Annotated in this window: 91 protein-coding genes and 1 tRNA gene (1 of these 92 running past the window's edge); 56 read left to right on the top strand and 36 right to left on the bottom strand. The window is 37.1% G+C overall.

Annotated features, from left to right (window positions below; all coding sequences use genetic code 11):
• Positions 1 to 415: 415 nt before the first annotated feature.
• Positions 416 to 955, top strand: coding sequence for a gamma carbonic anhydrase family protein (locus tag GAB14E_RS18825; protein WP_033080906.1), 540 nt, complete (start codon positions 416 to 418; stop codon positions 953 to 955).
• Positions 956 to 975: 20 nt separating this feature from the next.
• On the opposite strand, the gene GAB14E_RS18820 is transcribed toward GAB14E_RS18825, so the two are convergent.
• From GAB14E_RS18820 to GAB14E_RS18780, 9 genes are all read right to left on the bottom strand, one after another.
• Positions 976 to 1,209, bottom strand: coding sequence for a hypothetical protein (locus tag GAB14E_RS18820; RefSeq protein ID WP_033080907.1), 234 nt, complete (start codon positions 1,207 to 1,209; stop codon positions 976 to 978).
• Positions 1,210 to 1,217: 8 nt separating this feature from the next.
• Complete coding sequence (gene aroE / locus GAB14E_RS18815) at positions 1,218 to 2,051, bottom strand: shikimate dehydrogenase (RefSeq protein ID WP_033080908.1); 834 nt, start codon at positions 2,049 to 2,051, stop codon at positions 1,218 to 1,220.
• A gap of 124 nt (positions 2,052 to 2,175) precedes the next feature.
• Positions 2,176 to 2,847: an OmpW/AlkL family protein gene (locus tag GAB14E_RS18810; protein ID WP_033080909.1), complete on the bottom strand. Its 672-nt coding sequence runs from the start codon at positions 2,845 to 2,847 to the stop codon at positions 2,176 to 2,178.
• Between the two features lie 223 nt (positions 2,848 to 3,070).
• Positions 3,071 to 3,643, bottom strand: a complete 573-nt coding sequence (gene tsaC / locus GAB14E_RS18805; protein WP_231561975.1) for an L-threonylcarbamoyladenylate synthase type 1 TsaC — start codon at positions 3,641 to 3,643, stop codon at positions 3,071 to 3,073.
• A gap of 5 nt (positions 3,644 to 3,648) precedes the next feature.
• The gene (gene purE / locus GAB14E_RS18800) at positions 3,649 to 4,152 is read right to left on the bottom strand and encodes a 5-(carboxyamino)imidazole ribonucleotide mutase (protein ID WP_033080911.1); all 504 of its coding nucleotides are present in this window, start codon (positions 4,150 to 4,152) and stop codon (positions 3,649 to 3,651) included.
• A 96-nt stretch (positions 4,153 to 4,248) separates the two neighbouring features.
• On the bottom strand, positions 4,249 to 4,824 hold the full coding sequence (locus tag GAB14E_RS18795) for a DNA topoisomerase family protein (protein ID WP_033080912.1): 576 nt from the start codon (positions 4,822 to 4,824) through the stop codon (positions 4,249 to 4,251).
• Positions 4,825 to 4,960: 136 nt separating this feature from the next.
• Positions 4,961 to 5,434 (bottom strand): DUF494 family protein, encoded by a 474-nt coding sequence (locus GAB14E_RS18790; RefSeq protein WP_033080913.1) that lies wholly within the window; start codon positions 5,432 to 5,434, stop codon positions 4,961 to 4,963.
• 19 nt (positions 5,435 to 5,453) lie between these two features.
• Positions 5,454 to 6,605, bottom strand: coding sequence for a DNA-processing protein DprA (gene dprA, locus GAB14E_RS18785; protein ID WP_033080914.1), 1,152 nt, complete (start codon positions 6,603 to 6,605; stop codon positions 5,454 to 5,456).
• Positions 6,606 to 6,686: 81 nt separating this feature from the next.
• A complete protein-coding gene (locus tag GAB14E_RS18780) occupies positions 6,687 to 7,775 on the bottom strand; it encodes a LysM peptidoglycan-binding domain-containing protein (RefSeq protein ID WP_033080915.1) in 1,089 nt (362 codons plus the stop codon).
• Positions 7,776 to 7,929: 154 nt separating this feature from the next.
• On the opposite strand from GAB14E_RS18780, the gene def reads away from it, so the two are divergent.
• From def to GAB14E_RS18755, 5 genes are all read left to right on the top strand, one after another.
• Positions 7,930 to 8,436: a peptide deformylase gene (def, locus tag GAB14E_RS18775; RefSeq protein WP_033080916.1), complete on the top strand. Its 507-nt coding sequence runs from the start codon at positions 7,930 to 7,932 to the stop codon at positions 8,434 to 8,436.
• A gap of 42 nt (positions 8,437 to 8,478) precedes the next feature.
• Positions 8,479 to 9,462, top strand: a complete 984-nt coding sequence (gene fmt / locus GAB14E_RS18770; RefSeq protein ID WP_033080917.1) for a methionyl-tRNA formyltransferase — start codon at positions 8,479 to 8,481, stop codon at positions 9,460 to 9,462.
• Positions 9,463 to 9,470: 8 nt separating this feature from the next.
• Positions 9,471 to 10,793, top strand: coding sequence for a 16S rRNA (cytosine(967)-C(5))-methyltransferase RsmB (gene rsmB / locus GAB14E_RS18765; protein ID WP_033080918.1), 1,323 nt, complete (start codon positions 9,471 to 9,473; stop codon positions 10,791 to 10,793).
• 29 nt (positions 10,794 to 10,822) lie between these two features.
• On the top strand, positions 10,823 to 12,199 hold the full coding sequence (gene trkA, locus GAB14E_RS18760; RefSeq protein WP_033080919.1) for a Trk system potassium transporter TrkA: 1,377 nt from the start codon (positions 10,823 to 10,825) through the stop codon (positions 12,197 to 12,199).
• Positions 12,200 to 12,386: 187 nt separating this feature from the next.
• Complete coding sequence (locus GAB14E_RS18755) at positions 12,387 to 15,326, top strand: TolB family protein (RefSeq protein ID WP_033080920.1); 2,940 nt, start codon at positions 12,387 to 12,389, stop codon at positions 15,324 to 15,326.
• Positions 15,327 to 15,395: 69 nt separating this feature from the next.
• On the opposite strand, the gene GAB14E_RS18750 is transcribed toward GAB14E_RS18755, so the two are convergent.
• The 4 genes from GAB14E_RS18750 to GAB14E_RS18735 form a co-directional block, all read right to left on the bottom strand.
• Positions 15,396 to 16,847: a TrkH family potassium uptake protein gene (locus GAB14E_RS18750; RefSeq protein WP_033080921.1), complete on the bottom strand. Its 1,452-nt coding sequence runs from the start codon at positions 16,845 to 16,847 to the stop codon at positions 15,396 to 15,398.
• A 21-nt stretch (positions 16,848 to 16,868) separates the two neighbouring features.
• Positions 16,869 to 17,486, bottom strand: coding sequence for a YigZ family protein (locus GAB14E_RS18745; RefSeq protein WP_081967699.1), 618 nt, complete (start codon positions 17,484 to 17,486; stop codon positions 16,869 to 16,871).
• A gap of 29 nt (positions 17,487 to 17,515) precedes the next feature.
• The gene (gene pepQ, locus GAB14E_RS18740) at positions 17,516 to 18,847 is read right to left on the bottom strand and encodes a Xaa-Pro dipeptidase (RefSeq protein ID WP_033080922.1); all 1,332 of its coding nucleotides are present in this window, start codon (positions 18,845 to 18,847) and stop codon (positions 17,516 to 17,518) included.
• 152 nt (positions 18,848 to 18,999) lie between these two features.
• Positions 19,000 to 20,931: a lytic transglycosylase domain-containing protein gene (locus GAB14E_RS18735; RefSeq protein WP_052093461.1), complete on the bottom strand. Its 1,932-nt coding sequence runs from the start codon at positions 20,929 to 20,931 to the stop codon at positions 19,000 to 19,002.
• 184 nt (positions 20,932 to 21,115) lie between these two features.
• On the opposite strand from GAB14E_RS18735, the gene tusA reads away from it, so the two are divergent.
• Together tusA and lepB are read left to right on the top strand one after the other, a co-directional pair.
• Positions 21,116 to 21,361: a sulfurtransferase TusA gene (gene tusA, locus GAB14E_RS18730; protein WP_052093462.1), complete on the top strand. Its 246-nt coding sequence runs from the start codon at positions 21,116 to 21,118 to the stop codon at positions 21,359 to 21,361.
• Between the two features lie 124 nt (positions 21,362 to 21,485).
• Entirely contained in the window at positions 21,486 to 22,175 is a 690-nt protein-coding gene (gene lepB, locus GAB14E_RS18725; RefSeq protein ID WP_052093463.1) for a signal peptidase I, read from the top strand.
• A gap of 281 nt (positions 22,176 to 22,456) precedes the next feature.
• On the opposite strand, the gene GAB14E_RS18720 is transcribed toward lepB, so the two are convergent.
• From GAB14E_RS18720 to dnaA, 7 genes are all read right to left on the bottom strand, one after another.
• Entirely contained in the window at positions 22,457 to 22,771 is a 315-nt protein-coding gene (locus GAB14E_RS18720; RefSeq protein ID WP_033080923.1) for a TraR/DksA family transcriptional regulator, read from the bottom strand.
• A gap of 183 nt (positions 22,772 to 22,954) precedes the next feature.
• Positions 22,955 to 25,021, bottom strand: coding sequence for a glycine--tRNA ligase subunit beta (gene glyS / locus GAB14E_RS18715; protein WP_033080924.1), 2,067 nt, complete (start codon positions 25,019 to 25,021; stop codon positions 22,955 to 22,957).
• The gene (gene glyQ, locus GAB14E_RS18710; RefSeq protein ID WP_033080925.1) at positions 25,021 to 25,947 is read right to left on the bottom strand and encodes a glycine--tRNA ligase subunit alpha; all 927 of its coding nucleotides are present in this window, start codon (positions 25,945 to 25,947) and stop codon (positions 25,021 to 25,023) included. The genes glyS and glyQ overlap by 1 nt, the downstream gene beginning before the upstream one ends.
• Positions 25,948 to 26,105: 158 nt before the next feature.
• Positions 26,106 to 28,550, bottom strand: coding sequence for a DNA topoisomerase (ATP-hydrolyzing) subunit B (gyrB, locus tag GAB14E_RS18705; RefSeq protein WP_033080926.1), 2,445 nt, complete (start codon positions 28,548 to 28,550; stop codon positions 26,106 to 26,108).
• A 9-nt stretch (positions 28,551 to 28,559) separates the two neighbouring features.
• Positions 28,560 to 29,693 (bottom strand): DNA replication/repair protein RecF, encoded by a 1,134-nt coding sequence (gene recF, locus GAB14E_RS18700; RefSeq protein ID WP_033080927.1) that lies wholly within the window; start codon positions 29,691 to 29,693, stop codon positions 28,560 to 28,562.
• A 23-nt stretch (positions 29,694 to 29,716) separates the two neighbouring features.
• A complete protein-coding gene (gene dnaN / locus GAB14E_RS18695; protein ID WP_033080928.1) occupies positions 29,717 to 30,820 on the bottom strand; it encodes a DNA polymerase III subunit beta in 1,104 nt (367 codons plus the stop codon).
• Positions 30,821 to 30,858: 38 nt separating this feature from the next.
• A complete protein-coding gene (gene dnaA / locus GAB14E_RS18690; protein ID WP_033080929.1) occupies positions 30,859 to 32,244 on the bottom strand; it encodes a chromosomal replication initiator protein DnaA in 1,386 nt (461 codons plus the stop codon).
• A 442-nt stretch (positions 32,245 to 32,686) separates the two neighbouring features.
• Here dnaA and rpmH point away from each other — a divergent pair, with 442 nt between their 5' ends.
• The 16 genes from rpmH (at position 32,687) to GAB14E_RS18610 (ending at position 48,622) form a co-directional block, all read left to right on the top strand.
• Positions 32,687 to 32,821 (top strand): 50S ribosomal protein L34, encoded by a 135-nt coding sequence (gene rpmH / locus GAB14E_RS18685; RefSeq protein WP_033080930.1) that lies wholly within the window; start codon positions 32,687 to 32,689, stop codon positions 32,819 to 32,821.
• A 43-nt stretch (positions 32,822 to 32,864) separates the two neighbouring features.
• Positions 32,865 to 33,251, top strand: a complete 387-nt coding sequence (gene rnpA, locus GAB14E_RS18680; RefSeq protein ID WP_033080931.1) for a ribonuclease P protein component — start codon at positions 32,865 to 32,867, stop codon at positions 33,249 to 33,251.
• Positions 33,218 to 33,466, top strand: coding sequence for a membrane protein insertion efficiency factor YidD (yidD, locus tag GAB14E_RS18675; protein ID WP_033080932.1), 249 nt, complete (start codon positions 33,218 to 33,220; stop codon positions 33,464 to 33,466). Before rnpA ends, yidD begins: the two co-directional genes overlap by 34 nt.
• A 121-nt stretch (positions 33,467 to 33,587) precedes the next feature.
• Positions 33,588 to 35,219 carry a membrane protein insertase YidC gene (gene yidC, locus GAB14E_RS18670; RefSeq protein ID WP_033080933.1) on the top strand — a complete coding sequence of 544 codons (1,632 nt, stop codon included), beginning with the start codon at positions 33,588 to 33,590 and terminating at the stop codon, positions 35,217 to 35,219.
• A gap of 140 nt (positions 35,220 to 35,359) precedes the next feature.
• Positions 35,360 to 36,775, top strand: a complete 1,416-nt coding sequence (gene mnmE, locus GAB14E_RS18665) for a tRNA uridine-5-carboxymethylaminomethyl(34) synthesis GTPase MnmE (RefSeq protein WP_033080934.1) — start codon at positions 35,360 to 35,362, stop codon at positions 36,773 to 36,775.
• A 577-nt stretch (positions 36,776 to 37,352) separates the two neighbouring features.
• Positions 37,353 to 37,844 carry a flavodoxin domain-containing protein gene (locus tag GAB14E_RS18660; RefSeq protein WP_033080935.1) on the top strand — a complete coding sequence of 164 codons (492 nt, stop codon included), beginning with the start codon at positions 37,353 to 37,355 and terminating at the stop codon, positions 37,842 to 37,844.
• 462 nt (positions 37,845 to 38,306) lie between these two features.
• Positions 38,307 to 40,196 (top strand): tRNA uridine-5-carboxymethylaminomethyl(34) synthesis enzyme MnmG, encoded by a 1,890-nt coding sequence (mnmG, locus tag GAB14E_RS18655; protein ID WP_033080936.1) that lies wholly within the window; start codon positions 38,307 to 38,309, stop codon positions 40,194 to 40,196.
• Between the two features lie 58 nt (positions 40,197 to 40,254).
• Entirely contained in the window at positions 40,255 to 40,884 is a 630-nt protein-coding gene (gene rsmG / locus GAB14E_RS18650) for a 16S rRNA (guanine(527)-N(7))-methyltransferase RsmG (protein ID WP_033080937.1), read from the top strand.
• Between the two features lie 26 nt (positions 40,885 to 40,910).
• Positions 40,911 to 41,717, top strand: a complete 807-nt coding sequence (locus GAB14E_RS18645) for a ParA family protein (protein WP_033080938.1) — start codon at positions 40,911 to 40,913, stop codon at positions 41,715 to 41,717.
• 14 nt (positions 41,718 to 41,731) lie between these two features.
• Positions 41,732 to 42,628, top strand: coding sequence for a ParB/RepB/Spo0J family partition protein (locus GAB14E_RS18640; protein WP_033080939.1), 897 nt, complete (start codon positions 41,732 to 41,734; stop codon positions 42,626 to 42,628).
• A gap of 170 nt (positions 42,629 to 42,798) precedes the next feature.
• The gene (locus GAB14E_RS18635) at positions 42,799 to 43,545 is read left to right on the top strand and encodes an outer membrane lipoprotein-sorting protein (RefSeq protein ID WP_033080940.1); all 747 of its coding nucleotides are present in this window, start codon (positions 42,799 to 42,801) and stop codon (positions 43,543 to 43,545) included.
• Between the two features lie 65 nt (positions 43,546 to 43,610).
• A complete protein-coding gene (locus GAB14E_RS18630) occupies positions 43,611 to 44,846 on the top strand; it encodes an ABC transporter permease (protein ID WP_033080941.1) in 1,236 nt (411 codons plus the stop codon).
• Between the two features lie 2 nt (positions 44,847 to 44,848).
• The gene (locus GAB14E_RS18625) at positions 44,849 to 46,147 is read left to right on the top strand and encodes an ABC transporter permease (protein WP_033080942.1); all 1,299 of its coding nucleotides are present in this window, start codon (positions 44,849 to 44,851) and stop codon (positions 46,145 to 46,147) included.
• Between the two features lie 54 nt (positions 46,148 to 46,201).
• Complete coding sequence (locus GAB14E_RS18620) at positions 46,202 to 46,942, top strand: ABC transporter ATP-binding protein (RefSeq protein ID WP_052093464.1); 741 nt, start codon at positions 46,202 to 46,204, stop codon at positions 46,940 to 46,942.
• Positions 46,942 to 48,330 carry a hypothetical protein gene (locus tag GAB14E_RS18615; protein WP_033080943.1) on the top strand — a complete coding sequence of 463 codons (1,389 nt, stop codon included), beginning with the start codon at positions 46,942 to 46,944 and terminating at the stop codon, positions 48,328 to 48,330. The genes GAB14E_RS18620 and GAB14E_RS18615 overlap by 1 nt, the downstream gene beginning before the upstream one ends.
• Positions 48,331 to 48,442: 112 nt before the next feature.
• Positions 48,443 to 48,622 carry a hypothetical protein gene (locus GAB14E_RS18610; RefSeq protein WP_033080944.1) on the top strand — a complete coding sequence of 60 codons (180 nt, stop codon included), beginning with the start codon at positions 48,443 to 48,445 and terminating at the stop codon, positions 48,620 to 48,622.
• 149 nt (positions 48,623 to 48,771) lie between these two features.
• On the opposite strand, the gene GAB14E_RS18605 is transcribed toward GAB14E_RS18610, so the two are convergent.
• A tRNA-Arg gene (locus GAB14E_RS18605) sits at positions 48,772 to 48,848 on the bottom strand.
• A 228-nt stretch (positions 48,849 to 49,076) separates the two neighbouring features.
• On the opposite strand from GAB14E_RS18605, the gene GAB14E_RS18600 reads away from it, so the two are divergent.
• The 4 genes from GAB14E_RS18600 (at position 49,077) to prsR (ending at position 56,797) form a co-directional block, all read left to right on the top strand.
• Entirely contained in the window at positions 49,077 to 50,141 is a 1,065-nt protein-coding gene (locus GAB14E_RS18600; protein WP_033080945.1) for an efflux RND transporter periplasmic adaptor subunit, read from the top strand.
• A 13-nt stretch (positions 50,142 to 50,154) separates the two neighbouring features.
• Positions 50,155 to 53,229, top strand: coding sequence for an efflux RND transporter permease subunit (locus tag GAB14E_RS18595; protein ID WP_033080946.1), 3,075 nt, complete (start codon positions 50,155 to 50,157; stop codon positions 53,227 to 53,229).
• 160 nt (positions 53,230 to 53,389) lie between these two features.
• Complete coding sequence (gene prsK / locus GAB14E_RS18590; RefSeq protein WP_033080947.1) at positions 53,390 to 55,420, top strand: XrtA/PEP-CTERM system histidine kinase PrsK; 2,031 nt, start codon at positions 53,390 to 53,392, stop codon at positions 55,418 to 55,420.
• 27 nt (positions 55,421 to 55,447) lie between these two features.
• Positions 55,448 to 56,797, top strand: coding sequence for a PEP-CTERM-box response regulator transcription factor (gene prsR, locus GAB14E_RS18585; protein WP_033080948.1), 1,350 nt, complete (start codon positions 55,448 to 55,450; stop codon positions 56,795 to 56,797).
• A 23-nt stretch (positions 56,798 to 56,820) separates the two neighbouring features.
• Here prsR and GAB14E_RS18580 read toward each other — a convergent pair whose 3' ends face one another.
• From GAB14E_RS18580 to GAB14E_RS18560, 5 genes are read right to left on the bottom strand one after another with little or no spacing between them, the layout of a single operon-like run.
• Positions 56,821 to 57,855 (bottom strand): XrtA/PEP-CTERM system-associated ATPase, encoded by a 1,035-nt coding sequence (locus tag GAB14E_RS18580; protein WP_033080949.1) that lies wholly within the window; start codon positions 57,853 to 57,855, stop codon positions 56,821 to 56,823.
• Position 57,856: 1 nt separating this feature from the next.
• Positions 57,857 to 59,458 carry a TIGR03016 family PEP-CTERM system-associated outer membrane protein gene (locus GAB14E_RS18575; protein WP_033080950.1) on the bottom strand — a complete coding sequence of 534 codons (1,602 nt, stop codon included), beginning with the start codon at positions 59,456 to 59,458 and terminating at the stop codon, positions 57,857 to 57,859.
• Positions 59,418 to 60,290, bottom strand: coding sequence for an XrtA-associated tyrosine autokinase (locus GAB14E_RS18570; protein ID WP_033080951.1), 873 nt, complete (start codon positions 60,288 to 60,290; stop codon positions 59,418 to 59,420). The genes GAB14E_RS18575 and GAB14E_RS18570 overlap by 41 nt, the downstream gene beginning before the upstream one ends.
• Before the next feature lie 2 nt (positions 60,291 to 60,292).
• A complete protein-coding gene (locus GAB14E_RS18565; protein ID WP_033080952.1) occupies positions 60,293 to 61,879 on the bottom strand; it encodes an XrtA system polysaccharide chain length determinant in 1,587 nt (528 codons plus the stop codon).
• Positions 61,880 to 61,929: 50 nt separating this feature from the next.
• Entirely contained in the window at positions 61,930 to 62,565 is a 636-nt protein-coding gene (locus GAB14E_RS18560; protein ID WP_033080953.1) for an XrtA/PEP-CTERM system exopolysaccharide export protein, read from the bottom strand.
• A gap of 198 nt (positions 62,566 to 62,763) precedes the next feature.
• Here GAB14E_RS18560 and GAB14E_RS18555 point away from each other — a divergent pair, with 198 nt between their 5' ends.
• The 16 genes from GAB14E_RS18555 (at position 62,764) to GAB14E_RS18490 (ending at position 84,249) form a co-directional block, all read left to right on the top strand.
• Complete coding sequence (locus GAB14E_RS18555; protein ID WP_033080954.1) at positions 62,764 to 64,167, top strand: TIGR03013 family XrtA/PEP-CTERM system glycosyltransferase; 1,404 nt, start codon at positions 62,764 to 62,766, stop codon at positions 64,165 to 64,167.
• A 5-nt stretch (positions 64,168 to 64,172) separates the two neighbouring features.
• A complete protein-coding gene (locus GAB14E_RS18550) occupies positions 64,173 to 65,030 on the top strand; it encodes an XrtA system polysaccharide deacetylase (protein ID WP_033080955.1) in 858 nt (285 codons plus the stop codon).
• A 71-nt stretch (positions 65,031 to 65,101) separates the two neighbouring features.
• Positions 65,102 to 66,178: a FemAB family XrtA/PEP-CTERM system-associated protein gene (locus GAB14E_RS18545; RefSeq protein WP_231561977.1), complete on the top strand. Its 1,077-nt coding sequence runs from the start codon at positions 65,102 to 65,104 to the stop codon at positions 66,176 to 66,178.
• Positions 66,179 to 66,182: 4 nt separating this feature from the next.
• Positions 66,183 to 67,451 carry a TIGR03087 family PEP-CTERM/XrtA system glycosyltransferase gene (locus tag GAB14E_RS18540; RefSeq protein WP_052093465.1) on the top strand — a complete coding sequence of 423 codons (1,269 nt, stop codon included), beginning with the start codon at positions 66,183 to 66,185 and terminating at the stop codon, positions 67,449 to 67,451.
• Positions 67,448 to 68,911 carry an exosortase A gene (xrtA, locus tag GAB14E_RS23875; protein ID WP_052093466.1) on the top strand — a complete coding sequence of 488 codons (1,464 nt, stop codon included), beginning with the start codon at positions 67,448 to 67,450 and terminating at the stop codon, positions 68,909 to 68,911. Before GAB14E_RS18540 ends, xrtA begins: the two co-directional genes overlap by 4 nt.
• Positions 68,904 to 70,013, top strand: a complete 1,110-nt coding sequence (locus GAB14E_RS18535) for a TIGR03088 family PEP-CTERM/XrtA system glycosyltransferase (RefSeq protein ID WP_033080956.1) — start codon at positions 68,904 to 68,906, stop codon at positions 70,011 to 70,013. The genes xrtA and GAB14E_RS18535 overlap by 8 nt, the downstream gene beginning before the upstream one ends.
• Positions 70,014 to 70,020: 7 nt before the next feature.
• Positions 70,021 to 71,976: an XrtA/PEP-CTERM system amidotransferase gene (locus GAB14E_RS18530; protein ID WP_033080957.1), complete on the top strand. Its 1,956-nt coding sequence runs from the start codon at positions 70,021 to 70,023 to the stop codon at positions 71,974 to 71,976.
• An 85-nt stretch (positions 71,977 to 72,061) separates the two neighbouring features.
• Entirely contained in the window at positions 72,062 to 73,279 is a 1,218-nt protein-coding gene (locus GAB14E_RS18525; protein WP_033080958.1) for a TIGR04063 family PEP-CTERM/XrtA system glycosyltransferase, read from the top strand.
• 5 nt (positions 73,280 to 73,284) lie between these two features.
• Entirely contained in the window at positions 73,285 to 74,379 is a 1,095-nt protein-coding gene (locus GAB14E_RS18520) for a glycosyltransferase family 4 protein (RefSeq protein ID WP_033080959.1), read from the top strand.
• Positions 74,380 to 74,402: 23 nt separating this feature from the next.
• Positions 74,403 to 75,761: a phenylacetate--CoA ligase family protein gene (locus GAB14E_RS18515; RefSeq protein WP_033080960.1), complete on the top strand. Its 1,359-nt coding sequence runs from the start codon at positions 74,403 to 74,405 to the stop codon at positions 75,759 to 75,761.
• Between the two features lie 111 nt (positions 75,762 to 75,872).
• A complete protein-coding gene (locus GAB14E_RS18510; RefSeq protein WP_033080961.1) occupies positions 75,873 to 77,168 on the top strand; it encodes a putative O-glycosylation ligase, exosortase A system-associated in 1,296 nt (431 codons plus the stop codon).
• A 78-nt stretch (positions 77,169 to 77,246) separates the two neighbouring features.
• Positions 77,247 to 78,200: a polysaccharide deacetylase family protein gene (locus tag GAB14E_RS18505; RefSeq protein ID WP_033080962.1), complete on the top strand. Its 954-nt coding sequence runs from the start codon at positions 77,247 to 77,249 to the stop codon at positions 78,198 to 78,200.
• 1 nt (position 78,201) lies between these two features.
• Positions 78,202 to 80,484: a hypothetical protein gene (locus GAB14E_RS18500; protein WP_033080963.1), complete on the top strand. Its 2,283-nt coding sequence runs from the start codon at positions 78,202 to 78,204 to the stop codon at positions 80,482 to 80,484.
• Positions 80,485 to 80,489: 5 nt separating this feature from the next.
• Positions 80,490 to 81,992: a chondroitinase-B domain-containing protein gene (locus tag GAB14E_RS23880; RefSeq protein WP_052093467.1), complete on the top strand. Its 1,503-nt coding sequence runs from the start codon at positions 80,490 to 80,492 to the stop codon at positions 81,990 to 81,992.
• A gap of 23 nt (positions 81,993 to 82,015) precedes the next feature.
• A complete protein-coding gene (locus GAB14E_RS18495; protein WP_033080964.1) occupies positions 82,016 to 83,233 on the top strand; it encodes a hypothetical protein in 1,218 nt (405 codons plus the stop codon).
• Positions 83,212 to 84,249 carry a polysaccharide deacetylase family protein gene (locus GAB14E_RS18490; protein WP_033080965.1) on the top strand — a complete coding sequence of 346 codons (1,038 nt, stop codon included), beginning with the start codon at positions 83,212 to 83,214 and terminating at the stop codon, positions 84,247 to 84,249. The genes GAB14E_RS18495 and GAB14E_RS18490 overlap by 22 nt, the downstream gene beginning before the upstream one ends.
• Here the strand turns inward: GAB14E_RS18490 and GAB14E_RS18485 are convergent.
• Both GAB14E_RS18485 and GAB14E_RS18480 read right to left on the bottom strand, forming a co-directional pair.
• Positions 84,242 to 85,699: an oligosaccharide flippase family protein gene (locus GAB14E_RS18485; RefSeq protein WP_081967702.1), complete on the bottom strand. Its 1,458-nt coding sequence runs from the start codon at positions 85,697 to 85,699 to the stop codon at positions 84,242 to 84,244. The genes GAB14E_RS18490 and GAB14E_RS18485 overlap by 8 nt on opposite strands.
• Positions 85,699 to 86,904 carry a glycosyltransferase gene (locus GAB14E_RS18480; protein WP_033080967.1) on the bottom strand — a complete coding sequence of 402 codons (1,206 nt, stop codon included), beginning with the start codon at positions 86,902 to 86,904 and terminating at the stop codon, positions 85,699 to 85,701. The genes GAB14E_RS18485 and GAB14E_RS18480 overlap by 1 nt, the downstream gene beginning before the upstream one ends.
• A gap of 314 nt (positions 86,905 to 87,218) precedes the next feature.
• On the opposite strand from GAB14E_RS18480, the gene GAB14E_RS18475 reads away from it, so the two are divergent.
• From GAB14E_RS18475 to GAB14E_RS18460, 4 genes are all read left to right on the top strand, one after another.
• Complete coding sequence (locus GAB14E_RS18475; RefSeq protein ID WP_414734054.1) at positions 87,219 to 88,655, top strand: mannose-1-phosphate guanylyltransferase/mannose-6-phosphate isomerase; 1,437 nt, start codon at positions 87,219 to 87,221, stop codon at positions 88,653 to 88,655.
• A 36-nt stretch (positions 88,656 to 88,691) separates the two neighbouring features.
• Entirely contained in the window at positions 88,692 to 89,687 is a 996-nt protein-coding gene (locus tag GAB14E_RS18470; protein ID WP_033080968.1) for an acyltransferase, read from the top strand.
• 126 nt (positions 89,688 to 89,813) lie between these two features.
• Positions 89,814 to 90,461, top strand: a complete 648-nt coding sequence (locus GAB14E_RS18465; protein WP_033080969.1) for a GNAT family N-acetyltransferase — start codon at positions 89,814 to 89,816, stop codon at positions 90,459 to 90,461.
• A gap of 11 nt (positions 90,462 to 90,472) precedes the next feature.
• Positions 90,473 to 91,498: a GNAT family N-acetyltransferase gene (locus tag GAB14E_RS18460; RefSeq protein ID WP_033080970.1), complete on the top strand. Its 1,026-nt coding sequence runs from the start codon at positions 90,473 to 90,475 to the stop codon at positions 91,496 to 91,498.
• Positions 91,499 to 91,588: 90 nt separating this feature from the next.
• Here the strand turns inward: GAB14E_RS18460 and GAB14E_RS18455 are convergent, their stop codons facing one another.
• On the bottom strand, positions 91,589 to 92,500 hold the full coding sequence (locus GAB14E_RS18455) for a GNAT family N-acetyltransferase (protein WP_156115656.1): 912 nt from the start codon (positions 92,498 to 92,500) through the stop codon (positions 91,589 to 91,591).
• A 5-nt stretch (positions 92,501 to 92,505) separates the two neighbouring features.
• A complete protein-coding gene (locus GAB14E_RS18450; RefSeq protein WP_033080972.1) occupies positions 92,506 to 93,504 on the bottom strand; it encodes a polysaccharide deacetylase family protein in 999 nt (332 codons plus the stop codon).
• Between the two features lie 474 nt (positions 93,505 to 93,978).
• Between GAB14E_RS18450 and GAB14E_RS18445 the strand changes: the two genes are divergently transcribed.
• Complete coding sequence (locus GAB14E_RS18445) at positions 93,979 to 98,646, top strand: Ig-like domain-containing protein (protein ID WP_033080973.1); 4,668 nt, start codon at positions 93,979 to 93,981, stop codon at positions 98,644 to 98,646.
• Positions 98,647 to 98,729: 83 nt separating this feature from the next.
• On the opposite strand, the gene GAB14E_RS18440 is transcribed toward GAB14E_RS18445, so the two are convergent.
• From GAB14E_RS18440 to prlC, 4 genes are all read right to left on the bottom strand, one after another.
• On the bottom strand, positions 98,730 to 99,467 hold the full coding sequence (locus tag GAB14E_RS18440; protein ID WP_033080974.1) for a DNA-3-methyladenine glycosylase I: 738 nt from the start codon (positions 99,465 to 99,467) through the stop codon (positions 98,730 to 98,732).
• Between the two features lie 95 nt (positions 99,468 to 99,562).
• Positions 99,563 to 99,694, bottom strand: a complete 132-nt coding sequence (locus GAB14E_RS25440) for a hypothetical protein (RefSeq protein ID WP_269429096.1) — start codon at positions 99,692 to 99,694, stop codon at positions 99,563 to 99,565.
• A 31-nt stretch (positions 99,695 to 99,725) separates the two neighbouring features.
• Positions 99,726 to 99,890, bottom strand: a complete 165-nt coding sequence (locus GAB14E_RS23885; RefSeq protein ID WP_156115657.1) for a hypothetical protein — start codon at positions 99,888 to 99,890, stop codon at positions 99,726 to 99,728.
• A 268-nt stretch (positions 99,891 to 100,158) separates the two neighbouring features.
• Positions 100,159 to 102,210: an oligopeptidase A gene (gene prlC / locus GAB14E_RS18435; protein ID WP_033080975.1), complete on the bottom strand. Its 2,052-nt coding sequence runs from the start codon at positions 102,208 to 102,210 to the stop codon at positions 100,159 to 100,161.
• Between the two features lie 280 nt (positions 102,211 to 102,490).
• On the opposite strand from prlC, the gene GAB14E_RS18430 reads away from it, so the two are divergent.
• The 3 genes from GAB14E_RS18430 to GAB14E_RS25445 all read left to right on the top strand — a co-directional run bounded on the left by GAB14E_RS18430 (position 102,491) and on the right by GAB14E_RS25445 (position 108,811).
• Positions 102,491 to 107,059, top strand: a complete 4,569-nt coding sequence (locus GAB14E_RS18430) for an EAL domain-containing protein (protein ID WP_033080976.1) — start codon at positions 102,491 to 102,493, stop codon at positions 107,057 to 107,059.
• A gap of 110 nt (positions 107,060 to 107,169) precedes the next feature.
• Positions 107,170 to 108,534 carry a glutathione-disulfide reductase gene (gene gorA / locus GAB14E_RS18425; protein WP_033081004.1) on the top strand — a complete coding sequence of 455 codons (1,365 nt, stop codon included), beginning with the start codon at positions 107,170 to 107,172 and terminating at the stop codon, positions 108,532 to 108,534.
• A gap of 154 nt (positions 108,535 to 108,688) precedes the next feature.
• Complete coding sequence (locus GAB14E_RS25445) at positions 108,689 to 108,811, top strand: hypothetical protein (RefSeq protein WP_269429097.1); 123 nt, start codon at positions 108,689 to 108,691, stop codon at positions 108,809 to 108,811.
• Between the two features lie 149 nt (positions 108,812 to 108,960).
• On the opposite strand, the gene GAB14E_RS18420 is transcribed toward GAB14E_RS25445, so the two are convergent.
• Both GAB14E_RS18420 and GAB14E_RS18415 read right to left on the bottom strand, forming a co-directional pair.
• On the bottom strand, positions 108,961 to 109,401 hold the full coding sequence (locus GAB14E_RS18420) for a DUF4399 domain-containing protein (RefSeq protein ID WP_197061153.1): 441 nt from the start codon (positions 109,399 to 109,401) through the stop codon (positions 108,961 to 108,963).
• A gap of 90 nt (positions 109,402 to 109,491) precedes the next feature.
• Positions 109,492 to 110,268 carry a hypothetical protein gene (locus GAB14E_RS18415; RefSeq protein ID WP_033080977.1) on the bottom strand — a complete coding sequence of 259 codons (777 nt, stop codon included), beginning with the start codon at positions 110,266 to 110,268 and terminating at the stop codon, positions 109,492 to 109,494.
• A gap of 413 nt (positions 110,269 to 110,681) precedes the next feature.
• On the opposite strand from GAB14E_RS18415, the gene GAB14E_RS18410 reads away from it, so the two are divergent.
• The 4 genes from GAB14E_RS18410 to GAB14E_RS18395 form a co-directional block, all read left to right on the top strand.
• Positions 110,682 to 111,029, top strand: coding sequence for a DUF2946 domain-containing protein (locus tag GAB14E_RS18410; protein WP_033080978.1), 348 nt, complete (start codon positions 110,682 to 110,684; stop codon positions 111,027 to 111,029).
• Between the two features lie 129 nt (positions 111,030 to 111,158).
• Positions 111,159 to 112,397: a TolC family protein gene (locus tag GAB14E_RS18405; protein ID WP_052093470.1), complete on the top strand. Its 1,239-nt coding sequence runs from the start codon at positions 111,159 to 111,161 to the stop codon at positions 112,395 to 112,397.
• Between the two features lie 69 nt (positions 112,398 to 112,466).
• On the top strand, positions 112,467 to 113,762 hold the full coding sequence (locus GAB14E_RS18400; protein ID WP_033080979.1) for an efflux RND transporter periplasmic adaptor subunit: 1,296 nt from the start codon (positions 112,467 to 112,469) through the stop codon (positions 113,760 to 113,762).
• Positions 113,763 to 113,777: 15 nt separating this feature from the next.
• Positions 113,778 to 115,343, top strand: partial view of an efflux RND transporter permease subunit gene (locus GAB14E_RS18395; RefSeq protein WP_033080980.1) — the beginning only. Its footprint extends 1,650 nt past the window's final position; the window shows 1,566 of its 3,216 coding nt (coding positions 1-1,566); it begins with the start codon at positions 113,778 to 113,780; the stop codon falls past the right edge of the window.

Raw genomic sequence — 115,343 nt, forward strand, 5'->3', positions numbered from 1 at the left:
TTTTTTTCTATTTAAAGTAAAGTATTTTAAAACACCTTAAAACGAGACGTTAAGTTAACTGGTTTAGCTTAAAAGCAAGTAGATAACTTATCAAAACATCCACTTGGCTAAGGTTTTCACCTGAACCCCTTGGAACTGGAGCGCATTGTAGAGAGTTTTATAATTATATCAACCCTTTTCTAGCTAAAATCGCATTAATCCCTTATTTGTTTAACTTTAACACAGCCCTTGTATAGGTTTGCTTCGAAACGTTCATTACTTAGCTTGTTTTATTTTTATTCACTTCAAATATTTAATTTAACCTTATAACTTTATTGAGTACTAAGCTGTTCTAATACTGGTTTTATTGACTGTTTGTGTTAATTTCTCTAGCTCTTGCTATTAATTTAAATTGCAGCTTTGCAATAGGTGCCACATGAGTATAACTAACATACGCCCATATAAAGGAACCCTGCCCTCACTTGGTTTAGATAACTATATCGATATTTCTGCCGTTTTGGTTGGAGATATAACTTTAGCTGCTGATGTCAGCATCTGGCCGTTAGTCGCAGCCAGAGGTGATGTAAACACAATTACCATTGGCGCCCGTACGAATATACAAGATGGTACTGTGTTACATGTCACGAGAAAAAGTCCCAATAATCCAAACGGAAATCCACTAATAATTGGCGACGATGTAACTATTGGTCATATGTGTATGCTGCACGGTTGTCAGCTTGGCAACCGGATCCTAGTAGGCATGGGCGCTATAATTATGGACGGTGTTATGGTCGAAGATGATGTCTTTATTGGCGCAGGTAGTCTAGTGCCACCAAATAAAGTGTTGGTTAGCGGTTATTTATATGTTGGTAACCCAGTAAAACAAGTTAGGCCTTTAAAGGAGAGTGAAGCGGCCTTCCTTAAACAGTCAGCCATAAACTATGTCGAACTAAAAAATGATTATCTTAGTGAATGATCAATTACCAAACAAAATAGTTAGCGCATTTGTATGTGGATAGTATTTCCCTCTGGTTCATTTTTTTCGAGCCAGAGTTCAACTATTTCTTCTAAATCAAATTTTGTACAGGTATCAATTTCACCCAGTCTTTTCAACTGCAATGAATGAAAGTACACGGTGATCGCTTGACCCGATAATAACGCGGTAAAACTCCAAGCGTCTTGCTCAACATCAAATGATAAATCATCATTAAACATAATAGCTTGATTCATACATACTCCTACGTTTTATTTAAAGTAGCTCGTAATTTTTCAATAACAGGTTTTACATTCGGTGTAATGCCGCGCCAAATTGCAAAACTAACAGCGGCTTGACCAACCAACATTCCTAAACCATCGATAACTTGTTTTGCTCCTTGGGCTTTAGCCCATTGAATAAAAGCAGTTTCATTTTTACCATAAACCATGTCATAGCAGATAATTTCATTCGTTATTATCGATGCAGGGATTGAAGGTAAATCACCAGATAAACTCGCCGATGTAGCATTAATGATTAGGTCAAATTTCTGTCCTATTGTCTCATCAAAACTACAAGCACTAAGTCGTTCATCATCAAAATGTCGACAAAGAGCCTTTGCCTTGCTTACCGTTCTATTAGCAATAGTAATCACATTAGGGTTTTGCGCCAGCATAGGAAGCAGCACGCCCCTGACAGCCCCACCTGCACCTAATATCAGAATTTTACTTTGCTTTAAAATAACACCGTGCATTAATAAGTCTTGGACTAACCCTTCACCGTCAGTATTATCACCAAATATTTTTCCCTCTTCAAAGGTAAGTGTATTAACTGCACCCGCTAACGACGCTCGTTCAGTGAGTTCATCGGCCAATGCCAACGCTTGCTCTTTAAAAGGTACTGTTACATTAGCACCTTTCCCACCTTGATGAATAAAGTCGGTAACCGCAGCAGAGAAACCATCAATAGCAACTAATTGCTTTTGATAGTTGATTATTTGCTGGCTTTTGCTAGCAAATATATGATGGATATCTGGCGAGCGAGAGTGTTCAATTGGATTGCCAAATACGCGATATTGATCCGGGGTAATTTTTGTCATAGTGGGTTATAAAAAGCTAAGATATAAAGACAGCCTAACTGAAGCTACATTTAATGAAAACAAAAAAACAGTAACTCTTTAGAATAAGTTACTGTTTCTTATTTCAAATTACTACAACTATATATTAGAATCTATAGCCAAGCATAATGGAGTAAACCATAGGGTCAACATCAATACTTGCTTTACCAATACTTTCACCACCAACATCAAAAGTGGCATCTGAATTGATATCAATGTAGCGAACTGATGCATTTACATGCCATTTATCATTAATATGGTAGTCTGCACCAACTTGAACAGAGTAACCAAAAGAGCCATCTAACTCTAAATGACTTAAACCTAAACTTGCTGGAGCTGACTCGAACTCCTCATCAAAAAATATTGTGTAATTTAAGCCAATACCTACATAAGATTTAAGCGAAGTTCCAGTATCGAAATAATACAACGCACTTAGTGTTGGTGGTAAGTGGCTTACTTCAGCTAACTTTGCACCATCTACACCTAAAACACCATTTGGATCTTGGATTGTTACATCATGAGTAAATGGAGTTGCGGCAAGTAGCTCTACCGCCCAGTTACTATCAAAGAAATACACCAGGTTTAAACCTAACTGCGTTTTATCATCAACAGTAAGAGTCATTGTTGAATCATCCCCTCCTAAGAGAATTGGTGTTTTACCCGTATCAGGTGCAACCATAGTTAAACCACCACGAACGAGTATATCACCGGCTTGATTGGCTAATACTACTGTAGGAAGAGTTGATAATAATGCGAGTGCTAATAGAGTTTTTTTCATGAGTCCATATCCTTAAAATAATTATGAATATGATAACCTTGCTTCAGCAACAAAATTTGATTTAGCGCAAGCTTTACAGCTGAGTAATTACTTTAACTTCATAATTTGATATAGATCAATTTTTTGGGGTGTTAAAATAAATACAAATTGAATACAGCAACTTAGTGACAAAAATCACAACTATTTTACTATAATAGTGTAAATTAATTTTTCTGTTGTGTTATTAGGGTCTTAATATTTTGCTAGTAATACCATCAATAATGGTAGAAGGACTGTTGTTACCTAATGTATTAGTCTTTATTAGATAATCTAACTGTGTTGGAAATTGCATCACTACATTTTGCCATGTAGTTGCTGCTGACTGGCCTGAGAGGTTGGCACTGGTAGAAATAATAGCTTTGCCTGTTTTTCTACATAAGGCAATAACATCAGGGTGCTGGGTGATTCTAACCGCTATGGTTTTGTACACTCCAGATAATAGTGGGGAAATATTATTATTTATCGGTAAAACTTGAGTTATAGCACCTGGCCAACGAGATAATATTTGCACCTTTTGCTGTTCAGATATGGCTGCCTCATCGATGTACGGTTGCAATTGACTATAATTGCTCGCTAAAAGGATAAAACCTTTATCAGGTGAACGTTGTTTAAGACTCAGCAATCTTTCAATTGCTGAGGTATTGTCAGGATCACAGCCCAAACCAAAAACGGCTTCTGTAGGATAAGCAATTATACCACCCTGTGCAAAAGTTTGTGCCGCAGCTTCAATCATAGATTTCTGTGTTATACCCGACAAATTAACTAGCTCAATTTTGCTTGCATAGCTTCATCTTTTGCCAATAACGCTTTAGCATTGGCAACACGCTCAGCTTTCACTTTATCAGCAATAGACTGATCAGCAACACCTAAGATTTGCGCAGCTAAATAACCAGCGTTTTTAGCTCCGGCTTTACCGATAGCAACGGTAGCAACAGGAATTCCACCTGGCATCATAACTGTTGATAATAAAGCATCATGACCTTGTAATGGACCATTGTCTACTGGAACACCAATTACTGGACGTGTTGTCATACCTGCAACGGCGCCAGCCAAATGTGCAGCTAGACCAGCAGCACAAATAAATACTTTACAACCACGCTCTTCTGCATCTTTTACATAAGCTTTAGCTGCATCTGGAGTTCTGTGAGCTGAACGAACACGTACTTCATGCTCAATACCAAATGTCTTTAGGATATTGATAGTAGCTTGCATTACAGGTAGATCTGAATCAGATCCCATTAAAATGGCAACAAAAGTTGATGTCATATTATTTCTCATTTATTAAAGGTTAAGTTTAAAGTTTAGGTTTTCAAATTATTTATAATTAAGTTACTACTCTGCAAAGTCTTACTGATGGTCAAATTATAGAGGTTTACTTTTATAACTGCATTTTTTTTGTGGGCAGCTTAATATGTCACCGTTAGCCATAGAACGTTTGATAAGTACTGGCCATTTACACTGAGGGCAAACTTGTGCCACAGGTTCATTATTTAATACGTATTTACATTTTGGATATTGATCACACGAATAAAAAGTTTTTCCAAAACGATTGGACTTCTCTTTTAATTGACCTTGCTGGTCTTTACTCTGACACGAAGGACAAGCTATATCAGTACTCTCTTGCCTTTGACTTTCTTCAATATGGTGACAATCGGGGTAATTTGTACAGCCAATAAACATGCCATAACGACCTTGTTTAACGGCTAAATTATGTCCACATAAGGAGCACTCAGTGCCAGGAAGTACAGTATCATCAACCCGTTCATGTTCTACAACAGCTCGTGTGTATTGACAATTAGGATAGTTTTCACAGCCCAAGAAAGGGCCTGATTTCCCGTGTTTGATGGCAAGTTCAGAGCCACATTCAGGGCATGTTTGATAAGCTTTTTCTAATGCATGTTCATGATGAGAGAATAATGGCTTATCTGATTCAGACATATACTAAATAACTACAAGTATTTTTCATAAAATAATGTCGCTATTATGCCACAGTCCTTATTTTAAAAATATGCTAGCTGGCAATTGACTTGTGATTAAGTGTAATCATAAGTCAATTGATTTAATTAAAGCTAACTTAATGCAATGGACCTTCTTGTTCTTCAAATATTAAGTCTTCTAATTGTGAGTAAGCAGACTCTTTACCTGGAACATTAAACAACACCATTAAAATAACCCACTTAAGGTCATCCATAGAGAAGTACTTAGTATCAAGCTCCATTACTCTATCAATCACCATTTCACGCGTAGTAAAATCAAGCACATTTACTTGTTCTAGAAATAATATAAAACCACGACTTGGCGTATCAAGTAATTGCATTTCTTCTCTAGTGTAGATACGTACCGACTTACTACCGACTCTAGTTAGATAAGGATAAGTGTCTGTATCTTGTAAGGCGGCAAGTTTTTCTAACCAATTTAATGCTTTATATATTTCATCTTGATGGAATCCTGCTCGTGTTAATTCGTCTGTTAACAGCTCATGATCCACCATGGCTTCAGCGTCATTTTGGATATACGTTTCAAAAAGATACATTAAGATATCGAACATAATTAGCCCCTTATATACTTTATTGCGTTCTAATGTAGCCACCAGGTACCGCAGTTACCAGACCACTTAGCTCAAGCATTGTTAATCGAGTTAACACTTCCTCTACGGGAAGTTCACTTCGTAAAACAACTTTATCTACGGGAGTAATCTCAAATCCCACACTAGCCAACAATGCATCGTTACACAAGCCTTTTTGATTTTTTTCATCGACTCCTCTATTAGTATCTTGAACCACGGGCATTAACAATTGTTCTTTACTATTTAAGTGTAGACTAGGTTGCTCAGCAAAAGCGAACTCCTCTATTATATCGGCACATTGCTCAACTAGTTTAGCGCCTTGTTTAATTAACCAATGACAACCTTTCGCTTGCTGGTTTTTAATAGAGCTTGGTATAGCAAAAACCTCTCTATTTTGCTCAAGTGCACAGCGAGCAGTGATCAAAGAGCCACTTTTTAATTCAGCCTCCACCACCAAAACACCTAGACTCAAACCGCTAATAAGTCGGTTTCTTTTTGGGAAGTGCCCTGCTCTAGCTGGTGTGCCAGGTAAAAATTCACTAATAACGGCGCCACCTGATGCAATTATTTGTTGTGCCAACGATAAGTGTCTAGCGGGATATACTTGGTCTAATCCCGTAGCCACAACTGCTATAGTGCCGGTGTCTTCATTAAGGGCACCACGGTGGGCAGCCGCATCGATACCTAGAGCTAAACCACTAGTGATGACAATATTTTGTTGGGCAAGCTGTTCACATAATGAAAATGCGGTATCTCTGCCTCCCGCACTGGCGGAACGACTCCCTACTACGGCTAGCTGAGGAGCATTGAGTAATGATGAATTCCCCTGAATAAATAGCACTAGGGGCGGATCATAAATTTGCTTAAGTAATTGCGGGTAACGCATATCGTCAAAGCAAACGATGTCACTATTGCATATACTACTTGCATGAATAATTTGAGTTATATACTGCCAGTTCGGCCGATAGAAATAGGAAAGTTGTTTGGCACTTAGGCCGTTGGCAGAGGTTAAAACTGAAGGTTGACTATTAAACGAAAAAAGCGCGGTTAAACCAAAGGTTTCAACCAGCGCTCTTTTTTTGTGGATGGCTAACCGTGGAACAAGTCTTAAAGCTAACCAATAATCAACATTACTTTTACTACGATTAATCATTACTTGCCTTCTCCCTAAGAACAAGTTTTAAGCTTTATTTCCCCCTGACTTAAGAGGGGAAATAAAGCATTTAACAGCTGGTTATTCGGGTGCAGTAATCAAATCACTTATTCTGGCAGGTTTTTCAGTATGTAAAATAAGTGCCATGCTTGCTTTTTGATAAACCTTAAATACCATTAATTCACCCAATTTCTCTTCTGGCATTTTATAGTCTCCACCGGTAATTTTATTCCAACTTGATGTTTCAGCAACGTAAGCTGGGCCATTGCCAGTAGCAACTACTGCTGGGCTAGGACGTTTTATCGCCATCACATCACCAACGGTTACTTCGTGCTCTAAGCCTCTGTTAATCATAACAACTTCTAACTTAGCGAATTCACGTCCATCACTTGTTGCTTTGACAATAGCACCACGAAGTGATGCTTTGGCCGCTTTCATAGAAAAAACAGCGGGTAATAATTGCCCTTCATTTACAGGTACTACATAGTTACCAGCATGAATTTCTCTTTTAACTGAGCCGACTTTCATCGTAGATGGCACGTCATTTTCAATGTCACCACGTTTTATTACCTGCCCGGTACCCACTAAGTTGACATAAAAACCTAAAGAGTCATCAGTTTCAGGATCAAAAATTTCTTCGCCTTTATCATAAATAGCATAACTTTGAGCAATATCTAAGTCGGCATTAACATAAACTTTAAAGTCATTGATGGTCATTCTATAACCTTCGTCACTACCAATTATATAGGGTAATGCTGCTAGCTCATCTTCAGTGAATAAGTGGTCATACCTAACAAATGGAGCGATAACTTCTAACGGTAATAAAGTAATCGAAGAGTCTTTTTTCTGCTCTTGTCTAATCTTCGGAGACCATTTATAGCTTGGTTTTACCGGCTCTACCACTAACATCGGCTCACCCTTTTCATCAAAAACAAGCCTTAATACATCACCAGGGTAGATTAAATGAGGATTGTTAACTTCCGGATTTAAACGCCATAACTTGGGCCACAACCAAGGTTGTTCAAGAAAAAGTGCTGAAATATCCCATAAAGTATCACCTTTGACTACTACATGCGTTTTAGGTGCGTCATCATTAAGTTTTATCTGATCGGCAAGGGCAATCAATGGTAAAGACATTAAAGATAGCGAGAGTATTATTTTTTTAAGCATAGAGCTCATTCCTTTTTCGTGCTTACTGCTATAACGCACTATAAGTATTAGTTATATTGAGTGACTTAAAAATGCAGGTTTCAGTTACAGTTACTTGAGTATATAATTAAAACATAACATTCTAGATGAATTATCGCTAATTCTTTTAAAAAATATGACTATTTTACCTGTTTTACGTTTTCCAGATCCGCGTTTAAGAACTAAAGCGCAGCCTGTTACTGAAATTACTGATGCTACGGCAACAATTATAGACGATATGCTGGCAACCATGTATGAAGAAAAAGGCGTTGGACTTGCCGCTACCCAAGTAGATATCCATCAACGAATTGTTGTTATGGATACCTCTGAAGATAGCGATCAACCTTTAATACTTATTAACCCAGAAATTATTGCTCGCAGTAATGAAACTTCAGTCAATGAAGAGGGGTGTTTATCCGTTCCTGGAACTTATGCCAAAGTTGATCGCCATGATGCATGCACGGTAAAAGCACTTGATCGCCATGGTAAAGAGTTCACTTTAAGCGCTACCGACTTACAAAGCATTTGTATACAACATGAACTTGACCACTTAAATGGGGTGTTATTTGTTGATTACCTTTCGCCTTTAAAACGTCAACGCATTCAAAAAAAGCTTGAAAAAGAAGCTCGTTTAGCAAAATAGTAACAACTAAGTAAGCACACACTTACCACTATAGGACTCCACTTGGCTACTCCATTAAATATAATTTTTGCAGGAACTCCTGACTTTGCTGCACAACATTTAGCAGCATTAATCAATTCGGAACATAACGTCATTGTAGTATATTGTCCGCCAGATAAACCTGCTGGCCGTGGTAAAAAACTAACAGCTTGTGCTACCAAATTGCTTGCTCTAGAACACAATATTATTGTTGAGCAACCGATTAACTTTAAAAATGAGGCTGAGCAAAAACAACTGGCTGAATATAATGCTGATATTATGGTTGTGGTTGCTTATGGTCTGTTATTACCTGAAGTCATTTTAAATTCTCCACGCTTGGGCTGCATTAACGTGCACGGATCTATTCTACCTAAATGGCGTGGTGCTGCGCCAATTCAACGTTCACTTGAAGCGGGTGATAAGAAAACAGGTGTCACCATAATGCAAATGGATAAAGGCCTTGATACGGGCGATATGATATTAACGGCCGAGTGCGTAATAGAAAATACTGACACTAGTGCTAGCCTTTATGAAAAGCTTGCCAATTTAGGCCCTACTGCATTAGTCGAAACACTTTCATTAATGGCTGAGCCTAATTTTCAAGCAATGGATCACAATGTTGCTCAAGATAATGAACTGGCAACTTACGCGCACAAATTAGATAAAGCCGAAGCCGAGCTTGACTGGCACCTAAATGCTGACGAATTAGACAGAAAGATTAGGGCTTATATCCCTTGGCCTGTATCTCAATTCACCTTCACTGAGTCTGAAGGTAAACAGCACAGATTACGCGTATGGCAAGCATCGGTTCAAGAATATCAAGGCAGCTCAATTCCCGGTACGATACTAAAAGCAGATAAACAAGGTATAGAAATAGCAACAACCAAAGATGCAATACGCCTAGAGGTTATTCAACTGCCTGGTAAAAAAGCATTGGCAGTGAAAGATATCCTTAATGGTCGCAGCGAATGGTTCACTGTTGGCAGCCCTATCAACAAGCTTGGTTAAGAGAAAGAATGACAATTAATATAAGAGCTCTTGCAGCAAAGTGTTGTTACGCCGTTATAGATCAGGGACGTAGCTTAAGTGACGAACTACCTAGACAACAAGACAAGTTGATGGGTAAAGATAAAGGTTTATTACAAGAAATTTGTTATGGTGTACTGCGTTATCTACCAGAATTAGAAAACGATGTTCGTCACTTAGTGCAAAAACCAATTAAGGGTAAGCAGCGAGTATTTCATTTTTTGCTTTTAGTGGGGGTTTATCAAATTAGGTATATGCGTATACCCGACCACGCATCAGTTAGTGAAACAGTTTCGGCTACCAAAACATTAAAAAACAACCACATGAAAGGGCTTGTTAATGCTGTGCTTAGAGGGTTTCTTCGTACTCTTGAGGCCGAAAACAAACTAGAAAACAAGACAAATAAAAACCTACCAGACCCGATAAAATATAACCATCCAGGTTGGTTTATTAAAAAATTACAACAAGGTTATCCTGAGCAATGGCAAGCAATACTCGATGCTAACCAACGAAGGCCGCCGATGTGGTTACGCACCAATCAACAGCACCATACTAGTGAGCAATATCAAACCTTACTTATTGAAGCAGGAATTGAAATAGCTAAGGTTGAAGCAAACTCCCAAGCCATTGCTCTTGTTAAACCACTCGATGTCGCTAAATTACCTGGCTTTGACCAAGGTTGGGTTTCAGTACAAGATGGAGCAGCACAGCAAGCCGCCCGCTTACTAGACTGTCAGCCAAATGACGTGGTATTAGATTGTTGCGCGGCCCCTGGCGGTAAAACATGTCATATCATTGAGCAAACACCTGATATTACCTCAATGACGGCAATTGATATTGAGGAAGCTCGGCTGACACGGGTTCATGAAAATTTAGATCGCTTAGGCCTAACAGCTGAAGTGATTGCTGCCGATGCCGCCAGTAAAGATTGGTGGTCTGGTGAGCAATTTGATCGCATTTTACTGGATGCTCCTTGTTCAGGTACTGGCGTTATTCGTCGTCACCCTGATATAAAGTGGTTACGTAAAGCCGACGATATTGATAAGTTAGTGATATTACAGCAGCAAATTCTTGACAACATTTGGTCGTTACTCAAACCAGGTGGCACCTTACTTTATGCTACCTGCAGTGTTTTACCTGAAGAAAACAGCCAACAAATATCTCATTTTATTGAGCAAAATGAAGACGCACAATTAATTGCCATTAACAGTAATAACCCTGATACTGATGAAAATGCTATCGGTTGGCAATTATTACCTGATGCTGAAAATATGGACGGTTTTTATTACGCCAAATTGTTAAAAATAAAATAATATAAATAACAGAAGCAGAAAAGTAACACATGAAAATAATCATAGTGGGTGCAGGACAAGTTGGCGGAACCCTAGCTGAGAACCTTGTTGGTGAAAACAACGATATTTCGGTAGTAGATATAGATGGTGAAAAGCTACGTGAACTACAAGACAAAATGGATTTACAAGTCGTTACTGGTCAAGGCTGTCACCCCGATGTATTGAAAAGTGCTGGCGCTGAAGATGCTGATATGGTGATAGCGGTTACTAGTGACGATGCCACTAATATGATCACTTGCCAAATATGCTCGTCATTATTTAACACACCAAAAAAAATAGCCCGTATCCGCTCTAATGATATATTAAAATATTCTGATCAGCTTTTTCATAAAAAACATATTCCTGTTGACCATATTATTGCCCCTGAACAACTAGTGACTCGAGATATTGCCCGGCTGATTGATTATCCAGGCGCACTGCAAGTACTAGAGTTTGCTGATGGAAAAGTTAGCCTAGTGGCAGTAAAAGCCTACTATGGTGGTTTATTGGTTGGCCATGCGCTGTCTACGTTAAGAGATCATATTCCTAATGTTGATACTCGAGTAGCGGCGATTTATCGTAATGGTAAACCTATTCGCCCGCTTGGCACCACAGTTATTGAAGCTGATGATGAAGTGTTTTTTATCGCCGCCAGTATTCATATTCGTGCGGTGATGAATGAATTACAAAAACTAGAAGCCGCCTATAAACGCATTATGATTGCCGGTGGTGGTAATATTGGAGCCGGTTTAGCACGTATTCTAGAAAAAGATCATCAAGTAAAACTCATTGAACGCTCACCAAAACGCGCAGAACAATTAACCTCCGAGCTAAATGACACCCTAGTTTTCGCCGGTGACTCTTCAGATCAAGAATTACTCACTGAAGAAAACATTGACCAATTTGATATTTTTATCGCGGTAACTAACGATGACGAAGCTAATATTATGTCATCACTGTTGGCTAAGCGACTAGGTGTGCGTAAAACCATGGTGCTTATTCAACGCGATGCTTATATAGATTTAGTGCATGGTAGTACTATTGATATTGCCATATCACCACAACAAGCAACAATTTCCGCATTACTAACTCATGTAAGACGTGGCGCAATCGATAATGTTTATAGCCTACGCGGTGGTGCTGCGGAAGCTATAGAAATTGTTGCTAAAGGAGATGAAAAATCCTCTAAAGTTGTTGGCCGGGCCATCAAGAATATTAAACTACCACCCGGTGCCACTATTGGTGCAGTTGTTCGCGGCAGTGAGGTGCTTATTGCTCACTCGAATACTTTAATACACGAAGAAGACCACGTTATCTTATTTTTGGTTAATAAACGCTACATTGGTGATATAGAAAAATTATTCCAAGTGAGTGCTATTTACTTCTAAAACCACTTTCATTAAATTTATATTTTTTTGTAGACAGATAAAATACAAGTTAAGAGAATAGCCCCCTTTTTTGACATAAACATTTACAGCTAATTACTTATCGTGCAAGTAATTAGCTGCAATAATCACTTCCAGATAAAACTCATTACAACCACATAAAACAAGTACTGTATTTAAAAGGATTTTTATGAAAATATCTAAAATACTAACAGCTATAACCCTAGCATTAAGTAGCGTAACGTTTACTAGCCAAGCTGAACTCGCTGATAGCGCCGAAAACTGGCAAACCTTTGAAACTGAAAACTTTCGTGTGCACTTCACTCCAGAATATCGCCAATGGGCTTTATCAAGTGCAAGAGAAATGGAAGTTGTCCGTCAATTAATCAAAGATCAGCAAGGGCGAGTGCTCACAGAAAAAGTTGATACCTTTATTATTGATCCATATAACGCGGCAAACGGTTTTGCTGTGCCACTAAGTCATAAGCCTTATATGGCTCTATTTGCAACGCCCGCACAATCAGATACCGTTATTTCTAGCTCAACGGGCTGGCAACAACTTTTAGTACTACATGAATATGTTCATTTAGTACATCTAGCACAGAAAAATCGAAGTAACTGGCGAAATAATGTCGCCAGTTGGTATGATATTTTTGATGCAAGCCAGATGAATGGAGAACGATGGGTAAGTGAGGGGTATGCAACATTACTCGAATCGAGATTAACCGGTCGAGGCCGCTTATTCAACAATCAAATTGAAGCCATTATTCAAAAGTTTGCACGACAAGGCGCAATGCCATCATACAAAGAACTCAGTGTGGCTAATGACAACTTTATGTCTGGCTCTATGGCTTACCTTGTTGGTGTTCGTTACTTGAAATGGTTAGAAGATAATTATGGCGTCGATACATTAGATGCTGTTTGGACGCGTTGGTCAGGCGTTGAACAACGAGATTTTGAAGCTGCATTTAAGGGAGTATTTCCCGATACAGCCAAAAAACTTTATCAACGTTTCGTTGCTGAATACACATTTGAAGCGATGAAACATGAAGTTAAACTCGGTGAACATAGCAATGCAGATAACCGCTCGACATTATGGTTAGATTTATCTGATTATATCAGTGGTCCAAGTTTAAGCCCACAAGGCGATTACCTTGCCATCGTTGAAACCCAAAGAACTGATGAAGGAAAAACCACTAAATTAAACGTATATAAGACAAGTGAGAACACGAAAAAAGCAGAAGGTTTTACTAAAAATAACAAAGATATATTGGAAGCAGACCCTCAAGATATTGTAGATAAAGCGCCTAGTGTTTTTAAACGAGAAGTTGCCTACACGTTAAACCAAAAAAACAACCGTGGTATAAATAACCCTCGCTGGTTTGATAAAGACACCCTTATATATGGTTCAGCTACTTTAGCCAGTGTAAACAGCCTTCATCAAGATCTGTTCTCTTGGCATTTGCCGACAAATACCATAAAGCAATTGACAAAAAGCGCAAATATTCGTCGTTTTGATATCAGTAATGATGGCCAATATATAATTGCTGAACGTAATCGTTTTGGTTATTCTCAATTAGTAAAAGTAAGCTTATTACCTTCATCAATAGGTCAAATTACTGCTGAATTAACGCAAAAAAGCCTTGAACGCGTTTACGATTTCCCAAGACTCCGTCCTACTTCTGATGGAAAACCTTCAGATAGTTTTGCTTATTTGAGCTCTAGCTTAAATAACAAATGGCAGTTAAAAGTTCGTCAGCTAAATGGCGAGCGAGAAACAATTGTTCCGCTACCAAAAAACTATCAATTTCTTTCTTTTCCTGAATGGTCCAAAGATGGAAAGGCATTGTACTTTGTTGCTGGCTTAGATAGCGCAACACGCATATATAAGTATGATTTTTCAAGTAAGACTCTTTCGGCTATCACCTCAGGTGAACAGGTTGTTACTTGGCCTATGATGCAAGCAGATAATAAACTGCTCCATTTAGCGATTAATTCTGAAGGTTCAGATGTTTTCCAATTAGACTTAAACAAAGCTAATAAACAACTTATTACTGATACAACCACTAGTTCTGCAATGACCCTTGAGTTAGCTGACAAGTTAAAACTAGCTAAAGCAACTATCGATATTGATGAGAGTATTGGTGAACAATCAGCCTATGGTATAGGTCCACAAAAGGGCACCATAACCTTAGCAGAGAGTTTTTATTCTGCCAGTAGTAGTATATTGGAAGTGGGTTATAAATCAGGTGATGTACTTTCTCGCTTTGACTGGCAAGTAAATGCCAGCCAAGATGTTTTTGACAATATAATTTCGGGTGCATCGGCAGCAGTTCGTTGGCAAGGCTGGCCGGTTAAATTACTGGCACATAGCTACCTTTTCAACTTAAAAACTGATCAACAAGATAGCAAGGCACTCGCACTAGGGAAAACTACAGAAAAAGGACTATTCTTGGAAGCGCGCTACCCCTATATATCAGAATCACTTTCTGTCGATGTCTTTGCTCAAGTACAGGCTTCACAATTTGATGATAGCCAAAATATAGGCTTTTCTAGTCAATCATTTTCAATAGGTGTTGACCAAAATTGGTCTTATGATCAGCAAAACTGGGGGGTTGCCCAAGCGGTGAATGCACAGTTAATTTCTGCTAAAGATGACCAGGCTAAGATCAATGGTAATGATGGCAGCTATACGGGTAGTAATGGCCTTATAAACCTAAGTGCCCATATTAAAGGTTATGGTTTAGGCGTTAACTATTTATGGGCAGAACGCTCAGAAGATGCCAGCAACATTCTTAGTTTAGGTGGCTATACGTCGACATTGATTCAGGAGAAGGCACATTTAAACAAACAATTAGCTCCCGAATTGGCCTTTTATCGTCAAACAGGCAATGACTACCAAGCCTATCAGGCATATATCCCCTTAGGTTTAGTAGATATCTTTTATACGCGACACAAAATGACTGAACAAGCCGTTATTGACAGCTATGGTGTTAAAGGTACTTTGAATAATGACTTTGGTTTTACAGGGGTGACAAATTTAGCGATAAATTATGGTGTTGCACAGGTTAACCCTGAAAATGAAAAGTCTGATACCCAAGGTTGGGTGGCATTGAGTTATAAATGGTAAGTTAATATTTAGATTTATAAATATCAACTTTAGGTTGTATATACATGAGTTATCTAATGTATATACAATTTATGAACGCCAAAAAGCAGGAGTAAATAGAACCAACAGAGTAAATATTTCTAAACGGCCAAACAACATTGCCATGATTAGTACCCATTTACTCATATCATTAATCGATGAAAAGTTAGCAGCCACCTCCCCTAGTCCTGGACCAAGGTTATTAATACAAGCAGCAACTGCTGTGAAGGCGGTAACGTTATCCATGCCGGCAGCAAGTAGCAATAACATACAAATAACAAATACCGCAGCATAAGCAGAAAAGAATCCCCAGACAGCCTCAACAACGCGATCAGGTAAAACTTTTCGACCTAACTTAATACTAAAAATAGCCCTAGGATGGACCAACCTGTTCAATTCTCGAAGCCCTTGTAAATAAAGTAACACCACACGTACTACTTTCATGCCGCCACCGGTACTACCTGCACAACCACCAATGAAACTCGAAAAAATAAGCAACATAGGTAACAAGGTTGGCCAATCAGCAAATGAGGTTGTAGTAAAACCCGCAGTAGTACTAATAGAGACAGATTGGAATAATGCTTGGTCGAGTGCTTGGTCAGCATCTTGATATGTGCCTGTGCTTATTAATACGGTAAAACAAATCAAGATTAGCACCACTTGAATGCCGATAAATACTTTAAACTCGGGGTCAAAAAAGTAGTTTTTTAGTGATTTATTTTGTACTGCCGCATAGTGCAAAGCAAAGTTCACCCCTGCAATAAGTAAGAAACTGACACAAACTAAATTAATAGCAGGACTATTAAAATAGCCCATACTGGCATCATGGGTAGAGAAACCACCAATAGCTATGGTTGAAAAGGCATGACAAATAGCATCAAAACCCGACATACCTGCTAGCCAATAAGCTAACGCACACGCAATAGTTAAACCTAGATAGATATACCACAAGTGTTTTGCCGTATCAGCAATCCGTGGCGTCATTTTTGAATCCTTCACTGGACCGGGAGTTTCAGCACGATAAAGCTGCATGCCACCTATGCCCAACATAGGTAATACCGCAACAGCTAAAACAATAATCCCCATACCACCTAACCACTGTAATTGCTGGCGATACCATAAAACCGCATGAGGTAAATCATCAATATGATTTAATATAGTTGCCCCTGTAGTGGTTAACCCTGAGAATGATTCAAAGAAAGCATCTGTAGTCGACAGATTAGGTTGGTCTAATAACATCAGAGGGATCGCAGAAAAGCTGGCTAAAACTAACCAAAAGAGCACAACGATTAAAAATCCTTCCCTTGCTTTAAGATCAGTTTTTTCATAACGATTAGGGTACCAAGCAAAGAAGCCGGTAAAAATACACCAGAGAAAAGCCAAAAGAAAAGGTAAACCACCACCATCGCGATAGATTAATGAAATTAATGCTGGAGGCAGCATAGTTACACTTAATAGCGCAACCAACAAGCCTAGAATTCGAATAATATTTTTATATTGCACGTTTTATTTTTCTTGTTCGGTTTATTGTTCGAAAGTGGTTAACTGTAATTGTCCTGATGACAATGTGTGTAACTTATCTTGCATTAAATCCAATTTAGCTACTGGAATGGCGAGTCTGAAAATGACAGCTTGCTGATAGTCTTGAGCGATTACTTGACCTTCAACTTGCCTAAGTAAATGCAAAACATCATCTACTTGGCTATATTGACATGCTAAGGTTTTGTGCACCATAGCTATTTTAATTTTTGACTGTAAAAACTCTAAAGCTTGGCGAACACTGCCACCGTATGCTCGTTGTAGGCCTCCAGTTCCTAGCTTGGTACCACCAAAGTAGCGAACAACAATGGCACAGACTTGACCTATCCCACCACCTTGTAAGGCTATTAGCATAGGCTTTCCTGCAGTACCGCTAGGTTCTCCATCGTCAGAAAAACCATAACCTTGGCTGTCATCTGCTGCTTTTGTTAAAAAAGCATGACAATGATGACTAGCTTGCGGGTGCAGTTGCTGTAGCTCTTTTAACATAGCTTTTGCTTGTGCTATATCATCACAAGGACGTAAATAGCAGATAAAACGACTACGGTTAATAATGCTTTCATCTTCAACATTATTAACCGCTATAGCAAAGGATTTAGTCACAATAGATTATTAATCAACTAGGCTTATTATCAATTTAGGCCTAGATCCCTAGTCATGTTTTCATTGTGAGACTGGTGCACAATAATATTATCTTCAATACGTATACCACCAAAACACCTCATTTCATCAACATTTTGCCAATTAACTTGATCAGCATTTGATGATGATTTTAAATCAGCCAATAAAGAATCAATAAAATATAAGCCTGGCTCAATAGTAAATACCTGGTTTGCTTCAATAGTACGAGAAGTACGTAAAAATGGATGACTTGCCGGGGTATTTACATGAGTTCCACGTTCATCTGCCATAAAACCACCAACATCGTGAACTTGTAAACCTAAATGATGACCTAAGCCATGTGGGAAGAAAGTAGAAATGATACCTGACTCTACTGCAGTATCAGCATCAACATTGATAAAATTAAAGTCATGTAAAACTTGGCCAATTGCTCTATGAGTTTCAATATGCAAGTCAACATAACTCAGTCCTGGTTTTAAACCAGCCACAGCATTTAACATGAGTTCATCCATACGAGCAATTAATTCGGAGAACTTATCATTTTTGTATGAATAGGTACGGGTTATATCTGCTGAATAACCATTAAAGTTAGCACCTGCATCAATAAGAAATGATTGATGCACTTGTGGAGCTAATTTATCCAAAGTCATATAATGTAAAATAGAACAGTTTTCATTTAACGCAACAATATTACCGTACGGCGTGTCATTAGTACTATAACCAATAGACTTGAGATAAGCCTGTTGAATATCATACTCGCTATCACCTTGTAAGAATGCATTACGTGCTGCTTGATGTGCCTTAACCGCAAGTACGTTAGATTGGCGAAGACATTCATGTTCGTATTTTGATTTATAGCCACGATGATAATGAACATAATTAAGTAATGGTTCAGGGTTAATTGCATCAAACCCTAATGCTGTTGCCACTTCAATATGACTACCGATGTAAGCGAAGCCCTTTTTATCATAAGGCAATAATTTATCAACCTCACTGGCTTTAGTTAAAATTTGAATATCAAAGAATTCCCCCCAATAACTTGCGGCTAATGGAGTGATTTTGTGCCAAAAATCAACCGGCTGATAATATATTAGTGTTGGTTTATCTTCACCATTAACTACCAACCAAGAGTTTGGAATATCAATTAACGGTAACCAATATTTAAAGTGCGGATTAACTTTAAATGGATAACTGTTATCATCTAGAAAGATCTTAATTTCTTGACCCGAATGAATAACTAACCCTTCTAAGTTTTCACGAGCAAGTACCGCTTTAGTCATCTGTTGTAATTGGGCAATATGAGCTGGATATTGGCTAGCCAACTTAGCGTTAAGTGTTGTCATTTATTATGTCTCCGAAATACAGCTATCAAAAAATATTTCTCATGATAGCATACCCCCTAAGAAGTCAGGCTATTGCCAGGCCAAACACTCAAACTAAACTAGCTAGTTATGTGAACATAACTTTGCAATTATAACTAATACATCCGCTTAAATTATTCACCTATATTCATATTAATGACTTGCTCAAATATCCGGCTAACCTGCCCTGGTTTATGTTGATAGATTTCTTGATAAGCCAAGACACTTTTTACATAGTTGCGTGTTTCTTTAAAGGGAATTGTTTCTATCCAAATATCTGCTGGCATAGCACTAGTATTTTGCAACCATTTTTTTACCCTATAAGGGCCAGCATTATAAGAAGCTGTCGCAAGAATTTGATTTCCCTTGTTTTTATCAAGTAGTCTACGTAAGTACTTAGTACCTAATTTGATATTATTTTCTGCGTTATACAAATATTGTCGACTAACACTACCGCGCTTTAATTGCTTTGCCGTATTAGGCATTAATTGCATCAAGCCTCTTGCACCTACCGATGAATGAGCATCAGTCATAAACGAACTTTCTCGTCTGGCTATCGCAAAAGCCCATGCTGGATTTATTGCTTGTTTCTTTGCATGTTGATTAATTTTTTTATCAAATGCTTTTGGGAATCGTAGCTCTACATCATCAAGATAACCGACTTGAGACAAGGTGAATATTGCTCGATCAAACCAACCATTTTCGTTAGCCAGTTTTGCCGCTACTAGCTTTTCACGATTACTAAGTTGGCTAAGCCAATAACGCCACTCCCTGCGTGCCTCTACAAAACGCCCTAAGTAATAAAATTCAAATGCCCTCTTGGCTGAGGCATGCAACAATATTGAGTTTTTTTCCTTACCACTGATAGCTAATGGGCTATTTTGCAAACTGACCGGTGTTTCTAAATAACTAGCAGCCAAAAAACCATAATAATGACGTTTACCTGCTAATTCGCTCATTACATCTTGGCCTCGCTCCAGTTCATTAGTCCCTATTAATGCTCTTGCATACCAATACAGCCACTGTAACTCTGTTTTATATTTTGTCGGCATTTTTGCCAACTCTTTCAGTACTTGTTGCCAGTCTTGCTGCTTTAACACCTCGGTTAATTGCCATTGCATAATACTGCGTTCAACATTTATAGGGTCTAATTTTTCTAACCAAATCCTAGCTTTATCATGGTTTTTACTTGCTAGCGCTACAGCAAACTTCGCCGTTATTTGTTGCTTCTGTGCTGTGGTAAAGTTAAAAAGTTGCTGTGCCTTTTTATAACTCGCTAAGGCTTTATTTGGATCGCGCCAGACTAATCGTTTAATACCATAGGTATAAATTTGACTTTCTTTAGCTGATTTATTAATAAATTTATACTGTTTTACTACCGTAGCAGGATCACGCCGGACTTGATGCCATAATCTCCCCAAATACTGCTGTTTTTTAGGAAGCATCTGAGTTAAATAAGGGATAAGTGTGTGTTTACCACCATTTGCAGCTAAACCTATGCGTTGCCAAATAACTTCATTAGTTCTATAACCTGCTTGTTGCCATTGCTTAATTATAGGGTCACATACTTTATCTAACGACTTCCCGACTACCCATAGTTTTGTCACTTGTGGTAACACCACATTTTTTGGCGCACCTGCTTTTAATGAAAAACGCAATTGTTGACAACTCAACACAGTATTACTAGTACTTTTATAAAACTCTAAAAACAGTGTACCTTTATTTTTTTTTGCTAAATACTTTAACCATGCCTTTCTAAGTGGCCAATCTAAAGGTGAATTTTGATACTTATCTAAGAAAATTGAAATTTCACCTGCAGATGATATCTGCATTGTTTCCATAAGACGCCGCTGATCTAAATAGGGCTGTAAAGGGTAATAATATAGCTGGTTATACAAACTTTTATATTGCTGAGAATAACTTAGTGCTAACAGCTTCTCAGCCTTTAAAAAGGTTTTTTGCTGGCCTATATCCGTCTGTATTTTTAAGTTTTCACTAGCTTTTGTCATATCGGATAATACAAAGCTACTGATTGAAAACAATAAAATTTTAAGTATGTTTTTCACTAGAACCTCAGGAGTCGGTAGGTAAGTTTTCGCTTAAAATAATCATACGCTGTCTAGCGTATTTTGATAAATTTAGTATAGCTGAAGCTTATTTTTTCAAAAAATATCTTGCATTATTTCTTACTCAGTATTGGGCGAATAATAAGGTATAATTACTTTACTTAATTTTATAAATATTGCTGTTATGTCTACTACTATTTTTCAAAAAACGGATCATATACTCGATGCTATTGGCCTACGTTGTCCAGAACCTGTAATGATGGTTCGACTGAAGATCAGAAAAATTGCTAGCGGTGAAACCTTATTAATTAAATGTGATGACCCGTCTACCGCAAGAGATATTCCAAGTTTCTGTCGTTTTATGGAACATGATCTTATTGCAAAACAAACAGATACCCAGCCTTTCCTCTATGTTATTAAGAAAAACTAACAAATAGTTATCGTTTTCATTACCAAGTTGTAAGTAAGTATTTCTACGTGGAACTTTCTTTTAATGGTATTGCCATATACAGGATAGCTAATATTTAGTTAATACCTACATGGAGTAATGCACTATGAAAAAATCGAGTAATAATAAGTTTATTTCCTTGCTACAAAACAATAGAAAGTTTCTGATTTTTATCTTATTAATGTCTGTCTTTCGTAGTGCTGTCGCCGATTGGTATTCAGTGCCTACTGGTTCAATGCAGCCCACTATTCAAGAGGGTGATAGAATAGTTGTTAATAAGATGGCCTATGATATACGGCTACCTTTTACTGATGTAACCTTAATATCTCTTGATACCCCTAAACGTGGAGAAATAATTGTCTTTGAGTCTAAAGCGGCCGACCTCAGATTAATTAAGCGGGTAATTGGTTTACCCGGTGATGTGGTTACAATGAATAATGAAGTTCTTAATATTAACGGTAAAACACTTACTTATACTCCCTCAAGTAAAGATAACCCATTAAAAAACGTTAGGGCTATCACTTATGTTGAAACGGTAGATGATATTCAACATCATATAAATATCGATAATAGCGCAAGTGATACATACAGTAATTTCCCTCCAGTTACAGTGCCCGAAGGTCACTATTTAGTATTAGGTGATAACCGCCGACACAGTGCTGACTCACGTGTTTATGGCTTTGTTCCGCATAATGAATTAAAGGGTAAGGCAACCGCTATCGCTTTTTCTGTTAATTACGATAATTATTATATTCCACGTACTGATCGATTATTCCAAGATATTTATAATTTATAAAAGTTAAGTATATATAAACTCCTCAATCCTTTAAGCCGGTTGGGGATTTTTGTTAAAACTCAGCCGTTGAGTTAAGCTGGTATTTGCGCATTTTCAACATCACAAAAAGGTCGTCTTTAAGTTTTACTCTTTGTTTCTTTTTTCCCTCTAAATATTGATCACTAGTATTTTAAACACCCTGATCTATCCGATTAACCTCTTGATGAATTTCATTATACTCATTGAACAGCCTAACAAAGTTCTTATCATTAATTTCTCTAGTGATTGTTTATATGTTCTTTTTAAAGCGCGCAATTGATGCACTTTATCGTATAAGGTAATGCTGATAATCGGTCTGGGTTAATAGGCTCATCACACTCGACACAATGTCCATATAAACCACCAGCTATTCGATCTAATGCCGACTGTACCAGCGTTAACTCTAATTTTGCCTCGTGATGAATTTCATCAAGTACACCGTCATTTTCAGTTTCAGTGGCCTGTTCAGAAAAATCAGCCGATCGTCCTTTATGAAAGTCCGCTTCTATAGCGGCAATACGCTTAATTAGCTGGGCTTGTTTATTTTCCAATAATATTGTGATTTCTTTGTTTGGCATAAGCAGCTCCTTATTGGTCAGTGTTTTTGTTAACGCTTACATCACCTTACGCCTATTTATGCTCTTGTTGTTGATCTAGGTCAAATTTTCCTACCATTATCAATAATAGTAGTTATTAAAATTTAGGCATAAAAAAAGGCCATGTTGCCATGGCCTTTATATCAAAATTTTTAACTGATATTATTACTGAAGCACTGAGATATCAGCTATAGCAAAGAAACTATTTCTAATTTCATTCAGTAAAGTTAAACGGTTTATTTTCACCGCTTCATCATCACTCATCACCATAACATTATCAAAGAAAGTATCTATTGGCGCTTTAAGCTGTGCCAATTCGGTAAGAGCTGCTTGGTAATTTTTGTCAGCCATTAACGGTGCAACTTTTAAGTTTATCTCTTGATAGATACTAGCTAGATCTTGCTCTGCTTGCTCTGTGGCTAAATCTTGATTGAATGCTTGATAAAGCTTACCATCAAATTTTGCTAATATATTACCTACACGTTTATTTGCCGCAGCAAGTGTGGCCGCTTCAGGTAATTCACCAAAGAAAGTAACCGCTTTAATACGCTTTTCAAAATCAAGTGGTGCACTTGGCTTTTTAGCTAGTACTGCCTGAATAACATCAACACTGATACCTTGCTCTTGATAGAAAGCACGGAAACGACCCATGATAAAATCAAGTACGTCGCTGGCGGTATTATCGTTAACTAACTTATCACCGAATAGTTCGATACTTTTGTTAATTAGCACTGAAAGGTCTAAATCAAGCTGCTTCTCGATTATGATACGAATACTACCAATAGCTGCTCTACGTAGCGCAAATGGGTCTTTATCACCCTTAGGAGCCTGATTAATACCAAAGATACCTACCAAAGTATCAATCTTGTCACTGATAGCAACGGCACAGCCAATATTCGCTTCTGGCAAACTATCACCAGCAAAACGTGGGCGGTACTGATCTTCTAATGCCTGGGCGATATTTTCATTTTCACCATCATGTAAGGCATAGTATTTACCCATAGTGCCTTGCACTTGTGGGAACTCTAAGACCATTTCTGACATCAAGTCTGTTTTACTTAACAAACCGGCACGATAAGCATCTTTCGCATTCTCGTTTAATTGCTCGGCGATAAATTGAGACAAGTCTGCTATTCGTTCAGATTTAGCCTTCAAAGTACCAAGCTGTTTTTGAAATAATACTGACTCAAGGCTAGCAAGCCTTGATTCTAAGCTTTGCTTTTTATCTGTTTTAAAGAAGAATTCAGCATCAGCTAAGCGTGGACGAATAACTTTTTCATTTCCAAATACTACTGCACTTGGATCTTTAGATTCAATATTAGCGACAAATATAAACTTATTAACTAATTGCCCTTTTGGGTCAGTTACCGGGAAATATTTTTGATGATCTTTCATCGAATATATTAATGGCTCGGCAGGTACATTTAAAAATTCTTCATCAAATGTGCCCACTAATGTCACTGGCCATTCAACTAAAGCAGTAACTTCGTTTAGTAACTCTTCATCAATTAGGGCAACCGCATTTATATCACTAGCGGCTTGCTTTATTTGTGCAACAATTTTGTTTTGTCTTTCATCAAAGTCGACTTCAACAAAAGCTTTTAATAATTCAGCTTGGTAATCATTTGCATGATTTATAGTCACTAAACCTTCATGATGAAAACGATGACCTTGCACTTGATTGCTTGAACTGACACCTAGCGCTTCACCTGCAATAATTTCACTACCAAACATCATAGTTAACGTATGCACCGGACGGATAAACTGAATACGCTCAGCCCCCCAACGCATAGGCTTAGCAATAGGAAGTTTATTTAACGCAGTAGTTACCATTGTTGGTACTAAGTCAGTAATCGATTTACCCGTTACCGTAGCACGATGAAGTAGCCATTCCCCTTTGTCGGTAACTAGACGCTCTGCTTGCTCAACGTCTATGCCGTTAGAGCGTGCCCAACCTTGTGCCGCTTTACTGGCATTACCTGCCTCATCAAAAGCAACATTTACTGCTGGGCCACGTTTCTCCACAGTTTTATCTTGTTGTTTATCAACTAAATCAAAAACTTGCACTGCAAAACGACGTGGAGTAGCAAACCATTTTATACCGCTATAAGCTAAATCATGACCATCAAGCTGAGTTTGGATGCTGTCAAAAAACGCTGTAGTTAATGTCTTTAATGATTTAGGTGGTAACTCTTCTGTTCCAAGCTCTATAAGGAGTGTTTCAGTGGTCATTATTTTTCTCCTTTAGCTGGCGCATCACTATTCTTACATAGTGGGAAACCAAGCTCTTCACGTTTTTGATAGTAAGCTTGAGCAACCGCTTTCGATAAAGTACGTACACGTAAGATATAACGTTGACGCTCAGTCACAGATATAGCATGACGAGCATCAAGTAAGTTAAAGGCATGTGAAGCCTTCATTACTTGCTCATAAGCTGGTAATGGTAAGTTAGCTTCAATTAACTTCTGGCTATCTTTTTCACATTGGTCAAATTGCTTAAACAAGGCATCAACATCGGCGTGTTCAAAATTATAAGTAGATTGTTCTACTTCATTCTGATGGAAAATATCACGGTAGTAGATAGTGCCCAATGGGCCATCAGTCCAGACAAGATCGTAAATGCTATCGACATTTTGAATGTACATAGCTAAGCGTTCAAGTCCGTAAGTAATTTCACCAGTAACAGGTGTACACTCTAAGCCACCCACTTGCTGGAAGTAAGTGAATTGAGAGATCTCCATACCGTTAAGCCAAATTTCCCAACCCAAGCCCCACGCGCCTAATGTAGGTGACTCCCAGTTATCTTCAACAAAGCGAATATCGTGCACAAGCGGATCTACACCTAACTCTTTTAATGAGTTGAGGTAAAGCTCCTGTATGTTCTTAGGAGAGGGCTTTAACATCACTTGAAATTGATAGTAGTGCTGTAAGCGATTTGGGTTTTCACCATAACGACCATCCGTTGGACGACGGCAAGGTTGTACATAGGCACTGCTGATTGGTTCAGGGCCAATTGAGCGTAAGAAAGTCATTGGATGGAAAGTACCAGCCCCAACTTCTAAATCAAGAGGTTGTACTAATGCACAACCCTGACGTGACCAGTAATCTTGCAATTGCAAAATTAAGCCTTGAAAAGTTTTACTATTGTAAGTTGTCATGGTGTTCAAATTCACTTTTGTCTTGTTAACTGAGCAAAGAATGTTTGCACGCGATTATCTTATTTTTTCGTCTAACGATTATAACTTTTTTAGAGTGTTTATCCTACAAAAATGCCCAGACATGAAGACCGGGCATCTTATTAGTACGTTTCTAGTAACTAAATATCTAGATTAGAAACGTTCAGCGCATTTTCTTCAATAAAGTTTCTGCGTGGCTCAACATGGTCACCCATTAAGGTGGTGAACAATTGATCTGCAGCAATAGCATCTTCAATAGTCACCTGCAACATACGACGTGTATCTGGGTCCATAGTAGTTTCCCAAAGTTGCTCAGGATTCATCTCTCCTAGCCCTTTATAACGCTGTATGTATTGACCTCGTTTAGACTCTGCCATCAACCAGTTCAATGCTTCTTCAAAGCTTGTTACTGGATTAACTTTTTCACCACGCTTAACATAAGCTCCCTCTTCCATCATGTCATTAATAGCCGTATTTAAAGACATGATTGAAGCAAATTCTTTTGATTGTAAAAACTCATAACTACAAGGATATTCAGTATCAATACCATGCTTTCTAACAATAAAGTTAGGGTAATAAGTATTACGCTCAATGTTATGCTTCACTTCAATTTTATAGATTGAACCATTACCATCTTGATTTTCAAGTTGCGTGATTAGGTCTTTTGCCCAAACATCTACTTTGCCTTGATCTGTAAAATCTTCTGCTGCAATAGTACCGCTATAAATCATTTTCTCCAAAATATCAGCAGGGATTTGTCTAGACACACGCTTTACAATATCCATAACTTTTCGATATTGATTTACAAGTTGCTCTAATCCAGCACCTGAAATCGCAGGCGCTTCTTCATTCACATGAATGGCAGCATGATCAAGTGCGAGAGTTGTTAAATATTCAGTTAAACCTTCATCATCTTTAATATAGCGCTCTTGCTTACCTTTTTTAACTTTATATAGTGGTGGTTGAGCAATGAATATATGGCCACGTTCCATAATTTCAGGCATTTGACGATAGAAGAAGGTTAGCAATAATGTACGGATGTGAGAACCATCGACATCGGCATCTGTCATGATGATGATGCTGTGATAACGAAGTTTTTCTGGGTTATATTCATCGCGACCAATACCACAACCTAATGCGGTAATTAACGTGCCAACCTCTTGAGAAGAAATCATCTTATCAAAACGTGCTTTTTCGACGTTTAGGATTTTACCTTTCAATGGTAATATCGCTTGGTTTTTACGGTTTCGTCCCTGCTTGGCTGACCCACCAGCAGAGTCCCCTTCCACAATATATATTTCAGATAAGGCCGGATCTTTTTCCTGACAATCAGCTAACTTACCAGGTAAACCAGCAATATCTAATACACCTTTACGGCGAGTCATTTCACGTGCTTTACGAGCCGCCTCACGCGCTCTTGCAGCATCAACTATTTTCATAATAATTGTACGTGCTATGGTTGGGTTTTCTAACAGGTATTCACCTAGTTTCTCACCCATAGCTTGTTCAACAGCGGTTTTAACTTCTGAAGATACAAGTTTGTCTTTTGTTTGTGATGAGAATTTAGGATCGGGAACTTTAACAGAGATGACCGCAGTTAAACCTTCACGAGCATCATCACCCGTAGCACTAGTTTCAGTTGTGCCACCTTTTTTAGACTTATTAAGACCTTCTTTAGCCATATAAGAATTTAGGGTTCTAGTAAGTGCTGTTCTAAACCCACTTAAATGAGTTCCACCATCTTTTTGTGGGATATTATTGGTAAAACAATAAATACCTTCTTGAAAGCCATCGTTCCATTGCATTGCAACTTCAACAATAATTCCATCTTCACGCTCTAAATCAAAATAGAATATCTCTTGGTTCACAGGTGTTTTGTTGGTATTTAAATAGTCAACGAATGCTTGAATACCGCCATCATATTTGAAATGGTCTTCTCTACCTTCGCCACGTTCATCGACTAACTTTATTGATATGCCAGAGTTTAGGAATGATAATTCACGGATGCGCTTAACAAGGATATCGTAATGGAATAATACATCTGTGAAAGTGTCAGAGCTTGGCCAAAAACGTACTTCTGTACCTGTCTTATCACTTTTACCTACTTCAGCAAGTGGAGCTTCTGGTACACCTATATGATAAAACTGTTCAAATAACTTACCATCACGGCGGATATTTAATTTAAGTTTGGAACTTAATGCATTAACAACAGAGATACCAACACCGTGTAGACCACCAGAAACTTTGTAACCTGAATCTTCACCACCAAATTTACCACCAGCATGAAGTACTGTCATAATAACTTCAGCTGCAGATACACCTTCTTCAGGGTGCAATTCAGTTGGAATCCCTCGTCCGTTATCGGTAACTGAAACAGAGCCATCTAAATGAATAGTAACTACCATTTCAGTACAGTGGCCTGCTAGTGCTTCATCAATTGAGTTATCTAAAACCTCAAAAACCATATGATGTAAACCAGTGCCATCATCCGTGTCACCAATATACATACCAGGTCTTTTACGTACTGCATCAAGTCCTTTTAGTACTTTAATACTGGACGAGCTATATTCATTTTCTACTGTCATAGTTTTAGCCTACTCAATCATTACTGAATTATTCACAGGTAATATACCACCATGTTTCACGTGAAACATGTGATATTTTAATTTCTCATTACTCTCATTATTAGTAACTGAACAGTCATTAATAAAAGGTTGTAATACACCTTCTTCTATTGCCGTAATAACAACTTGGCAATCTAAATTCTTTATTGCTGTCGACAAGGAAAGTCTAGAATTAGCGTCTAGCTCAGCACCTATATCGTCAATTAGCAAAATTGGCTTTACTCTATTAACTCTTGCAATCAACTTAGCTTGGGCAAATGTTAACGCGAGTAAAAACAACTTTTGTTGTCCTCTGGATAGCTGGCTTTCCAAAGCCTGTTTAGCAATCATGAATTTCAAGTCAAACTTATGAGCTCCATAAATACTATACCCAAATGCTTGCTCTCTTTCATAACCATCAGACAAAGCATCTATAAGTGATTTTTTCTGTGGCCAGCCCTGTAGATATTGAACAGTTACTTTGTTTGCTATACTTGGTAGTAATATATTGAGCCAAAAAGGCAATTCATCTATCAGGTTAACAATATATTTAGATCTTACTTCTGCAACCTGCTCTGAAAGGTTGCAAAAGAGATCGGTCCAATAATCAAAAGTCGACTTATCTAATGCATTTCGTATACAAGCATTACGTTGCTTTAATACTCTATTAAATTCTCGCCATTGTTTTGAGGAGTCATGTTTCACGTGAAACATTCCGAGTTCAACAAACCTGCGACGTTCTTTGGGGCCACCAAAAAAAAGCTTAAAACTTTCAGGTGTGACTATTTGAACAGCAATGTTTTTTGCTAGTTCAGATAAACGTGCAAAACGCTCACCATTAATTTTAATAAGAGAAACACCGGTAGCAAAATTTTTACTTAAACCAAGCTGTAAATCATTTATATCTTTTATACTAACAACAAAATTGTCCGTTTCATAACTCGCAAGGTGCTCTACTTTACTAGTACGAAATGATTTACCGTGACCCAAAAAAAATATAGCTTCAAGTAAACTACTTTTGCCACTGCCATTATCACCTACAAAAAAATTAAGCTTTGGGTGTAAATCAATAGTAAGTGCTGACAGGTTCCGAAAATTGTACGTTGTCAACTTAACAACACCCATTAGTAAAAAAACATATCTAGTAACTATAAACGCATAGGCATAACAACATAAAGCGCTTCGCCATTGTTACTGCCCTCTATAACAACACTACTGTTGGCATCCGCTAAAGTAAATTTAACATTCTCATCTTTAATAGAACTCAACACATCAAGAACGTAACTTACGTTAAAACCAATTTCTAAATCACCATAAGGAAATTGAATTTCTATTTCTTCTTCCGCTTGTTCTTGTTCAGGATTGTTAGCAGTAATTTTCAAATTAAATTCTGAAAAGTTTAAACGCACACCCTTGAATTTTTCATTAGATAAAATAGAGGCGCGCGATAAAACCTGACGTAATGCGTCTTTATTAGTTTCAAATATTTTATCACCATTACGAGGCAATACTCGACGATAGTCAGGAAAGCGCCCATCAACTAATTTACTAGTAAATGAAAACTCACTATCTATTATACGAATATGATTAGAGCCTAGAAATATCTGCACTGATTCATCTACAGGAGCAAGTAAACGAATTATTTCTAATATACCTTTACGTGGCACAATAACTTGCCTTGCGGGTAATGCTAATGACTCATTTGATATTTTACATATAGCCAAGCGGTGACCATCGGTAGCCACAGAGCGAATTTCATTGCCTTCACTTTCGATAGACATACCGTTCAAATAATAACGAACATCTTGGTTAGCCATTGAAAAATGAGTACTTTCAATTAAACGTAAAAATTCAGATTTCAACAACTGAAATTCAACATCACCTTTCCACTCTTCAATATTTGGAAAATCGACAGCGGGTAGAGTAGAAAGTGAGTACCGACTTCGGCCAGAAGATAACTTAATTGTTTCATCTTTAACCTCAAAAGAAATCAGAGAGTTTTCAGGTAGGCTCTTACATATGTCTAATAATTTACGAGCAGGAATAGTAATTTTACCGTCTTCACCCTGATTCTGAACTTCAGCATAAGCTACCATCTCAAGCTCTAAATCTGTGGCCGTCAAAGTAAGCGATTGACCACTCACCTCAAAAAGTATATTACTCAGAATTGGCAAGGTGCTTTTACGTTCTACTGCGCCAGAAACCAATAACAATGGTTTAAGTAATAATTCCCTATTCAGTGAAAACTTCATTTTGGTACCTGCTTAAGTGCTAGTGTTTTATTGTAAAATTAAGAAGAAAGTGTTCTGATTAAATTTGAATAATCTTCTTTAATATCATGGGTTTCTTCACGTAAAGACTTAACTTTACGACAGGCATGCAAAACAGTTGTATGATCTCGACCACCAAATGCATCACCAATTTCAGGTAAACTGTGATTGGTTAATTCTTTAGATAATGCCATAGCAATTTGACGAGGTCGGGCAACTGAGCGATTTCGTCGTTTTGATAACAGGTCTGCAATTTTAATTTTATAATATTCAGCAACTGTTCGTTGAATATTATCGATAGTGACTAATTTATCTTGTAAGGCAAGTAGATCTCGTAATGCTTCACGGACAAAATCAATAGTAATAGCACGACCAGTGAAATTAGCATTAGCGATAACACGATTTAACGCGCCTTCCAGTTCGCGCACGTTAGAACGAAGTCTTTTAGCAATAAAAAAAGCAACTTCATCAGCCAAGTTAATCTGACTTTCTTGCGCTTTTCGCTTTAATATAGCAACACGCGTTTCCAGTTCTGGTGGTTCAATTGCTAACGTTAAGCCCCAGCCAAAACGGGACTTCAATCGGTCATCAACACCATTAATTTCTTTTGGATACCTATCACTTGTAAGTATAACCTGTTGATTACCCTCAAGAAGTGCGTTAAAAGTATGAAAGAATTCTTCTTGAGTACGTTCTTTACCTGCAAAGAATTGGATATCGTCGATAAGCAAGGCATCAACTGATCGATAGTATTGTTTGAATTTTTCCATCGCATTGTTTTGCAATGCTCTCACCATATCCTGCACAAAACGTTCGGAATGCATATAGGCAATTTTTGCGTTTGGTTTATTAAGTAAAATACCATTACCAACCGCGTGTAATAAATGTGTTTTACCTAAACCAGTACCACCATAAATAAATAACGGATTGTAAGCCGTGCCCGGATTATCAGCAACTTGCGAGGCAGCTGCTCGAGCAAGTTGGTTAGATTTACCTTCAACAAAATTATCAAAAGTGTAATTAAGGCGGACATTGGTTTTTTTAGGTATATTACTTTCAGGTTCAGTGATTTTAGGGGCAGAAGTTGTTTTCGCAAACAATGTTTCGTGACCGCCAATATTAACGGGTGTTGAATTATTACTAATAGCATTGTTAATCACAGGTTTACTGCCGACGTCGAATCGCAGAAGTAAAGGATTATTAGCTTCGTTTAGTGTCAGTAATTCGTTAATACGATTTACATATTTATCTCTAACCCAATCAAGTACAAAACGATTAGGAGCATATAACGTCATAACATTATCATTAATAACGCATTGTAAAGGTCGGATCCACATACTAAATTGCTGAGCAGGCAATTCTTCTTGCAGAACAGATAGGCAACGTTGCCAAGGTGAATGATCCAACCAAAACTCCAGTAGTAACTAGGTTATTATTTTTCTGACAGCTATTATCTATTGAGTTATCCACAAGTGCAATATTGACTTTTAACTATTCTAATATATTTTTCAGTACATCAATATAAATATATGTAAACATTAAATAAACATTAAAATATTCAACAAAAAAAACTCTGTTATTTATTGGTTATTTTTCCTTTAAACAACCAATTAATAGAATTAGTTATTAAGATAAGAAAACAGTAATGTGGTAAAACTGTGAATATAGTTAATATTACCAGCAAAGATCACTATGATCATCGAAGCAAAAACAAGGATCATTGTATAAATAGCTAACATAAATGATTGACAATTGCCCAGGTAAGCATTAATATTCGGCCTCATTTTTTAGACCTGTGTGCTCAAAAGGCTGTTTTGCCAGGGCAACAACAACCGACGGATTAGCGTAATGAAAAGAACATTTCAACCTAGCGTACTAAAGCGTAAGCGTAACCACGGATTCCGTGCTCGCATGGCAACTAAAAACGGCCGTGCTGTTATAGCTCGCCGCCGTGCCAAAGGCCGTGCAAGCCTTAGCGCATAATATCAAACCTTGTTTACAATTTTTGATATAAGGTAGTCAGACTATGACTACTTACAAATTTAATCGGGAGTCACGTTTGTTGACTCCCGGTCATTTTCAAGCGGTTTTTTCTAAACCTCTCCGCTTTGGCTCTCGCCACTTTACTTTATTAGTAACTCAAAAACCTCATACTCTAGTCTCTGATAAAAATAATTCAGTTGCCAAAAACCGTTTAGGCTTAGCTATTGCCAAAAAACGAGTAAAACTTGCCGTACAACGCAATCGCATTAAAAGACAGGTAAGAGAAAGCTTCCGCTTAAATCAACATAACTTACCTGCTATCGATATAGTCGTTATGGTAAAGTCAGGTATAGACCAACTTGATAACAAAGTTATAAATCAAGAATTAGAGAAAATATGGCGAAAAATAATTCAACGCCACAAAAGCTAGTAATTTCCGGAATAAAAGGCTATCAACGCTTTATTAGCCCGTTACTAGGTCCTAATTGTCGATTTACTCCAAGCTGCTCGGCCTACGCTACTGAAGCAATTAATCGCTTTGGTGTGATAAAAGGTGGTTGGTTAGCAAGCAAACGTATATTAAGATGTCACCCGCTCAATGAAGGCGGCGAAGATCCTGTACCACTAGATAAAAAGAATAAATAACCCACTCGACTAAAAGAGTGTTGGTTATCAAGCTAACGTATATTAAAATGCCGCACACTTATCATATTTAATTTATGCAAGGGAAGTTCCCCTGCCATCACAAAGAAGAGAAGTAAATTTTATGGAATCCCAACGCAGTCTACTTTTTATTGCGCTTATGGTTGTTACCTACTTACTGTTTAGTCAATGGCAGGAACAAAACGCCCCAATAGCTGAACCAATAAGTATTAGCCAAAATCAGTCTGGTCAAAATACTAACGCAGACTTCGTGCCTGAATCATCAGCCGCACAAATAAGTCCTGTAAAATCAAACGAGACTTCTGCTAAGTTAATTACTGTCACTACTGACACATTCAACTTAAAAATTAATAGTCAAGGTGGCGATATTGTAGAAGTAAAATTACTTAACTACGATACAGAGCAAGGCAATGGTATTCCCTTTACCGTTATGCAGAATGGCAATCAAAAATATATTGCTCAAAGTGGTTTAACTGGTGCTAATGGTATTGACCGTCTTATTAAAGGTCGCCCAATCTATACCACTGCGCAAACCGATTATGAATTAACCAATGATAGCTTAATTATTGATTTAGTTTTTAACGATGTTAGCGGTATGACGGTAACTAAACGTTTTACCTTTAATAAAAATAGCTACAGCGTGAATGTTGAATACTTAATAGATAACAACACAGCGAATAGTGTATCGGTACAAATGTATGGACAGCTTAAGCAATCTACCATGGTTGACACTGGCGGTGGCATGTTGCCAACCTATCGTGGCGCTGCTTATTCAACTACTGAAGAGCGTTACGAAAAATACGATTTTGATGATATTCAAGAAGCTAACTTAACTAAAGCAACAGTTGGTGGCTGGGTTGCTATGCTTGAACATTACTTCGTATCAGCTTGGGTACCAAAGGCTGAAGATAGTAACCAAATTTATACAACATATAGCAATAACTTTGAAGCTGTAATTGGCTTTAAAGCTCCAGCCGTTATTATTGATGCCGGTCAGCAAGGTTCAACTTCGGCAATATTTTATGTTGGTCCTAAAGATCAAGAAGTACTAGAAAAGATAGCGCCTAGTTTAGATTTAACTATAGATTACGGTTTCTTATTTATGATCAGCCAACCATTATTCTGGTTGCTTATAACTATCCAAGGCTTTGTTACTAACTGGGGTGTGGCTATTATTATCATCACCTTAATTGTAAAAGGTGGTATGTACCCATTAACTAAAGCGCAATATACCTCAATGGCTAAAATGCGTGACTTAGCACCTAAAATGGCACAACTAAAAGAACGTTTTGGCGATGACAGACAAAAGATGTCACAAGCCACCATGGAAATGTATCGTAAAGAAAAAGTTAACCCTGCAGGCGGTTGTTTACCACTATTATTGCAAATGCCAATTTTCTTAGCACTTTACTGGGTATTCTTAGAGAGTGTCGAGTTACGTCATGCCCCATTCGTATTCTGGATTCAAGATTTATCAGCAATGGACCCATTCTTTGTATTACCTGTACTAATGGGTGCAAGTATGTATGTTATGCAAAAAATGCAGCCAATGACTATTCAAGATCCAATGCAGCAAAAAATCATGCAATACATGCCGGTAGTATTCTCAATATTCATGGCATGGTTCCCATCAGGCTTAGTACTTTATTGGTTAGTAAGTAACTTGATTTCAATTGCGCAAATGAAAATTATCTTTGCTGGCATTGCCAAGAAAAAAGCAGAAAAAGCTGCTTAATATCTGCAAATAGTTTACTTATAAAATAAATAAAAAGGCGATTACTGATAACACAGTAATCGCCTTTTCTATTAATAGGCATTTATTCCTGAAATAAAGTAAAATAATCCACAATCATTATCTAAATTAATTACCTCGCTATGACAACAATTTCTCAAACATCGACTATCGCCGCACAAGCAACTGCACCAGGACGTGGTGGCGTAGGCATAATTAGAGTATCTGGGCCAGAAGCTAAAAATGTTGCGCAAGCTATTTTAGGTAAAGTACCTGAGGTAAGAAAAGCTGAATACCTGCCTTTTAGTGATGGGTCATCAACAGATAAAGCACAGATATTAGATCAAGGTATAGCACTTTATTTTAAGTCACCTAATTCATTTACCGGCGAAGATGTCATTGAGTTTCAAGGTCATGGCGGCCCCGTTATTTTAGATATGTTACTTAAAGCTATTCTTGCGCTACCCAAGGTTATTATGGCTAAGCCTGGTGAATTCAGTGAACAAGCTTTTTTGAACGACAAACTTGATTTAACCCAAGCAGAAGCCATTGCTGATTTAATTAACTCTAGTTCAGAACAGGCTGCTCGCTCTGCCCTACACTCCTTACAAGGCGACTTCTCAAAATTAGTACATGAAATGGTCGAAAGCATTATTCATTTGCGTATGTATGTGGAAGCAGCTATAGACTTTCCCGAAGAAGAAATAGACTTTCTTGCCGATAAAAAAATTGTCACCGACTTAAAAACTATTATCAGTAAAGTAGAAGATGTGCGTACTCAAGCACAGCAAGGCAGTATAATTCGTGAAGGTATGCGCGTAGTGATTGCTGGTCGTCCAAATGCAGGAAAATCAAGCTTACTAAATGCCTTAAGTGGCAAACAAACCGCCATAGTTACCGATATTGCCGGAACAACACGTGATGTATTGGCCGAGCAAATTCATATCGATGGCATGCCATTACATATTATTGATACCGCTGGATTACGTGACAGTGATGATGTGGTTGAAAAAATAGGTATTGAGCGGGCTTGGCAGGAAATCAAAAAGGCGGATAGGGTTTTGTTAATGGTTGATGCCAGTGACGATCACAGTATCTTGGAAGATGAACAAGATATTAAAGATTATTATCCTGAATTTTTTGCCAAACTGCCGGAGAACATGGGGCTAACCTTGATCAGAAATAAAGCCGATGTTAACAATACTAAAAGCGGTTTTACTGAGTTTACCGATACCGATGGTACACAACACACCATCATTACCTTATCAGCCAAAACGGGTGATGGTGTTAACAGCCTAAAAGAGCACCTAAAAACCATTATGGGTTATCAAGGTAGTACCGAAGGTGGCTTTATGGCAAGAAGACGTCATTTAGTGGCGTTAGAGAATACTCATCAACACTTATTAGTTGGACTTGATCAGCTTGAATCATATGTGGCTGGGGAAATATTGGCAGAAGAATTACGTATCTGTCAGCAAGAACTTGATCAAATAACCGGCGAGTTCACCAGTGATGATCTATTAGGTAAGATATTTAGCTCTTTTTGTATAGGTAAATAACACCAATAAAAGCCGTATAACTAAAAAGCTATACGGCTTAATAAACATTTAGCACTTCTATTTTAGCGCTTCAGCTACCTTTTCATCTAAGCTAGTACAATACCTTTCTACGATTTTACCTGGTTGCATAAATATATCTACGCCGCTGGCTTGATAATCCAATTGCTTCTGTTTTAGAAAAAAGTATGATCTTATCGACTTTTTCTTTCCCTGAAAACTGAGCAAGAAGCTACTTTAGCTGTTCGGATCTGCCTGATTTATACAATTCCGTTTGTGCTATTTCATGGCCAACATAACAATTCACTATTTCTTGTGTAATATATTTATTGGTGGGATCTGCTTGGACAATATTGGTATGGCTAACAATAAAAAGGCAGTACAATAAGTTGGATAAGCACTTTTTTCATATAAAATTCCTTTTTATTTTTAAATATTCAAGGTAAACGGCTGACAATATTAGTTGCTTAAAAGAACAACATCTCAAAGTAATTGTTTATCATAACTTAGCTTAGGTAATACAATAACTCATCGCTTATTATCGTTATTAATAACCCCATTTAGTTAAAAGAGACCCTATATGAGCTCAATTCAAATCATTGTTGGTAGTATGCTCGGTGGCACAGAATATGTTGCAGAAGCCTGTGAAGAGACCTTAAATAAACTTGATCATAAGGTTGATATTCACCTTAAACCAGAGCTTCAAAACATAATCAATAATACTTTCTCAAACGATAAGGAAGAAAAAATAGACAATAACTCCCCTGAAAAACCTGTTTGGATCATTTGTACCTCAACACATGGTGCTGGTGACTACCCTGACAACATCAAACAATTTGTTAGTGATCTTAGTCATTGTGATCAAGATCTATCCACTGTGAGTTTTTTAACCATAGGGATCGGAGATTCAAGCTATGATACATTTTGCAAGGCAGCACTAGACTTATCAACCCTTTTGATATCAAAGGGTTGCACAAAAATAACCAAAACAAAAACCTTTGATATGTCTGAAGATATTGATCCAGAAGATCTTGCTCAGCAGTGGATCAGCTCAAATAAAGATCTACTTTAGATCTAGCACGATCAGTTACCCATAAGTTATTAACAGTTTTCGATCTTATTTTTTTCTATTGTGGATAAAATAGTTAATAACCGGTTATTTTTCTATTATTACTCAGTGGATTAAATTATATTTTAAACGTCCTGTGTATAAGTCGCTGTTTTGATCAAAGCTTATTTGCTGATTGATCAAAGCTTGATCACAAGGTTATCATTGGTGTTACTAACTAATAAATATAAAGAAAATGTACTTACCCACAGAAAATAACGATCTTAATAAGTAATAATAATAAGATCTTTATAAAGATCTCTTTTTATATACTAAGGATCAGGTCCGATCTTTTTTACACATTTGATCGTATCCTTGAAGAGAAAAAAGCGGTAAAATACGTTCCCTAATTTTTGAGAGTTATAATTTTTAGCTCACCTTTAATAAAAACTTTAACTAATTTTAACCAAGCAGGATTGTTATTTTATGTGGTATCAAGAGTCTTATGACGTAATTGTTGTTGGTGGCGGTCATGCCGGAACCGAGGCCTCACTTGCAGCAGCACGTATGGGCTGTAAAACGTTGTTGTTAACTCATAACATTGACACCCTAGGTCAAATGTCTTGTAACCCTGCAATCGGTGGTATTGGCAAAGGTCATCTTGTTAAAGAAATTGATGCACTTGGTGGTTTGATGGCTAAGGCCATTGATCATAGCGCCATTCAATTTAGAACCTTAAATTCTAGTAAGGGTCCTGCGGTTAGAGCAACTCGTGCACAAGCAGATCGCATTTTATATCGTTCGTATGTGCGTAACGTATTGGAGAATCAAGAAAATTTAACTATTTTCCAACAGCCTTGTGATGACTTGATCCTTGAAAATGATCGTGTCGTTGGCATATCAACACAAATGGGTCTTAAATTTAAAGCCAAAACAGTGGTACTTACCGTTGGCACTTTCCTTTCAGGACAGATTCATATTGGTTTAAATAATTATCAAGGCGGTCGAGCAGGTGATCCTGCCAGTGTAAACCTCGCAGAAAAGATGCGTGATATGCCGTTTAGAATGGATCGTTTAAAAACAGGAACACCACCAAGGCTTGATGCAAGATCATTAGATTTTTCAGTGATGGAAGAGCAACCGGGTGATACACCACGTCCGGTCTTTTCTTTTATGGGATCACGTGCGGATCATCCTGAACAAGTATCTTGTTATATCACTCATACAAACGAGAAAACCCATCAATATATTCGAGATGGGTTAGATAGATCTCCAATGTATACTGGCGTAATTGAAGGTGTGGGGCCAAGATACTGCCCATCGATTGAAGACAAAATAACTCGTTTCGCAGATAAAAATTCACATCAAATATTTGTTGAGCCTGAAGGTTTAACTACCCATGAAGTATACCCAAATGGTATTTCAACGAGTTTACCTTTTGATGTGCAAATGAATTTAGTACGTTCAATTAAAGGCTTTGAAAACGCATTTATTACTCGCCCAGGTTATGCCATTGAATATGATTACTTCGATCCTCGCGACTTAAAACAAAGTTTAGAAAGTAAATTTGTGCAAAACTTATATTTTGCCGGTCAAATTAATGGTACTACTGGCTATGAAGAGGCTGGTGCGCAAGGTCTTATTGCCGCAACTAATGCTGCTAATAGAGTGAAAGAACGTGATGAATTTATTCTAGGTCGTGACCAAGCTTACGTAGGTGTATTAATTGATGATTTAGCGACCTTAGGCACTAAAGAGCCGTACCGTATGTTTACTTCGCGTGCTGAGTACCGTTTATTGTTGCGTGAAGATAATGCTGATATTCGCTTAACCGAGCTAGGTCGTAAAGTCGGTTTAGTTGATGATGCTCGCTGGCAACGATTTAATGAAAAAATGGAAAATATTGAACTTGAGCGTCAACGTTTACGATCTACTTGGGTACAAAAGGATCATAAAAATATTGATCAGATCAATGCCTTGCTAAAAGCGCCTATGAGTAAAGAAGCCAGTTTAGAAGATTTGATCCGTCGTCCAGAAGTAAAATATGACGACTTAATGAAAATTGAAGGTTTAGGTCCTGCATCAGCTGATAACCAAGCTTCTGAGCAGGTTGAGATTCAAACAAAATATGCGGGCTATATTGATCGCCAGCTAGATGAAATAGCCAAGAAAAAACGTAATGAAGATACTTTAATCCCAATTGATTTTGATTATAAGCAAATTTCAGGCCTTTCTAACGAGGTTGTTGCTAAGCTAACCGATGCTCGTCCGGAAACTATTGGTAAAGCTTCACGAATTTCTGGTATTACTCCGGCGGCAATTTCGTTATTATTAGTTTACTTAAAAAAACACGGTCTTTTACGCAAATTAGGCTAAAAGCAATAGCTAGGGGCGAGCAGATAACTGAATAAGTTAGTCTGTTCGTCTAAATAAAATGAATTTAACACAGCAATTAACGACACTGATCGGTAAAACACCGCTTGTCGTCTCTCAACAGCAAATCGATTTACTTATTCAATACGTTGAGCTACTCAACAAATGGAATAAAGCCTATAACCTTACTTCAGTGCGCGATCCTAGTGATATGTTAATCAAACATATTATGGATAGCTTAATGGTAGGTGAAGTTCTTATTGGAGAAAACTTCATTGATGTAGGTACAGGTCCTGGTTTGCCGGGTATACCCTTGGCAATTTTGTATCCAGAAAGAAATTTTGTCTTATTAGACAGTTTAGGCAAGCGTATTACCTTTCTTAGACAAGTTGTTTTTCAGTTAAAACTGACTAATGTCACGCCAGTAAAGGCGAGAGTTGAAGATTATCAAGGTGAGCAATCTTTTGATGGCGTCTTGAGTCGCGCCTTTTCTTCTCTTAATGATATGGTAAGCTGGTGTCAGCATTTAATAACCACAGAGCAAGGACTATTTTTTGCACTGAAAGGCCAATATCCTCAGGATGAGATCAGTCAATTACCTGAAAATATTACTTTAGTAGACAGTCATAAAATTATCGTACCTGACTTGGTTGGTGAACGACACGTACTGGTCTTGAAGAAGTTACATTAGTAACAACAAAAACAATAGAGGCGCTTGTGGGAAAAGTAATAGCAATTGCAAACCAAAAAGGTGGCGTGGGTAAAACCACAACCGCGGTTAATTTGGCTGCCTCGTTGGCGGCGACAAAACGCAAAGTTTTATTAATTGATTTAGATCCGCAAGGCAATGCCACCATGGCCAGTGGTGTTGATAAATATACTGTTCATGCTACCTGTTATGAATTACTGGTAGAAGAACAGAGTGTCGAACAGGTTGTTATTAAAGAAACTTCAGGCCTTTATCATTTAATTTCTGCCAATACAGATGTTACTGCCGCAGAAATAAAATTAATGGAAGTATATGCTCGTGAACAGCGTTTAAAAAGCGCCTTAGCACCGGTAAGAGATTTTTATGACTTTATTATAATAGACTGCCCACCATCATTAAATATGCTTACCGTTAATGCGATGACGGCAGCTGATTCTGTTTTAGTGCCCATGCAATGTGAATACTATGCGTTAGAAGGTCTAACAGCCCTAATGGATACCATCACTAAGTTAACGTCAGTAGTAAATGATAAATTACATATTGAAGGCATACTGCGTACTATGTATGATCCTCGAAATCGCTTAGCTAATGATGTATCTGAGCAACTAAAACGACATTTTGGTGATAAAGTATATCGTAGTGTCATCCCTCGAAATGTTCGTTTAGCAGAAGCACCTAGTTTTGGTACACCTGCCATGTATTATGATAAATCTTCAACGGGTGCTAAAGCCTATTTAGCCCTTGCCGGTGAAGTATTACGTAAAAATGATGCCGCGAAAAAAGCCCAAAAAACCACCGCCAGCCTCGCCAATTAGCGCAAAGGAAAATTATGAGTACAGCAAAACGTAAAGGTGTTAGTCGCTTAGGTCGAGGACTAGATGCTTTATTATCCCCTGCGATTCCATCGGCACTAACAGAGAGCGCAGTAGAAGGTCCTACTGAAAAAACTAGTGATAGTGAGTTTCAAAAAATTGCCATCAGCTCACTTGTTCCTGGTAAATATCAACCACGGCGTGATATGTCAGATACTGCGTTAGAAGAATTATCATTATCGATTCAATCACAAGGTATTATTCAACCTATTGTTGTACGTTTAGTTGCCGATGATAAATATGAAATTATTGCCGGTGAACGTCGCTGGCGTGCAGCTAAATTAGCACAAATTGATGTTGTACCTTGTTTAATTAAAAATGTAGCTGATGAATCAGCCGTAGCTATTGCCTTAATTGAGAATATTCAACGTGAAGATCTCAATGCTATGGAAGAAGCTATTGCCTTGGAGCGTTTATTAACTGAGTTTGATTTAACTCATCAAGAAGTCGCTATAGCCATTGGTAAATCACGTACTACGGTTAGTAACCTATTACGGTTAAATAACTTAAACGAAGAAGTAAAAACCTTTTTAGAAAATGGTGATATTGAAATGGGCCATGCCCGTGCTTTATTAGCTTTAGAAGGTGATGTACAAATATCAGCAGCACAAACGGTAGCGACTAAAGAATTAACAGTAAGAGATACTGAGGCTTTAATTAAAAAGATTCAAAATCCGGTAGCCGAGAAAGAAAAAGTGGAAAAGGCTATTGAGACTATTGAGTTAGAACAAGGCTTAACGGATAAAATTGGCGCTAAAGTTGCTATCAGCCATAATAAAAAAGGCAAAGGCAAGCTGGTTATTTCTTACGATAACTTAGCTAAATTGGAAGAAATATTAGCTAAGATTAACTAATATTTTATCGGAAAATATTATCAATATAAAAACCAGCTTTTTGCTGGTTTTTTTGTGTCTATAATTGTTTGATAAATGTAAGAAGCAGCTAATATAATTGAATTTTTTTGTATTAACTTGATATAGTTATTCTATGTATTAAGCATTCAAATATTCTTAAGGATTAGCACATGTTGAAGTCGCTTGTATCTACCCTCTTTTCATTATCCTTGTTATTGCCAAGTTTCTCTTGTTTAGCTGATGATGATGATGCCGCTGTACTATTAAAAAAAATGGATGAATTGTTTCGTTCAAAAAGCTCAGTGTCTACCATGAAAATGGAAATTATTACGCCAAACTGGCAACGTACCTTAGAAATGCAAAGCTGGACTATAGGCATGGACGATACTTTTATTCGGATATTATCGCCGAGAAAAGACCGTGGTGTAGCTACCTTGAAAAAAAATAAAGAAATGTGGAACTACTTTCCTAAAATTAACAAGGTGATTAAAGTACCACCATCAATGATGATGGGCTCTTGGATGGGCTCAGATTTCACCAATGATGATTTAGTACGTGAAGTTTCATTAGTTGAAGAATATCAAGTTTCTAAAATAGCAGAAGGTGAAAACTATCGGCTAACCTTAATACCGAAAAAAGATACTGTTACCGTTTGGGGAAAAATAGAGTTTATTGTCAATCAACAAACATTATTGCCGTTAGAGCAAAGTTACTTTAACGAAAAAGGTGACAAGGTTCGTACTATGCTGTTTAGTGATATTAGAGACTTCTCAGGAAAAAAAATGCCCGCTATTATGACTATGATCCCGCTGAATAAGACGGGCCACAAAACCATCATTGAATATGTTGAAGCAAAATTTGATACTGATATTGGTGATAATGTATTCACCTTACGCAATTTACAAACGCGTTTTTAAATATTATTAAAACATAAATTACAGTAACTCCCAAGTAAGTAAGCACTTATTATGTAGGTAGTCAAATGTTGATAGTAAAACTAGCCTTTCGAAATATATTACGTAACAGACGCCGCTCATTATTAACATTATTGAGCATGGGTGGCGGTTTTTTCTTGCTTTGCTTAACCCTTTCTATGTCTGAGGGTAGCTACGCTAATATTATTAATATATTCACTCAAGATCATACTGGTCATGTACAAATTCATAAAGGTAACTATCTAGAACGGCCATCTTTATATAAAACCATAAATAATGCCGATGAAATAATAAGTCAATTAGAGCAACAGCCATCGGTATTAGGAATAGCGCCTAGGATTTATGGGCCTTCACTGGCCTATGGAAAAAATAAAACTGTTCCTGCTCAAGTCGTTGGTATTGATCCTCGGCGCGAAGCTAAAACCACACGTTTGGTAAATAAAGTAACGGCAGGTCATTATTTAACAAACCAGGTTAATAAAAGCGGTTATTTCCCTGCGATGATAGGCTTTAGTTTGGCCAAAAATCTACAACTTAAAATTGGTGATGAACTGGTACTTATTTCTCAAGGCATTGATGGCTCTATTGCCAATGACATTTTTGAGATTGTTGCGGTTGTTGGCGATGCCAGCTCTTATGAACGTATGAGTGTTTATATTAGTTTATCGGCTATGCGAGAGTTTTTATCAATGCAAGGCGATAACAATAAAGTGCATGAGCTAGCTATTATTTTATCTAATCAGAGTGAGGCAAGAAGTTTTGCCATGAAAACTCAATCAGCACTTGATAATAAAAGTTTAAGGGTAGCACCATGGCAGGTGGTGGAGTCTTCTTTTTATAATAGTATGCAAGCCGATAAAAAAGGCAGTTATGTCTCCATGGGCATTATTATTTTTATAGTATCCATAGGTGTGTTGAATACTATTTTAATGGGCACCTTAGAGCGTACCCGTGAATTTGGTGTATTAAAAGCGGTTGGTACTCGTCCTTTATCTGTTTTTAACTTGATCATGTTAGAATCTTTTGTCTTGGCTATTTTCAGTTGTTTAATTGGTTTAACCTTAGCTTTACCGGTATGTTATTGGTTGGCAAGCAGTGGTATATCAATGCCAGAGCCGATAGATATGGGCGGTATTACCTTTGATACAATGTTAGGTGAAGTCAGTTGGTTTGTGGTGTTATTACCAACAATAGTTGTTATTAGCAGTACCCTAATAGTCAGCTTTATTCCGGCTATCAGGGCCGCTAAAATATCGCCTTTAAAAGCGTTACAGGCGGTTTAAATATGACAATACCAACAAAAAAACTAAATAACTCAGTTACAGAATCTAGTAAATTACCGAGTCAACAAAATAGCGCTCAAAACACTTTAGTATTACTTTTAGCCAAGCGTAGTATTTTTAGAAATACTCGTAGAACATTACTCACTGTTTTGCTGATTTCTTGTAGTTTAGCAGCTATATTGTTCACCGATGCTTTTGTACGCGGCATGGTTGAAACTATGGTGAAAATCAGCACACAAACCTTTCTTGGAGAAGGGCAAATTCATCGAGTGGGTTTTCGTGAGACAAATGATGTTGATTTGTATATTGAAGATACCACTACACTCTATCAGCAACTTAACTCCATCGTAGAAATTGAAGCGTTTTCGCCAAGGGTATTAACAGGCGCAATGACTTCTTCTTCTGAGAATGTTGCTTCAGCAATTGTTTATGGCGTGGATGCTATAAAAGAAGCACAGGTTAGTAAACTAAAGCTAGCTTTGGTTCAAGGGGATTATTTATCAGGTATTGATGGCGAAATAATTATTGGAGAACAGCTTGCTGATTTATTAGAAATTAGTTTAGGTGATCGGTTAGTTGTTACTGTTTCAGAGGCACATGCGGGTGATTTATCACAAGCTTTATTTCGGGTATCAGGCTTATTTCGCTTTAATGAAAGAAGCATGGATATAGGCATGACATTTATTAATTTGTCACAAGCCCAGAAATTATTAAATATAAATGGCGTACATGAAATTGCATTACGGCTGCAAAATTTAGATCAAGCGAATGATAAAAGTTTAGGGCTTTGGCAAACATTTAATAACGACATTATTGAAACGTTAAGCTGGCAAGAATTAATACCACAACTTAGCAGTATGTTAGCTATGACTAAGTATTCCACACTTATAGTTTCAATTATTATGTATATTTTGGTGTGTTTAGGTTTAATCAATACCATGTTTATGTCTATTTTCGAACGACAAACCGAGTTCGGTATTTTATTGGCCATCGGAACACGTCCTAAGCAGCTATTCTATCAAATAATGTTGGAAGGCTTTTTTATTGGCGTATTAAGTGTTACTGCGGGTTTATTCATGGCCTTTATCTTTTGTTATTGGGGTTCTATTGTAGGTATTGATTATTCAGAATTAGAAATGTCAGGAATGACCTTAAATGAGCCTATTTATTTAATACTAGATGTTAGTAGTTTTGCCAGCATGGCTCTTGCAACTTTAGCTGTTACTTTGCTTGCTAGTTTATACCCAGCCTTTCATGCGGCGGCTTTACAGCCTTCTTTTGCCATGCGAAAAACTCTTTAGCGAGTAAATTGGTTAATAAATAATAAAATACTAAGTAAATAGGAAATAATGTAGATGACAACTCAAGTTGATATTGCAGGCATCACTCCTGAGGTGATAGTTAGCCAAAAAACAGTCATAGAAACAACTTTATTATGTAGAGAATTTGGCCGCGGTGATACCTTAGTTAAAGCGCTGACAGATGCCAATATAATTATAGAACGCGGTGAGTTCACTGCTATTATTGGTCCTTCGGGCTCTGGCAAAACTAGCTTGTTACAATTAATGGGCGGCTTAGATAATCCAAGTTCTGGGGATGTATTGTTAGATAATAAAAATATTAGCCTTATGACAGGTACTGAGCTATCTGATTTTAGACGCGATCATATTGGTTTTATTTTTCAAGCCTATAACTTAATACCTGTATTGAGTGCGAGAGAAAACATTGAATACATTATGTTGCTACAAGGCATACCTACAGCTGAACGAAACCAACGTGTTGATAATATTATGCATGCCGTTGGCTTAAAAGGACTAGGGGATCGTCGCCCTGCTGAGTTATCTGGTGGACAACAGCAGCGTGTCGCTGTCGCAAGGGCTATGGTGTCGAAACCAAGTATTATTTTAGCGGATGAACCAACAGCAAACCTAGACTCTAAAACAGGATCTGACTTACTCGATATGATGAAAGAGTTAAATGAGCAACAAAATATGACCTTTGTTTTTTCAACTCATGATCCTAAAATAATGGAGCGTGCAAGACGTATTATACGTCTTGTTGATGGCTGTGTTGTTGATGATGAGCGCAGAGATTAATGTCAGTAAATAAAGCTTATTTAGCTTTAACCTTTTTTTTTGCTTCAGCCCTCCCCTTACCTATTAACGCTTATGCGGAAAGCTTTTCATTTAGTGGTTATCTGAAAAGCTATGCGTTGGCGCAAGACAGTATTCCCATTAAACAAATGCCTATTGAAGATAATAGCATTGCGAGTATCACTAATAATGCTGAGCAAGGTCAAACATCATCAATACCAGCTAACTTTCAATCCCAAAATGCTTTACGTTTAATGGCATCTTACTTATCGTCGAGCAAAGGGAATGTAGAAATAGATTATGAAATACAGCCATTGTATTTTTCAAATAGTGATATGGCTGGTTACTATAACCAGGATAACTTAGCTTCGATTAGTGGCACAGTGTCTTTGGCTAATAATCAATATCGTTATAAAGACCTTAATGCGGTACTGACTGATATTGGTAATAATGGTGTGGTTTTACAAAATCTTGACCGCTTTAATTATCAATATAGCAATCAATATGGGGATTTGACCATTGGCCGTCAAGTATTATCATTTGGCTCAGCTCGCTTTATTAACCCTACCGATATTTTTATCCCCTTTGCCATCCAAACACTAAACCAAGAATACCGAGTTGGTATTGATGTTATTCGTTATAAAGCTGATGTGGGTGATTTTGCTGTGGTAGATATGGGCTTGGTCATTGGTGAGGGTGGAAAAAAGCAGAACATTGCCGCTTTTTTACGTGGTAAAAATTCTCTTAGTGGTAATGATATTGAGCTAATCGCAATTATTCTTGATGATGCCTGGTTAGTAGGCGGTGGTATTGAACGAGCGATAGGTGACTTTGGTTTTTGGTTTGAGGCTGCTTTTATGGATTGGCAACAAAGCGATACTTCTGAAAGTCACAATGCTGAAGGTTTATCTACGAATCCCCTAACTCCTATTGAAACGGTCCCTTATAGTGAAAGTTATTGGCGTAGCTCTATAGGCTCTGATTATGCGCTAAATGAAGATGTAATTATTATGATCGAGTATCACTATAATGGTGCTGGTAGTAATAACACCGATGATTACACTAAACTTGCCACACAAGCACCCTATCAGAAAGCTGGCGTGTATTTATATGGTCAGCACTATATCGTTCCCGCTTTGACTTGGTTGGCTTCACCGCTTGTATCTGTGAACGCTAGCGCCTTTTATAATGTTAGTGATAGTTCAGTATTTTTGACTCTTAGTAGTGAAACCAGTTGGAGTGATAATGTATATTCTGATTTTGGTGTTTATGTAAGTCACGGTGAGTCAATGATTTATCAAGGCAGCAGTGACAATGTTAATTATTCTTTTGGTTCTGAATTTGGTGCTTACCCTCTAAGTATTTATGCCAGCTTAAGGTATTATTTTTAATGAAGTTTTGTAAAAAATAGCATGAAAGAGTAAAAAATGACCATTACCATCTTTGAATTAACATTTTTTTAACGTAAAGTATGAAATAGTTATTTCTTTCAAGGATGAATTTATGCAAGAACTACCACCACTAACCTTAGTTAAAACCTGGCTTGAAGTTGCCAAAAAACTCGACCTTCCCATCAATGTACGTGAAAAACGTAGTAAATTACTTACCTACTATTTTGGCTCTATTAGCCAAGCAGAATGTTATGTAGAAGATAATGATGATTATCGTCAATTAGTCTCTTAGTTTTGAAACTTAGCTCAAAAATAGAGTTGTCTGTTATTTAAAATACAGATGAAAAAAATCGCCTTGAGGCGCTTTAACATGACAGAGTAGGCTCGGGAAATATATTTAAATAATATTACCTAAAATAGTACAGGGATTTAAGGGGGGAATGGCCCACCCGACAGGAGTCGAACCTGTGACCTCGCCCTCCGGAGGGGCGCGCTCTATCCAGCTGAGCTACGGGTGGATTATAGATAAAAAGTATTAGCTTTAATCTTGCATCAATGAATGCGCGGCAAATACTATAATTTATCAATATACTTGTCTAGCTAAGATGGCAAAATACCTGAACTAGAGGTTGTTTTAATAACTTACTAGGTTTTTCTAAGCCGCTATTTTTTTTAATTATGTACTTTAGCGAGAAAACTGCCTAAAGTTATGAATACCCTATTAAAATTTTGGTTATATTTTAAAAATGAAACCACGTATTCTCGGGTTGTTTTTATCACGAATTGAGCCAGTTTTTATTATAACTTTGCTTCTTGTCAGTACGTCATTAATTACGCCCTCCTATGCACAACAGCTTGAAACTAAAACCATTAAAGTTAAACCTATCGTTAAGGAAATTAACCGCACTGGCAAAGTTGCCTTTAAGCGAACCTTAAATTTATCTTTTAAAAGTAATGGCTACCTTGAAGAAATTAATGTTGATGAAGGGGATAGTTTTACTAAAGGTCAGTTGTTAGCTGAGCTCGATAGTGCAGAACTGATTGCAGAGAAAAATGCCAGTTATGCGCGCTTATTGCAGGCAAAAAGAGATGTTAAGCGCATTAATACTTTGCTCAGAAAAAATTTAAGCTCTCAACAAGCACTAGATAATGCTGAAACATTGGTTGAAACAACACGTGCTAGTCATAAAGTGGCAGCATATAACCTGTCGAAAGCACAATTATATGCTCCTTTTGATGGTGTTGTAATAACAAGGTTTACCGAAGCGGGAGAATTGCAAAGCCCTAATCAAAGTGCATTACAAATAGCTGCGATAGAAAACAATTTAGTAGTGCGAGTCGCGCTAACCGCAAATGAGGTGAAATTAGTTAAATTACAGCAGAAAGTTAATGTTAATTTACCTCAGTTTGGAGTGGTTAAGGGGAGAGTAAGTAAAGTCCCAGCGATTGCAGATCAACAAAGCCATTTGTTTACTATTGAAGTTTTATTATCAGGCTTAACAACGAGTCAAGTTGTTGTTGGTCAATTAGCGCATATGTTGACTGATGTAATTACGGATACCCTTGCCTATCGTTTACCTATATCAGCTCTTAATAGTGTTGATAGCAAAGGAAGAGCGTTAATTATGGTATTAGGTGTTAATTCAACTCAAGCTGATAAATATAAACAGCAAGCATACGTTATCAAACAGCTCTCCAATAAATATATCTATTTATCTGCTCAGCAAGGCTCCCTGCCCTTGACCGTTGTCACACGAGGTTGGCAACATATTGCTTTAATTGAAAGAAAGCAGCTAGATGAAAATCAATAGAGGGAAATAAGTAATGAAACTCCCTAGGCTTGCCATAGATAATGCCCAGTTCACTTTAACTATTATGTTGTTAATGGTTCTGGTTGGTGTGGTGTCTTATTTAAATATGCCTCGTTCTGAAGATCCACAGTTTGACTTGCCAGTAACCTTAATTGAAGTGGTTTATCCCGGGGCTTCTCCTAGTGATATTGAGACATTAGTGGTTGATCCCCTTGAGCAAGAAATTACTGATATAGAAAACATCAAAAAAATTGAAGCCAAAATCCATAATGGCGCCGTTAGAATTACCATAGATTTTCTTTATGGTACAGATGCTGAAGCGGCGTTTAATAAAGTAAAGCAGGCAGTATCAACGGTAAGGCCTAATTTACCTGCAGGCATTGCCCAATTATTAGTGTTAAAAGCAACACCAAGCAGTGTAGCAATTATGCAATTGGCTTTGTGGTCAGAGCCAACTGACTACAAAACCATGGAGTTACATGCCAAATTACTAGAAAAGCGCTTAGAAACCATAGCCAGTGTCCGTAAAGCAAGCATTTGGGGGTATCCTAGGCAAATTGTTGCTGTAGATATTAATTTGGTGTTAATAAAACACTATGGCTTAGCACTCACTGACATTACTCAGATATTGCAAGGTAGAGCAAAAAATATTACCCCTGGTTTTGTTGATGCTAACACGCGACGTTTTAATGTTAAGGCAAGTGGTAATTTCACTCAATTAGTTGATATCGAAAATACCATTATTAGTAATAGTAGTATGATCAGTGCCTATGGTCTGTTAAAGATTAAAGATGTTGCTAGTGTGAGTTTTTCCGATGCAGAGCCAAGCTATTTAGCTTATTTTGATGATATTCCAGCGATATTCATCACGGTTGAGCAACGAGAGAAAACTAATATTTTTGTTTTAACTGAACAAATAAATCAAGAGCTTGAACATTTTAAACAAAACTTGCCAAGCAACCTTAAGATCGACAAATTATTTCAACAAGCCGATAGCGTAAATATTCGTGTTAATGGCTTTTTTGATAATTTAACGCAAGGACTAATAATTGTCGGTTTGATGGCCCTACTCTTTTTAGGTATTCGTGAAGCCTTAGTGGTGATTATCGCTATTCCTATATCTTTTATGATGGCTATTGGTTGGCTGGATTTTAGTGGTTATGGCTTACAGCAAATGTCGATCGTTGGTTTAATAATAGCGTTAGGTTTGTTGGTGGATAACGCTATTGTGGTAACCGAGAGTATTCATAGAGAAAAGAAACTAGGCAAAGATATAAAAACAGCTGCGGCAAATGGCACTAGTAAGGTGGCTTGGGCTATAGCTAGTGGCACAATTACTACTATGTTAGCGTTTTTACCAATGTTGATGATTCAAAGTAATACCGGTGATTTTATTCGTTCAATGCCAGTTACTGTGGTTTTAGTATTATTTGCCTCGTTATTGGTGGCATTAACGTTAACACCATTATTAGCCAGTAAATTACTTGTAGCTATTGAGCAAGACACTAAACCTAAAGTCTTTAAAGTTAATACCCTACAGCATTACCTAAATATATTTGCTGAAAAAAGTTATGCCAATACTTTAACAGTATTAATGCGTAATAAAGTCATTGTTATTATCATTAGTTTATTGCTTTTAGTTGCCATGTTTTCTTTGTTTGCGCAAGTAGGGGTTAGCTTATTTCCAAAAGCTGAAAAACCGATGATATTAATTAATGTTAGCACTCCAGCAAATTCATCGTTAGCTCATACTGACAAGGTTCTTCAGCAAGTGCGTCAGCATGTTAAGAAATATACTCTAGTTGACAAAGTTGCGCTTAATATCGGTAATGCTAACCCACGTATTTATTATAATGAGGTGCCTAAGCGTGGCATGATCCGTTTTGGTCAAGCTTTACTGGTCTTAAAGGCCTATCAAGCGGATGATGTAACAAAGCTGGTGAAAAACTTACGTGATGATTTTAATCAATGGCAGCAGGCGGAAATAACCATTAAAGAGTTTACTCAAGGTCCTGTTACTGATCAAGTTATTGCCATTCGTTTATTAAGTGAGTCGTTAATTGATTTAGAAAAAGTTGCTAATCATTTGGCGGCACAAATGCGTCAGATATCAGGAGTAGTGAATATTGATAACCCCATTGGTATGGCAAATGCCGAATTGGCGCTAAGCATTAATTATCAACAAGCAGCATTAAGTGGTGTGAGCATAGAGCGATTAGATAATACTATTAGCACCATTTTATCAGGCACTACCATTGGTCAGTTTAATGATATCAATGGCGAAGACTATCCAATTTTGGTTCGCCGTAACAACCCTAATATTGATAGTTTATCGGCAATAGAAGTTAGTAATAATCAAGGTGTGGCAATTCCACTGGAGCAGTTAGCGACAATGGAGTTAAAAAAAGGTGGTAGTGATTTTTTTCATTATCAAAAGTTACGTATGGCTAAAGTTTCTGCTGATGTAGAGACAGGTTATTCAGTAGGTGAAATTACTCATGAATTGGTGAATTACCTTGAGCGGTATGATTTACCTAAAGGTATGTATTTCACTTTAGGTGGTGAAGAAGAATCAAGACAAAAAACTTTTGCGGGTTTAACGCAAGTAATGTTAATTACAGCGATGGGAATTTTTGCCGTATTAGTGTTGCAGTTTAAATCAATATTACAACCTATGATTATTTTTAGTTCAATTCCTTTTGCTATGGCTGGCTCTGTTATAGGGTTGTATTTGACAGGTTTATCTTTTTCTATGATGGCTTTTGTTGGTCTGATTAGTTTATTTGGTATTGTAGTTAACAATGCTATTATTTTAATTGATAGCACCAACGTTAACTTGAAGTTGGGCTTAGATAGACGTTCAGCCATACTAAAATCTAGCGCTGAGCGTTTTACACCAATACTATTAACCACATTAACAACTATTGGTGGCCTAATTCCATTAACTTTATTTGGAGGAGGTTTATGGCAACCATTGGGCGTTGTTTTAATTTCAGGCTTATGTGTTTCAGCTCTTTCAAGTTTCCTTTTGGTACCCATTTTAACCGAGTTGTTTACCCCTAAAACAAACGTTGAAAATTCAAATTAACCCTTTATTTATTGTATTTTAAGCCAATTAGGCAAAGACAAAATATTGAATTAATATATAATGGCGCGAGTGTGTATCAATATGTAATTAGGTGGCTTGTGCTATTTCTCAGCAATAAGCTGCGCAGCACAATAAATATCAATTCTCAGGAAATATATAAATGGAAGTAATTGGCTCATCAGGTTATTTTTTATCAGCCTGTGCCTATGTGATTTTTATTTTATTACTTTTAGCGGCACGAAATAAAACTCTAGCCGGTAGTTTGGTACTGTTAGCTGCATTATTAGTATTTTCCTCCTCTATGAGCGCGGCATTGCAACCTAAGCAAGGTTTTTCATTGCTAGTAGTCATGGCTTTAGAAACCTTTAAGTTAGCTGCTTGGTCGCTACTTATCATTTGTACACAAGCAAATATCACCTCAGTAAAATCTCTGATAACTCATCCGAAAGTAAAACAATACCTACAAGTTTGGAGTGGTTTATCTATCTTGTGTTGGGGGGCTGCATTATTTATTCCTGAGAGTGTGAAGTTCTTATTCTCATTATTTTTATTGCTTAACTTATGGCTTTTGGTATTACTCGAACAGTTATATAGAAATGCTGATGTTAAAGTCAAATGGGCTATTTGGTCATTAATTATCGCTTTAGGCATGGCAGCAGTATTTGACTTTGTACTTTTTGCTCAGGCGGCTATGGTCAATCAGCTAGATTTTTCTTACTGGTATGCGCGGGGGTTTATTGCAGCATTAGGTATGCCATTAATATTGGTAAGTACTAGGCGCATTAAAGACTGGTCTGTAGATGTTTTTGTTTCTCGTGAAGTGGTTTTTTATAGCTCAATGTTACTGATCTCAGGTGCTTATTTATTATTGCTGGCTATTGCTGGTTATGTAATTAATTATTTTGGTGGCGCTTGGGGTGACGTAATTAGTATCGCTTTTATAATTTTGGGTGGTAGTGTTTTAGCTGCTTTATTAATTACCGAGAAATTGCGTAGGGAAGTTAAGGTATTTATCACTAAGCACTTCTTTGCTAACAAATATGATTATCGAGTAGAGTGGCTTAAATCAATTGAGCAACTTGAAATTGGTGAAAATGATGACTGTTATCATACTGCAACCCATATAATTTGTTCATCTCTAAATATTCATCAAGGGGCATTAGTAAAAAAAATATCCCATGGTCAGTATCAGCCTTTATATCAGGAAAACTTTAACCTTGAGCAAAAGGACTTAAATTTTTTAATCGATGTTGATGATTTTTGTCAGCAACACGGTTGGATTATTGATGTTAGAGAGCTAGCCATAGTTGAGCAAAGTTACCCTGATTTATTATTAGATGTCCATTTATGCAGACAAAAAAATATTGATATAATTATTCCCATCTTTATGAATAAAGCAGTTTATGGCTTTTTCATATTAGCCATGCCTGAAGAGCAGGGGCTATTAAACTGGGAAGATAGGGACTTACTTTTCTCTATTTCCAGGCAGCTAAGTAATTACCTGTCGCTGAATGAAGCAAATGAAAGTTTAGCTGAATCTAAACAGTTTGATGCTTTTAATCGGATGTCTGCTTTTTTAGTCCATGATCTAAAAAATATTCAAGCTCAATTGGCATTAATCAGTAGTAATGCTAAACGTCATAGAGATAATCCCGATTTTATTGATGATGTTTTCGAAACAATAGCAGCGGCCAATGGCCGGTTAGATAAAGTATTAATACAATTACGTAACAAGCAGGTTGCAGAGAATAGTAAAAAGAATATTGATGTGCCAGCCTTAATCAAGGCAGTGGTTAAACAACGTAATGTGCAAATGCCACATATAAGTGTGCAATTACCGCTTGAAGGCAGAATATCTATCGATGAAGAAACGTTTTCTTCAATATTAAATCATTTATTACAAAATGGCCAAGAAGCGACAAATGAAAGTGGCTGGGTTAAGATAATCGTAGATATGACCGCTGATAATTTAAATATATCAATAATTGATGATGGTTGTGGTATGTCGACAGATTTTATCGCTAATCGCCTATTTAAGCCTTTTGATACCACCAAAGGTAATGCTGGTATGGGAATTGGCGTTTATGAAGCTAAACAGTTTATTGAAAGTGTGAACGGCACAATGCAGGTAACGAGCCGTGAAAATGAAGGTAGTCATTTTAAAATCGTTATACCGTGTAAAGCACTTTAAAAAGCAGATGAAGGAAATAGCATTACTATGGAAAAGTTACTCATTGTTGATGATGATCTCGGCGTACAAAAACAATTAAAATGGAGCTTAGCTGATTATGACGTTGTGCTCGCAGGTACCCGAGAAAGTGCTATTGCTGCAGTAAGGCGTCATGAGCCTAAAGTGGTTACTTTAGATTTAGGTTTACCACCAGATGCAGCCAATGCTAGCGAAGGCTTAGCTGCATTAAAGCAAATATTAGAAATAGCCCCGCATACCAAAGTTATTGTAATTACAGGTAATGACGATCGTACTAATGCGCTAAAAGCTATTGAAATGGGGGCTTATGACTTCTACCAAAAACCAGTAGATGGTGATGTTATCAATGTCATAGTTTCTCGTGCTTTTAGTTTAGCAACTATAGAAATAGATAACCGCAGTATGATGTCTATAGTGGGTTGCGATACCGGTATAATTGGTAGCAGTGAAAGTATTGATAGATTACGTCTTATGGTACAACGTATTGCACCAACTGAGATCACTGCGTTATTACTGGGCGAAAGTGGCACAGGCAAAGAGGTAACTGCAAAAGCAATTCACAAAGTGAGTGATCGTAGCAATAAGCCGTTTATTGCCATTAATTGTGCTTCTATCCCTGAAAATTTGTTAGAGAGTGAGTTATTTGGCTTTGAAAAAGGCGCTTTTACTGGTGCTCATAAGACCACGCTAGGAAAGATAGAGTGCGCCCAAGGAGGTACACTTTTTTTGGATGAAATAGGTGATATGCCTTATCCTTTACAAGCTAAATTATTACGTTTTTTACAAGAAAAAATTATAGAGCGTTTAGGCGGGCGAAAAGAGATTCCTGTGGATGTCCGTGTCATTTGCGCCACTAATCAAAATCTTGAAGAAATGGTTGCTAGTAAAGTCTTTAGGGAAGATTTATTTTATCGGATTACAGAAATCACGCTGAATATACCACCCCTACGAGATCGTGAAGAAGACGTACTTATTTTAGCTAACTTCTTTTTACAACAATATTCAGCAGAATATAAGCGTAATGCTAAGTCGTTTGCAGATGATGCACTGTATGGATTAAGACATCATAGGTGGCCGGGTAATATTCGAGAGCTACAAAATAAAGTCAAATCATCGGTAATTATGAGCACTAGCAGTCAAGTAACAGCTTTTGATCTTGGATTTTTTGATAAACAAAATGCGGAATATGAACTGTCTCTGAATTTGCGCGCTGTTCGAGAACAAGCTGAAACTATTGCTATTCAAAAAGCTTATGCATTAACCGAAGGGAATATGTCTAAGACGTCGGAATTACTGGGTATTACCAGACCAACGCTTTATTCATTAATTGAAAAATATAAAATTGCTATAAACATTTAAATAAAGTGCTTAGCAGCTGAGAGTTATTCACTATCAGCTGCTTTACTTTGCAATTCAGCGAACTCACGACTTTTTTTCTTTAAAAGTTTATCAATATAACGCGTCATTTTCACTTTCTGCTGGATAGAACCCTCTAATATCTCTTCCACTTCACGTAATACATTTTTTATATTTTCAACATTTTCAGTTGAATTAATTACCGAAGGTTGAGCTTTATTATCGAGACTTGCACCATTAAGGGAGCCGGTTAACTCAACTGACATTTCCTTGGCAACTTCATTGATGACCGAACAGCTAATCTGTGTGAGCTCTTCAAGGAAGCCAAATAATAATAACCTATCGACAAAAATATTTATCTTTCGTGGTACACCTAACGTTTTTTCAAAAATTAGCTGGAAAGCTTCATCAGGAAATAAAGCCTCTCTATTACAGTTTGCTTGTGCCAAGCGGTGATTAATATAATCCTTCACTTCCTCAACATTAAGAGGTTTTAGGTGGGCAGAGGCTATAATTCGTTGTCGAAATTGTTCCATTTCGGGTGCTGAAATTATGGCTTTTAACTCTTCTTGACCTAATAAGAAACTTTGGATGAGGGGTTTGTTATCAAGCTGGAAATTAGATAACATTCGTAATTCTTCAACTGTTTCTGAAGGTAGGTTTTGTGCTTCATCAACAAGTAATAAAGCACGTTTACCTTGTTTATTTAAACCAATTAAAAACTGTTCAATGCTTTGTAATAAATCAGCCTTACTATTGCCCTTTACTGTGATATTAAACTCAGCGGCGACGAGTTCAAGTAACTCAACGGGGGATAATTTAGTGGTAACAAGCTGCGCAGCAACAATATTTTCATCAGCAATACTTGCTAATAAATTTCTAGCAATGGTTGTTTTACCAGTACCTATTGGGCCGGTAATAACAATAAAACCTTCACCTTGGTCTAAGCCGTATTGTAAGTAAGATAAGGCTCGTTGATGATGGCTAGTAGCAAAGAAAAATCGTGGGTCAGGGCTTAACTGGAAAGGTCGCTCACTAAAGCCATAGTAACTCTCATACATATTAGAAATCTTTTGTTAAATTAATGGAAGCACGAGCTTCGGTGTAAGTGTAGCGCTCAAAATTTGATTGCCTATCAAGGTATTGTAGCGTAAAAAAAGCATTGAGTGAGGACGCTAAGCTTTTATTAAGCGTAGTAGAGAACGTTTTATAAATATCTTCTTGTCGTGGACCTTCAGGTCTATCTTTGTCAAAAACATTCTTGCTGTAATCAACATAGACAGTCACATCACTTCTGGCACTAATACGACGAGTGATGCTGAAGCGGGCATCAAGGTAATCGTCAATAATACCAGTACTTAAACTTTCTCGTTCGCGGTTAGATACATCTAGGGAAAATGTAGTACGTGGCAAGGCTAATTGGGACTGCCATGCTAAGCGTTTATTCAAAGTAAACTCATTGTTTTCTTCTAAGACCAGTGAGGTTAACTGTATGCTTTGAAAGCCATTATTATCATCTGGCACTTGGCCAAAAGGTAAACATTCATTTAAACCTGTGGCGCTTTCAGGGCACCATATTTCACCAGCGGGTACTTCCTGGTAACTATTACGATCAAACACTTCAATAGTTTCATGGTAAGAAATACTATTCGTTAGTCTTTTAGTTTTATGCGAAAAGTCTAATTCATATGAGTCACCAAAAAAGCGCTTAGAATGCCCTGCTTTAAGCGATGTCCGTGCTGATGGCTGCCAATCAATATTGGCAGCAACATAGTCATCGCTCGTTTGTGTATCATCATTGACGTAGTTATATGATAAATCGATAAGGAAGTGTTTTGCGACCTGGTAACGAATACCTGGACCCCAAGATGGGATAGCGTCAGGGTTACTTCCTGCTAACGTACCTGTTACTTTTTCATTATAAAGTCGGACAAAAGGGTTTATTTTGTACTGGGTGATGGCACCAAGTTTAGTTTCTAAATGGTAATTTTCACTAGTAAAACCATCGTTTTTTCTATTTGAAAAAGAACCATCAACTTGCCAAAAAACATAACGAGCTGCATTACCATTCTTACTGTTTATAAGCGCAGTGTAGCCGTTGCTTTCACCTATATCATCTTCACTCTGGACTATGTTGTAGATAAAAGAAGAAGAAAGTGCGTAGTCGCTATTAGCACTGGAATATTGTAAACCTGCGGAGTGATGTTGTTGTTGAATTGTATCGGCAGTAATTAAGTCAGCTAAACTATTACCCGTATCACTTTTACTAACATTAGCTATTGAGGAGTTAGCTATAACTTGTAATTTGTCTTGCCAAATTGAGTATGAGATGTTTGCTAGTAGTGTTTGGTAGTCATCATTAAGCTTACTATTATGGCTGTAACCGGCCAAGGTTTCTGTGCCTGAAAATGATAACTGGAGTTTTCTCGAGCTATAATTAATATCCGCGCCAATGATAAATTGATTTACCAGGCTGGATTGTTTATCTATTTGATTTAGTTCAATATTATTCGTATAAGTTTCGGTTAGCCCTAAACTGGGATTAAAGCGCCACTCACCCGCGAATGAGCCGCTTGATAATAATAAGCCAGCTATTGCGAAATAAAGTACAGTCGGCAGAGGTTTACTGGTTTTTTCTGCCATAGCCATATCCATAATAGCCATAGATATCCTTTTTAGATCTAATGGTTTTATTCATAACTAAGCCTAAAGCAATATCGCTATTTAATTGACTTACTGCGGTTTTAACATCATCTGTTTTAGTTTTTGACTCTTCTACCACGATGAGTGCTTGACCTACAAGGTCAGATAACAAGGGGGTTTCGGTAACACCGAGAATTGGCGGGCAGTCAAAAATAACGATTCTATCAGGGTAACGCTCAGCGAGTTCTTTCGCTAATTTTTCCATACGTTCACTGGCCAATAGTTCATTGGTCAAATGATGCGGCTTCCCGGCAGGAATAAGCTTTAAGTTATCAATGTTAGTACTATAAATAATATCGGAAAGTGACGGTACTTCAGCTAATAAATATTCAAGTAAGCCCTTTTTGCTTTCGAACTCTAGCTCTCTATGCAAACTAGGTCTCAATACATCAGCATCAATTAGTAGTACTGTTTTATCTTGCTCTAAGGCGATACTTAAAGCTAAGTTAATGGCTACATAGGTCTTTCCCTCATTGGGATGCGAGCTGCTGACCATAATTAAGTTACTATTATGTAGCGTTTTTGCTGCTAAGCCAAAGGCATTATTGAGTAATTTTCTTTTGATATGGCGGAACTCTTCTTGGATGTGATGAGCACTATCTGGGCTATAAATAAAACCGCGCTCATTTAATCTATCGCCATTTAAAATTATTTTATCTTTGTTGCTCGGCTCTGAATAGTTATTTGTATTTTGAAGGTTATCTTCAGCTATAACAACTTGCTCAGAGCTGTTGATTATTTTTTCTTGCTGAGCTAGCTTTTGCTTAGCCAAGGCTTTTTCAATGGTACTCATGGCTAAAATATCCTTTTTAATGGTGCTTGTATGATGTTAGGAAATATGAAATAAGAAATAAATAACACCAGTAAACACAGTAGCAAGAAGTTTGAGCCAACAAAAATAAAAGTTTTCTTTTTATGCCATTTTTGTAAACCTAGATTTTCATTAGCTGAGACAACACCAAAAATAGGTACTCCTGTGGCTTTCGATAATTGAACTGTAGAAGTGGCCACAGGGTTTAATAGACTCATCAATAAAGATAAACCAATGCCGACACCAAATCCTAATATGGTGATAACGGCAAATAAAATAAAACGTTTAGGTCCCGAGGGTTTAGTGGCTACAAGTGGAGGGTCTATAGTACGAAATTGAATTTTATCAGTTGTTTCATCCGCTTGTTGTGCAAGTTGTGCTGTCTCTTTACGCCCTAGTAGTTCTAGATATTTTTCTTTAGTGATATCATAACCACGATTTAAGGCGACTAATTGAGCCTCTATTTCTGGTAATGTATGTACTCTGTTTTCAAGTTCAATAATACGCTGGCGGTAATTGTCGGCTCTAACATTAAGGGAAGCAATCAAGTTCTCTAGTTGATTGACTTCAATTTGTACTTCTTGGATAACTGGGTTAGCACTCAACCGCTTTAAGCTGCCACTACTATCACTATTTTGTGCTAAATATTTTTCTATTTCGCTACTACGCAGCTTATTTAAATGTGCCAAGTTGCGGCTAACTTCAATAACATCAGGATGTCTATCGGTATAGCGTAACTTTAAGGTATCTAGTTGTACTTCCAATTCCGTGATACGGTCATCATAAGTCGTTTGAATTGAACTATCACTTTTAATCTTATTATCACCTTTAGCATCAGCAACTATTGATTGAGAAAGTTGTTTTTTTGCCGATTCTAGGCGAGTTTTATTTTCTAATATATCTAATTCAATGGCTTTGAGATTATCTCTATCATTATTGAGCCTAGTATAATAACCACCTGACTGTTCAGGTAAAATTCCACTGTATTTCTGTTTAAAGCTAGTTAACCTAGCTTCCGAGTTAGACAAACGATTTTCATAATCCTTAATTTGAGTATTTAAGAATTTTTGTGCGCTATCAGAGTCACTTCGAGTTTCCCCCAAGGTGTTTTCAATAAATACAGTTAACGCGGAGCGGACAATGTTTCTTGCCATTTCAGGGTCTTTATCTTCAATACTTAAAGTGTAGATATTCTCTCTACCCCCTCCTGATATTTTAATGTTCTTTTTAAGGTCCTTTAATATCTCTTCGTGTTCTTCATTATTGTTGGCCTGCACGTCTAAATCAGTCATGCGCGCTATACGCTCAAGGTTTGGTCGGCTTAATAGCGTTTTAATCATTAAACGAATTTGCGTATTGGGGTTAGTCTCTACCGTTAAGCCCTTTAATAGTGGCCTTAACAATGACTGTGTATCTACATATACTCTTGCTTCTGATTCATAAACATCAGGCATAGCCGAAACGGCATACCAACCGAGTGGACAAATAAGCCAAGTTGCTATGATGATATAACGACGCTTTAACCAAATCCCTTTTAGATAATCAATTATTTCTTCAAATAAGTCTTGCATTACGAACCTTTAATTTTGTACTAAATGATGATACTTAAGTGCTGAAAACCTTAAAACCACGCTTCTGGAATAATAATGATATCACCGGGTAACATATCAACATTGGCACTGATCTCTCCATCCTTAAGTAGCTGATCAATCATTATTTGGTATTGTGATTGCTTGCCATCTTCAATACGTATGAGAACGGCATCATTACCATCGGCGAACTCAGTTAAACCACCTACCTGAATCATTACATCTAGTAAGGTCATATGTTGGGTATAGTTGATTGCCTGTGGTTGAGCTGCTTCACCAATAACACGTACTTGCTCACTAAAAGGGCCAACAAAGTTAGCTACAGTGACCGTTACAGTAGGGTCACGTAAGTAAGTTGCTAATATTTCTTCAATTGATCGGGCTAATTCTGTTGGTGTTTTGCCTGTTACCTTAATATCTTCTACTAAAGAGGTGGTAATCATGCCATCAGGACGTACCACAAAAGAACCTGAAACCTCAGGGTTACGCCAAACAAATATGTTGAGGACATCACCAGAACCAATTAGATATTTATAGGAATTTATATTGGCTGTATTCGAAGGGTGTAAAGTTGCGCTTGGCAGTGTGTTATTCGAGCTACAGCCACTAATAATAGTGGTGAGCAATAGCAAGCCAATTTTTAGGTTTTTGGCAAAGCGATTATCCATAATTTACACCTTTTATAAAATACAATTTAATTGGAAAATAATAGCTAATTGTATGATATTTTGTCGGCTTTTAGCAATGTAAATTAACATCTGTAAATAAAACGTTAACTTCTGCCTGTTTTTTGTTAGAATTAGCGCTGTTTTGTCGGTGGATAGTTGCTATTTAGCAAATATCAATTAAAGGGAATCTAGCCGGTTATGTCTAGTTCGAAATTTCGTGATTTATCTGCAGGTACTAAATCTTTAATAGTCATAGAGCAAATATTATTTGCTGGTGCCTTGTTGTCAGCTGTTCATTTGAATGAACTATATAATATAGTTGACTTTCAACTAGTACCTGATGGTTTTTTATTATTGTACGCGGTTATTTTTGGTTTACTTAATCAATTAAGTGCCTTGGCCTTAGGCCTTTATAATTCCAAACTGAGAGAAAGCTTTCGTGGCATTTTTCGTCGGATGTTGATGTGTGTATCTGTTGCCTTTTTTGTAGCAACTATAATTAACCCTCTTTATGGGAAAAATATTTTACCTATTGAGTTATTGGCAATTGCCTCATCTATTAGTGTCTTTCTTGTCAGCAGTTTTCGTTATTTTACTTTTAAAGTGGATTTTTTTGGCTTTGGTAAACGTAATATTTTAGTTATGGGGTCAGGAGAAAGGGCCTCCATTATTGAAAGACGTATGCGACGTGATGTTGACAGGCAAGATTTCACTGTGCATGGCTTTATTGTAATGGAAGGTGATTCTCCTGATGGTATCCAACGAGAAACTCGTCTCAAAATTGATGATACTCTTGTTAATTATGCTCTTGCCCATAACATTGATGAAATTGTAGTTGCTAATGACGAACGACGTAACAACTTACCCGTAGATGAATTGTTTGCCTGTAAAATTCGCGGTATTGAAATCACTGAGATACTTGATTTTATTGAGAGAGAAACAGGGCAAATAGCTGTAAATTTGATATATCCAAGTTGGGTGATTTACTCCAATGGTTTTGCTTCTAATAATCATTTACGTAATACCCTTGATTGGATATTCAATGCGATAATGGCATTGTGTTTACTGGCTGTTGTCTGGCCTATAATGTTGATTACAATGTTATTAATAAAGATAACGGAAGGGGTTCATGCGCCGGTTTTTTATAAACAAGAACGGGTTGGTTTAGATGGCGAACCGTTTGAAATTATTAAGTTTCGTAGTATGCGTTTAGATGCCGAAAAAAATGGCGCTCAAATGGCTAGTGAAAATGATAACCGCATAACTAAAATAGGTAATTATTTACGTAAATATAGAATTGATGAATTACCGCAAATTTGGAATGTACTTCATGGTGATATGGGTTTTGTTGGTCCAAGGCCAGAACGACCACAGTTTGTACAAGGTTTAATTAAAAATCTTCCTTATTATAACGAGCGTCACAATGTTAAGCCGGGCTTAACAGGCTGGGCACAACTTAAGTATCCTTACGGTGCTACAGAAGCAGATTCACTCGAAAAATTAAAATATGACCTTTACTACATTAAACATCGTAGCTTCTTATTAGATTTATTAATCCTCATTAGAACTGTTGAGATTGTTTTATTTGGCAAGGGACGTTAATCGCAATGCAAGATGTAAATAAAATGAGCGGTTTACCAGAAAAACAAGTATTAACGGTTGATGTAGAAGATTATTTTCATGTTTCTGCTTTTGAAAAAGCTATTAATAGGGATGATTGGAAAAACTTAGAACTACGAGTTGAGGCAAATACTTACAAATTATTAGCTTTGTTTGAGCAAAAACAGGTCAAATGTACTTTTTTTACTTTGGGTTGGGTGGCGGAGCGTTGTCCTAATTTGATTAAAGCAATTGTTGACCAAGGTCATGAATTAGCAAGTCATGGTTTTGCCCATCAACGTGCGACAATAATGACACCTGATGAGTTTCGCCAAGATGTCAGTAGGAGTAAAGCGGTGCTTGAGGATGCTTCTGGTCAGTCGATTATAGGTTATCGAGCACCAAGTTTCTCTTTTAATGATAGTAATACCTGGGTGTATGACATATTAGTCGAATTAGGTTTTGAATACAGTTCTAGTACTTATCCGATTGAACATGACTTATATGGTGTACCAGACTGGCCTCGTTTTAAATATCAAAGGGCTGAAGGGATTATTGAGATACCCGTTCCGACGATACGAAAAAATGAACAGAATACCGGAATAGGCGGCGGTGGATACTTCCGACTTTATCCTTATTGGTTATCAAAAAGGCGTATTGATAGTTATTTGAATGCTGAAAAACAACCTTATAGCTTTTATTTTCATCCCTGGGAAATAGACCCAGAACAACCACGTGTAGCTGGAGCTTCAGTTAAATCTAAGCTTCGTCATTACTTAAACCTTTCTCGTATGGAAGGTAAGATAGTGCGTTTATTAGAAGATTATCAATGGGACACAATGAAAAGTGTCTACTTGGGTAAGTAGCTAAAAATTAAACGGATCTAATTCAGTTATGGTGGTGTCACCATTAAGCGAAATAACAAGAGAATGGACACTTGAATACTATTTATAATAAAAGTTCTAAATCAGCTTCTAACAATACAATTAAACAGCTAAGTACATCTGAGTTTTCGAAGTGGGATTGTTATGTTAAAAATCATCCGCAGGGCAGTTTTTTTCATTTAAGTGGTTGGAAAGAGGTTATTTCAAAAAGCTTCAATCATGATTGCTACTTTTTGTATGTAGAAATTGATGGCAAAATTTCCGGCGTACTACCTTTAGTTGAAGTCAAAAGTAAGTTATTTGGTCATGCGCTGATTTCAACACCTTTTTGTGTGTATGGTGGTGCAATTGCTGATACTCCTGAGCTAGTACGTCAATTAGAACAGCAAGCTTGTCAATTAGCAGAGAAACTTTCTGTTGATTATTTGGAGCTGCGTTATCAAGAAAAACAAGAGTCATCTTTATTATTGAAACAAGCACACAGTACTTTTGGTTTTGCATTGGCTGAAGATAACGAGAAAATATTAGCGAGTATCAAGAAAAAGCAGCGTGCCGTGATTCGTCACTCGCTTAAAAATGAACTGAGTTTTTCACTAGAGCAAGGTAAGTCAAATTTAGCTGATTTCTATCAATTATTATCAACAAGTTATCGCAACTTAGGTACACCTATCTTTAGTAAAAACTACTTTGACAATTTGGTAGATGTTTTTGGTGATAATATTGATATAGCAGTCATTAAAAATAAAGATAATCAGCTATCAAGCGCGGTGATGAATTTTTATTTTAACGAACAAGTTCTGCCTTATTATGGCGGAGGTAATGATAGTGCCCGAGGTCTTAAAAGCGCAGATTACATGTATTATCAAGTGATGTGTAATGCGAGTGAAAAAGGTTATCGTTGGTATGATTTTGGCCGTAGTAAAAATGACAGTGGCCCATATAAATATAAGAAAAACTGGGGCATGGAGCCTAAGTCACTCTATTATTATTACCACTTAGTCAATGCGACTGAATTACCAAACCTCAGCCCGAACAACCCAAAATATAAATTATTTATTCAACTTTGGCAGAAATTACCGCTAAAAGTCAGTCAACTTGTTGGTCCTTTTTTATCTAAGTTTTTAGGATAAATATATGAACAGCCCTGATGAACATTTTAATGTGGAAGTAGTAGCCAATACGACACAAAAAGAACCTTTGTTGTTCTTGTGTCATCGTATTCCGTTCCCGCCAAATAAAGGCGATAAAATTCGCTCGTTTAATATTTTGAAAAAACTAAGTGAGCAATATGATGTTCATCTTGGTTGTTTTATTGATGACCAGTTTGATAAAAAATATGTTTCAGGTTTACACAAATATTGTACTGCTATATTTCATTTAAATCTGCACAAAACACTAGCAAAAATAAAAGGGTTGACCGGTTTTGTAACTAATAAGCCGATCACACTGCCATACTATTTTGATAAGCGTATGCAACAGTGGACTAATCGTACTATCGCGCAACATAAGATTGAAAAAGTATTTATTTACTCTTCTTCTATGGCGCAGTATGTCCAAGGTGATGAGTATCAAACATTAGAGCGTGTTATTGATTTTGTTGATGTAGATTCTGATAAATGGCGTCAATATGCGGAGAAAAAATCAGGCATAGCAAAGTGGTTCTTTAATCGAGAATATAAGTTATTGGCGAAAGAAGAAAATACTATTTGTGCACAATTTATCCATAGCCTATTTGTTTCTCCAGATGAAGCGAAACTCTTTCGTGATAATCAACCAAAAGCCCAGCAGAGTAAAGTACACGGTGTACTTAATGGTGTAGATGTTAATTTTTTTAATCCAGAAACCAGTTTTTCTGAGGAAAACTTAGTTCCTAATGTGCCTTTTATCAGCTTTACTGGAGCGATGGACTACTGGGCGAATGTTGATGCGGTTTTATGGTTCGTAGAACAAGTTTGGCCGCTAATATTAATCAAACAGCCTAATGCCATTTTTTGTATTGTTGGTGGTAACCCTAGCAGTGAGGTTAAGGCTTTAGTTAAAAGCACTAAAGGCATTGTTGTGACTGGTAGGGTACATGATGTCAGGCCTTTCATAAAAAATGCTCAATGTGTTGTCGCACCACTGCAAATAGCTCGTGGTATTCAAAACAAAGTACTTGAAGCCATGTCGCTTAATAAAGCCATTGTTGTAACAACAATGGCTATGGAAGGTATCAATGCACAGCAATCTGATGGTGTGATAATTACTGATGGTAAACATACCTATGCACAAGCTTGTTTAGCATTGTTAGATGAGCAACCAAAAACACTAAAAAATAGAGAGTGGGTTTTAGAGCACTTTACTTGGCAGCAAACCTTGCAGCCATTAGCTGGTTATTTCTCTACTAAGGAAAATCATCAGTGAAGATAACCGATAATCGTTTTCTGGTGATATTTTCATTACTTATTCTTGCTTGGGCACTTGTCTATCAAGATGCTTTAGTAGGCATGGAAGCAATTTGGTCAAGATCTGATACCTTTGCACATGGCTACTTTATTCTGCCTATTTGTTTATGGCTTTTATGGCGAGATAAAGCCAACTTATTAGTCAGTACTGTACAGCCAAGCTGGTTAGCTTTACCACTATTAGCCATCTCATTATTTGTTGGCCTATTTGCTTATGCGGCTGATATTAGTGTTTTAAGTCAGCTGTCTGCGGTTACTTCACTTATATTTTTATTATGGTTGTTAATAGGTAATAAATTGGCTTGGCGTTATAAGTTTCCTTTGGCTTACTTATTGTTTGCTGTACCTATGGGGGAAAACCTGATCCCTTGGCTACAAGATGTAACGGCATGGTTTACTGTTTTCTTCCTTAAATTGAATGGAATTCCTGTTTATGTTGATGGCTTATATATCCAAATACCTACCGGTATGTTTGAAGTTGCTGTTGCCTGCTCTGGTATTCGTTACTTAATCGCTTCTGCAGCTGTTGGTGCTTTATACGGACATCTAACATATAAAAAAATACATAAACAAATTGTTTTTTTTGTTTTTTCTTTAACATTACCTATTTTAGCTAATGGAATTCGTGCCTATGGCATAGTGGCGATTGCTTATTATTCAGATATGGAATATGCCACAGGAGCAGACCACCTAATTTATGGTTGGCTGTTCTTTGGTCTGATAATCATGTTGATGTTTTGGATAGGTGGTTTTTTTGCTGATGAATTCAATAATGAAATTAAAATCCCCCCTCCTAGCTCTGATAAACAGATATCTTCCTCTATTTATCTCGTACCAGGTGTGAGTGCTTTCTTGTTTGCTGTGTCACTTTATTTATTTCAAGCGATCCCTTCTGTTAATATGACCGAAGAGCCTATAAATAAGGATGTTAAGGTTAATTCATCTTGGGGGATTTCGTTTACCGATTCACTTGAGAGTTCTGAATACACTACCGAAAAAGGGATAGATGTTTTTCATGCTATTTATGCGAATAAACAAAGTCGTGGTGAAATGATTTCATCGAATAATGCGATGCATGAACAAGATAGATGGACAGTTATAGCGACTAAAGAATTACTCTATGAAGATGAGCCCGTTATGTTAGTGCATTTACGTAATACAAACGGAACGTCGAGAAGTTACTTATACCAATATAAAGTAGGTGATTTTTATACCGTAAATGAAAATAAAGCTAAATTGATGCAAGCTTGGAATAGTTTATCGCGTCAATCAGATATTAGTGAAATTAGGGCAATATCCATAGCCGGGAGAGATCATGTTGATCTAGCTGAGCAAAGTTTATTGTCTATTTTTAGTGCTCTGACTTTTTCCCCCCTTAATATGAAAGAAAATCATCAGAGGCACCTCAACCGTGACTGATTTTAAGCAGCCAATCCCAGTGATAGTTCATCTAATACATCGTTTAGATATTGGTGGTTTGGAGCGAGTGATGTTGAACTGTATTAATCAGATGCAAGGTGAAAACTTTGAACATGTAATTATTTCGTTGACCGACGAAAATAATTTTTCGCAATCAGCGAATAATCCAATTAAAGTTTATTGTTTAGGAAAAAAAGAAGGCAGTGATCTTGGTATTCATTTTAAACTATTTACCCTTTTAAGAAAAATAAAACCAGCTGTATTACATACTTATAATCTCCCTACCATTGAATACCATCCGATTTCTTGGTTGGCCGGTGTAAAAGGCCATATTCATGCAGAGCATGGACGTGATATTGGCGATCCACAAGGGCTGAATAAAAAGCATAATTTTTTACGAAAGCTGATGGCTAGATTTATTAATAGATATATCAGCGTGAGTGAGGACTTACATTACTGGTTGATAAATACTGTTGGTATACCAGGAAAAAAGGCATTGTTGATTCAAAATGGTATTAACACAGAGCTTTTTAATGTGCCAAAAACACTAAGCAAAAAATTGCGCTTCACGATTGTTGCACGTATCAGCCCAGTAAAAGATCACCAAAATTTATTGAACGCTTTCAGCTTGTTAAGAGAACAATTACCTGCAGAAAAGTTACCACATCTTGCTATCGTGGGTGAGGGTGAGCAACGAGCGAAATTAGAACAATACTGTAATGAGCAGGGCTTAGGTACAGTCTCTTTTCTTGGTGCTCGTAATGATATAGAGCAAATTTTATCGGATACTGATGTTTTTGTTTTATCGTCTATTGCTGAAGGGATACCAATGACTATCTTAGAGGCTATGTCAGCTAAAACACCGATAGTTGCGACAAGAGTCGGTGGTATTCCAGAAGTAGTAGAAGATGCCAAAGAAGGATTTTTAGTTGATAAAAGTAATGCAACAGCATTAGCGCAGGGGTTACTTAACTATATAAACCAACCCGAACTTATTCTCGAGCATGGTGAAAATGCACGAGCAAAAGTATTGAAACAATTTAATGAAAAACACATGGTGCAAGCTTACTTAGAGCAGTATAAAGCACTCGTTAAAGGATAATAATAGAATGTGCGGTATAACAGGTTTTATACATTTCTCAGTAGAAAATACAGCTGCTAATACAGTAGATAGCTCCTCAAATGATTCAGTAAAAGATCAGAAGCTTTTAGCCGAAATGAATCAGGCACAATTTCATCGCGGTCCAGATGAAGGCGGCGAATACCTTGATGATCATGTTGCTTTAGGGCATAGACGCTTATCAATCATTGATTTATCGTCGGGTCAGCAGCCAATGGCAAGTGACGATGGCGACTATGTTTTGATTTTTAATGGAGAAGTGTACAACTTCAAAGACACACGGATAGAATTAGAAGAATTAGGTCATATTTTTCATAACCACAGTGATACTGAAGTCATCTTACATGCTTATATGCAATGGGGTCAGGCATGCGTGGATAAATTTCAGGGTATGTTTACTTTTGCCATATGGCATAAATCAAAACAGCACTTATTTATTGCTCGTGATCGATTGGGTATAAAACCATTATTCTATGCCATGATTGACGGCACACTGTATTTTGCCTCTGAACTGAAAAGTATTACTTTAGTACCAGGATTAAGTAAAAAAATAGATGTAAAAGCTATCGAACAATACTTTGCTTTAGGTTACGCAGCCGAACCACACACCATTTATCAAGACGTAGCTAAATTACCGCCAGGTTATACATTAAGCCTTAATGTTGGTGATCAAGCACCTGAAATAAAGCAATATTGGGATGTAAGTTACGCTCAGCAAATTGAAATGGCTGAAGAAGATTACCTAGAAGAAATGGTCGAGCAATTTAAAGGCGCTGTTGATAGCCATATGAATGCTGATGTTCCATTGGGATCATTCTTATCAGGCGGTGTTGATTCAAGTGCTGTAGTTGCCATGATGTCGCAGCTTTCCAAAGAAAAGACGGATGATAAATCGCCTAAGGCAGTGACAACGTGTTCAATTGGCTTTGACGTCAAAGACTATAACGAAACTGACTTTGCTCGTATGGTCGCTAAAGATTACAAAACTGACCACCATGAAAATATTGTTGCCAGTGATGACTTTGAGTTAGTGGATGTTTTAGCTGGTTTATATGATGAACCTTATGCAGATAGTTCTGCTATGCCCACGTATCGAGTATGCCAATTAGCGCGTGAGAAAGTCACAGTGTGTTTATCGGGCGATGGTGCAGATGAATTATTAGCAGGCTATCGTCGTTACGGTTTAATGATGAACGAAGAAAAAGTCCGTTCAATATTGCCTTATTCAGTACGTAAACCAATATTTGGCACCTTGGGTAAATTATACCCTAAACTTGATTGGGCGCCACAATTTTTACGTGCAAAAACAACGTTTCAATCTTTAGCAATGGATACCGCTGAGGGCTATTTCCATGGGGTATCACTGCTTAATAACAGTCAACGTAAAGCATTATTCTCTGATGAATTATACCAAGAGCTTAAAGGTTATACTGCACTAGAAGTGTTTAGAGAGCATCAAGATAATTTTGACGGTAATGACCCGTTATCACTTATTCAATACTTAGATATCAAAACCTATCTTGTTGGCGATATTTTAACTAAAGTTGACCGTGCCAGCATGGCGCACAGCTTAGAAGTGCGTGTACCCTTTTTAGACCACAAATTTGTTGAATGGACGGCAAAAATACCAACAGCGTTAAAAATTAAAAATGGCTGTGGTAAATATATATTGAAAAAAGCGATGGAACCACATCTTCCAAACGATGTACTTTATCGAAAGAAAATGGGCTTTAGAGTACCATTGTCTGAGTGGTTTAGAGGCCCATTAAAGCAGAAGTTACGTGATTCTTTATTAAGTGAACAAATGAGAAATAGTGGCTTATTTAATATGAAAACTATTGAAACCTGGTTAGATGACCACCAATCAGGCCGCAAAGAATATAGCGCGCCACTGTGGACATTGTTAATGTTTGCTTCTTTTTATAAACAAGCAGAGGAAGTTTAATAGTTAATGAGGCATTGTCATTCCCGAGGTGTTTTATCGGGAGGCCATTTTTACCTGCTATAGCTTAACTTGAAATAATAAACATATGAAAGTATTACACGTATTTGATCATTCAATCCCACTACACAGTGGTTATACCTTTAGAAGCCGCTCAATATTAAATCAACAGCATGCCTTAGGTATAGAAACATGCCACGTTACCAGCCCAAAACACGGTAATGACGAAGCTGAAATAGAAGAAGTTGACGGACTTACTTTTTATCGTAGTGCGCCAACCTCTGGTTTGATGTCAAAACTACCGGTATTAAACCAACTGGCCAACATAACGCCTATGGTAAAACGCATTTTAGAAGTCATTGACATTGAAAAGCCTGATGTTATTCATGCGCACTCACCAGCACTAAATGGCTTAGCGGCTTTGAAAGCGGGAAGAAAATCCGGTTTACCTGTTGTTTATGAAATTCGTGCTTTTTGGGAAGATGCTGCTGTTGATCATGGTACTTGTAAAGAAGACGACTTACGCTATCGTCTAACGCGGAAAATGGAAACCCATGTTGTTAAAAATGCCAGTGCAGTGACGACTATTTGTGAAGGGTTACGCAGTGATCTTATCAGTAGAGGAGTTAACGAAAGTAAATTCACCGTTATTGCTAATGCCGTTGATATTGAGCAATTTGATGTCATCACGCCACAAGATAAAGCGAATAATGCAGAGTTAGCTAAAGACTTAAAATTAACCGACTGTGATGTATTAGGCTTTTTAGGTTCGTTTTATGCTTATGAAGGTCTAGATCTTGCCATTGCCGCATTGCCAGCAGTATTGGCTAAAAACCCTAAAGCGCGTTTATTACTGGTTGGCGGTGGTCCGCAGGAGCAAAATTTAAAACAGCAGGTCACTTTATTAGGTTTAGAAGGTAAGGTTATATTTACTGGCCGTGTTCCTCACAGTGAAGTAGGGAAATATTATAGTTTGGTCGACTTATTAGTTTATCCACGTAAACCTATGCGTTTAACTGATTTAGTAACACCGCTAAAACCTTTAGAGGCTATGGCACAGGGTAAACCAGTCATTGCTTCAGATGTTGGTGGTCATAAAGAGCTTATCACAGATAATGAAACAGGTTTCTTATTTAAAGCGGGTGATAGCGCTGAACTGGCTGAGCGTTTAGTTGATTTATTGGCAGATGAAGATAAATTGAAAAGCGTACTTTCAAACGGTCGCGATTTTGTCGAAAATGTTCGTAACTGGAAAAATAGTGTTAGCAATTATTTACCGCTTTACAAAAAACTGATTAAAAAATAATTAATATGAGCCAATTTAAGAGAGTTACCATTGTCGGACCATTAGCTCCACCTGCGGGAGGTATGGCAAATCAGACCAAAAAATTGGCGGAATTTTTACGTGCAGAAAATATCATTGTAGACGTTATTAGAACAAATCCAGAATACAAGCCGGCTTTTATTGGTAAATTACCCGTGATAAGAGCATTGTTTCGTTTAGTGAGTTACAAGTTAACCTTGATGAAACGGCTAAAAAATACAGATGTTATTCATATTATGGCCAACTCAGGCTGGTCATGGCATTTATTTGCAGCACCAGCCATTTTCTTTGGACGTCTTTATAATAAACCTGTAGTTTTAAATTATCGTGGCGGTTATGCCGCTGATTTTTTTAGTGAATCTTGGTTTTGGGTTGATCTAACACTGAAAAAATCCCAAGTTATTGTTGTACCTTCAATATTCCTACAGGAAGTCTTTGATGATTTTGATAAGTCAGCGGTTGTTATACCAAATGTCTTAGATAAAGAGCTTTTCTTTCAAGCGACTAATGAACAAAAAAATGAGAATGCACCTCATCTTATCGTGACTCGCAACTTAGAGGCGATTTATGATGTAGCAACAACCGTTAAAGCTTTTGCATTAGTGATAAAAGAGTTTCCAGAAGCTCGTTTATCAATCGCTGGCACTGGGCCGGAAAAACAAGCATTAACCATGCTTATTGCTGAATTAAAGTTAAATGACAGTGTGTTTTTTACAGGTCGCTTATGTCCTGAAGAAATGGCTAAGTTGTACCAACAGGCAGATGTAATGCTTAATGCCAGCACAGTCGATAATACCCCCAATTCAATCATTGAGGCACTAGCGTGTGCTACTCCAGTTGTTTCAACCGATGCTGGTGGTATTCCTAAGTTAGTTAAACATCGACAGGATGCACTATTAGTTAATATAGCCGATCACCAAAAAATGGCTGATGCTGCGCTAGAAATACTTAAAAACCCTACATTACAGCAAACTCTAGTTAATAATGGATTACAGACCATTAAGAAGTTTTATTGGGCAAATGTTTGGCTTAAGTTAAAAGCTTGTTATGATGAAGCGATCATCAATAACCGCAAAAAATAACCAGTAAAGGATCACGAAAGAACATGACAGGGATTTACACGACGTTAGTATCTAAATTGCTTTTTCCACTACACGAACGTTTGAAAAAACACGATACAGTCGCGATTAAAAAGCAGCTTGAAAAAAGTCAATGGCTCCCAAAAGACAAGATTATACAGGCTCAAAGTGAACGTCTTCAGCAGTTTCTTGGTAATACATTAGAAAACGTACCTTATTATAAAGCGCTCTTCAATGAACTAAGATTGTCTCCTTCGGATATAAGCTCTGTTGACGATTTACATAAGCTCCCCTTTCTAGATAAAACAACTATACGTGACAATTACACAGCATTGAAATCATGCCAAGCTGGAGTTGTCAGTTCTTTTACCACGGGCGGCTCAAGTGGAACCCCGCTGACATTCTTACTAGGTAATGAACGAGTTAGTCATGACGTAGCTGAAAAGTGGCGTGCAACCCGTTGGTGGGATGTCGATATAGGCGATAAAGAAATTGTTGCTTGGGGCTCACCCATAGAACTCGGGGCACAGGATAAAGTTCGTATCATAAGAGATAAACTTTTTCGATCGACTTTAATTCCTGCATTTGATATGGATGAAAATAAGCTGCTAGGTTTTATTGATCAAATCCAACGTATTCAACCACCTATGCTTTTTGGTTATCCTTCAGTATTTAGTTTAATTGCTAAGTTGGCACTTACCAAAAAAATTGATTTAACTCAGCTCGGTATTAAAGTTGTTTTCGTTACTTCTGAACGTTTATACCCTTATCAACGGGAAGTTATTGAAAAAGCCTTTGGCGCACCTGTTGCTAATGGTTATGGTAGTCGAGATGCTGGATTTATAGCACATCAATGTCCAAGTGGCAGTATGCATATATCAGCAGAAGATTTGATTGTTGAGATTATTGATCAGGACGGAAAAGTAGTTGCTGAGGGTGAAAAAGGAGAGATAGTTGTTACACATATGGCGACGTCTGACTTTCCTTTTATTCGTTACCGTACCGGTGATATTGCTGCATTAGATACTAAAGCATGTGCTTGTGGTCGAGGCTTACCTGTATTGAAAGATATTGAGGGTAGAACGACTGACTTTGTAGTAGCCGCAAATGGTACTATGATGCATGGCTTAGCGTTAATTTATATCTTACGTGAGCTTGATGGCATTGAAGAGTTTAAGATTGTGCAAGAGACTAAGTTACATACACGTGTAGAAATTGTTCCTGCTGCAGGAGGCAGTCTGTCAAAAGAATTAACAGAAACCATTATTACCGGTTTTAAAACACGCCTCGGTGATGAAGTGGTTATTGATGTAGAAATAGTGACAGTGATCGCAGCAGAGAAATCTGGTAAATTTCGTTATGTAATTTCAAAAGTATCGAGTTAGGTAAATGCTAGATTCTCTTTATTATATTATTGATATAATCTGTCTTGTTTTTTTATATCATTGGGCGGTAAAAAATGATGATGAAGATAATTCTGACTCAAGGAAAAAATAGTGCGTGATATAGCTGTAACTCTTCTATTCTTCTTTTTAGTTTATTATACCATTCGTAAGCCTTTTATCGGCGTAAGCGCTTGGGCATGGATAACCTTTGCTTTTCCAGCTGGCTGGGCGTGGGGGTTTTCAAACAACTTTCGGATGAATTTTTCTGTAGCATTATTAACTTACGTTAGTTATGTTTTTATGAAAAACAAGTCAAAATTCAAAATAGATGGTATAAGCATACTCCTTTTTATATTCTGGTTGATAGCATTAATTAGTACATTAGTGACGGACTCTATATTAGTAGATTATTCATGGGGAAAGTTTGAAAATTTTACTAAGTTATTATTGTTTTATTTCGCTATTTTACTGATTGTGAATAAAAAAGTTCACGTTGATACACTCATTTGGTCAATAGTTTTATCGATATCTTCTTATGCTGCTTTAGAAAGCTTTAAATTCTTAGTTTCCGGCGGTGGGCATAGAGTTGCTGGTTTAAGTGGTCATATGCTGGGTGATAGAAATGATTTGTCAGTAGCTATTAATATGTCCATTCCCTTAATTATATACCTCATAAGTCAAACGAAACATAAACTATTACGGACAGGGCTGATATTTCTGGCCATACTTAATGTCGTTGCTATTGTTGGAACCTACTCTCGCGGAGGGTTTATTGGTTTAATTATACTGGCAGGCTATTTTTTAATTAAATCAAAACGAAAAACGCTTTGGATTATTGTCACTATTATAGCGCTATCAATAGCTTCGTCATTGGTGCCTAGTGGATGGAGTGATAGAATGAACTCTGTCTCCACTGCATCCTCCCAGGATGGCTCCTTTATAGGGCGTCTTTGGGCGTGGAAAATATCAGTTAAGATTGCTAACAATAACTTCTTTGGTAATAGCTTTTTAGCTAGTCAGGATCCTCTAGCATGGGGGTTATATCGAACTGAAATTGATGATTTTGGGCCTATTGATACCCCTCCAATACCTGCAGATAAAGCAGCAAAAGCGGCACATAATCTTTACTTTCAAGTTTTAGGTGACTTGGGTTATATTGGTCTGCTCACTTATTTATTGATAATATTCATTCTATATTTAAGGTTAAAGAAGTTAAGTCAGAAAGCGCGGTTGCATGGGTATGAGTGGTGTAGTCAATTGAGTAGTATGATGTCAGTATCATTAATTGCTTTTATGATGACAGGTGCAAATGTTAGCATGGCGTACTTTGATTTGTTTTATATACTCATTGCCTTAAGTTATGTTATTGAATATAAAATTATTAATTTAGAGTTAGATAAAAAATAATAGCGACGCTTATGTATACAGGTGAATTTAGGTAGTTAATAGGGGTGAAAGGAATGAATACATTACTATTGGAGTGTTATGCTTAATTGGCTTATACGTTACTTAGCTAATCGTTGGAGTAGCTCTAAACGGATCACCAAGCTTAATATCTTAACTTATCATAGAGTAAGTGAATTTCATGATCCTAAAAACCCGAATACAATCACCTTGGCTTTATTTGAGCAACAAGTTAAATGGCTTATAAAGCACTTCACAGTTTTACCTTTACCAGAAGCGCTAATATTACAAGAAAACAATAAGCTACCACCAAGGGCTGTTTGTTTAACTATCGATGATGGTTATCAAGATAGCTATGATTTAATATATAAAGTGCTACAGAAAAATAATATCAGTGCTACTTTCTTTATTAGTACTCAGGGCATACTTGAAGGGGGGTTATGGGATGCAGAGATATACTCAGCTATATTTAATGCTCCTACAGATGTTGGCTCTATTTACTGTGATGGGATGCTTTTTGACTTAAGTAGCCTTGAAGATAGAATCAAGAGTAGGTACCGATTAACAGAGTATGCTAAGTACTTATCCTTGAAAGATCGAACAAAGCTGTTAACTGAGTTGAAAGGTCAAACATCATTTAACCCTATTGAACATAACTTTCTTACTGAAAAACAAATAAAGGTGATGCATTGCTCCGGTATGACAATTGCGGCACATACTCATAGTCACCCAATACTGATGAAAGAGAATAATGAAACAGCATTCGCTGAAATAAAACTAAGTAAAGAACTATTGGAACAGATCATTGAAGAACCAGTCGAGTACTTTGCTTACCCTAATGGAAGAATAGGACAAGACTACAACGAAGAGCATGTGGATATGGTAAAAAAAATAGGCTTTAAAGCTGCCTTGTCTACAGATTGGGGATCTTTAACTAACCTTAAATTGGAACGTTTTAAGATTAAACGCTTTACTCCTTGGGATAAAAAAGAGATATTTTTTGCACTACGCTTGGCACTAAATTATAGGAAGTAATATGTCAATTAGGCGTTTCTACTTCATTACTATTGGCATTGCCAGTCACCTTTCAATATATTTCATTGTACTGCTCTTATCAAAGCATTATGACTTAACTCCGGGCCAATTTTTTTATCAAATTAGTGAGGAGTTAGGAATCCAATCTCCTAGCTTTGAAAATGTATTATTTAACAATAGTTTTACCTTTCCTGCTCATTTCCATATAGCTCCAAGATTTACTAATAACGTTCGTTTATTGGCACAAACCAATAAAATACTTGCTGGACAGTTATCTATATCAGATTTTCAATCTGATTATTTACGTAAAAACCCGCCATGCAAAAAAGATGAGTTGTTAGCATTGGTAACATGCTCATTATTTACCAAAGATCCTGAATTCGTTAAACAAGCTAAACAAGCGCTTATGGACTTTAAGGTAGTTCAGCCAAATTCCTCAGGACGTTACGCAAATAGTTGGCGTTTAGCCTTTGCTTACGATTCACTAAAGCATATGACAGATTTTTCTCGCCAAGATAAAATTAAGATTAATAATAAACTGAGCCAGGCACTGAAGCATTATTTAATTTTGCTTAATGGTAAAGAGGCATCTTTGTGGCATGGTAGGACGACATTAACCGCACAAATGTGGATAACTATATTGGCCATTGACGGTATAGATGAAACACTTTTAAATAATGCGATGCCACATTTTTATAACATGGTCGAGGCGCTTGAACTGACGGAGGCATGGCCTGAAGGTTATAATTATTGGATCAATTCACGTGCTTTTTATGTGGTGTTGGCTTTATCAGGTTATTTGAATGGCACAGAAAAAGACAGATGGCATATCAAGATAAAGAGTTTAATAAATAAACTAGGCCATTGGCATATTCAAGCAACACGACCAGATTGGAAAATTGAGCCATTAGGGGATGAAGGGCCACGTTTAGATCTGAAAGATGAAAGTCGTAGGGTGATTGATATAATTGCTCAAATTACTCGTAACCCTATCTTTACTCAGTATTCGAATAAAATGTCTAAGTTACATGGTATTGAAAGCTACCATGCGCCTTATCGTTGGGGTCTGCCATTATTTTATCCGATAGACCTTCCTGATAGGGCTGTACAGCCATTATCCTTGATGGAAATCTTTGGTCAAAATTCATTAGGGCAAAGCTATATAAGGCAGAACTGGCAAGATAATAGCACTTTTATTAGTTATAGGGCTGGTAGCTCTTTTACACACCATGGTCATTATGATAATGGTCATGTTTCTTTATTCAAAGGCGCTCCGCTGTTGATGAATAGCAGTGTTCCCAGTCAGTTTTTTTCAGAAAATCGATTGAATTATGGCATCCGAACAATTGCCAAAAATAGTATTATTGTACAAAGAAAGCGAGAGGAGGTACTGATCGGTTTTAATCGAGATAATAATATTTCTGATGGCGGGCAGCGAATAACTTTGCCCATAGGGAGTGAGGTAACTACGATAGCTGATTGGCATGAGAAGAGTACAAAAACTCCAATGTTAGTGGGTGGGGCTATTACATCTCATGAAAACCATGTGAAATATTCATATATAAAATCCGATTTAACTAAGGCCTATAATAGCAGCTGGTATGATGATAACGGGAGACAAGGGAAGCTTGAGTTAGTTGGGCGTGAAGTGATTTTCCTTCGTGAACAAGATACTTTATTGATAAAAGATAAAATAAGAACTCGTGATGAAAACCAAGTTAAGTTAGTGTTTCATACAATGAATAAGCCTATAGTCGTAAATGAAAAAGTGCTAAAAGGACAAGCAAATAACGGCATATTAACTAGTTCAGATAAGTGGCTTAAGATTCAAAATGGTAACGGTTTTTTAACAACTGAAATCTTAGCTGATATTCTTGATGTTCGCTTGATAGGTGGTGATAATTATAAGTTTTATGTGGAGTCCGATGGTGATGATACCGTTTTAACGGGTAAAAATTACAGTGGAGGCTTAACTTGGCAGCAAGTATCACATGCACCAAGCTGGCGCTTTGAAGTGCGGGCGAAACGACAAGTTCATAATGAAATCATTACGGTGCACCGTCCAAGTTTAAAAAAATTTCGCCTAGAAAGGACAGAAGTGAAAAATCTAGATGATAATATTCAAGCCTACATCATTGGTAACGTAGCCGTTATTTTTAATGAAAAACAGTTGAGTGTAAAAAATATGCAACAACTACAAGGGAAACAGGTATTAATTTGTGGCTTAGAACAAAAAAAGAGCGGTAGCTGTCAATATCATTCCATTACAGGTGTGGAGAGGTAGTTAAAATGAGCAATACTTCTTTCTTCACAGCCCTTCTGCAATATTTTTATAGAGTAGGTATCTTAGTCCATAGTTTTTTGTTATTGGTGGTATTTGCTAGTTTAGTCTATGGTATCTATCTTTATAATAACTACAATTTACCTGCTGTTATTTTCTTTGAGCGAGTCGCTATTTCGTTAGCTAACTCTAGTTCGCCACTTGCTAAAAAAATATCCTCTCCTGTAGCGTACATAGCCAATGAGTTGGATGAGTACACACAGGCTCATAGATATCAAATACGTTATGATAGGACTGTTGTTGGTCCTAGTATCAATCGTTCAAAAGTACACTTAACCTCTAAAGAAACCAATCAACGATTGATGAACCATTATCGTAATTTAAGAGATTTTGAATTCAAAAAGTTAAGAACTGTCAGAGTCGCATCAAGCCAAGAATTACTGCTAGCTATTGAAAAGGCAAAACCTGGTGATGATATTGTTATCTCTCCGGGTAAATATAATATAAATCAGAGGCAAATCTACCTTAATGCTAAAGGCACATTGCTTAATCCTATTCGCATCAAAGCTGATCTTTATGGTGAAGTTTTACTTGAACTAAATACACTCGAAGGATTTGTAATAACGGGAGATTATTGGTTTCTGGAGAACTTAAAAATTAATGGTGTTTGCTCGAAAGATAAGTCTTGTGAGCACGCTATTCACATTGCAGGGGCAAAGCACCTTATAATAAGAAATAATGAACTTAAAAACTTTAATTCCACGATCAAAGCTAACTCTATAGGTGTGCCTAAAATGAGAAGGCACCCTGATAATGTTTTAATTGAGCATAATGCTATTTACAATGAAAGTTCACGAAAAACAGATACTTCCGTTACATTGGTTGATGTTGTTGCCGGCAGTTTTTGGCTTATCCGTAAAAACTTCATTGCGAATAATAGTAAACATGGGAGTGACTACATCAGCTATGCATTATTTTTAAAAGGGAATGGAAGTGATGGCATAATTGAAAATAATATTGTCGATTGTCAGTGGTCTATAGCCAATGATAAACATACGAGAATTGGCATATCATTAGGGGGAGGAGGAACGGCTGAGCGGTTTTGTCGCACAGGTAGCTGCCCTGTTGAGTATAACAATGGCTTAATTAGAAATAATCTTGTGGCTAACTGTAGTCAGGATGTTGCTATTTATATAAATAAATCGAGTAATACCAAGATAATTCATAACAGTCTTTTAAATACTTTAGGGCTTGATGTTAGGTTTATTCAAAGTTCAGCTAGTATTATAAATAATGTAACCACAGGACAAATTAGAGCTCGTGATGGTGGGGTGATGGAGCTCCAAGGGAATACACAAAAAACAAATAAAGCGACAATTAATTCAGCACCTTCGGTTCAGAGTTTGTCAGATACAGATTTATGTGGCTTTAAACGTTATAAGTTTTCAGTTGCAGGAGCTCTTGGTCGTGAGTGTGTAAAAAAGATGAATATAGAGGTTATTTCTAATTAAGTTAAATCAATAAAAAGGGTGGTATGGCTAGAAATTGGCGCGGTAATTATAATGTTTTAGTTCCTCAAGCTGATTCTATGGGGGCTATAGCTGTCATCCGCTCATTAGGGCAACATGGCTATAACATCTTTGCAGTATCAGCCGACCCTAATGCGTTAGGTTGCCGATCAAGCTTTATAACTGAAGCCTCTAAATGCCCTCAATACGGAGAGAATTATTTAAATTGGCTAAGAAGTTATATTGAGACCCATAAGATACATGTCATTATTCCAAGCGAAGATTTTTATTTAATTATTAAAGATGATTTTTCTGAATTTTCTCACTTAATACCTGTTTCTAGTTCTAAAAAAAACATTTACCTCTGTTTAAGTAAAGCTGATGTCTTTGCTTCATTTCTAAGAAGTTGCGTGGGGCCTTTAAATAAAAACATTCCTAATACCCAAATTGTTGCTAGTGAAAATGATGTTTGTTGGCAAGAAATTAAACACTGGAGATATCCTCTTTTTATAAAAGGGGATGGCTTCTATTCTAACTTTGAGGTGAGAGCAAGCGTTATTAGTGTCGGATCAGAGGTCGAAGCTAGACAGGCTATAAAAAGTGCATTACAGGGATATAAGAAAGTTCTGATACAAGACTGTTGTAAAGGGGTTAAAGCGACAGTTAATCTACTTTTTCAAGAGGGGAGGCTGCTTGCCGAGTCTATGGTTATTGCTACTCATGAAAGCCCGAATACAGGCGGCTTGACTTCTCTAAGGCATAGTTGGTGGCATCAAGATATGTATGAAGATGCCGTTGTCAGGTTGCGGCACCTCAATTGGAATGGCCCAGCAATGGTTGAGTATAAGTGGGACAAAAAAAATAATAACTTCACATTTATCGAACTAAACTCTCGTTATTGGGCCGCATTAAATCTTGATATACTAGCAGGTGTTCATTTTCCATGTATTCATCTTGATTATTTTTTTGCAAAGATGTCCCCAAAGGAGCCAATTCGCTTAGAAAAGCCTATTAAGGTAAGAAACGCCTTGCCTGCAGATTTTGGTTATATGTTGTCATCTATAAAAGATAGAAAAGTCTCAAAAGTAAAAAAAGTATATATAATTCTAGAGTTTTTTTTACTGTTTATTCACCCTAAAATTAAAGCGGATTTACTTTATCCAAACGACAGAAAGTTATATTTTATTAATCTAAGGGCCTTCATTAAGGATTTTTGTCAATCATGCTTAAGACGATTAAAATAATAATATTATTGATTATCAAGTTAATAGGTGGTTTTTGGTTAGCGAAAAAACTTAATAAAGGAAAAACCTGCGTGCTTTGTTACCATGGTTTTTCTCATCATGATGAACACTTATTTCGTCCAAAATTATTTATGAAACCAAAAAGCTTCGCTAAAAGAATGGCATGGCTAAAAAGTAGTAACTATCAAATTGTTTCTCTACAGCAGGCTATTAAGGAGAGGGGGCATGAAGGAAATCATGTAGTCATTACTATGGATGATGGATGGGCTAGTACTCACGAATTAGGGAAGGAATTAATCCAACTGAACGGAATTCCAATAATGCTATATATAACAAGTTATTATATGAAAACTCAAGGAGTAGTAATAAATGTAGCTTTAGCTTATATATTATGGAAATCAGTTGGTAAAGAGTTTCAATTTAAGGATGAACAACTTGGTATTGATAAGGTTTATGTTATTAAGCCAGATGATATAGCCGCTATAACTAGTGATATTAGGGCTATTATCAGTCAATTGGATGACATAGTAGAGCGACAAGCTGTTATTTTTCGTATTGCAGTGCAGCTAGAAGTATCATTATATTATAAAGGCCAGTTGTTATTTCGTATGTTAAATAAGCAAGAGTTACTTGAGTTGGCTCAAGATCAGGTCAATATCCAGCTACATACTCATCATCACTGTTCACCTAAAGAAGAAGGGCCATTTAATAAAGAAGTTGAACAAAATAAAGATTATATTCTTTCTATTATGGCTAACGCTCAATTAGATCACTTTTGTTATCCGAGTGGCGAGTTTTATCAAAAACAATCGCGTTGGCTCGAAAATTTTGGCGTTACAAGTGCTACAACTGTTTCACCTGGTTTATTTACGAAAAACACAGACTTACTGCAGATACCACGGTTTCTTGATGGTGAAGATGTTCATCAAATTGAGTTTGAAGCAGAGCTCTGTGGTTTAGTGGGCTGGTTTACCGATGTGACGAGCTATTTTGATAATACTTTCTCAGCTAATTAGAAAACTTTCTTTTTACCATAGTATTTATAGTGGATTGTAAATCCTTTAATACTGGGCCAGAGAAAGGCAGTATGTTAACCATAATCCAGAAGATAATAGCGTAACATAGTAAACTTATGCCAGAAGTCATTGCTAATATAATGAAGTTATCGATAACAAATGTGTTTGCTAGGTATTCAAGAATAAATCCCATTAAAACAACTGAACATGCTGTAGGTATTAAATTTCTTAGGCTAGCTCTTAGGCTCAAGCCAATAATTAATTTAGTAAAAACAAAATATGATACGAGTACTACTAAGTCTAATAAAGATCTTATTAAAGCAAACTCAACTAATTCTACACCTTTTAACAAAAATAGCGTGGTTAAAATAATTATTGTCGTAATGACATCAACCTTAAAAGTAAGTTTAGTTAGCTTTAGTGCTGTTAAGGTAGAATTAAAAACCATGGTTAAACTGGTTGAGATACCAAGTAGGGTGAGTATTTCTAAAATTGGCGCTGCGGCGAGCCACTTTTCGCCTAAAATTATAACAACGATGGAATCGGCATACATAGATATAATACACGCAATAGGGAGTATTAGACTTAGTAGAATAAGTAAATATTTTTCAATGATGTAACTAATGTCAGTATCATTGCTACGAGCTTTCTGCACACTAGTCATAATTATTTCAGCAACAGGTGTCGCAATTTGTTCATATACCAACATAGCAAACTCCTTTGCTATGGTAAAAATCCCTACATCGCTTGTTGAAAAGAACTTAGAAATAATAAATGCATCACCTTTAGAACGTATATAACCCGCGAAGCTCCTTAATAAAATCCATTTAGAATAATCCCATTGTTCATGTATGTGTTTCAGGCAAAATTTCGGCTTGAATGGGTATATAAAATAGCTTCCTATGGCATGCAGGGTATAGTGGCTAATAGTACCAATAATTAACGCCCAGTATGATCGAGTGTAGTAAGCAACCGTTATTGTGACGATAAAGCTGATAAACTTCACAAGCAAAGCTAACTTAAAAATTCCATGGTAATTAAAAGCTCGTTTAGCGATGCTTATTGCAGGGTTAGTTAGACCAATGATTATTAGAATAACCGCACTTACCCGAAAAGCATTGGCCAAATCAGCTTCAAAAAAATTTGCTATAGGTACAGCTAGAACTAACAAAGCCAAGGTTATGATTATTCGAAAAATCATATTCAATGACCATGCAGTATTGAGGTCATCATTGTCGACAACATCCTTACTTAGTAGATATTGTTGTGTTCCTGTATTGGCAAATACATCCAAAAAATGAACAACCAGCATAGTAATTGCTACTAAACCAAAGTCTTCAGGCGTTAATAAGCGAGCTAAAATAATGGTGCTTATTAGCCCTAAAGCTTTTGCAATCCAGCTTGCGGATAACATGAGTATACTGCTGGTCAGCGCACTACTTTTTCTCATTAGGATTTCAAAGAGTTACTAAGGATACTGGAAAGGTGTTGGTTCATAGTGAATCTACTTCGTTGCTGTAATACATCATCAGATAAAGGCAATTGCTCTTCACTTATAAGCTGAGTTAACAATTTTGCTATATTTTCTGCAGAATTCGAGAAATAAGGGAGGCCAAGAAAAGACATTTCCTTTGCTAAAGCACCTTGTTCATCCGTGACGGCTAAAATTGATTTTTTCAGCGCTAATATATCATATAATTTACTGGGGATTTGTAAATTAAATAAAGAATTTTGAATTAAAACATTAGCGTCTACTTTACTCATTTCATTTATCGCTTCTAAATAGGATATTCGGTCCATAAACTCCACATAGTTAGTTAAACCTAAGTCAAGTATCTGTTGGCTTAATTCAGGCCAGGCATACCCACCTCTGAACCTTAATTTAAATTCACCATTCTTAATGGTACCTCTTTGAATTAAGAGCTTAATTGCAATTAGTAGTGCTTCTGGGTTTCGACCTATTTGATATAAAATTCCAGAGTGTAAAAGAATAAAAGGTTTGCTAACTTCATCTCTACTAATTTTTGGTAATTCTTGATGGAATTCATGCGCATAACCGTTGTGTACAACATGAACGTTTGTACTGGGAAAGTTTGGGTATAAATTTTGATAAAAGGTGGCACACGCTTGTGTAGTGGTAAGTAAATATTTTGTTTGTTTAATTACGTGCTTTTCTAGTAGGCGATAAAGCCAATGCATTGGCATATTTTCAGGGTCATATCGGAATCGAAAAGGATCTCTTAAATCTAGTACTAATGGCTTTTTTAATATTTTACTTAATAAATAACCTACAATGGTGCTTGAGTATGCGGGAAAACTAGCATAAATATAGTCAAAATGATTTTTCTTGCTTTGTTGATAGCCTTTTATTAGTGCAGGGATGATCCAAAGATACCAACGGTCTGGTATTTCAACTATTTTTGGGTATTTACCAGCAATAGAAAAAACTTCTGTGGCATCTCTACTCTTTACTCTAATAATATCGGTATCATCGGTGAAACTGATATCAGAGTCATTATCAACTTCTGCGATGGTAAGTACTTTAGTGCACCAACCAAGTTTATTAAAGTGTTGTTTCAGATAATAGTTTCTATTCGATCCTGGTCCTGATTTAGGGGGGTAGTCTAGAAAGGCAAATAAAATAGAATTACTCATAATAAAGAATGGAAACCTCAATGATAAACAAGCGTTAGTATACCTTTGCATATTGTAATAGTTGTGCTTTTTTAGTTTTAATTTAATTGCGACAAAACTATTACATTACGTTTGATAATGATATTGGCCAAAAAAGTCTATTACAAATAAGGTTTAGTTTACTTTATTAAGGCATCACTTGTGAAAGTTGTTTTACAGCTAGTTTATATTACCTCGCTGTTAATGGCAGGTAAAATAAGTATCACTCAAAGCAGGTTTCGCTTATTATAGCGTTATTAATTACCCATCTATTTAACCTTATCAATGGAATGAATATGAGTCAGACAACTTCGGTTACATCGCCTACAAAAATTTTTCCTGCCATTATGTGTGGCGGTAGCGGTACTCGTCTTTGGCCACTATCCCGAGCACTATTTCCTAAGCAATTTTTACCATTAGTTAACAGTACAAGCATGTTGCAAGACACGTTAAAACGCCTACCAGAAAATTGTCATGATCCAGTATTTATATGTAATGAAGAGCATAGGTTTTTAGTGGCGGAACAGGTAAGGCAATTATCGAATAACCAAGGAACTATCTTATTGGAGCCTGAAGGGCGAAATACTGCTCCAGCTGTTGCTCTTGCTGCTATCCATGCCATGAATAATAATAAGGATGCATTATTATTGGTCCTTGCAGCTGATCATGTTATCCAAAACGCTGAAGCTTTTCAGGAAGCAGTAAAGCAAGCGAGTATCGCTGCCAATCAAGATAAATTAGTTACTTTTGGTATCGTACCTACTCATGCAGAAACGGGATACGGTTACATTAAAAAAGGGCCGGAAGTAAACTTAGGACACTTTACTGTAGCTCAATTTGTTGAGAAACCTAATCAAGATCTTGCGGATCAATATTTAGCCTCAGGGAGCTACTTGTGGAATAGCGGAATGTTTTTATTTAAAGCTTCTCGCTACTTAGAAGAGTTAGCGAAATATCGTCCAGACATATTAACTCATTGTCAGAAAGCTATGACTGATGTTGAGCATGACCTAGATTTCTTACGTCCAAATAAAGCTGAATTTTTAGCTTGTAATAGTGAATCTATTGATTATGCCGTAATGGAAAAAACAGACGCTGCAGTTGTTATTCCTCTTGATGCCGGTTGGAGTGACGTTGGATCATATTCAGCCCTTTGGGAGGTTTGTGATAAAGATAAAGATAATAATGTTCTTAAAGGGGATGTTATTGCTCAACAAAGTAGTAATAGTTATATTCACAGTCAAAATAAGCTGATCGCTACAGTAGGTATAGATAATCTAGTTATAATCGATACACCTGATGCAGTATTAGTTGCTAATAAAGATAGAGTGCAAGATGTGAAGAATATTGTTGCACAATTAAAGTCTGAAAATAGAGGGGAAGCAACACTGCATCGAGAGGTATATAGACCTTGGGGGAAATACGACAGTATTGATATGGGCGATCGCTTTCAAGTGAAGCGAATAACAGTTAAACCAGGTGCAAAACTATCAGTACAAATGCATCATCATAGAGCAGAGCACTGGATTATTGTTTCAGGTACTGCAAAAGTTACAATCGATGATAAATCCATATTATTAAGTGAAAACCAATCAGCTTACATTCCCATTGGTGCAGTACATGCACTAGAAAATCCAGGTCGACTACCTTTAGAAATGATTGAAGTTCAGTCAGGTAGTTATCTTGGAGAAGATGACATTGTCCGTTTTGAAGACCGTTACGGTCGTACATAAATTTATTTAATTCAGCATGGCTTGCAAGGAGGCACTTTGTTTTTAGGCTATATACATTCGTTTAGGGCGCTGGCAATTTTGTTTATTGTTGCTGGGCATAGTATTGATTTTTTCGATTGGTCTGCCGATGACTCTGATGTAGAGCGTTGGCTACGTATATTAATTAGCAACGGATCTGTCTTATTTGTTTTTATCGCAGGGTATCTTTTTCAACATTTAGCAAGTAAATATCAACATAAGAAATATTTTGTTGGCAAGTTGAAAAACGTACTTATCCCTTACTTTTTCGTTTCAATACCTGCTATCTATATTTTTGTTTTTGTCTTGACAAGAGAAACTGTGTGGCAAGGGTTTTATGACAACCCCCAATGGTTGCAAATAGTTTATTTTTATTTGACAGGTCTACACCTTGCTCCACTGTGGTTTATCCCGATGATTACCCTTTTTTATATTGTCGCCCCTCTATTAATTTGGGGGGATAAAAAGAAAAATTTTTATTGGATTTTACCTGTAGCTATACTTGTTTCATGTTTTGTCAGTCGAGGCTTTCCTCAGCAGAGTTTTGTGCATTTCTTTTCCGTATATCTGCTGGGTATGTATTGTAGCCACTTTAAAAGTAGGCTTAATGGCTTCTTTAGTAGGACTGACTTTTTATTTGTATTAGCAATAATAGTCATGGGTTTTGCCTGTTGGGAATATTATCTTATGCAAGGCACAATGACTTATGTTAATTATTTACAGAAAATATGTATGTCTGTGCTTTTTTTAGGTTTGCTTATTAGGCTTGGTAGTAAGATTGACTCGAAACTTATTAGAACTATTGCTGATACTAGTTTTGGCGTTTTTTTTATTCACTCTTATGTGTTAACCACTAGTAAGCTTCTTTTTGAAAAGCTATCGGATGAAAAAATTGCTGGCAATTTATTATTCTATCCTATTGTATCAATTGCAATATTGATGACTTGTGTAGTTATAATTTTCATCATCCAAAAGCTTATGGGCAATAAAAGTCGGTACTTGGTTGGAAGCTAAAGCATCAGGTTATCCAAACTTACTTTTTGTATTATGTGGGCACACAGTATTTTTACTGGCTTATCATAGCCTAAACCCTAATAGTAGGGTTCTTAAATTCTTTTACATATGACCTTGTGAAGGTAAATGCAAAAAATAAAAAATATTACACAGTACTTTTTTTCAACACTAGGAATAACCGCGTTATTTTTTGGTGTCACAAATCTGCTTTTTCGTTTGGAGCGTTTTGTTTTTTTTGAAATACAGATACCTAATGTTTCGGTCACGAACGTTGATAATCAATTTGAGTTTTTAAAATTAATAAAACTGGAAGATTTAAATCAATTACCTGAATTGATTATCGATGATTTAAACAAGAGAACAGGTAAAACAGTTCGAGAACTTATTATTGAGGGGGCTTATGTCTATGCACTTTTACTTGAACAGACTGTTGTAGCGCAGGTAGTTATTTCTAAAACTTTACCTGTGATGATTGACACGCCTCTACCATTGGTTGTTGATTATTCTATCGGAAGCCGCCTTCTTGGTTATTTATATACCAACCCAGTACATAGAGGCAATAACTTAGCAGGGAACTTGATTTCCAATGTTATTCAAGATCTTCAATGTAAGGAAGTACCATTACTTATTGCACATATAAGCTCGACAAATCTAAATTCAATGAGAGTATTTAGAAAGTTAGCTTGGCAATCAGTAGGCAGTATCATCTCATACAATTCACGCCGTTTGATTTTCAATACCAGATCAAAGCATTTAAAATTTAGAGTTAAATAAAGAGTGAAATCATGCATGATAATTTGGGCTCAAAGGATCATTTCAATGACAACATGGCGTTTTATGATTCAAATTGGGTAGATGCTTGGCATTGTAATTTAATTGATAATTCAAACTGGACTAAAAAACTAACGAAGAATGTGATTAATGATGTGGATTGTAAAGCTTTTTGGGCCTTTGGAGAGCAAAAGGTAGGTCCCTTTCGGTTTATCTCACTTGCTGGCAATTTCTTCCCATTCAGAGGGGTTCATATAAGCAAAGGTTGTCGAGAAGCCATCACTGCCGTTAGTAATGAACTCACCTCTCAAGTTGATTATGCTTTTAGGGCTGGTCCTACTCTCAAGGATGATAAATTTAATCGCGAATTAGTTGTGACATTAAAAAATAAGGGCTGGATTGTATTAACTACAGCTTTAGGTTGGAATTATATTGTTAACCTACCCATAGATATAGACGAGCTGATTAGCGCTAAAAGAAAAAAGAAAATTAGATATTACTGGAAAGCTATTAACAAAGTTGGAAGTGGTGAAATAATACATTTCAATGATATATGCGCTGATCGTTGGAAAGGCGTTTTTTCTGATTTGAGTCAAATTGAAAGTAAAGCATGGATTTCACAAAAAGGGGAACCCAGGTTTTTAGGTGTGAATAATCAAAGGTATTGGAATCAATTGATTCAAAATACAGCGTTTAGTAAAAATTTGAATATTTGGGTAATGTTTTTAGATAGTAAGCCAGTGAGTTACGTTACTACAATGGATACAAAAACAACACGCTTCGTATTATCGAATAGTTATATAGATGAAGTGAAAGATTTCAGCACAGGAAAAAAACTATATTTAGAAATGATAACAAATGCCATTGATAATCAAATGAAAAACTTAGATATAGGTTTTGGTGATTCTGGTTATAAACAAGAGTGGGGAGCTGAGAAAAAGAGTGAAGTGATTGATTTATTTGCATTTCCACCAACAATTAGAGGAAGACTAACTCGATATATATTTGAAATAAAAAAAAACTTAATAAAAATTTTATAACAGAGTACTAAGTTTCAGCTTTAACACGAAAGCAAGTTTATAATACACGTCTACTTTTTAAGTGTTGAATATAGTTGCAAATAACTGGATTTAACGTTGTCTAATTAGCTTCTTTATCTTTGCTCGTAAATCATACTTGTCCAGTATCTGTCCTATAAAGGTCGAAAATGAATCAAATGCAAGCTGTCCATATAATAAAATCATGGCGGAAATCGATTTCTCGATAATTAAACAGTTACAACAAGTCTTTTTGTCTGTTGCGAAGAACTCTTTATGCTTTCCATCACCTTCAGTAAAGTTGAAGTAAGTTGCTTTAGGCTTTTGATTAAATATTTTTTCAAACGCATAGAACTGCAAAACAGTTCCAGGTGAGAATTTGGATAAACCTTTAAGATACCCTAGATAAGCATAAATATACTCATTGTTCTCAATTGGCAAATATAAGTAGGCACAAGCTTCGTCATCTTTAAATAATATCAAGCCGAGAAGGTTTCCTGTTAAAGCTAGCGTTTTCATCTTTTCTAAGTAATTTCGATCATTTGGAATTGAGGAGTTAAACAATCGATTTTGATATGTCTTTTCTCCCACTTCACAAGCTTGTTGATGGAAGTCGTCAACCTCTTCAATACTTTCATAAATTTTACAAGTAAAGCCTGACTTTTCTGCTTTACGAACCTTTCGTTTCAGTGTTGACCTAGATTTCGCTGAAAATTTGGATAAATACTCATCGAAAGAACTGTATTCATTAAGGTTTATGAAAAAATTATTATATATTGAGCGCACATAAAAGAGTTTATCTTCCTTCGCTGTTATTTTCTTTATGGTTAATTCGGGTGTAATACTTAATTGTGGGAGGTAATGGGGAAGAGGGACATCATCTTCAGGTAAAGCATCTGCAGGCTCAGATAAAAAAAGGTTGTTTTTGGTTACTGTTGATATTTGTATTGTATGACTAAAAAGTACAATGTCACCAATTTGAAAGTTTATATTATAAGTTTTCATATTTATTAATAATGCCAAAGATTATTGTTTAATTTATTCTGGATTATTGTCCATAAGCCAGAAGTAAAACTGCTCCTAAGTTTTTTTTCGATTTGAACTTGGGTTAATATTTCACTCTCACTGCCCACTAAATTATTAAATGTAGTGAATTTGAAGTCTTTATCGTTATTAATAAATGAACATAATGATTTCAGCCTGTTAATATTCACTAGGTCAGATTTTTTAAGTGAGGAATTCTTTTTGGCTTTAATAAATTCATGTATATGAGTCAAGATAACAACATGCCTTATTCCGTTAGTTTTACATTGAAGTAGAATATCCTTCATTTCCTTCCATGAAGTACCTGTTATCGTTAATGCCTTATGCCTTATGCCCATACTTTGGAATGAAGTGACAGGTAATTCAATTACCTTGTTAATTAACGTCATTTTATTCTCAATTACAAGAGCCGGTTCAGCGGGTTTAAAAATAGGAAGGCTTATGTTACTGGTTAGTTTAAACCCTGCATTATAGAGCGCTTCATATAGAGGTAAACTAGCTTGCAGGTTGCCGACTCTGAAAGCTAGAGGGGCCAGCCCAGTCCATTCTTTATATACACGGATGCATTTATTTAATGACTCTTCAATTTGGCTAGCTGGCATATTCAAGAAGTTATCTTTAAGCTCTTTCTTTAATACATCTTCTCGCCAATTTGGGTTATCAAATTCTTGCCAAACGGGGTGAGCATGTAACTGCACATCATGTTTATATTTAAGCATTTCTTGCACATGCTCTTTCATTTTTTGCACACCAAAAAAAGATGAGTTTAGCGCTTCAGTGAAAAAAGTGGCTTGAACTTCATAATCATGAAGGATATTTAGGACTTCCTTAAAACCAACACCTTTATTTGATGTAGGAGAAAATAAACTTTCAGAAGAAGGTGAGAATTTTTGGGGATGTGAGAAAGCATTGTTGATAGTAAACTCAGCATCTATAGATATTATCACTTCAACTGGTTTAACCATAAATTTCCTTATTTTATTGCCAGCACTTACTTCTGGGTAAATTCATTAGGATCGAAGTTGAATTATATTATTTTTAACCAAGTCGTATAGCAAGATTCGTTTGTTTCAGAAAAAGGAAATTCAAGTAAACTTTTAATTTAAAGGCAATGAGCCCAACTATTTTTAATAGTACATATTCGAGTCTTTTTCACAGACATTTATTAAGCTAAATACATATATTATATAAAGTACTATAGGGGAGATTTTACCAATGTGGTAACCAAGGTGAAAATGAATACCTAACGCTACCTAGTTATAGAGTCATAAATAGCTTTCTAGACGTTTATTAAACCTATTTTTTGAGCTGTTTCGCCTAATAATTTAAACCTATTTAATTTTTTATAGTCTATAATCAATGCTGGTTTTGTATTTCAGTTTTATCTTTTATAGGGATATTTTTACCTGAAAGGTAAGTGGTAACTAGGGAGTTTTTTTATGATAAAAGCTAAGTTTATTAATAGCATTATATTGGTATTTGTTTTTTTTCTTCAGGCTAAGGCTTTTGCTCAAGATCCTATCGTATATTCACGTTGTGCTAGGACTACGGCTACTTTCGACTTACAAGCAGATGTAACAATTAATGGGCAAGTTCAGCAGGCATCACGCTTGATGAAGGGCTTAGATATTTATGATGTATTGCCAGATGTAACTAATTTTTTTGGCGACTTTTCCGCACCATGTGATTTAATGTTCAGGGATGATCAAGGTAATGAACGTGTTCTGTATGATTGCTCTAGCACATCAACAGATGCAAATTCTTGTGCAGCGCTCGACCCAGCTGTATCGTTTGATGGTAAAACAATTGCATTCAGTGTTTTTAGAGGGACACTTAAAAACCATGCTCTTTACATTAGGCATGATATTATTGATGAAAATGCAGACCCCACATATACTGATAAGTTGGACCTTCCAAATAAGAGGTTGGAAACTACAGGGGCTCATCTTCATACTGTAGATGTTGCAACAGGTGCATTATCAATCCAGCCTTATGAAGAGGGTATTTATGATTCAGGGCCAGCTTTTTTAGCTAACGGAAGGCTTGCTTTCACTTCAAATCGTGATAAACATTCGACAACTGTAGTATGGAGATCAACCGGTTCAAAAGTAGGTACTCGTATTTGGAGTGTCGATCTTAACTGGAAAAACCTTGATTTATCTAGTCACCACTCTCTGTCACAAGAACAACACCCCTATTTGTTAAAAAATGGTCGTCTTGCTTATTCTAGTTGGCAAATTTTAGGTGCTCAGCCGTTTAGGTATACGAATGGCTCAATCGGTGGCTTTAATACCTTAGATAATATGTTTAATATTTATTCTCAGTTTCCTGACGGTGCAGAAAATTTTGCTTTATTTGGTCAACATAGTGGCAGCCACTATCCTAGTTATTTTGGTGAGGATCATAATGCTGCTCATTTCCTTACTCAAACTAGTGACGAACGAATTTGGTTTGCTGACTATTACCGAGGCAATAATAATGGCTTAGGTGCTTTAATCGGGTTTTTAGCTGAATCAAATGGACAAGAAGGTATGGCTCCTAGTGAATCTCAAGACCATGCAGACTTGTTTGTGCCAAGGGATGTTATTAATTTTGCTTCTTGGGCTATTAATGGTGACCAAGTATCTACCACTTTATCTTCCCCTAGTATTAAACACCCAAATTATACTAGTGATCTTATTTTCTCTGGTAAAGCAGGTCACCCTGCAGCACTCTCTAACAATGGCTTGATGCTATCATGGGGAAAAGGCCCTTGTAGTACATTGGCATCGGGTCAAATATTCAAGGACTTAGGTCGCACTGTTCCCCCCTTAGTTGATGGCTCTGGTTCTGGTGTAGCTATGAATATGATGACACATCTGAATTTGGATACCCCTGCTTGTGATGTCGGTATTTACCGAGCAACTACAATCCCATCTTTACATCCAGGTGATTTAGAATTAATTGTCGACAGCCCTAATTGGCATGAAATTATGGCTAAAGCAGTTGTACCATATATAACAATTCATGGTGTTGAAAAACCAGAGAATATAGCCAGCTCTGCAGATAAACTTGCACACCCTTTACTAGAAAAAGGTACACCATTTGGGTTATTAGGCGCGGCCTCTATAACCGATAGGGAAACTCACCCACAAGAAGGTATAAAGTTTGTGGGAGAGAAGCAATTTAATCTGCAGGGTACTGATACTGTGAATTATAATGATGAAGATCTATGTGGTGTTAGGATATTATCGGTTATGCCTAACAGAGATAGAAATACTTTCTATGGGCTTTCTAATTTATTTGGGGAAAGAGTTGGTATTTTGGGAGAGTTTTCAGTTCTCAATAAAGATGATGCAGGGAATGTAATCAATGATATCAGTGGTCATGCGGATACTAGCTTTTTAGTACGATTCCCAGCCAACTCCCCTTATTTAATGCAAGGTATTGATTGCAAGGGTCGTACTTTGAATACAGACATGACTTGGCAAAGTTTACGACCCGGCGAGAAAAAAACTTGTGGGGGGTGCCATGTGCATTCGAAACCATCGAGAATCACTTTTGAGGATAGTCATGCCGCAACACCGGGGTATACTGTGCCTCGTTTAGGCGAAGGTATTATTCCACTATTGAATGGTAAAGTGAATGACAATGGTAAAGAAACAGTGACTATTAAAGAGGTTCCTGGGTATGCCATGAGTATTGATTTTACTCGCGATATTATGCCTATTTTTCAGCAACGTTGTACTTCATGCCATGGTGGCGATTCACCTGAAGCAGATTTGGCTTTAGATATTGCTGGTGATAACAAGCGAAATAAAATACCCAATGCTACTTGGTGGTGTTTAGTTGGTGATTATAAGCAAGAGTGTTTGTCGGCGGCAAATCAGTTTAATACAGGTGAGGGCAGTAACAATACAGCATTTAGAAGGCCACAAGTTAGCAAATATATCAGAGCGTTCAATTCGTTAGGTAGCCTATTATACTGGAAAGCTGCAAACGAAAGAACTGATAGAAATACCGATGCATCTTATGCTGATGATATTGATTTTGGTGTTGACCATCCGACTACTATTACAGCTGATGAGTTAGGTATGTTATCACGTTGGATTGATATAGGTGTTCCAGGTGGTGATGACGAGCTACTAGATACCCAAAAACCGACATTACACATGGTTCCCGCTTCAACTGATGAGACAGTTTCAAAGGTTAAAATAGGTACTGTCGATATTGGTAGTGGTATTAACCCCGCTAGTTTGGTGGTCTGTGTATTAGATAGCCAAGACAATTGTACCAACATAGCCGCTAATGCAGAAATGTCAGGTGTTATAATACTTGACCTTAACCAAACGTTAACAGATCCAACAATTGAAATTTTGGCTAGTGTGGAAGACGTAACCGGTAATAAAACGGAGATACGTAGAACAGTAGGATTTTTAACTAGTGGTAAGAATAGTAATATTACTATTACCCCTATTAATGATGCAGATTTGGTTGAGAAAGAAACCTATAGCTTTTCTGTTGACGTTACCGATGGTAACGCTGTTTCAAATACTATTACCGTTGTTGCTTCTCAAGGGACGGTTAAGTTAGTTAGTGGTGATGAATACACGCTAATACCACCAGCTAATTATAATGGTGACATATTTGTTATGGTGATCGTTGTCGATGATGAAAACTCTTCTGATGCAGATAGTTCAAGTTTCACCGTATCCGTAACACAGCTAAACGATGCCCCTACGTCTGTTACTGCAACAATTTCAACCACTACGAATACTGTGAGTTCCGCGGTTAATGCAGAAATAGTAGACCCTGATTTCAATGATACACACACCATCACCATTAAAGTTGAACCTACAAATGGCTCAGTGATAATTGATGGCACTGCACTAGTCTATAAGCCTAATAATGGCTTTCACGGAACTGACTCTTTTGAGGTAACTGTGACGGATAGTGGTGATTTAAGTGTTGATGGTACTATTAGTGTCATTGTTAACCAATTTAATACAGCGCCTATTTCTGTTAGTGCGACCATTGAAACGACTATGAACACTGCCAGTGCAGAAGTTTATGTTGATATAGTAGACCCCGACCTTAATGATACTCATATCATAACTATCAACACTGAACCTGTTAATGGTTCAGTGTTGATAAATGGCACTGCAGTAATCTATACGCCGAACAGTGACTTTCACGGGACAGATTCTTTTGATATTACGGTCACCGATAGCGGCGGTTTAAGTATTGATGGCATCATTAGTGTTATGGTAAATGAATTAAATACAGCACCCAAGTTTGAAGCACCTCTTATTGGAACCACAATGAATACTGCCAGCGTAGAGGTTAATATTGAGGTGGTAGATCCTGATCCAAATGATACTCATACAATCATTATTAAAACCGAACCGGCTAACGGCTCAGTGGCAATTAATGGAATAGCATTAGTTTATACGCCAAATAGTGACTTTCATGGGGCAGATTCATTCGAGATTACGGTAACTGATAGTCATGGTTTAAATGTCAGCGGTACTATTAATGTCGTTGTTAATGAACTAAACACAGCCCCAAAATCTGTGACAGCCCTTATTGAAACTGTTATGAATACGGTTAGTGAAAAAGTGACTGTTGATATCGTTGATGTTGATAGTGGCGATACTCATGTATTAACGTTCAAAACAGAGCCCTATTATGGAACTGCCGTTATCGATGGTATTACTTTGACTTATACCCCGAAAGTAGATTTTTTCGGTGGTGAAACTTTTGCAATTACAGTAACCGACAGCGGTGGTTTAAGTGTTGATGGTAAAGTTAATGTAACAGTAGCTGCTACGGATACAGGCGGCGGTGACACAGGCGGCGGTGACACAGGCGGCGGTGACACAGGCGGCGGTGACACAGGCGGCGGTGACACAGGTGGCGGTGACACAGGCGGCGGTGACACAGGCGGTGGTGACACAGGCGGTGGTGACACAGGTGGCGGTGACACAGGTGGCGGTGACACTGGCGGCGGTGATACAGTAAATAATATAACACCGGAAGAGAAAGATGAGGGTGGTAGTTTTAACTTTTATATTTTGCTTTTATTGTTAAGTGTTTGGGTTAATAAAGCCTTGAAGTATAGAAGGTAGGGTATGAAAAAATTGCATGTCGACTTGCTCTAGAACTGATTAGGACATAAAAAACCTATGTCCTAATCATTAAGTTTTAAAGTTTAATCAACCTGTACATAATTATCGCCACACGAAAACGCAATTAAGCGGCTTAATTGCGTTAAGCTATAACCGCTCTTTTTCTGTAATTCATTAAAATACATTTGGATGGCAGTTAAACTCTTTTTACTCTGTAAACCGCCATCTATTATCTGTTGGGCTCTTAAATAAGCTTCTACATCACTGCTTAAAATGAAGGTATCTTTGCCTAACAATCTAAGGGCGTATGGTCCGGTATTACCACCTAGGCGTTGACCATTTTTTTTCAGGTAAGCCCATAAACCAATAATATCTTCACATGGCCAATCATAAATAAATTGCGCAAAACTGATGTTTTTATCGACTGTGATATCAAACATCATCTGTGCATTGGCTTTAATAGTTTTAACTTTATTATAATTACGAATTATTTTGGGATCGGCAGCTTTTCTCTCCAGCATTTCTTCTGGCATCATTAACATTTTTTCAATATTAAAATTAAAAAAGTGTTCTTCAAAGTCTGGCCATTTATTTTCTACTACACGCCAAACAAAACCCGATTTGAAGATTTGTTTAGTAAAGGCTGCCAGAATACGATCATCACCAAGCTCAGTGATACTTTGTTGTGCAGCGGTATCATCGAGTAACTGTTTACCAATGATTTTCTTGCCAAGTAAAGCGTGTAAAGCACTTGTTCCGCCTTTTCTTTCGGCCGCGCGGTCGAAGATTGCTTTAAAGGTTTCAGGCTTATTTAAACTCATATGTGTATGTTATTCCTATTTTGCTTATACGGTCAAAATCATCATCTGTGATAAAACCAAAAAGGTTAAAATAATGATGAGTCTTGAGCTTGTAGCTAACGCCAAAAATTACTATAACCACCAGGGTCTATACCTCCACCGACAAAGGCTAATACAGTCCAGTGTTCTGTGATAGGGCGTAGAGCCATAGTGCCTAAATAGCCGCCATTACTGGTGTTTTGTACCATAACAATATTATTTTCTAAAATTGTCTCATCCTTAAAAACAATTTACCCCTTGATTATGATTAAAGCCTGCCATAGGGAAAATCATCCACTCACCGGTATCAATACCAAGAGCACTTAAGGGAACAAAATTACCAATAGAATAATTATTTTTATGGTGACCGTCATCATACTCAGAGCGACTCAATGAAAAATTCATTATGCAAAAATCAAAATCAAAAAGCCAATAACCACCCAATCGCCATTCATATTGGTTCTAGCATTAATCTTTCGTATAGGGGCAAGAGCCAAATAGTCGGAGGTACTTAAATTATCGGTATAACCAAGTCCGACTCTAGTAATGATTTTAGTGGGATCATCTTGATGTTTTTCTTCTACTTTTGTTTCACTAGCTGCTGTGACGTAGCTAGTGAAACCAAGCAGGACAATTATTAAATAACGCAGATTCTAGTCTTAGCATCTTACCGTTAAGCATTGATACCACAGTGGCGCAATAAAGCATCAATCTCTGGTGCGCGACCTCGGAATTTTTGGAATAATTCACTCGGCTCTTCACTGCCACCTTTTTCTAGGATATTGGTTAAAAATGACTGTCCGGTTGCTTCGTTAAAGATACCTTGCTCTTCAAATAAACCAAAAGCATCAGCGGATAATACCTCCGCCCATTTGTAGCTGTAATAACCTGCTGAATAACCACCACCAAAGATATGGCTAAAACCATGTTGGAAACGGTTAAACTCAGGTGCTTTTACCACAGAATATTGAGATCTAACATTATCTAAAACTTGTTGAATATGCTTTTCATTGTTCAATGCTTTGGGCTCAAAGCTTTCATGCATAGTAAAATCGAAGATACTGAATTCTAATTGACGTAACATTTGCATCGCTGATTGAAAGTTTTTGGCTGCGAGCATTTTATCTAACATTTCTTGCGGTAATGGCTCACCACTTTCAAAATGGCCAGAAATAAAGGCTAAAGCTTCAGGTTGCCAGCACCAATTTTCTAAAAATTGACTCGGAAGCTCTACCGCATCCCAAGGAACGCCATTAATACAGGCAACACTGCTGGCATTAATTTGGCTTAACATATGGTGAATTCCATGACCAAACTCATGGAATAAGGTTACCACTTCATTATGAGTAAATAATGCCGGATTATTGCCTACAGGACCGTTAAAGTTACAGGTTAAGTACGCTACTGGGTATTGAATCGAACCATCAGATCTTTGACTACGACCAACACAAACATCCATCCAAGCACCGCCACGTTTTTTCTCACGGGCATAAAGGTCTAAATAGAAACTACCACGCTTTTCACCGGCTTTATCAACTATGTCATAAAAGTTAACATCGTCATGCCAAACATCAACGTTTTCACGCTGTGTAATGGATAGGCCAAATAATTTATCTACGACAGCAAACAAACCAGATATCACTTTATCTTTTGGGAAGTAAGGACGTAATTGCTCGTCTGAAATAGCATAACGACTTTGTTTTAACTTCTCACTGTAATAAGCCAAATCCCAAGCTTGTAAGTTTCCTTGCTTGAACTCACTGGCGGCAAAGTCACTTAGCTCTTTAAAGTCTTGTTTACCCTGGTGTTGTGATTTTATGGCCAAATCTTCAAGAAACTGCATTACTTCACGAGTAGAGTTTGCCATTTTGGTAGCTAGTGAGTGTTGGGCATAGTTGTCAAAATCGAGTAAATTGGCTAATTCATGTCTTAAGCTTAATAACTCATCCATAATGTCGCTGTTATTAAACTCATTAGCGTTAGGGCCTTGATCTGAGGCACGGGTAACAAAGGCAGTATAAAGTTGTTCACGTAAATCAGTATTATCGCAATACATCATTACCGGTAGATAGCTTGGTATATCTAGGGTAAAGGTAAATCCTTGTTGTTCTTTTGATGTTGCTAATTCTTGAGCAGCAGCTAAAGCGCTGTCAGGTAAGCCGGTTAACTCATCTTTATTTTCAATGGTAATACTAAAAGCATGAGTGGCATCGAGTACGTTATTGCTAAAACTTGAGCTGAGTTCAGATAAGCGGGTCTTAATTTCACCGTAACGCTTTTTATTTTCATCATTTAGCGCTATGCCTGATAATTTAAAATCGCGTAGTACATTGGTGATAACTTTTTGTTGAGCTATGTCTAGTTGTTCAAATTCATTGCCATTCTTAACACTCAGGTAGGCTTGATATAAACCCTCATGTTGACCAACAAAGGTGCCGTATTCGGACAAAATTGGTAAGCAAGATTCATAAGCATCACGCAATTCATCACTACTGAGCACCGAATTCATATGAGAAACCGGTGACCATAACTTTGATAACACATCATCAATGTCATCAATTGGCATAACTAAATTCTGCCAAGTAAATCCATCATTGTCAGCTAGAACTTGTTTAATAACTTTTTTACAATCACTAATGGCTTGCTCAACAGCAGGTTTAACATGCTCAGGTTTAATTTTTGAAAAGATAGGTAGTTCGTTAGATACTAATAATGGATTGGTCATAATGCTTAAAAATTAGTTTATGTTATAAGGAATGTATGACCGATAGAGGCTTTATTCAAGGTTATTGAAGTAATAGTTATAAAATAGTTTTGTTATAAATTTATAACAAATATGTACTGATATTTTTATAATTATCTATTAGCGTAGTTTCATTGTAACGACTAAGAAAGCTGTTTGCTCGCAGCTATGTTTCATTTGATTTATGTTTGCACAAGTTCACAGTTAGCTATACTTTATTACTTCTATATATTTTTATAATTGATTCTGCTGTTGAGTGATTATGCCTAAGAGTTTACTTATCCCCTTTCTACTAACTCTAACTATTTTATCTAGCGTTATAGTTACCCCAAATAGCTATGCAGCTGTGGAAAATCTATTCTTAGATCATTTGTCTGTTGATGATGGTTTGTCACAGGGTAGCATTCATTCAATTATCCAAGATAAAACGGGTTTCATTTGGCTAGCCACTGAGCAGGGGCTTAATATTTATGATGGCAATAAGGTTAAGCAATTAGCAGGCCCGGATAATAGTTTTGAAAATGCAGCTATCTATAATTTACTTGAAGATAAAAATGGTTTTATTTGGTTAAATGTTGATGGAAAAAAACTATATAATTATAATCCGACAACCGACGTATACCAACATATTCCAATAAAAAGCCCGAACAATTCAAACTATTATATTGCCGATTTGATTAATAGTAATGACAATAAAATATGGCTATTAACCTCTAAAACTCTCGGTTTCTATAATCAAGTTACCAATGCATATCAGCAAGTAATAGACTTGGAATCAGAGTTAACCGGTGATCTTTCATTATTTAAAATGTCATTGCTGGATGGTGTTATGTATATGGGCTCACAAGTCGGTATTTTTGCTTATGATATTGAGAATAATCTCTGGAAAAAGCTACCTCAAATACCCGCTGATACTACCACACAGTCGAACATTGAAGAGCTCAATAAAATATATACCGTACACGCTGATGTTAATAACACCTTATACCTAGGATCTTACGATGGTTTTTTTGCAATAAAAGTCGATGATGTTAAGGCGTATATTGCCGGTGCATCATCACTACCAAACTACCAAAGGCTTATTGAAAATATGGCTGCATGGCAGACAATGTTAGATGGAAATATGCTTTATATTGCTGCCGATAAAGGTTTGTATTCGGTTAATACACTCAATAATAGCAGTGATTTTTTGTTTGGTTTTAGTGATTACTTTGACAATATGTCCGATGACAACATAACAACATTGATTAAAGATAATCAGGGCGTTTTTTGGTTAGGATCTAGGGCTGTAGGTGCCTATCAATGGGATCCCCAAAGAGAATTGATTAAAAATTATGGTTATAAAAAAAACCATCCTGCTAGCTTAAGTTATAACGAAGTTTGGCATGCTTTACCCGATAGCTTAAATGATGACTTTCTTTGGGTTGCTACCTCAAATGGTTTGAATCTAATTGATGTAGTAAAACAGCGTGTAACACCATTTTTAATGAATGATGACTCTAAAAGTATATACACTAGCAGTCACATTTATAGCCTGTTAACGTTAACGCCTGAGCAACTACTTATTTCTACTGCTAAAGGTGTGTATCTATTTGATAAAAAGCAAGAGAAAGAATTAGCATTACCATTTAATAATGAAATTAATCAACTACTTGCAGTGGAGCAGTATGACATATTAAAAGAAGACGAATTTCTCTGGTTAGTAAATGAAAAAGGTATTTTTAAAATAAATTTAATCACTGAGGAAATAGATACGTTAAGTGAAATTACTGAACAGTTCCCTCCTGAAAGGTTTTTATCTTTCTTAGGAACATCACCGCATAATGATTGGTTTTTACTCACCAGCAATGATGGCTTGTGGGGGTTTAATACTCGAACACGGGAGTTTGTACAGCTTTATAACTTACCAGGAATATTGGCCGGTGAATATTCCTCTATCGACAATTGGGCAATAGATAAGAATCAAATTTTTTGGTTAAGTTTTAGTGGTAAAGGATTGATTGGCTTAACTTTGCCAGACTTTAAAGAAAAGTATTTTTACCATAAAGCTAACTCTATTATTGATAATAATATTTACGGCGTAATGGCTGATGAAGCTGGGGATATTTGGTTTTCTAGTCATAACGGTTTATTTATGTTGGACTCTGATAGCCAACATATTAGTCATTTTACTCGTAAAGATGGTCTCGGCGCGACAGAGTTTAATGGTAGGGCTTATACCCGATTAGCAGATGGTCATTTCGTTTATGGTTCAATGGAAGGTATAAGTATTTTTAAACCATCGGAATTAAAAAAAGCTCACCATTATAAAAATTTCAAGGTGAGAATTACCGCCGTTGAGTTGTTATCTCGACACGTAACTCTACCCTTGGCTATCGAAGATAATGCTGTCATTAACCTCAATTATGATGATGTTGGTATTCGTATTGATTTTTCTACTTTTTCCTATGGTAACGAGAAAAGTATAAGTTATAAGTCTCATTTGAGTGGGGAAAATAATATTGATTATCCTGCGAGTAGGGAGGCTCACATTACTTTTCCTAGCCTAAGTTCAGGCAAACATACTTTATCTATTCAAGCGAAGTCACCTTATACCGGAGAATACTCCGCTCCTGTGCATATTAATTTTAATGTCAGCTTTGCTCCTTGGCGATCGCCAGTGGCATTTATATTGTACTTTAGTGTATTTATGGTGGTTATGGTTACTTGGTATCGTTATCGTAAAAAGCAGCAGCAACTGTTGCTTGATGCTCATGAGCAAGTGAAGTACCGAGAAAACCGTTTGCAGCTGGCATTAACCGGCAGTAATAGTGAAGTATGGGACTGGCAAGCTGAAGATAACTTAATGTTTGGTAAGCGTATTGCTATAGATTTAGGCTATGTTGAAGAAGCGCTATTCTACAGTTTTGAAGAGCATGTTTCCTTGATCCATCCAGAAGACCATGATGATTTTATTCGCTGTTGGCAATTATTTATTAGCAACGCCAATTTAGACGATAATTTTTCCTGTACTTATCGATTGAAAACCTCGGGTGAAAAGTGGCTTTGGTATAAAGATTTAGGGAAAATTGTTGCTGTAGATGCTCAGAATAAGCCGATTAGAGTTACAGGCTCTTATACAAATATTACCGAGTCTCGTGCTAATGAAGAGCGAGCGCAGTATTACGGCGATGCTTTTCAGCAAACACAAGACTGGGTATTTATTATTGATGAAAAAATATCTAGGGTCACAGCAAACCAATCAATGCGTGCTGTTTTTGACTGGCCAGAAGAAGAATTTGATTTTAATGCTAAATTATTAGGTATTAACCCAAAACGCCGCAGCTTTTATCATAAACTAATGCTGTCACTCAAAGAAGGGGAGCATTGGCGCGGTGAAGAATTGATTATTACCGCCAATCAGGATGAATACCATGTGATCATCAACGTGACGGTAGGCCGAAATTCAGTGAGTAACGCTATACATTATTTGTTTGTACTTACTGATATTAGTGCACAAAAAAGTGCTGAAAATGAATTGAGATTATTAGCAAACTACGATCATTTAACGGGACTACCCAATCGTACTTTATTGCTGGAACGTATTAAACATGCCATTGATTTATCCAATCGACAAACTAAGTCAATAGCACTATTCTTTATCGATTTAGATCGTTTTAAACAAGTAAACGATTCGCTAGGACACGATAATGGTGATTTGCTATTACAAGAAGTTGCGCAGCGCTTAGAAGCAGTATTGCTGATAGATGATACGGTATCGCGTATTGGCGGTGATGAGTTTGTTATATTGTTGGAGAGTTTCTCTAATGACAATCAACTTTGCCGAATCGCTGATGAAGCTATTGAAGCTATAAGCAAGCCAATTGACTTAGGTGGTAATGTAGTCAGTGTTGGCGCGAGTATTGGCATTGCGGTATATCCTAACGATGGTCATAATTCAGACGAGTTATTACGCCATGCTGATGTGGCTATGTATCATGCGAAACAGGCAGTAGAAAATAATTTTAAGTTCTATACTGCACAAATGAACATTGAAGCAATGGCACGTTTAAGTAAGGAGTCAGCGCTAAAATTAGCCGTGAAAAATAATGAATTCATTAATCACTACCAGCCAATTATTGATGCGCATACAGGTAAAGCTGTCGGTGTAGAAATGTTAATGCGTTGGCAAACACCTACAGGTTTAGTTCCCCCCAATGACTTTATACCTTTATCAGAAGAGCTCAATTTAATTATCACTATGACCGAATCCGCACTTGAGCGGGCCTGTAAAGATCTAAAGGATTGGCATACAATACGTCCTGAATTTTATGTGTCGATAAATTTATCAGTGCAACACTTTGTTGAAGCAGACATCGTTTCATATATTAGCGAGCTATTGGTACGCTACCAATTACCTGCAAAAATTCTACGTGTTGAAGTAACCGAAAATGCATTAATTTTACAACCTGAAAATGCTATTACCACCATGCGCAAGTTATCAGCATTGGGCCTGACTTTAGCGTTAGATGATTTTGGCACTGGCTTTTCGTCATTATCTTATTTAAAAAAATTGCCTTTAGATATTATAAAAATAGATCGCAGCTTTGTTTCTGGTATTGGTATTAATGATGCTGATGAAGCGATTGTGGATACCACCTTAGTTTTAGCAAAAAGGCTTAATATGCATTGTATTGCTGAAGGCGTAGAAACGACTGAGCAATTACATTATTTAGTCGCAAAAAAATGCCATTATATTCAGGGCTATTTATACAGTAAGCCAATATCTGCGAATGAAATTATGCAAAATCTGTTATTAAATAAAACGGAAATTATTTCTACTACAAACTGATCTTGTAAAAACTGACAGCTAATTACTGAAAATTATTATTTAAACCTTGAATAAAGCCATTTTGGCGCCCACATTCTCTTTAAACAACACGTTAACTAATGAGTAAAAGCATGACACAACATTTTGATTATCTTGCCATTGGCGGTGGTAGTGGCGGTATAGCTTCAGCTAACCGTGCAGCAAAGTTAGGTAAAAAAGCAGCCGTTATTGAAGCTAAATACATTGGTGGTACTTGTGTCAATGTTGGTTGTGTGCCTAAAAAGGCCATGTGGTATGCCGGGCAAATATCCGATGCCTTAAAATATGCCAATGATTACGGTTTTAGCCAGCACCTTACCCAAGGTGAGTCTCAATTCGATTGGGGCAAGTTAGTCGCTAATCGTGAAGCTTATATAAAACGCATACATGCAGCTTATCAACGTGGTTTTGACGCTAACGATGTCACTGTGATTAATGGTTTTGCCAAATTTGTTGATAAAAACACAGTGGAAGTGAACGGTGAGTTAATTACTGCGGATCACATCACTATTGCTACCGGTGGACGTCCGTCCATTCCAACTATTGAAGGCGCTGAGTTTGGTATAGATTCCGATGGTTTCTTCGCCTTAACAGAGCAACCTAAAACTGTCGCGGTAGTTGGTGCTGGTTATATTGCCGTTGAACTTGCTGGCGTATTTTATGCGCTAGGCAGTGAAACCCATTTGTTAGTGCGTAAAGAAAAGCCATTACGCGGTTTTGACGACATGTTAAGTGATACCTTAGTGGAGCAAATGGCAAAACATGGCCCTACTTTACATAATCACAGTACACCAGAGCGCATTGAAAAATTGAGCGATGGTCGTTTAGTTGTGCATCTAACTAATGGTAAATCATTAGAGCCAGTAGATACTTTAGTCTGGGCTATCGGCCGTGACCCAGCTACCGACAATATTAATTTAGCGGCTACAGGCGTTGAAACCAATGAACGTGGTTTTATTGAAACGGATAAATATCAAAACACTAATGTTGATGGTATATATGCAGTCGGCGACAATACTGGTCGTGCACAATTAACGCCGGTAGCGGTAGCGGCTGGACGCCGTTTATGTGAGCGTTTATTTAATAATAAACCAGACTTACATTTAGATTATTCAGGTATTGCAACGGTAGTTTTTAGTCACCCAGTGATTGGCACTGTCGGATTAACCGAAGATGAAGCTAAAGCTGAATACGGTGAAGATAATATTACCGTATATAACTCACAATTCACTGCACTGTATCAAGCGATTACTGAAGATTATCGTGATCCTACTCGCATGAAACTAATTTGTGCAGGTAATGATGAAAAAGTGGTTGGCTTACATAGTATTGGTTTTGGTAGCGATGAGTTATTACAAGGTTTTGCTGTCGCCATGAAAATGGGCGCAACGAAAGCGGATTTTGATAATACAATTGCTATCCATCCCACTTCTGCAGAAGAGTTTGTTACCTTGTAGTCATTTCTTGGAAAATTAACATATTCAAAAAGGCTAGTTTATCTCGTATAACTAGCCTTTATTTTATTTAAGCGATTATTACTTTATATTGTCTCAAATAGCGGGAGCAGCAGAGTAACAAGGCTCTGTCAGTGAGGAAATCAATCGCAACATTGTGCAAATCAATGATTTGTCATCACAAACAGCTTCAGTAGCAGAACAAACTAAAGTGGCAAGTAAGGGGTTAGCGAGTATGGCTAAACAGCTGCAAGGTTTGTTAAAGAATTTTGCGGTGTAACCTGAGTAACCGATGTTAATTTAGAACGGTATAACATTAAGTTTAGTTGATTTTGCTTAACAAAAATCCCTTGAGACTTTTTGATAATAAGTCTCAAGGGATTTTTTTATATAATTATTTTTATTTAACGGCTTTTACTTATTCCGACTTTACTCAACGGTAATTGTAATTTTCTTAGACACAACTGCTGGCTTGTGAGGAATATGGTGATGATCACCCATAATAAGCTGCAACGTATGTTTGCCTTTAGGTAAAGTTAAAGTTGTTTGTGTTTGCCCACCACCGAAGTGCTTAACGTCACCACCCATTGGCATATCAAACGCAGGCAAAGTATTCTTATCAATTAATAAATGATGATGACCGGTATGCTTTTTTTCTATTCCCGCTGGCGCAACACCCATATCCTTTAAACCAAAGGTAACTGTAAAAGTACTTGGTACAGTTGCACCATCGGCAGGTGAAATGATGTAAACATTGGCGTTAGCTGGAGAAACCGATTGCGGCATACTGCTAGCGTTAGCTAGTTCAGATGTTAATAGCACAGGGCTTAAAGCCAAAGTAAGTAGTGATAATTGCATAAATTTTTTCATAATATAACTCGCTTATTTCAAGTAAATAGTTTAATTAATTTTAAGGTTTTGATAAAAATAGCGGTACTTACTGTAGCAGTCAATATTTGATTAAAACTGGTAATCAATTTTGAAATTAAAGCTAGTATCATTTTGACTGTAATGACCCCAGTTTAAATTGCCATAAACTAATTCACCCGCTAAACCCAGACCAAAAGAAAATCGATGTTCTATGGCGAGGTTGGCTCCTACCATATAGCCATCACTCTTAAGTGGCTCAGTCGAGTTGTTAGTAGTATTTTTATAGCCACTGAGCTGACCCCACTGATAAAAAGGACCACCATAAATAATATCTCTGTCTGCAAGTTTATAGCCTAACACCCAAGCAATATCATAAACATCGGTATCATGCTGCCAATAGCCCCAACCAGAAACAGAATCACAATAAAGACTTTCACAGGCAATGTAATCGGCACCGGAGTAATACGACTCATTGGTCTCGTTTCTCTCATAACCTAAGGTAAATGCTTGCGAAAAATTACCTTTAGTTGATTGTTCCGCATGAGCACCATAAAATTGATATTTGATACCTATGTGGGTGGCTGAATCTACATCACTACTAATAGATATTTCTAAGCCTTTAGCGGCGGTGATATTACCTCGGGCAAAGGCATAGACATCAGTTCCGGAAAAATTCTTGTCGTCAGTCTCTATGTTTAATATTGTTCTACTACCAGAGCCTAATGCTAAATTCACTGATAATGGTTCACTGCTGACTTCAGGGTTATCAAAACGAGTGGTCGACATAGAAACGGTCACTGGGTTAGTAGAGCAAGCCGATAAAAGGATACTTAAGATCAGGCTGGCGAGTAGGGAGGTATATTTCATTAATGTCGAATCCTTTTGATATTTTTCGGCAAAGATAGCAAAATTAAAGAGTTAGCTCAATAACAATAATTCTCATTATTAAAGTAAATAAGTGATGTGGAATGAAATGTACGGAGTAAACGGATATCTATATTAACTTTATTTTATCAAACCAAGTTAGTTTTGAATATTGCTACTAATCCTCAGGTAAAACTTATTTGTTTTGTGGATTAATTCCTACAATAGAAAGGCTAGTTCAAAATATGGTCACTCAGCCACCATCGCTCAGCCACCATCGCTAAGTTACATTTAATTACCTAATAGCGCTTTAATATTTTTAGACAACTTGTAATACTGATGCATCGTGAAGTAGTCTATATGACTTTACTTGGCTTTATTGGCTAGGTTCTTATATTAGGGTAAACATAATACCGATGAAAAACACTTGGCTTGGCTTAATATTAGTATTATTGATTGCATTGCAATCATATGCTGCTGTAGCTAACTCAGAGGAAAATCATCAAGTTGACTCGCAACATATTCTAACTGAACATTCTCATGATGTTGATGACATTAATCTTGTCGATGAGTCATCGGGCAGCGAACACAATATTAAAGATTGCCACCATTGTGGTCATTGCCAAGGCGCTCATACCCAATGGGTTGCCAGTAACAAATCTGCTTTAGCAACACCTCTATTTATAATCACCAATCAATATTTTTATAATGATAATCTTGATAAGAGCTTCATTGAAGAACTTATACGCCCCCCAATATCTTAATTTAATTTAAAAATTACCCGCAACAAATCTTATCTTTAAGTACAGCTTAAATAAAGCTGAATTTGATTTAGCTTAGTTAGTTTATTTGAGCTTAGTTGCGACATTTTATTGTTAAATTAAGAGATTATTATGAAATTTTTCTCGATAAAACCTGCTGGCGTAGCATTATTTATTAGCTACTCGGCAACTATGTCGGTAAGTTGTTTGGCTTTTGCACAAACAACTTTATCAAGTGATTGGCTCGATCGACAAATCAATAAGCACCCTGATATTGTCTCAGCACGTGAATTGATGAATGCTGAGTTCTCAAAAGCACAGGGCAGTAAGTTACCACTTTATAACCCTGAATTGTCTACCGGTTATGAGCGCGAAGGTGACGGCAATAACTTTAATATTGGTATTAGCCAAACCATTGATTTGTGGGATAAACAGGCAGTTAATGTTGCCATTGGCGATAAAATATTAACTGTAGCCAGTAATCGGTTTACTTATGCAGTCGCGCAAAAAAAATCCCAAGCATTAACAGCGTTAATTAACTGGCAACTTGCCATGGACAAGTCGGTACTTGCGTTTGAGCAGGAGCAACAATTAGAAGTGTTACTGAAAATTGTTACTAAAAGGCAGCAGGCTGGCGATCTTGGTCAGGTTGATGCTGAGTTAACCTTCTTGAATTTGTCGCAATTACTTAATAAAACAGCGCAAATACAAGCACAGTTAACGCAAGCGCAAGCTGATGTTAATGAACTACTGCCTGACTGGCGTCCTAATATGCAAGTGTATCCAAAGCAGGGTTTGGGAGTAACAAACTTTCAAGTGGTTGAGCAATGGATAACCCAGCATCCGCAAGTATTAGCAGCGCAAGCGTTATGGCAAGTGCAAAAAAACATTGCTCAATATGCCATGCTGGAAACAAAAGCCGATCCTACTATTGGTCTGAGTGCCGGAAAAAATGCTGACGATAATGTTGTCGGTATCAGCTTTTCTATGCCATTAAATATCCGTAATGATTACCAAGCCAACGCTAATGCAAAAAATCAGCAAGCTATAGCTGCTGAAGCGAGTTTTCGTGCGGTTATGCGCAAACAAAAGTATCTGATACAGGCAAGTACAGCATCATTAATCTCTAATAAAAAATATCTAGGCCGTTGGCAAGAGCTAATGCAAGGGCGTGGCGAACACAGTGCCCAGCTATTGCAAAAACAATGGCAATTAGGTGATTTAAATACCTCGGATTATTTATTGGCGTTACAACAAAGAGCGGAAGGTTTATACGCGGGCATTGAACTACAGGCCCAGTTTAAATTAAGCGAAGTGCAATGGTTATTGAATGTCGGCCAATTAAATGTCGCCACTAAGCTATTAAATTAAAACCGTTATCTCATCTTATATAGCTACCATTAGCGTAGGTATAAGTTGTCAAAGAATTTGGAATTAAAAATGAAAAATATATTAACTGATAAAGTATCTAAAATAATAAAACTCATTACCCTGAGTAGTCTATTTACCGGCTTAGTTGGAGCATCGACCACAGTGTTAGCTTACAACGATGTTGTGCTAGAAAACACGCTGTCGGGGGCGCAAGCGATAGAGGTACAAGCTGAACATAAACATGAAAGTGGCCATGAACACGATAATGAGAATAAAGCAGACGACCACGGGCAAGAAACTAAAGCCGATGATGGTCACGGCCATGCTAATGAAAATGCTAGTGAAGAAGAGCATGAAGAAGGTATAAGCTTTAGTCCTGAAAAAATGGCTTTAGCGAATATCAAAGTATCTACTTTAACCGCCAAAACTTTAGCTAAAAGTGTTTATGCTCCTGGAGAAATAAAAGCCAACGGTTACACCAGTTATATTGTCTCGCCACGTACCGAGTCGGTAGTGATCAGTCGTCACGCCATTTTGGGTGAACATGTCGAAAAAGGCCAAGCTTTGGTGACTTTATTTAGTGAATCGATGGCAGAAGCGCAAGCAGAGTACCGTGTTGCTTATAGTGAGTGGCAGCGAACTAAAAAATTAGGTCTTGGCACTGTCAGTGAAAGTCGTTTATTAGCTAGTGAAACCGCTTATATTACAGCCTACGGTAGATTAACTGCATTTGGCTTAACCAAAGCGGCTATTAAAGAAATTGTTAAAAATAACTCATCAAATCTGGGTGAGTATACCTTAGTCGCTAAACGAGCTGGCGCGGTATTAAGTGATGATTTTTCACAAGGGCAACGAGTTGCTCCGGGCGATAAAATAATGGTTTTGGCCAATGAAGAAAATTTATGGGTAGAAGCGCGAGTTTCACCTAATAAGAAACTGAACTTACCCGTAGGTACAGTGGCTAAGGTTGAGTTTGCAGGGCAAGTACATTTTGCCAAAGTGATCCAAGAAGCACATACCATAGATCCAATTACCCGTACCCGAATTGTGCGTTTGTCCGTTGAGAATAAAGATGACACCTTACATTCCGGCATGTTCGTTAATGTAAATTTTCAGTTTGATACCCAAACCCCGGTAATCGCGGTGCCAGAAACGGCATTAATGCGTGGCGCTGATGGTGATTGGACTGTATTTGTTGAAGATCATCCCGGTGAATTTAAAGCTGTTGAAGTTGAACTCGGTCAGCCTTTAGGCCATTACCGTCAAATTATCGGTATTGCCCCTAATACTCGAGTGGTGACCAAAGGTGCATTCTTTGTTGCTTCAGAAATAGCAAAAGGCGGATTTGATCCGCACGGCCACTAGGTAAGGAATGAAATTATGTTTAATAAAATGATTGATTGGTCGATCAATAATCGACTATTGGTAGTTATCGCACTGATCGCCACTATGGTGGCAGCTGTTATGGTGATCCCCAAGTTAAATTTAGATGCTTTTCCCGACGTAACTAATGTTCAAGTAGCGATAAATACTGAAGCGCCTGGCTTAGCAGCAGAGGAAGTTGAGCAGTTAATAACTTATCCTATTGAAGCTGTCATGTATGCACTGCCTGATGTAGAGCAAGTTCGTTCAATTTCAAAAACAGGTTTGTCGGGGGTTACCGTAGTATTTAAAGAAGGTACCGACATCTATTTTGCTCGCCAACTGGTATTCGAACGTTTGCAAGCAGCAAAAGAATTAATTCCCCAAGGCGTAGGCACACCAGCAATGGGACCTAATACCTCGGGTTTGGGTCAAATATTTCAGTACTTGTTAATTGCTGACAAGGATTCTGGCTATGATTCTATGACCTTAAGGAGTTTAAATGACTGGATAGTGAAGTTATTGGTGATGCCGGTTGATGGTGTTACCGATGTTTTGTCTTTTGGCGGTAATGTTAGGCAATATCAGGTTAATATTGAACCCAGTAAATTGTTGTCATATCAATTAATCCAAGACGATATTGTTACCGCACTTGAGAACAATAATGCCAATGTTGGTGGTTGGTACATGAGTCGCGGACAAGAGCAATTAGTTATTCGTGGTACAGGTTGGTTTAATAGTGGCGAAGCAGGTTTAGACGATATTAGACAAGTACCGGTGAAAACGGTTGCTGGTACTGTGGTTACTATTGATGATATAGCTAAGGTTTCATTAGGCAGTGAGATTCGTCAAGGTGCGGTTACTATGACCCGCAGAGACGCAGAAGGTAATATTGAAAACTTAGGTGAAGTGGTTACTGGCATAGTGTTAAAACGTATGGGGGCAAATACCAAAGCCACTATTGATGGTATTAGTGCACGTATTCCTATGATTAACCAAGCGTTGCCCAAAGGTGTACGTTTTGAGCCGTTTTATGATCAAGCGGACTTAATTACTAAAGCGGTTGATACTGTGGTTGAAGCCTTAGCCTTAGCGTTTATCTTTATTGCCATAGTGTTGGCACTGTTTTTAATGAATCTTCGTGCCACATTTTTAGTACTGATTTCAATTCCTATTTCTATCGCTATTGCGTTAATGGTGATGTCTTGGCTAGGCTTATCGGCTAACTTAATGTCGTTAGGTGGTATTGCGGTTGCTATTGGGATGTTGGTTGATGGCTCAGTAGTGATGGTTGAAAATATGGTTAAACATCTTAATAGACCTGATGCCACTCATTATAAAAATGCCCAAGCAAGAAATCCAGATACGGATGCTGATCCGCACATTTTTGATTCACACTGCGTAGAAAGTGATGAAGCTGGCATTCCTTTACGATTAAAAGCAGCCGGTAGAGAAGTCGCCCGTCCGGTATTCTTTGCTGCTTCCATAATTTTAGTGGTATTTATGCCGCTATTTAGTTTTGAAGGAGTTGAAGCTAAACTGTTTCAACCTATGGCCATCAGTATTATTTTAGCAGTGGTTTCG

The organism is Colwellia psychrerythraea (assembly GCF_000764185.1).
In the GTDB taxonomy this organism is placed as follows: domain Bacteria; phylum Pseudomonadota; class Gammaproteobacteria; order Enterobacterales; family Alteromonadaceae; genus Colwellia; species Colwellia psychrerythraea_B.

What these genes read in the sequence shown, in the direction of transcription:
- GAB14E_RS18825 (WP_033080906.1), top strand. Translation starts at nt 416, where the DNA reads ATGAGTATAACTAACATACGCCCATATAAAGGAACCCTGCCCTCACTT.
- GAB14E_RS18820 (WP_033080907.1), bottom strand. Translation starts at nt 1,209, where the DNA reads ATGAATCAAGCTATTATGTTTAATGATGATTTATCATTTGATGTTGAG.
- aroE (WP_033080908.1), bottom strand. Translation starts at nt 2,051, where the DNA reads ATGACAAAAATTACCCCGGATCAATATCGCGTATTTGGCAATCCAATT.
- GAB14E_RS18810 (WP_033080909.1), bottom strand. Translation starts at nt 2,847, where the DNA reads ATGAAAAAAACTCTATTAGCACTCGCATTATTATCAACTCTTCCTACA.
- purE (WP_033080911.1), bottom strand. Translation starts at nt 4,152, where the DNA reads ATGACATCAACTTTTGTTGCCATTTTAATGGGATCTGATTCAGATCTA.
- GAB14E_RS18795 (WP_033080912.1), bottom strand. Translation starts at nt 4,824, where the DNA reads ATGTCTGAATCAGATAAGCCATTATTCTCTCATCATGAACATGCATTA.
- GAB14E_RS18790 (WP_033080913.1), bottom strand. Translation starts at nt 5,434, where the DNA reads ATGTTCGATATCTTAATGTATCTTTTTGAAACGTATATCCAAAATGAC.
- dprA (WP_033080914.1), bottom strand. Translation starts at nt 6,605, where the DNA reads ATGATTAATCGTAGTAAAAGTAATGTTGATTATTGGTTAGCTTTAAGA.
- GAB14E_RS18780 (WP_033080915.1), bottom strand. Translation starts at nt 7,775, where the DNA reads ATGCTTAAAAAAATAATACTCTCGCTATCTTTAATGTCTTTACCATTG.
- def (WP_033080916.1), top strand. Translation starts at nt 7,930, where the DNA reads ATGACTATTTTACCTGTTTTACGTTTTCCAGATCCGCGTTTAAGAACT.
- rsmB (WP_033080918.1), top strand. Translation starts at nt 9,471, where the DNA reads ATGACAATTAATATAAGAGCTCTTGCAGCAAAGTGTTGTTACGCCGTT.
- trkA (WP_033080919.1), top strand. Translation starts at nt 10,823, where the DNA reads ATGAAAATAATCATAGTGGGTGCAGGACAAGTTGGCGGAACCCTAGCT.
- GAB14E_RS18755 (WP_033080920.1), top strand. Translation starts at nt 12,387, where the DNA reads ATGAAAATATCTAAAATACTAACAGCTATAACCCTAGCATTAAGTAGC.
- pepQ (WP_033080922.1), bottom strand. Translation starts at nt 18,847, where the DNA reads ATGACAACACTTAACGCTAAGTTGGCTAGCCAATATCCAGCTCATATT.
- tusA (WP_052093462.1), top strand. Translation starts at nt 21,116, where the DNA reads ATGTCTACTACTATTTTTCAAAAAACGGATCATATACTCGATGCTATT.
- lepB (WP_052093463.1), top strand. Translation starts at nt 21,486, where the DNA reads ATGAAAAAATCGAGTAATAATAAGTTTATTTCCTTGCTACAAAACAAT.
- GAB14E_RS18720 (WP_033080923.1), bottom strand. Translation starts at nt 22,771, where the DNA reads ATGCCAAACAAAGAAATCACAATATTATTGGAAAATAAACAAGCCCAG.
- glyS (WP_033080924.1), bottom strand. Translation starts at nt 25,021, where the DNA reads ATGACCACTGAAACACTCCTTATAGAGCTTGGAACAGAAGAGTTACCA.
- glyQ (WP_033080925.1), bottom strand. Translation starts at nt 25,947, where the DNA reads ATGACAACTTACAATAGTAAAACTTTTCAAGGCTTAATTTTGCAATTG.
- gyrB (WP_033080926.1), bottom strand. Translation starts at nt 28,550, where the DNA reads ATGACAGTAGAAAATGAATATAGCTCGTCCAGTATTAAAGTACTAAAA.
- recF (WP_033080927.1), bottom strand. Translation starts at nt 29,693, where the DNA reads ATGGGTGTTGTTAAGTTGACAACGTACAATTTTCGGAACCTGTCAGCA.
- dnaN (WP_033080928.1), bottom strand. Translation starts at nt 30,820, where the DNA reads ATGAAGTTTTCACTGAATAGGGAATTATTACTTAAACCATTGTTATTG.
- rpmH (WP_033080930.1), top strand. Translation starts at nt 32,687, where the DNA reads ATGAAAAGAACATTTCAACCTAGCGTACTAAAGCGTAAGCGTAACCAC.
- rnpA (WP_033080931.1), top strand. Translation starts at nt 32,865, where the DNA reads ATGACTACTTACAAATTTAATCGGGAGTCACGTTTGTTGACTCCCGGT.
- yidD (WP_033080932.1), top strand. Translation starts at nt 33,218, where the DNA reads ATGGCGAAAAATAATTCAACGCCACAAAAGCTAGTAATTTCCGGAATA.
- yidC (WP_033080933.1), top strand. Translation starts at nt 33,588, where the DNA reads ATGGAATCCCAACGCAGTCTACTTTTTATTGCGCTTATGGTTGTTACC.
- mnmE (WP_033080934.1), top strand. Translation starts at nt 35,360, where the DNA reads ATGACAACAATTTCTCAAACATCGACTATCGCCGCACAAGCAACTGCA.
- GAB14E_RS18660 (WP_033080935.1), top strand. Translation starts at nt 37,353, where the DNA reads ATGAGCTCAATTCAAATCATTGTTGGTAGTATGCTCGGTGGCACAGAA.
- mnmG (WP_033080936.1), top strand. Translation starts at nt 38,307, where the DNA reads ATGTGGTATCAAGAGTCTTATGACGTAATTGTTGTTGGTGGCGGTCAT.
- rsmG (WP_033080937.1), top strand. Translation starts at nt 40,255, where the DNA reads ATGAATTTAACACAGCAATTAACGACACTGATCGGTAAAACACCGCTT.
- GAB14E_RS18640 (WP_033080939.1), top strand. Translation starts at nt 41,732, where the DNA reads ATGAGTACAGCAAAACGTAAAGGTGTTAGTCGCTTAGGTCGAGGACTA.
- GAB14E_RS18635 (WP_033080940.1), top strand. Translation starts at nt 42,799, where the DNA reads ATGTTGAAGTCGCTTGTATCTACCCTCTTTTCATTATCCTTGTTATTG.
- GAB14E_RS18630 (WP_033080941.1), top strand. Translation starts at nt 43,611, where the DNA reads ATGTTGATAGTAAAACTAGCCTTTCGAAATATATTACGTAACAGACGC.
- GAB14E_RS18625 (WP_033080942.1), top strand. Translation starts at nt 44,849, where the DNA reads ATGACAATACCAACAAAAAAACTAAATAACTCAGTTACAGAATCTAGT.
- GAB14E_RS18620 (WP_052093464.1), top strand. Translation starts at nt 46,202, where the DNA reads ATGACAACTCAAGTTGATATTGCAGGCATCACTCCTGAGGTGATAGTT.
- GAB14E_RS18615 (WP_033080943.1), top strand. Translation starts at nt 46,942, where the DNA reads ATGTCAGTAAATAAAGCTTATTTAGCTTTAACCTTTTTTTTTGCTTCA.
- GAB14E_RS18610 (WP_033080944.1), top strand. Translation starts at nt 48,443, where the DNA reads ATGCAAGAACTACCACCACTAACCTTAGTTAAAACCTGGCTTGAAGTT.
- GAB14E_RS18600 (WP_033080945.1), top strand. Translation starts at nt 49,077, where the DNA reads ATGAAACCACGTATTCTCGGGTTGTTTTTATCACGAATTGAGCCAGTT.
- GAB14E_RS18595 (WP_033080946.1), top strand. Translation starts at nt 50,155, where the DNA reads ATGAAACTCCCTAGGCTTGCCATAGATAATGCCCAGTTCACTTTAACT.
- prsK (WP_033080947.1), top strand. Translation starts at nt 53,390, where the DNA reads ATGGAAGTAATTGGCTCATCAGGTTATTTTTTATCAGCCTGTGCCTAT.
- prsR (WP_033080948.1), top strand. Translation starts at nt 55,448, where the DNA reads ATGGAAAAGTTACTCATTGTTGATGATGATCTCGGCGTACAAAAACAA.
- GAB14E_RS18580 (WP_033080949.1), bottom strand. Translation starts at nt 57,855, where the DNA reads ATGTATGAGAGTTACTATGGCTTTAGTGAGCGACCTTTCCAGTTAAGC.
- GAB14E_RS18575 (WP_033080950.1), bottom strand. Translation starts at nt 59,458, where the DNA reads ATGGCTATTATGGATATGGCTATGGCAGAAAAAACCAGTAAACCTCTG.
- GAB14E_RS18570 (WP_033080951.1), bottom strand. Translation starts at nt 60,290, where the DNA reads ATGAGTACCATTGAAAAAGCCTTGGCTAAGCAAAAGCTAGCTCAGCAA.
- GAB14E_RS18565 (WP_033080952.1), bottom strand. Translation starts at nt 61,879, where the DNA reads ATGCAAGACTTATTTGAAGAAATAATTGATTATCTAAAAGGGATTTGG.
- GAB14E_RS18560 (WP_033080953.1), bottom strand. Translation starts at nt 62,565, where the DNA reads ATGGATAATCGCTTTGCCAAAAACCTAAAAATTGGCTTGCTATTGCTC.
- GAB14E_RS18555 (WP_033080954.1), top strand. Translation starts at nt 62,764, where the DNA reads ATGTCTAGTTCGAAATTTCGTGATTTATCTGCAGGTACTAAATCTTTA.
- GAB14E_RS18550 (WP_033080955.1), top strand. Translation starts at nt 64,173, where the DNA reads ATGCAAGATGTAAATAAAATGAGCGGTTTACCAGAAAAACAAGTATTA.
- GAB14E_RS18540 (WP_052093465.1), top strand. Translation starts at nt 66,183, where the DNA reads ATGAACAGCCCTGATGAACATTTTAATGTGGAAGTAGTAGCCAATACG.
- GAB14E_RS18530 (WP_033080957.1), top strand. Translation starts at nt 70,021, where the DNA reads ATGTGCGGTATAACAGGTTTTATACATTTCTCAGTAGAAAATACAGCT.
- GAB14E_RS18525 (WP_033080958.1), top strand. Translation starts at nt 72,062, where the DNA reads ATGAAAGTATTACACGTATTTGATCATTCAATCCCACTACACAGTGGT.
- GAB14E_RS18520 (WP_033080959.1), top strand. Translation starts at nt 73,285, where the DNA reads ATGAGCCAATTTAAGAGAGTTACCATTGTCGGACCATTAGCTCCACCT.
- GAB14E_RS18515 (WP_033080960.1), top strand. Translation starts at nt 74,403, where the DNA reads ATGACAGGGATTTACACGACGTTAGTATCTAAATTGCTTTTTCCACTA.
- GAB14E_RS18505 (WP_033080962.1), top strand. Translation starts at nt 77,247, where the DNA reads ATGCTTAATTGGCTTATACGTTACTTAGCTAATCGTTGGAGTAGCTCT.
- GAB14E_RS18500 (WP_033080963.1), top strand. Translation starts at nt 78,202, where the DNA reads ATGTCAATTAGGCGTTTCTACTTCATTACTATTGGCATTGCCAGTCAC.
- GAB14E_RS23880 (WP_052093467.1), top strand. Translation starts at nt 80,490, where the DNA reads ATGAGCAATACTTCTTTCTTCACAGCCCTTCTGCAATATTTTTATAGA.
- GAB14E_RS18495 (WP_033080964.1), top strand. Translation starts at nt 82,016, where the DNA reads ATGGCTAGAAATTGGCGCGGTAATTATAATGTTTTAGTTCCTCAAGCT.
- GAB14E_RS18490 (WP_033080965.1), top strand. Translation starts at nt 83,212, where the DNA reads ATGCTTAAGACGATTAAAATAATAATATTATTGATTATCAAGTTAATA.
- GAB14E_RS18485 (WP_081967702.1), bottom strand. Translation starts at nt 85,699, where the DNA reads ATGAGAAAAAGTAGTGCGCTGACCAGCAGTATACTCATGTTATCCGCA.
- GAB14E_RS18480 (WP_033080967.1), bottom strand. Translation starts at nt 86,904, where the DNA reads ATGAGTAATTCTATTTTATTTGCCTTTCTAGACTACCCCCCTAAATCA.
- GAB14E_RS18475 (WP_414734054.1), top strand. Translation starts at nt 87,219, where the DNA reads ATGAGTCAGACAACTTCGGTTACATCGCCTACAAAAATTTTTCCTGCC.
- GAB14E_RS18465 (WP_033080969.1), top strand. Translation starts at nt 89,814, where the DNA reads ATGCAAAAAATAAAAAATATTACACAGTACTTTTTTTCAACACTAGGA.
- GAB14E_RS18460 (WP_033080970.1), top strand. Translation starts at nt 90,473, where the DNA reads ATGCATGATAATTTGGGCTCAAAGGATCATTTCAATGACAACATGGCG.
- GAB14E_RS18455 (WP_156115656.1), bottom strand. Translation starts at nt 92,500, where the DNA reads ATGAAAACTTATAATATAAACTTTCAAATTGGTGACATTGTACTTTTT.
- GAB14E_RS18450 (WP_033080972.1), bottom strand. Translation starts at nt 93,504, where the DNA reads ATGGTTAAACCAGTTGAAGTGATAATATCTATAGATGCTGAGTTTACT.
- GAB14E_RS18445 (WP_033080973.1), top strand. Translation starts at nt 93,979, where the DNA reads ATGATAAAAGCTAAGTTTATTAATAGCATTATATTGGTATTTGTTTTT.
- GAB14E_RS18440 (WP_033080974.1), bottom strand. Translation starts at nt 99,467, where the DNA reads ATGAGTTTAAATAAGCCTGAAACCTTTAAAGCAATCTTCGACCGCGCG.
- GAB14E_RS25440 (WP_269429096.1), bottom strand. Translation starts at nt 99,694, where the DNA reads ATGGTACAAAACACCAGTAATGGCGGCTATTTAGGCACTATGGCTCTA.
- GAB14E_RS23885 (WP_156115657.1), bottom strand. Translation starts at nt 99,890, where the DNA reads ATGAATTTTTCATTGAGTCGCTCTGAGTATGATGACGGTCACCATAAA.
- prlC (WP_033080975.1), bottom strand. Translation starts at nt 102,210, where the DNA reads ATGACCAATCCATTATTAGTATCTAACGAACTACCTATCTTTTCAAAA.
- GAB14E_RS18430 (WP_033080976.1), top strand. Translation starts at nt 102,491, where the DNA reads ATGCCTAAGAGTTTACTTATCCCCTTTCTACTAACTCTAACTATTTTA.
- gorA (WP_033081004.1), top strand. Translation starts at nt 107,170, where the DNA reads ATGACACAACATTTTGATTATCTTGCCATTGGCGGTGGTAGTGGCGGT.
- GAB14E_RS18420 (WP_197061153.1), bottom strand. Translation starts at nt 109,401, where the DNA reads ATGAAAAAATTTATGCAATTATCACTACTTACTTTGGCTTTAAGCCCT.
- GAB14E_RS18415 (WP_033080977.1), bottom strand. Translation starts at nt 110,268, where the DNA reads ATGAAATATACCTCCCTACTCGCCAGCCTGATCTTAAGTATCCTTTTA.
- GAB14E_RS18410 (WP_033080978.1), top strand. Translation starts at nt 110,682, where the DNA reads ATGAAAAACACTTGGCTTGGCTTAATATTAGTATTATTGATTGCATTG.
- GAB14E_RS18405 (WP_052093470.1), top strand. Translation starts at nt 111,159, where the DNA reads ATGAAATTTTTCTCGATAAAACCTGCTGGCGTAGCATTATTTATTAGC.
- GAB14E_RS18400 (WP_033080979.1), top strand. Translation starts at nt 112,467, where the DNA reads ATGAAAAATATATTAACTGATAAAGTATCTAAAATAATAAAACTCATT.